The organism is uncultured Roseobacter sp., assembly GCF_947495025.1.
GTDB lineage: Bacteria > Pseudomonadota > Alphaproteobacteria > Rhodobacterales > Rhodobacteraceae > Roseobacter.
This window is the reverse complement of record NZ_CANLXG010000001.1, coordinates 1,545,378-1,660,720: the sequence shown is the minus strand read 5'-3', so window position 1 is coordinate 1,660,720 and position 115,343 is coordinate 1,545,378. Positions and strand designations below refer to the sequence as shown.

At 58.2% G+C, this 115,343-nt stretch carries 108 protein-coding genes (2 of these 108 cut by a window edge); 52 read left to right on the top strand and 56 right to left on the bottom strand.

Going from position 1 to position 115,343, the window contains the following annotated elements:
• The 7 genes in view from Q0792_RS07830 to cysG are tightly spaced (at most 5 nt apart) and all read left to right on the top strand, a layout consistent with a single transcriptional unit that may run on beyond the window.
• Window positions 1-210: the 3' portion of an ABC transporter permease gene (locus Q0792_RS07830; protein WP_298838456.1), read on the top strand. The gene continues 864 nt to the left of window position 1, outside the view; 210 of the gene's 1,074 nt are visible here — the last part of the coding sequence; the start codon falls outside the window, past its left edge; its stop codon occupies window positions 208-210.
• A gap of 5 nt (window positions 211-215) precedes the next feature.
• Window positions 216-1,871 (top strand): ABC transporter ATP-binding protein, encoded by a 1,656-nt coding sequence (locus tag Q0792_RS07825; RefSeq protein ID WP_298838453.1) that lies wholly within the window; start codon window positions 216-218, stop codon window positions 1,869-1,871.
• A gap of 5 nt (window positions 1,872-1,876) precedes the next feature.
• A complete protein-coding gene (gene nirB, locus Q0792_RS07820; RefSeq protein ID WP_298838451.1) occupies window positions 1,877-4,312 on the top strand; it encodes a nitrite reductase large subunit NirB in 2,436 nt (811 codons plus the stop codon).
• Window positions 4,309-4,644: a nitrite reductase small subunit NirD gene (gene nirD, locus Q0792_RS07815; protein WP_298838447.1), complete on the top strand. Its 336-nt coding sequence runs from the start codon at window positions 4,309-4,311 to the stop codon at window positions 4,642-4,644. The genes nirB and nirD overlap by 4 nt, the downstream gene beginning before the upstream one ends.
• Window positions 4,641-7,217: a nitrate reductase gene (locus tag Q0792_RS07810; RefSeq protein WP_298838444.1), complete on the top strand. Its 2,577-nt coding sequence runs from the start codon at window positions 4,641-4,643 to the stop codon at window positions 7,215-7,217. The genes nirD and Q0792_RS07810 overlap by 4 nt, the downstream gene beginning before the upstream one ends.
• Window positions 7,214-8,149, top strand: coding sequence for a glycosyl transferase family protein (locus Q0792_RS07805; protein WP_298838441.1), 936 nt, complete (start codon window positions 7,214-7,216; stop codon window positions 8,147-8,149). Before Q0792_RS07810 ends, Q0792_RS07805 begins: the two co-directional genes overlap by 4 nt.
• Window positions 8,146-9,546, top strand: a complete 1,401-nt coding sequence (gene cysG, locus Q0792_RS07800; protein ID WP_298838438.1) for a siroheme synthase CysG — start codon at window positions 8,146-8,148, stop codon at window positions 9,544-9,546. The genes Q0792_RS07805 and cysG overlap by 4 nt, the downstream gene beginning before the upstream one ends.
• Before the next feature lie 356 nt (window positions 9,547-9,902).
• On the opposite strand, the gene Q0792_RS07795 is transcribed toward cysG, so the two are convergent.
• Window positions 9,903-10,439: a Crp/Fnr family transcriptional regulator gene (locus tag Q0792_RS07795; protein ID WP_298838436.1), complete on the bottom strand. Its 537-nt coding sequence runs from the start codon at window positions 10,437-10,439 to the stop codon at window positions 9,903-9,905.
• 78 nt (window positions 10,440-10,517) lie between these two features.
• Between Q0792_RS07795 and Q0792_RS07790 the strand changes: the two genes are divergently transcribed.
• Window positions 10,518-11,099: a hypothetical protein gene (locus Q0792_RS07790; RefSeq protein ID WP_298838433.1), complete on the top strand. Its 582-nt coding sequence runs from the start codon at window positions 10,518-10,520 to the stop codon at window positions 11,097-11,099.
• A gap of 413 nt (window positions 11,100-11,512) precedes the next feature.
• On the opposite strand, the gene Q0792_RS07785 is transcribed toward Q0792_RS07790, so the two are convergent.
• The 3 genes from Q0792_RS07785 to Q0792_RS07775 all read right to left on the bottom strand — a co-directional run bounded on the left by Q0792_RS07785 (window position 11,513) and on the right by Q0792_RS07775 (window position 13,269).
• On the bottom strand, window positions 11,513-11,866 hold the full coding sequence (locus Q0792_RS07785) for a hypothetical protein (protein ID WP_298838430.1): 354 nt from the start codon (window positions 11,864-11,866) through the stop codon (window positions 11,513-11,515).
• A gap of 207 nt (window positions 11,867-12,073) precedes the next feature.
• Window positions 12,074-12,724 (bottom strand): NAD(P)H-dependent oxidoreductase, encoded by a 651-nt coding sequence (locus tag Q0792_RS07780; protein WP_298838427.1) that lies wholly within the window; start codon window positions 12,722-12,724, stop codon window positions 12,074-12,076.
• A gap of 14 nt (window positions 12,725-12,738) precedes the next feature.
• Window positions 12,739-13,269: an Rrf2 family transcriptional regulator gene (locus Q0792_RS07775; RefSeq protein ID WP_298838424.1), complete on the bottom strand. Its 531-nt coding sequence runs from the start codon at window positions 13,267-13,269 to the stop codon at window positions 12,739-12,741.
• Window positions 13,270-13,733: 464 nt separating this feature from the next.
• Here Q0792_RS07775 and Q0792_RS07770 point away from each other — a divergent pair, with 464 nt between their 5' ends.
• Window positions 13,734-14,516: a LysE family translocator gene (locus Q0792_RS07770; protein WP_298838422.1), complete on the top strand. Its 783-nt coding sequence runs from the start codon at window positions 13,734-13,736 to the stop codon at window positions 14,514-14,516.
• Between the two features lie 213 nt (window positions 14,517-14,729).
• Here Q0792_RS07770 and Q0792_RS07765 read toward each other — a convergent pair whose 3' ends face one another.
• Window positions 14,730-15,278, bottom strand: a complete 549-nt coding sequence (locus tag Q0792_RS07765; RefSeq protein WP_298838419.1) for a phosphoribosyl-AMP cyclohydrolase — start codon at window positions 15,276-15,278, stop codon at window positions 14,730-14,732.
• Window positions 15,279-15,405: 127 nt separating this feature from the next.
• Here Q0792_RS07765 and Q0792_RS07760 point away from each other — a divergent pair, with 127 nt between their 5' ends.
• A complete protein-coding gene (locus tag Q0792_RS07760) occupies window positions 15,406-16,335 on the top strand; it encodes a LysR substrate-binding domain-containing protein (protein WP_298838416.1) in 930 nt (309 codons plus the stop codon).
• 634 nt (window positions 16,336-16,969) lie between these two features.
• Here the strand turns inward: Q0792_RS07760 and Q0792_RS07755 are convergent.
• The 4 genes from Q0792_RS07755 to Q0792_RS07740 form a co-directional block, all read right to left on the bottom strand.
• Entirely contained in the window at window positions 16,970-18,211 is a 1,242-nt protein-coding gene (locus Q0792_RS07755; protein ID WP_298838413.1) for an NADH:flavin oxidoreductase/NADH oxidase family protein, read from the bottom strand.
• A gap of 1 nt (window position 18,212) precedes the next feature.
• On the bottom strand, window positions 18,213-18,374 hold the full coding sequence (locus Q0792_RS07750) for a hypothetical protein (RefSeq protein ID WP_298838410.1): 162 nt from the start codon (window positions 18,372-18,374) through the stop codon (window positions 18,213-18,215).
• A gap of 223 nt (window positions 18,375-18,597) precedes the next feature.
• Window positions 18,598-19,260 carry a cysteine hydrolase family protein gene (locus Q0792_RS07745; protein ID WP_298838407.1) on the bottom strand — a complete coding sequence of 221 codons (663 nt, stop codon included), beginning with the start codon at window positions 19,258-19,260 and terminating at the stop codon, window positions 18,598-18,600.
• The gene (locus tag Q0792_RS07740; RefSeq protein ID WP_298838404.1) at window positions 19,253-19,885 is read right to left on the bottom strand and encodes a cysteine hydrolase family protein; all 633 of its coding nucleotides are present in this window, start codon (window positions 19,883-19,885) and stop codon (window positions 19,253-19,255) included. Before Q0792_RS07740 ends, Q0792_RS07745 begins: the two co-directional genes overlap by 8 nt.
• Window positions 19,886-20,024: 139 nt before the next feature.
• Here Q0792_RS07740 and Q0792_RS07735 point away from each other — a divergent pair, with 139 nt between their 5' ends.
• Entirely contained in the window at window positions 20,025-20,531 is a 507-nt protein-coding gene (locus tag Q0792_RS07735; protein ID WP_298838401.1) for a helix-turn-helix domain-containing protein, read from the top strand.
• A 28-nt stretch (window positions 20,532-20,559) separates the two neighbouring features.
• Here the strand turns inward: Q0792_RS07735 and Q0792_RS07730 are convergent, their stop codons facing one another.
• Complete coding sequence (locus Q0792_RS07730; protein ID WP_298838398.1) at window positions 20,560-21,444, bottom strand: LysR family transcriptional regulator; 885 nt, start codon at window positions 21,442-21,444, stop codon at window positions 20,560-20,562.
• A gap of 99 nt (window positions 21,445-21,543) precedes the next feature.
• Between Q0792_RS07730 and Q0792_RS07725 the strand changes: the two genes are divergently transcribed.
• Together Q0792_RS07725 and Q0792_RS07720 are read left to right on the top strand one after the other, a co-directional pair.
• Complete coding sequence (locus Q0792_RS07725; RefSeq protein WP_298838394.1) at window positions 21,544-22,248, top strand: type 1 glutamine amidotransferase domain-containing protein; 705 nt, start codon at window positions 21,544-21,546, stop codon at window positions 22,246-22,248.
• A gap of 22 nt (window positions 22,249-22,270) precedes the next feature.
• Window positions 22,271-22,972 carry an SDR family oxidoreductase gene (locus Q0792_RS07720; RefSeq protein WP_298838391.1) on the top strand — a complete coding sequence of 234 codons (702 nt, stop codon included), beginning with the start codon at window positions 22,271-22,273 and terminating at the stop codon, window positions 22,970-22,972.
• A 456-nt stretch (window positions 22,973-23,428) separates the two neighbouring features.
• Here the strand turns inward: Q0792_RS07720 and Q0792_RS07715 are convergent, their stop codons facing one another.
• On the bottom strand, window positions 23,429-23,878 hold the full coding sequence (locus Q0792_RS07715; RefSeq protein ID WP_298838388.1) for a MarR family transcriptional regulator: 450 nt from the start codon (window positions 23,876-23,878) through the stop codon (window positions 23,429-23,431).
• 77 nt (window positions 23,879-23,955) lie between these two features.
• Here Q0792_RS07715 and Q0792_RS07710 point away from each other — a divergent pair, with 77 nt between their 5' ends.
• Both Q0792_RS07710 and Q0792_RS07705 read left to right on the top strand, forming a co-directional pair.
• The gene (locus Q0792_RS07710; RefSeq protein WP_298838385.1) at window positions 23,956-24,546 is read left to right on the top strand and encodes an SRPBCC family protein; all 591 of its coding nucleotides are present in this window, start codon (window positions 23,956-23,958) and stop codon (window positions 24,544-24,546) included.
• Between the two features lie 18 nt (window positions 24,547-24,564).
• Window positions 24,565-24,996 carry a DoxX family protein gene (locus Q0792_RS07705; RefSeq protein WP_298838382.1) on the top strand — a complete coding sequence of 144 codons (432 nt, stop codon included), beginning with the start codon at window positions 24,565-24,567 and terminating at the stop codon, window positions 24,994-24,996.
• Window positions 24,997-25,234: 238 nt separating this feature from the next.
• Here Q0792_RS07705 and Q0792_RS07700 read toward each other — a convergent pair whose 3' ends face one another.
• The 4 genes from Q0792_RS07700 to Q0792_RS07685 all read right to left on the bottom strand — a co-directional run bounded on the left by Q0792_RS07700 (window position 25,235) and on the right by Q0792_RS07685 (window position 27,199).
• Window positions 25,235-25,711 (bottom strand): GNAT family N-acetyltransferase, encoded by a 477-nt coding sequence (locus Q0792_RS07700; protein ID WP_367276763.1) that lies wholly within the window; start codon window positions 25,709-25,711, stop codon window positions 25,235-25,237.
• Window positions 25,708-26,334: an NAD(P)-dependent oxidoreductase gene (locus tag Q0792_RS07695; protein WP_298838380.1), complete on the bottom strand. Its 627-nt coding sequence runs from the start codon at window positions 26,332-26,334 to the stop codon at window positions 25,708-25,710. Before Q0792_RS07695 ends, Q0792_RS07700 begins: the two co-directional genes overlap by 4 nt.
• Before the next feature lie 51 nt (window positions 26,335-26,385).
• Complete coding sequence (locus Q0792_RS07690) at window positions 26,386-26,655, bottom strand: hypothetical protein (protein ID WP_298838377.1); 270 nt, start codon at window positions 26,653-26,655, stop codon at window positions 26,386-26,388.
• Window positions 26,656-26,761: 106 nt separating this feature from the next.
• A complete protein-coding gene (locus Q0792_RS07685; RefSeq protein WP_298838374.1) occupies window positions 26,762-27,199 on the bottom strand; it encodes a VOC family protein in 438 nt (145 codons plus the stop codon).
• 106 nt (window positions 27,200-27,305) lie between these two features.
• On the opposite strand from Q0792_RS07685, the gene Q0792_RS07680 reads away from it, so the two are divergent.
• The 8 genes from Q0792_RS07680 to Q0792_RS07645 all read left to right on the top strand — a co-directional run bounded on the left by Q0792_RS07680 (window position 27,306) and on the right by Q0792_RS07645 (window position 34,425).
• Complete coding sequence (locus Q0792_RS07680) at window positions 27,306-28,010, top strand: YafY family protein (protein WP_298838368.1); 705 nt, start codon at window positions 27,306-27,308, stop codon at window positions 28,008-28,010.
• A gap of 329 nt (window positions 28,011-28,339) precedes the next feature.
• Entirely contained in the window at window positions 28,340-28,918 is a 579-nt protein-coding gene (locus Q0792_RS07675) for a hypothetical protein (RefSeq protein ID WP_298838365.1), read from the top strand.
• Window positions 28,918-29,586 (top strand): ABC transporter ATP-binding protein, encoded by a 669-nt coding sequence (locus Q0792_RS07670; protein ID WP_298838363.1) that lies wholly within the window; start codon window positions 28,918-28,920, stop codon window positions 29,584-29,586. The genes Q0792_RS07675 and Q0792_RS07670 overlap by 1 nt, the downstream gene beginning before the upstream one ends.
• Window positions 29,583-30,752 carry an ABC transporter permease gene (locus tag Q0792_RS07665; RefSeq protein WP_298838360.1) on the top strand — a complete coding sequence of 390 codons (1,170 nt, stop codon included), beginning with the start codon at window positions 29,583-29,585 and terminating at the stop codon, window positions 30,750-30,752. Before Q0792_RS07670 ends, Q0792_RS07665 begins: the two co-directional genes overlap by 4 nt.
• 15 nt (window positions 30,753-30,767) lie before the next feature.
• Window positions 30,768-31,544 (top strand): DUF4198 domain-containing protein, encoded by a 777-nt coding sequence (locus Q0792_RS07660; protein ID WP_298838357.1) that lies wholly within the window; start codon window positions 30,768-30,770, stop codon window positions 31,542-31,544.
• Window positions 31,541-31,876 carry a hypothetical protein gene (locus Q0792_RS07655; RefSeq protein WP_298838354.1) on the top strand — a complete coding sequence of 112 codons (336 nt, stop codon included), beginning with the start codon at window positions 31,541-31,543 and terminating at the stop codon, window positions 31,874-31,876. The genes Q0792_RS07660 and Q0792_RS07655 overlap by 4 nt, the downstream gene beginning before the upstream one ends.
• A 5-nt stretch (window positions 31,877-31,881) precedes the next feature.
• A complete protein-coding gene (locus Q0792_RS07650; protein WP_298838351.1) occupies window positions 31,882-32,781 on the top strand; it encodes a metal ABC transporter substrate-binding protein in 900 nt (299 codons plus the stop codon).
• 441 nt (window positions 32,782-33,222) lie between these two features.
• Entirely contained in the window at window positions 33,223-34,425 is a 1,203-nt protein-coding gene (locus tag Q0792_RS07645; RefSeq protein WP_298838348.1) for an aminopeptidase P family protein, read from the top strand.
• 41 nt (window positions 34,426-34,466) lie between these two features.
• On the opposite strand, the gene Q0792_RS07640 is transcribed toward Q0792_RS07645, so the two are convergent.
• The 12 genes from Q0792_RS07640 to Q0792_RS07585 form a co-directional block, all read right to left on the bottom strand.
• Window positions 34,467-35,543 (bottom strand): GlxA family transcriptional regulator, encoded by a 1,077-nt coding sequence (locus tag Q0792_RS07640; RefSeq protein ID WP_298838345.1) that lies wholly within the window; start codon window positions 35,541-35,543, stop codon window positions 34,467-34,469.
• 602 nt (window positions 35,544-36,145) lie between these two features.
• Entirely contained in the window at window positions 36,146-36,589 is a 444-nt protein-coding gene (locus Q0792_RS07635) for a nucleoside deaminase (RefSeq protein WP_298838342.1), read from the bottom strand.
• Window positions 36,586-37,482 (bottom strand): polysaccharide deacetylase, encoded by an 897-nt coding sequence (locus Q0792_RS07630; RefSeq protein WP_298838339.1) that lies wholly within the window; start codon window positions 37,480-37,482, stop codon window positions 36,586-36,588. Before Q0792_RS07630 ends, Q0792_RS07635 begins: the two co-directional genes overlap by 4 nt.
• Window positions 37,479-38,564, bottom strand: a complete 1,086-nt coding sequence (locus Q0792_RS07625; protein WP_298838336.1) for an ABC transporter ATP-binding protein — start codon at window positions 38,562-38,564, stop codon at window positions 37,479-37,481. Before Q0792_RS07625 ends, Q0792_RS07630 begins: the two co-directional genes overlap by 4 nt.
• Entirely contained in the window at window positions 38,561-39,361 is an 801-nt protein-coding gene (locus Q0792_RS07620) for an ABC transporter permease (RefSeq protein WP_298838333.1), read from the bottom strand. The genes Q0792_RS07625 and Q0792_RS07620 overlap by 4 nt, the downstream gene beginning before the upstream one ends.
• Window positions 39,358-40,221 (bottom strand): ABC transporter permease, encoded by an 864-nt coding sequence (locus tag Q0792_RS07615; RefSeq protein WP_298838331.1) that lies wholly within the window; start codon window positions 40,219-40,221, stop codon window positions 39,358-39,360. Before Q0792_RS07615 ends, Q0792_RS07620 begins: the two co-directional genes overlap by 4 nt.
• A gap of 72 nt (window positions 40,222-40,293) precedes the next feature.
• Window positions 40,294-41,433 carry a spermidine/putrescine ABC transporter substrate-binding protein gene (locus Q0792_RS07610; RefSeq protein ID WP_298838329.1) on the bottom strand — a complete coding sequence of 380 codons (1,140 nt, stop codon included), beginning with the start codon at window positions 41,431-41,433 and terminating at the stop codon, window positions 40,294-40,296.
• Between the two features lie 166 nt (window positions 41,434-41,599).
• Complete coding sequence (locus Q0792_RS07605) at window positions 41,600-42,466, bottom strand: LysR family transcriptional regulator (RefSeq protein WP_298838327.1); 867 nt, start codon at window positions 42,464-42,466, stop codon at window positions 41,600-41,602.
• A 73-nt stretch (window positions 42,467-42,539) separates the two neighbouring features.
• On the bottom strand, window positions 42,540-43,472 hold the full coding sequence (locus Q0792_RS07600; protein ID WP_298838325.1) for a ribose-phosphate pyrophosphokinase: 933 nt from the start codon (window positions 43,470-43,472) through the stop codon (window positions 42,540-42,542).
• A gap of 53 nt (window positions 43,473-43,525) precedes the next feature.
• Window positions 43,526-44,146, bottom strand: a complete 621-nt coding sequence (locus Q0792_RS07595; protein WP_298838324.1) for a phosphoribosyltransferase family protein — start codon at window positions 44,144-44,146, stop codon at window positions 43,526-43,528.
• A gap of 13 nt (window positions 44,147-44,159) precedes the next feature.
• Window positions 44,160-44,897, bottom strand: coding sequence for a BtpA/SgcQ family protein (locus Q0792_RS07590; RefSeq protein ID WP_298838321.1), 738 nt, complete (start codon window positions 44,895-44,897; stop codon window positions 44,160-44,162).
• A gap of 474 nt (window positions 44,898-45,371) precedes the next feature.
• Window positions 45,372-46,598 (bottom strand): urate hydroxylase PuuD, encoded by a 1,227-nt coding sequence (locus Q0792_RS07585; protein WP_298838319.1) that lies wholly within the window; start codon window positions 46,596-46,598, stop codon window positions 45,372-45,374.
• A gap of 99 nt (window positions 46,599-46,697) precedes the next feature.
• Between Q0792_RS07585 and Q0792_RS07580 the strand changes: the two genes are divergently transcribed.
• Window positions 46,698-47,615 (top strand): LysR family transcriptional regulator, encoded by a 918-nt coding sequence (locus Q0792_RS07580; RefSeq protein ID WP_298838316.1) that lies wholly within the window; start codon window positions 46,698-46,700, stop codon window positions 47,613-47,615.
• Here the strand turns inward: Q0792_RS07580 and uraH are convergent.
• Window positions 47,612-47,965 (bottom strand): hydroxyisourate hydrolase, encoded by a 354-nt coding sequence (gene uraH / locus Q0792_RS07575; protein ID WP_298838314.1) that lies wholly within the window; start codon window positions 47,963-47,965, stop codon window positions 47,612-47,614. The two genes, Q0792_RS07580 and uraH, sit on opposite strands and share 4 nt — an antisense overlap.
• 146 nt (window positions 47,966-48,111) lie before the next feature.
• Between uraH and puuE the strand changes: the two genes are divergently transcribed.
• Genes puuE through Q0792_RS07560 form a run of 3 tightly spaced genes read left to right on the top strand, consistent with a single transcriptional unit; the run spans window position 48,112 to window position 51,488 of the window.
• A complete protein-coding gene (puuE, locus tag Q0792_RS07570) occupies window positions 48,112-49,524 on the top strand; it encodes an allantoinase PuuE (protein WP_298838312.1) in 1,413 nt (470 codons plus the stop codon).
• Complete coding sequence (locus Q0792_RS07565) at window positions 49,521-50,015, top strand: ureidoglycolate lyase (RefSeq protein ID WP_298838310.1); 495 nt, start codon at window positions 49,521-49,523, stop codon at window positions 50,013-50,015. Before puuE ends, Q0792_RS07565 begins: the two co-directional genes overlap by 4 nt.
• A 48-nt stretch (window positions 50,016-50,063) precedes the next feature.
• On the top strand, window positions 50,064-51,488 hold the full coding sequence (locus Q0792_RS07560; RefSeq protein ID WP_298838307.1) for a nucleobase:cation symporter-2 family protein: 1,425 nt from the start codon (window positions 50,064-50,066) through the stop codon (window positions 51,486-51,488).
• A gap of 950 nt (window positions 51,489-52,438) precedes the next feature.
• Here Q0792_RS07560 and Q0792_RS07555 read toward each other — a convergent pair.
• The 5 genes from Q0792_RS07555 to Q0792_RS07535 all read right to left on the bottom strand — a co-directional run bounded on the left by Q0792_RS07555 (window position 52,439) and on the right by Q0792_RS07535 (window position 59,103).
• Window positions 52,439-53,308 carry a bifunctional allantoicase/(S)-ureidoglycine aminohydrolase gene (locus tag Q0792_RS07555; RefSeq protein WP_298838305.1) on the bottom strand — a complete coding sequence of 290 codons (870 nt, stop codon included), beginning with the start codon at window positions 53,306-53,308 and terminating at the stop codon, window positions 52,439-52,441.
• Window positions 53,309-53,488: 180 nt separating this feature from the next.
• Window positions 53,489-54,154: an ankyrin repeat domain-containing protein gene (locus Q0792_RS07550; RefSeq protein WP_298838303.1), complete on the bottom strand. Its 666-nt coding sequence runs from the start codon at window positions 54,152-54,154 to the stop codon at window positions 53,489-53,491.
• Window positions 54,155-54,582: 428 nt separating this feature from the next.
• Entirely contained in the window at window positions 54,583-55,539 is a 957-nt protein-coding gene (locus Q0792_RS07545; RefSeq protein ID WP_298838301.1) for a DMT family transporter, read from the bottom strand.
• Window positions 55,540-55,752: 213 nt separating this feature from the next.
• On the bottom strand, window positions 55,753-56,991 hold the full coding sequence (locus Q0792_RS07540; protein ID WP_298838297.1) for an L-rhamnose isomerase: 1,239 nt from the start codon (window positions 56,989-56,991) through the stop codon (window positions 55,753-55,755).
• A gap of 9 nt (window positions 56,992-57,000) precedes the next feature.
• The gene (locus Q0792_RS07535; RefSeq protein ID WP_298838294.1) at window positions 57,001-59,103 is read right to left on the bottom strand and encodes a bifunctional rhamnulose-1-phosphate aldolase/short-chain dehydrogenase; all 2,103 of its coding nucleotides are present in this window, start codon (window positions 59,101-59,103) and stop codon (window positions 57,001-57,003) included.
• 187 nt (window positions 59,104-59,290) lie between these two features.
• On the opposite strand from Q0792_RS07535, the gene Q0792_RS07530 reads away from it, so the two are divergent.
• From Q0792_RS07530 to Q0792_RS07485, 10 genes are all read left to right on the top strand, one after another.
• Complete coding sequence (locus tag Q0792_RS07530) at window positions 59,291-60,091, top strand: DeoR/GlpR family DNA-binding transcription regulator (protein WP_298838291.1); 801 nt, start codon at window positions 59,291-59,293, stop codon at window positions 60,089-60,091.
• Window positions 60,092-60,129: 38 nt separating this feature from the next.
• Window positions 60,130-61,131: a rhamnose ABC transporter substrate-binding protein gene (gene rhaS, locus Q0792_RS07525; protein ID WP_298838288.1), complete on the top strand. Its 1,002-nt coding sequence runs from the start codon at window positions 60,130-60,132 to the stop codon at window positions 61,129-61,131.
• Between the two features lie 75 nt (window positions 61,132-61,206).
• Window positions 61,207-62,739 (top strand): sugar ABC transporter ATP-binding protein, encoded by a 1,533-nt coding sequence (locus tag Q0792_RS07520; protein ID WP_298838285.1) that lies wholly within the window; start codon window positions 61,207-61,209, stop codon window positions 62,737-62,739.
• Between the two features lie 11 nt (window positions 62,740-62,750).
• Window positions 62,751-63,734 carry an ABC transporter permease gene (locus Q0792_RS07515; RefSeq protein WP_298838282.1) on the top strand — a complete coding sequence of 328 codons (984 nt, stop codon included), beginning with the start codon at window positions 62,751-62,753 and terminating at the stop codon, window positions 63,732-63,734.
• Window positions 63,731-64,717 (top strand): ABC transporter permease, encoded by a 987-nt coding sequence (locus tag Q0792_RS07510; RefSeq protein ID WP_298838279.1) that lies wholly within the window; start codon window positions 63,731-63,733, stop codon window positions 64,715-64,717. Before Q0792_RS07515 ends, Q0792_RS07510 begins: the two co-directional genes overlap by 4 nt.
• On the top strand, window positions 64,717-65,031 hold the full coding sequence (gene rhaM / locus Q0792_RS07505; RefSeq protein WP_298838276.1) for an L-rhamnose mutarotase: 315 nt from the start codon (window positions 64,717-64,719) through the stop codon (window positions 65,029-65,031). Before Q0792_RS07510 ends, rhaM begins: the two co-directional genes overlap by 1 nt.
• Window positions 65,028-66,431 carry an FGGY-family carbohydrate kinase gene (locus tag Q0792_RS07500; protein WP_298838273.1) on the top strand — a complete coding sequence of 468 codons (1,404 nt, stop codon included), beginning with the start codon at window positions 65,028-65,030 and terminating at the stop codon, window positions 66,429-66,431. The genes rhaM and Q0792_RS07500 overlap by 4 nt, the downstream gene beginning before the upstream one ends.
• Window positions 66,432-66,770: 339 nt before the next feature.
• Entirely contained in the window at window positions 66,771-67,781 is a 1,011-nt protein-coding gene (locus Q0792_RS07495; protein ID WP_298838271.1) for a serine hydrolase, read from the top strand.
• Window positions 67,782-67,860: 79 nt separating this feature from the next.
• The gene (locus Q0792_RS07490; RefSeq protein ID WP_298838269.1) at window positions 67,861-69,078 is read left to right on the top strand and encodes an AraC family transcriptional regulator; all 1,218 of its coding nucleotides are present in this window, start codon (window positions 67,861-67,863) and stop codon (window positions 69,076-69,078) included.
• 158 nt (window positions 69,079-69,236) lie between these two features.
• Window positions 69,237-69,419, top strand: coding sequence for a hypothetical protein (locus tag Q0792_RS07485; RefSeq protein ID WP_298838266.1), 183 nt, complete (start codon window positions 69,237-69,239; stop codon window positions 69,417-69,419).
• 490 nt (window positions 69,420-69,909) lie between these two features.
• Here the strand turns inward: Q0792_RS07485 and Q0792_RS07480 are convergent, their stop codons facing one another.
• Entirely contained in the window at window positions 69,910-70,770 is an 861-nt protein-coding gene (locus tag Q0792_RS07480) for a LysR family transcriptional regulator (RefSeq protein WP_298838263.1), read from the bottom strand.
• Between the two features lie 102 nt (window positions 70,771-70,872).
• Between Q0792_RS07480 and Q0792_RS07475 the strand changes: the two genes are divergently transcribed.
• Together Q0792_RS07475 and Q0792_RS07470 are read left to right on the top strand one after the other, a co-directional pair.
• The gene (locus Q0792_RS07475; protein WP_298838261.1) at window positions 70,873-72,015 is read left to right on the top strand and encodes a TauD/TfdA family dioxygenase; all 1,143 of its coding nucleotides are present in this window, start codon (window positions 70,873-70,875) and stop codon (window positions 72,013-72,015) included.
• Window positions 72,012-72,605: an HD domain-containing protein gene (locus Q0792_RS07470; protein ID WP_298838258.1), complete on the top strand. Its 594-nt coding sequence runs from the start codon at window positions 72,012-72,014 to the stop codon at window positions 72,603-72,605. Before Q0792_RS07475 ends, Q0792_RS07470 begins: the two co-directional genes overlap by 4 nt.
• Window positions 72,606-72,761: 156 nt before the next feature.
• Here Q0792_RS07470 and Q0792_RS07465 read toward each other — a convergent pair whose 3' ends face one another.
• From Q0792_RS07465 to Q0792_RS07440, 6 genes are all read right to left on the bottom strand, one after another.
• Window positions 72,762-75,173, bottom strand: a complete 2,412-nt coding sequence (locus Q0792_RS07465) for a hypothetical protein (protein WP_298838255.1) — start codon at window positions 75,171-75,173, stop codon at window positions 72,762-72,764.
• 221 nt (window positions 75,174-75,394) lie between these two features.
• On the bottom strand, window positions 75,395-75,706 hold the full coding sequence (locus tag Q0792_RS07460; protein ID WP_298838253.1) for a cupin domain-containing protein: 312 nt from the start codon (window positions 75,704-75,706) through the stop codon (window positions 75,395-75,397).
• Between the two features lie 16 nt (window positions 75,707-75,722).
• Window positions 75,723-76,466: an SDR family NAD(P)-dependent oxidoreductase gene (locus tag Q0792_RS07455; RefSeq protein WP_298838251.1), complete on the bottom strand. Its 744-nt coding sequence runs from the start codon at window positions 76,464-76,466 to the stop codon at window positions 75,723-75,725.
• Window positions 76,467-76,563: 97 nt separating this feature from the next.
• Window positions 76,564-77,874, bottom strand: coding sequence for a TRAP transporter large permease (locus Q0792_RS07450; protein ID WP_298838248.1), 1,311 nt, complete (start codon window positions 77,872-77,874; stop codon window positions 76,564-76,566).
• Window positions 77,871-78,365: a TRAP transporter small permease gene (locus Q0792_RS07445; protein ID WP_298838245.1), complete on the bottom strand. Its 495-nt coding sequence runs from the start codon at window positions 78,363-78,365 to the stop codon at window positions 77,871-77,873. The genes Q0792_RS07450 and Q0792_RS07445 overlap by 4 nt, the downstream gene beginning before the upstream one ends.
• Before the next feature lie 91 nt (window positions 78,366-78,456).
• Window positions 78,457-79,440 carry a TRAP transporter substrate-binding protein gene (locus Q0792_RS07440; RefSeq protein ID WP_298838243.1) on the bottom strand — a complete coding sequence of 328 codons (984 nt, stop codon included), beginning with the start codon at window positions 79,438-79,440 and terminating at the stop codon, window positions 78,457-78,459.
• 121 nt (window positions 79,441-79,561) lie between these two features.
• Here Q0792_RS07440 and Q0792_RS07435 point away from each other — a divergent pair, with 121 nt between their 5' ends.
• Window positions 79,562-80,440 carry a GntR family transcriptional regulator gene (locus Q0792_RS07435; RefSeq protein WP_298838240.1) on the top strand — a complete coding sequence of 293 codons (879 nt, stop codon included), beginning with the start codon at window positions 79,562-79,564 and terminating at the stop codon, window positions 80,438-80,440.
• A 136-nt stretch (window positions 80,441-80,576) separates the two neighbouring features.
• Here the strand turns inward: Q0792_RS07435 and Q0792_RS07430 are convergent, their stop codons facing one another.
• From Q0792_RS07430 to Q0792_RS07420, 3 genes are all read right to left on the bottom strand, one after another.
• Window positions 80,577-81,056 (bottom strand): protein tyrosine phosphatase family protein, encoded by a 480-nt coding sequence (locus Q0792_RS07430; protein ID WP_298838237.1) that lies wholly within the window; start codon window positions 81,054-81,056, stop codon window positions 80,577-80,579.
• A gap of 494 nt (window positions 81,057-81,550) precedes the next feature.
• Window positions 81,551-82,474, bottom strand: coding sequence for an RNA polymerase sigma factor SigJ (gene sigJ, locus Q0792_RS07425; RefSeq protein ID WP_298838234.1), 924 nt, complete (start codon window positions 82,472-82,474; stop codon window positions 81,551-81,553).
• Between the two features lies 1 nt (window position 82,475).
• A complete protein-coding gene (locus Q0792_RS07420; RefSeq protein WP_298838231.1) occupies window positions 82,476-82,925 on the bottom strand; it encodes a carboxymuconolactone decarboxylase family protein in 450 nt (149 codons plus the stop codon).
• An 866-nt stretch (window positions 82,926-83,791) separates the two neighbouring features.
• On the opposite strand from Q0792_RS07420, the gene Q0792_RS07415 reads away from it, so the two are divergent.
• The 7 genes from Q0792_RS07415 to Q0792_RS07385 all read left to right on the top strand — a co-directional run bounded on the left by Q0792_RS07415 (window position 83,792) and on the right by Q0792_RS07385 (window position 89,524).
• Window positions 83,792-83,944, top strand: coding sequence for a hypothetical protein (locus tag Q0792_RS07415; protein ID WP_298838228.1), 153 nt, complete (start codon window positions 83,792-83,794; stop codon window positions 83,942-83,944).
• Window positions 83,935-84,102, top strand: coding sequence for a hemin uptake protein HemP (gene hemP / locus Q0792_RS07410; protein ID WP_298838225.1), 168 nt, complete (start codon window positions 83,935-83,937; stop codon window positions 84,100-84,102). Before Q0792_RS07415 ends, hemP begins: the two co-directional genes overlap by 10 nt.
• Window positions 84,099-84,566 (top strand): hypothetical protein, encoded by a 468-nt coding sequence (locus Q0792_RS07405; RefSeq protein WP_298838220.1) that lies wholly within the window; start codon window positions 84,099-84,101, stop codon window positions 84,564-84,566. Before hemP ends, Q0792_RS07405 begins: the two co-directional genes overlap by 4 nt.
• Before the next feature lie 15 nt (window positions 84,567-84,581).
• Window positions 84,582-85,850: an imelysin family protein gene (locus Q0792_RS07400; protein WP_298838217.1), complete on the top strand. Its 1,269-nt coding sequence runs from the start codon at window positions 84,582-84,584 to the stop codon at window positions 85,848-85,850.
• Between the two features lie 117 nt (window positions 85,851-85,967).
• Window positions 85,968-87,437, top strand: coding sequence for a di-heme oxidoredictase family protein (locus Q0792_RS07395; RefSeq protein WP_298838669.1), 1,470 nt, complete (start codon window positions 85,968-85,970; stop codon window positions 87,435-87,437).
• Window positions 87,438-88,430: an imelysin family protein gene (locus Q0792_RS07390; protein ID WP_298838214.1), complete on the top strand. Its 993-nt coding sequence runs from the start codon at window positions 87,438-87,440 to the stop codon at window positions 88,428-88,430.
• Complete coding sequence (locus tag Q0792_RS07385; RefSeq protein ID WP_298838211.1) at window positions 88,430-89,524, top strand: DUF1513 domain-containing protein; 1,095 nt, start codon at window positions 88,430-88,432, stop codon at window positions 89,522-89,524. Before Q0792_RS07390 ends, Q0792_RS07385 begins: the two co-directional genes overlap by 1 nt.
• Window positions 89,525-89,600: 76 nt before the next feature.
• Here Q0792_RS07385 and Q0792_RS07380 read toward each other — a convergent pair whose 3' ends face one another.
• Entirely contained in the window at window positions 89,601-89,930 is a 330-nt protein-coding gene (locus tag Q0792_RS07380) for a zf-HC2 domain-containing protein (RefSeq protein ID WP_298838208.1), read from the bottom strand.
• Complete coding sequence (locus Q0792_RS07375) at window positions 89,927-90,538, bottom strand: sigma-70 family RNA polymerase sigma factor (protein WP_298838205.1); 612 nt, start codon at window positions 90,536-90,538, stop codon at window positions 89,927-89,929. The genes Q0792_RS07380 and Q0792_RS07375 overlap by 4 nt, the downstream gene beginning before the upstream one ends.
• A gap of 112 nt (window positions 90,539-90,650) precedes the next feature.
• Between Q0792_RS07375 and Q0792_RS07370 the strand changes: the two genes are divergently transcribed.
• Window positions 90,651-91,925 carry a cation:proton antiporter gene (locus Q0792_RS07370; protein ID WP_298838202.1) on the top strand — a complete coding sequence of 425 codons (1,275 nt, stop codon included), beginning with the start codon at window positions 90,651-90,653 and terminating at the stop codon, window positions 91,923-91,925.
• A 212-nt stretch (window positions 91,926-92,137) separates the two neighbouring features.
• A complete protein-coding gene (locus Q0792_RS07365; protein ID WP_298838199.1) occupies window positions 92,138-92,464 on the top strand; it encodes a helix-turn-helix domain-containing protein in 327 nt (108 codons plus the stop codon).
• A gap of 227 nt (window positions 92,465-92,691) precedes the next feature.
• On the opposite strand, the gene Q0792_RS07360 is transcribed toward Q0792_RS07365, so the two are convergent.
• Window positions 92,692-93,258: a hypothetical protein gene (locus Q0792_RS07360; RefSeq protein ID WP_298838195.1), complete on the bottom strand. Its 567-nt coding sequence runs from the start codon at window positions 93,256-93,258 to the stop codon at window positions 92,692-92,694.
• Window positions 93,259-93,332: 74 nt separating this feature from the next.
• On the opposite strand from Q0792_RS07360, the gene Q0792_RS07355 reads away from it, so the two are divergent.
• Window positions 93,333-93,875: a hypothetical protein gene (locus Q0792_RS07355; protein WP_298838194.1), complete on the top strand. Its 543-nt coding sequence runs from the start codon at window positions 93,333-93,335 to the stop codon at window positions 93,873-93,875.
• Window position 93,876: 1 nt separating this feature from the next.
• Window positions 93,877-94,086, top strand: a complete 210-nt coding sequence (locus Q0792_RS07350) for a helix-turn-helix transcriptional regulator (protein ID WP_298838191.1) — start codon at window positions 93,877-93,879, stop codon at window positions 94,084-94,086.
• Window positions 94,087-94,140: 54 nt separating this feature from the next.
• Here Q0792_RS07350 and Q0792_RS07345 read toward each other — a convergent pair whose 3' ends face one another.
• From Q0792_RS07345 to Q0792_RS07335, 3 genes are all read right to left on the bottom strand, one after another.
• A complete protein-coding gene (locus Q0792_RS07345) occupies window positions 94,141-94,950 on the bottom strand; it encodes a hypothetical protein (protein ID WP_298838188.1) in 810 nt (269 codons plus the stop codon).
• Between the two features lie 101 nt (window positions 94,951-95,051).
• Window positions 95,052-95,387 carry a hypothetical protein gene (locus Q0792_RS07340; RefSeq protein ID WP_298838185.1) on the bottom strand — a complete coding sequence of 112 codons (336 nt, stop codon included), beginning with the start codon at window positions 95,385-95,387 and terminating at the stop codon, window positions 95,052-95,054.
• Window positions 95,384-95,821: a hypothetical protein gene (locus tag Q0792_RS07335; RefSeq protein WP_298838183.1), complete on the bottom strand. Its 438-nt coding sequence runs from the start codon at window positions 95,819-95,821 to the stop codon at window positions 95,384-95,386. The genes Q0792_RS07340 and Q0792_RS07335 overlap by 4 nt, the downstream gene beginning before the upstream one ends.
• A gap of 107 nt (window positions 95,822-95,928) precedes the next feature.
• Between Q0792_RS07335 and Q0792_RS07330 the strand changes: the two genes are divergently transcribed.
• Entirely contained in the window at window positions 95,929-96,681 is a 753-nt protein-coding gene (locus Q0792_RS07330) for a helix-turn-helix domain-containing protein (RefSeq protein ID WP_298838666.1), read from the top strand.
• A 17-nt stretch (window positions 96,682-96,698) separates the two neighbouring features.
• Here the strand turns inward: Q0792_RS07330 and Q0792_RS07325 are convergent, their stop codons facing one another.
• The 7 genes from Q0792_RS07325 to Q0792_RS07295 all read right to left on the bottom strand — a co-directional run.
• Window positions 96,699-98,747, bottom strand: a complete 2,049-nt coding sequence (locus Q0792_RS07325) for a pyridoxamine 5'-phosphate oxidase family protein (RefSeq protein ID WP_298838180.1) — start codon at window positions 98,745-98,747, stop codon at window positions 96,699-96,701.
• A gap of 59 nt (window positions 98,748-98,806) precedes the next feature.
• Window positions 98,807-99,439: a glutathione S-transferase family protein gene (locus Q0792_RS07320; RefSeq protein WP_298838176.1), complete on the bottom strand. Its 633-nt coding sequence runs from the start codon at window positions 99,437-99,439 to the stop codon at window positions 98,807-98,809.
• Between the two features lie 186 nt (window positions 99,440-99,625).
• Window positions 99,626-103,000: a hypothetical protein gene (locus Q0792_RS07315; protein WP_298838173.1), complete on the bottom strand. Its 3,375-nt coding sequence runs from the start codon at window positions 102,998-103,000 to the stop codon at window positions 99,626-99,628.
• Window positions 103,000-106,839 carry a hypothetical protein gene (locus Q0792_RS07310; RefSeq protein WP_298838171.1) on the bottom strand — a complete coding sequence of 1,280 codons (3,840 nt, stop codon included), beginning with the start codon at window positions 106,837-106,839 and terminating at the stop codon, window positions 103,000-103,002. The genes Q0792_RS07315 and Q0792_RS07310 overlap by 1 nt, the downstream gene beginning before the upstream one ends.
• A gap of 3 nt (window positions 106,840-106,842) precedes the next feature.
• Window positions 106,843-107,865 (bottom strand): hypothetical protein, encoded by a 1,023-nt coding sequence (locus tag Q0792_RS07305; RefSeq protein WP_298838168.1) that lies wholly within the window; start codon window positions 107,863-107,865, stop codon window positions 106,843-106,845.
• A gap of 912 nt (window positions 107,866-108,777) precedes the next feature.
• Window positions 108,778-108,861: a hypothetical protein gene (locus Q0792_RS20130; protein ID WP_367276768.1), complete on the bottom strand. Its 84-nt coding sequence runs from the start codon at window positions 108,859-108,861 to the stop codon at window positions 108,778-108,780.
• Between the two features lie 1,129 nt (window positions 108,862-109,990).
• Window positions 109,991-115,343 carry the 3' portion of a DUF6603 domain-containing protein gene (locus Q0792_RS07295; RefSeq protein ID WP_298838161.1) on the bottom strand. The gene runs 4,490 nt beyond the window's last position, so 5,353 of the gene's 9,843 nt are visible here — the last part of the coding sequence; its start codon lies beyond the right edge, outside the window — the gene reads right to left on this strand; it ends in the stop codon at window positions 109,991-109,993.

The window sequence follows — 115,343 nt, the reverse complement described above, 5'->3', positions numbered from 1 at the left end:
GGTGTGGGCTGGATGGTTCTGATCGCCGCTGAAATGCTGGCCCAGAACCCCGGTCTGGGTAAGTTCGTTTGGGATGAATTCCAAAACGGATCGTCTCAATCGCTGGCCCGTATTATGGTCGCGGTGTTCACTATCGGCATTATCGGGTTCCTGTTGGATCGGGTCATGTATGCCCTGCAATCCATGTTCACCTTCTCGAATAACAGGTGAGCAATATGAGTATCTCATTCAGGAACGTCTCGAAGAGTTATGGCGAGGCTGCCGTTCTGAAGGACATCAGCCTGGATGTCGCAGAGGGTGAGTTTGTCGTCATTCTGGGGTTCTCGGGCACCGGCAAAACGACCCTCATCAATCTGATGGCCGGGTTGGAAATGCCCACAATGGGCGAAGTGACCTACAAAGGCGTACCCATCAAGGAACCGGGACGCGAGCGGGGTGTGATCTTCCAGAGTTATTCATTGATGCCGTGGCTGACTGTGAACGGAAACGTGGCTTTGGCCGTTGATACAATGTTTCCCGAGCTGTCCAAAGCAGACCGCGCGGCAAAGGTTGATCACTACGTTGGCATGGTGGGCCTCAGCCATGCTGCTACGCGGCGGCCTGCCGAATTATCGGGCGGAATGCGCCAACGTGTGAACGTGGCCCGCGCATTGGCAATGGACCCAGAGATGTTGTTGCTGGACGAACCGTTGTCCGCACTTGATGCGTTAACCCGCGGAAATCTGGCCGATGAGATTGAAGCGATCTGGGACAACAACAAGAAGACTTGCGTGTTAATTACCAATGATGTGGACGAGGCCATAATTCTCGCCGACCGCATCATCGCATTAAATCCTGATGGCACTTTGGGCGATGAATTCAAGGTCAGCATTCCACGACCCCGTGACCGGGTCGCAATGAACAATGATCCGGTGTTCAAAGCGTTGCGTGCTCAGGTCACAAACTACCTGATGGATGTGGGCATTGCCGCAAAGGTGGGCGGCACGCGGATTTTGCCGGACGTGACACCTATTCACGGTGTGCCGGCCGCTGTCGCAAAAGCCCAGGAAAGTGGGATCGAGGAAAAATTCCTTAATTTCTCGCAGCTCGACAAGGTCTATCCGACGCCCAAAGGGCCTCTTACGGTGGTTGAGGATTTTGACCTCAAGATCAACAAGGGCGAGTTTATTTCGCTGATCGGACATTCGGGATGCGGTAAATCGACTGTCCTGACCATGGCCGCAGGGCTTAACCCGATCTCAAAAGGCGCGATCAAACTGGATGGTTGGAACGTAGAAGGTGCCGACCCGGAACGGGCCGTCGTCTTTCAATCGCCCAATCTGTTTCCCTGGCTGACAGCCAAAGAAAACGTCGCAATTGGCGTGGACAAGGTCTACCCGAGGGCGTCCCAGGCTGAACGGCAGGATGTCGTGGAATACTATCTTGAACGGGTCGGGCTGGCCGACAGCATGGACAAAGGTGCGGCAAGCCTGTCCAACGGGATGAAGCAACGCGTTGGTATCGCGCGCGCTTTTGCGCTCTCACCCAAACTGCTCTTGCTGGATGAGCCATTTGGCATGCTTGACAGTCTGACACGCTGGGAACTGCAAGAGGTCCTGATGGAGGTTTGGTCGCGCACCAAAGTCACCGCTATCTGCGTCACACATGATGTGGATGAGGCGATTTTGCTGGCGGACCGCGTTGTGATGATGACCAACGGTCCACAGGCGACAATTGGCAAGATCACCGATGTAAAGCTGCCACGTCCGCGCACCCGAAAGGCGCTTTTGGGGCATCCCGACTACTACGCCTATCGCCAGGAGGTCCTCGATTTTCTTGAGGAATATGAGCACGGCGCGAAACCCAAACCAAAAGCCATCGCAGCGGAATGAATGATATGACACAAAAACTGATTGTTGTCGGAGCGGGCATGGCAACAGGGCGGATGTTGGAGGCCCTGTTCGACGCCAGAGCCTGTTATAATGTGACCCTGTTCAACGCAGAGCCACGTGGAAACTATAACCGCATCATGTTGTCGCCGGTTCTGTCAGGCGAAAAGACCTATGATGAGATCGTCACGCATGACGCCGATTGGTATGACGCCAACGGGGTAACATGCCGCTTTGGCGAAAGCATTATATCGATTGACCGGGACGCCAAGACAGTGACAGCCGAAAACGGTGATGTCATCGCTTATGACAAACTGGTTTTCGGAACAGGCTCAAATCCGTTTATGATCCCCTTGCCCGGGCATGAGCTGGAAGGTGTCATTGCCTATCGGGATCTGGAAGACACCCAAAGGATGATGGATCTTGGGCCAGACAACAAATGCGTTGTGATTGGTGGCGGTCTTTTAGGTCTGGAGGCTGCCGCCGGTATGGCTGCGCGCGGCGTGGATGTCACGGTTGTACATATCATGGGCCATCTGATGGAACGGCAGTTGGATGAGGCTGCAGGTTACCTGTTGCGCAAAGCGCTGGTGGAAAAAGGGATCACTGTGAAGTGTTCCGCGAATTCAAAAGAAATACTGGGTGAAAACGGTCGTGTCAGGGCGCTGCTGCTGGTTGATGGCACCGAATTGGCCTGTGATCTGCTTGTCATGGCGGTGGGCATTCGGCCAAACGTGAAACTGGCGCAGGAGTGTGGTTTGGCCGTTGGCAAGGGTATTCATGTGGACGATCATATGCTCACGTCTGATGCCAGCGTGCTGGCCGTCGGTGAATGTGTTGAACATGACGGGGCGATTTTTGGCCTTGTCGCTCCGCTTTACGAGCAAGCGAAGGTGGCCGCGCAGACGCTTTTGGGCGCAGATGCCAGATTTGTGCAGAAAGAACTGTCCACGAAGCTGAAGGTAACCGGGTGTGATCTCTTCAGCGCCGGTGATTTTGCCGATGCGGAAGGTCGCGAGGATATCGTCTTCCGTGACCCGGCGCGCGGCGTCTACCGGCGGTTGGTGATCGAAGGCAATGTGATTAAAGGCGCAGTAATGTATGGCGATACTGCCGACAGCAACTGGTTCTTTGGTCTGATCCGCGACAAGACCGACATCAGCGACATGCGCGACACGCTGATCTTTGGACCCGCCTATCAAGGGGGGACCCCCCTGGACCCTTTAGCAGCTGTTGCAGCCTTACCGCGTGACGCGGAGATCTGCGGCTGCAACGGAATCTGCAAAGGGCAAATCGAAGACGCTATCGCAGCGGGTGCTACTGATCTGGGCGCCGTGCGGGCAACCACCAAAGCCTCTGGGTCCTGCGGCACGTGTACAGGATTGGTCGAACAGGTGCTGGCAATATCACTTGGCGATAAATTCGTCATGCCTGCCGCGCAATCGGTTTGCGGCTGTACCGATATGACGCATGAAGACGTCCGGCGCATTATCAAAGGTCAAAAACTGACGTCGATGCCTGCGGTCTGGCAGGAATGCGGTTGGAAAACGTCCTGCGGTTGCCATATCTGCCGTCCGGCGCTCAACTTCTATCTGCTTGCCGATTGGCCGATGGAATATCAGGACGACCCACAAAGCCGCTTCATCAACGAACGCAAGCATGCCAACATCCAGAAAGACGGTACATTTAGTGTCGTGCCGCGGATGTGGGGCGGCATCACCACACCGGATGAATTGCGCGCCATCGCGGATGCGGCTGACAGATACATGGTGCCCACTGTCAAGGTCACCGGCGGGCAACGGATCGACCTTCTCGGCGTTAAGAGTGAGGATCTGCCTGGCATCTGGGCCGATCTGAATGCCGCCGGTATGGTATCCGGTCACGCATATTCCAAAGGTTTGCGCACCGTTAAGACCTGCGTTGGTACAGATCATTGCCGCTTTGGCACGCAAGACAGTACCGGACTTGGTATCAAACTGGAAAAAGAGCTTTGGGGCTCATGGACGCCGCATAAACTAAAGCTCGCGGTCTCTGGTTGCCCGCGCAACTGTGCTGAGGCCACTTGCAAGGATATCGGTGTTGTCTGTGTCGACAGTGGCTATCAGGTCAGCATCGGTGGCGCGGCAGGCATGGACGTGAAAGAGACAGAATTACTCGTCCAGGTGCCTACCGAGGAAGATGCGATCGATGTCATCAAAGCAGTGACGCAATTGTACCGTGAAAACGCGAGGTATCTCGACCGCATCTATAAATGGATGGGTAAGGTCGGGCTTGATTGGATCAGGGAACGGATCGTTGACGATCTGCAATCGCGCACTGAACTCGTGGCACGTTTCGAGCTGAGCCAGACAATCTATCGCAAAGACCCATGGGCAGAACATGCCCGGACCAAAGCTGATCGTTACCAACCTTTGGCAAGTCTTTCATTGGAGGCGGCAGAATGACCGATTGGATTGATATCGCCCCGCTCGACGATGTGCCCAGACGCGGGGCACGGATGGTCAGAACCGCGCTGGGATGCGTGGCAGTCTTTCGCACGGCTGAGGATGAAGTCTTCGCGTTGGATAACGCATGCCCGCACAAAGCGGGGCCTCTGGCCGAAGGGATCGTCCACGGAAAATCTGTGACCTGCCCACTGCACAACTGGGTGATTTCGCTCGAAACCGGAAGGGCGCAAGGCGTTGATGAAGGCCAGGTGAACACCTATCCGGCGCGCATTGAAGGCGGGCGCATCCTACTGGACCGGACATTTCTGTATGCCCGAGCGGTCGCATGACCTTGACCCGCACCACTTGCCCCTACTGCGGGGTTGGCTGCGGTGTATTGGCCGGGGCGGACAAGACCATTAAGGGCGACCCTGAACATCCGGCGAACTTTGGGCGACTTTGCTCAAAAGGGGCAGCGCTCGGCGAAACTATCGATCTTGAGGGGCGTCTGTTGCGACCCAGGGTCATGGGCCAGAACGTGGATTGGGAAACCGCGCTTGATCTGGTTGCATCAGAGTTCAGCAAAGCAATTGCAAAACATGGCCCGGACAGCGTTGCCTTTTATGCATCCGGTCAGTTGCTCACCGAGGACTATTACGTCGCCAACAAGCTGATGAAAGGCTTCATCGGCGCAGCAAATATTGATACCAATTCACGGCTTTGCATGGCTTCGTCTGTTGCTGGCCACAAGCGCGCATTTGGCACAGACACAGTGCCCGGCACCTACGAAGACCTGGAAGAGGCGGATCTGATTGTCCTTGTCGGATCCAATCTTGCGTGGTGTCATCCGGTGCTTTTCCAAAGGATTGCTGCGGCGAAAGAGGCGCGGCCACACATGCGCATCGTCAATATCGACCCACGCCGCACAGCCACGACAGATCTGGCGGATACACATCTGCAAATTTCACCCGATGGTGATGTTGCACTTTTCAACGGATTGCTGGCGCATCTGGCAGATGCGCGTAAGCTGAATGCGTCGTATCTGGCAGACTATGTGAACGGCATGGATGCGGCGCTTGAGGTCGCGCGACAAACGAACAGCGCACTATGCGGTCTGTCACTAAAGGAACGCGCCGCATTCTTCGATCTCTGGGCCAACACCCAAAAAGTGGTGACCATTTATTCGCAGGGTGTAAACCAGTCGGCAGGCGGCACTGATAAGGTCAACGCAATTCTAAACTGCCATTTGGCGACAGGTCGGATCGGCAAGCCCGGAATGGGCCCATTTTCCGTGACGGGTCAACCAAATGCGATGGGCGGACGCGAGGTGGGCGGACTTGCCAATATGCTTGCCAACCATCTCGAACTTGAGAACGCCGATCACCGTCAAGCGGTACAAGATTTCTGGCGCAGCCCCACGATTTGTACTGCTGCAGGTCTTAAGGCAGTCGATCTGTTTGAGGCCTGCGCCGATGGCAAGATAAAGGCACTTTGGGTCATGTCGACCAACCCTGCTGTATCGCTGCCCGATGCAGATGGGGTTGCCGCTGCAATCGCCAACGTCCCTTTCGTCGTGACCTCGGACATAATGGAAAAGACAGACACAAATGATCTGGCGCATGTGCTTTTGCCCGCAACGGGTTGGGGCGAAAAGGATGGTACGGTGACCAATTCTGAACGCCGCATCTCGCGACAGAGGGCATTCTTGCCTGCCCCAGCGCAGGCGCGTCCTGACTGGCAGATCATCAGCGATGTGGCTGGGCGCATGGGCTTTGCAAATGCGTTCTCTTATCAAGCTCCAGCGGATATTTTCGCCGAATATATCGCGCTTGATGCTGCAATCTCGCATTTCCCACGCGATCTGGATCTGAGCATCTTTGCCGATGCCGACTACGCGGCACTCATCCCGACACAGTGGCCCCACAACGGACAGCGTTTCTTTGCAAACGGGCAATTCTATCATCCCGACGGGAAGGCCCGGATGATCCCGGTAGAAGCGCTGGCACCCGCAAAATCTCGCTTTGCTCTAAATACTGGCCGGAACCGTGACCAATGGCACACGATGACACGCACCGGTAAATCTCCACGCCTTGGGCCGCATCTTGCCGAGCCTTACGTCGAGGTAAATCCGGCCGATGCCGCAGCGATAGATGTATCTCAGGGTGCTTTGGTAAAGGTTGAAAGCATATATGGTCAAACGATCTTACGCGCTTTGATCACGCCGCGCATCGCCGAAGGACAGCTGTTCGCGCCAATGCATTGGACCCGGCAGCGCACCAGTCAAGGAACCATCAACAGCGTTGTCGCTCCCGCGACCGATCCTTTTTCCGGTCAACCCGCGCTTAAGTCGGGCAACGTCAGTGCTGCAGTCTACAGGCCTAAATGGTACGGATTTCTTGCAAGTCTTTCGCAGCCCACCCCGCAAACCCCCTATGCTGCAATCGCAAAGACGCAAAGCGGCTGGCAGGCAGAACTGGCAAGCCAAAAAATTCCAAACGACTGGGAAACGGAATTGCGCGCGCTGTCCGGCCTGGTAGATGGGGATGTCGCAATACAAGCCGACCCATCTGCCGGTACAGTCCGTATGGCCGTGTCACGTGCCGGGCTGATCATGGGGCTTTTCTTTGTCGCACCGACCCCTGTCATTCTGTCGCGCACAACCGTTGTCGGTCTGATCGGTACAAGCACACCGCCGCTGGTGGCCCTTGCCGGCCAGGGCGGTTCTGATCAACCGGATGCGGGTGCCACTGTCTGTGCGTGTTTCAACGTCGGGCGCAATACCTTACTGTCAGCAGCTGCGAACGGCGCACGGAGTGTGGTTGCATTAGGTGACGCAACATGCGCTGGCACGAATTGCGGGTCTTGCAAGCCCGAATTGAAGGCAATCTTAGCGGAAGCACTGCTTCCAATGGCCGCTGAATGAGCCTCGCGCCTTTTGTCCAAACTGTAGCCCGCGGCAAAGGGCGCGCACGGTCCATGACTATGGCAGAAGCGCATGATGCGATGGCGTTGATCCTCACTGGCGACGCTGCCCCAGAGGCTGTCGGCGCATTGCTGATGGTCATGCGTCTGCGCGGTGAAACGCCAGAGGAAATCGCGGGATTTACATCGGCTTTGCGCCACCATGTGCGCGGCCACCTTCCCAAAGCTGACCTTGACTGGCCGTCTTATGCAGCAGGGCGCACAAGGGGCGCGCCGCTGTTTTTACTTGCCGCAAGGTTGGTCGGGTTGGCGGGTTATCATGTGTCGATGCACGGATGGAACTCCCATCAAACGGCATCAGCATCCGTCCGCGAAGCGATTGATCTTGCGGGTCCGAAAGTCACTTATTCCGCCCTTGAAACACTCTGCCCTGCCGCATTCAGGCTGCTGGGTCTCAGGGATACCTTTGGTTTACGATCCTGTTTCAACACCGTGCTGCGCATGTGGAACCCGGCAAATGCCGCGGTGACTGTTCAAGGTGTATTTCATCCATCTTATCGCAGTTTGCAAGCGGAGGCCGCGGTGCTGCTCGGGCAACAAACCCTGAGCATCATCAAGGGCGGTGGCGGCGAATTTGAACGTCATCCGTCAAAGGAAACCATCGTGTTTGGCCTTCGTGGCGGTGCACATATTCAAAAATCGATCCCGCCTGTTTTTCAAGGTACCCGCCGTCTGCATAAGCCTGACACACAGGTTAACCTGCGCGGTCTTTGGCAAGGGCATGTGCAGGACGCATTCGCCACAGCGACTGTCACCGGAACGGCCGCGCTAGCGCTTTGGACGCTCAAAGCAGCGCCTACCCCTGAGGCCGCAGAAAACATGGCCCGCGTTTTGTGGGCCTCCCGTCACCAAACAGAAAGCCTTTCGGCATGAAAACTTTTCCAATGTTTCTTCAAATGGCGGGCCGCCGCGTGGTGATTGTTGGCGGCGGAGAGCAAGCCGCCCAAAAGGCACGGCTGATACTGAAGACCGAGGCAGAGGTTGACGTTTGGGCGCCAACACTTGACCCTGAGTTATCTGATCTGGTGAAAGCGGGCCGCATCACTCACCAAATCGCGCGCATTTCACCGGACAGTTTTTCAGATACAGCGCTGGTTTTTATTGCAACGGGATGCCCCGGCACTGACATGGCGCTGCACACGCTGGCCAAGGACGCTGCCGCGACGGTGAACGTGGTAGACCAGCCGGATCTATGCGACGCAATCACCCCATCTATCGTGGATCGCGACCCTGTCATTGTGGCGATCGGTACAGAAGGGACAGCGCCGGTTCTTGCGCGTCAGATCAAGACCAAACTGGAAGAAATTCTTGAACCGCGTTTGGGCGATCTTGCGGCCCTTGCCGGGCGGCTGCGCCAGGCAGCATCGGCGCGTTTGGCACCGCGTGCACGGCGTGATCTGTGGCGCTGGGTATTCAACGACAGCCCGCGCCAGTTATTCACCAGCGGCGCAGAGCGCGACGCTGCCAAAATGATCAAGACTGCAATTGAAACGGGTGATTTTGGCGCGACAAGGGGCGGCAGCGTGAGCCTTGTTGGCGCAGGGCCAGGGTCAAAGGACTTGATTACACTGCGCGGCGTTCAACGTCTGCAAGAGGCAGATGCAATCTATTATGATCGGCTGCTCGATCCTGAAATCCTTGAACTTGCACGCCGCGATGCAGAGCGCATTTATGTCGGTAAGGCACCAGGTTGTCATACCTGGCCACAAGAGAAGATTACGCAAACTCTGGTATCTGCGGCCAGGCGTGGGCAACGCGTGGTGCGCCTCAAATGCGGTGATCCCGGCGTATTTGGACGCAGTACCGAGGAAACGAGCGCGCTAAAGGCTGCCGGCATACCGTTTGAAATCGTGCCGGGTGTCACTGCGGCCTGCGCCGCAGCCGCCAGCCTCGGGGAAAGTCTGACCGATCGCGGCACCATTGACACCCTGGTCCTGACCACGGGCCACCGCGAGAACGGCTACCGCGTTCCCGATGCGATTACCGACCTGCGGCCGGGGACGTGCGTTGCGCTTTACATGGCCGTTGGCGCCGCGCCACAGATTAAGCGCCAGCTTACGAGGGATCACCCTGATACTGCCCTTGAAGTCCAGGTCGTGGCTAAGGCACAGCGCCAGGGGCAAATCACATTGACCTGCCCGATTTCAGAACTTGATGTGGCCTTGAAGGCAAATGGTATTACCGGGGAGGCAATGCTGATGGTGCGTCGGTCAAATGCCCACCGGCATGTAACTGCCGCTCCGGTGCCCCTGACAGCGATAGGGACCTAAATCAATCTGATGCTCATTCGCGAACTACAGGTCAGAATTCTCAGGCGATCCTGCATAAGAGGTTGTAAATTCTGCTTGCGACGCATGAACGATTTTTGAGAAGGCCGGGCAACCAATCGTTTGGGTGCCTCGACAGATCTCCAGGCGCCAAGATGCGAAAGATCAATTCGAAATCAGTTTTCAGAATTGACACCCTCGCAGGGCCGGCCCGGTGAATACGCCGCCCCTACACAAATGCGTTTTTTCCCGCGATTGGTATGTTCAACAGAGCCCGCGTGGCGCGCTTGCAGCGAATGACCGCACAGCGGGTTGCGACGACAGCATCTTGAAAATAAGGCTAAGGTCGGCGCTGGCAGTTAGTATGGTCCGGCGTTCGCCTTGTGTGAGCGACGTCGGGCAATCTCTCGATAGAAGGCCTCCGGCGAGACCGCCAATTCCTGTGCCACGGTCTGCCATTGCCCCCTGGTGGGTAGGGCTCCATTATGGTCCATCCAGGCGTCCAGGCGTTGCTCGACCGTCTTCATCCCTCTGATTTCTGCAAGAAGGCGCGTCTTCTGGACTGTCAGGGCCAATCGCGCTTGCCAAGCCCACGATAAACGGGGCTCAGCCTCCAATCGTTTGATCAATCGTTTGACTGACAGCCTCCGCACTCGCGCAGATTCTACAATCCTGGCATCGCAATGATAGGCCTCGGCATAGATCGAGGCCTCTGCGAGAACATCACCTGGACGCGCCCGTTGAAAACACATGGCCTGCCCATTGATTTGCAATCTCTCAAGATGAACGGCTCCGTCTTCAATGAGATGAACAAAGCGCACTGCGTCTCCCGAAAGGAACAGATACGTATTCGGATCCTTCTGTTGGACTTCTGCATCCCCGAAGAGTGTATCCAAAAAGCTTTCCACGACATGATATTTATCATGTCGGCTGCGCGCTGCCTATGCTGAACTCCCATAAGACAGGAGTAGATTATGCGCAGATACATCATCTTCGCTCTCGCCATGGGAGCGGTGAGCCATCAGGGTACCGCCGATGAGAGGCACATACCATATGCGGGCTTGGAAAATCGGGAGTTAGCAACGCTTTCGGAAAGTGACATCGCGGAGCTGGAAGCGGGCCGCGGTTGGGGTTTTGCCCTGGCGGCAGAGTTAAATGGACATCCTGGTCCAGCGCACGTTCTGGAACTCACGGAAGACCTGGATTTGTCTGCTAATCAGATCGCCCGCATGGAATTGATTTTCAAGGAGATGCAAGAAGAGGCCGTAGCCCGAGGCGCCGAATTCATCGCGTCAGAACGCGCGCTCAACGCCGCCTTCGTCTTGGGAGGGCTCAGCGCGCGCGAACTTGTGACTTTGGTGAACGCTGCTGGTAATGCCCGCGCTAACCTTCGCTTCGTCCATCTGTCCAGTCATCTACAGACGTTAGATGTTCTGACCATGGAGCAAATCGATCGATACAACTTCCTGCGCGGGTATTCCGATGATCCTTGCGTAAACGTTCCCGAGGGCCACGACGAGGCGATGTGGCGGCGGCACAATGGGTGCGATCACTGAAGCGCCCTAGAGCGGGGCGCGAATACCCTCCAAAACTGCTGGCTTTACGGTTGCGATATGGCGCTGTGGGGGCGCAATGCGAATGTCGGCTGAGCGGGCTGCGGCTCTGCGCCGTCCGCCTCGACAACACCACTGACGAACCCGCAGATTCTGCACTGCCTCGGAGGGCGGCTGTGAGCCCCCATCAGACCTTTTTTATGCTGCACGCGCGAACAAACCCGATTTTTCTGCACAACGCAGTTTCTCGTGTTGCAGCGCAGCGGCGATCCCGGCCATTCGCGCATCGCGCAGCATTTCGTGAAGTGGCAGTCTACTGGCCGCGAGACGGAGTAGGCAGTCCGGGTGCTCTGACGAGCTTCAGCATTAGCTGATAAGCTTCGGCAACCGTGCCAGTGTTTCACAGACGACCGTTTTCAGCGAGCACCGACTGGGTTGCGGTTTCCAAGCTGCCAATCTCGGTAGTCTCGAATATCCAGAACGAGAGAGACCGCAACCGTAGCCATCATCAACCATCCGAAAACCAGCACCTGCTGGTCGACGAGACTGTCATAGTGCCACCAGAATTTTGCAAACATTGGCGTCCAGAAAAGTATGTGTGACAGGCCCAGCAACCGCACCAATCCGCGGCGCAGCATCAGCCAGCTTCCGAACAAAAGGTTTGCTGCCTGACAGATCATTGCTGAAGCAAAGAATGCTGTGTCCAAGAGAAACAAGAGAACAAAGAGTGTCGTTACCAGAAGCCACGCCAGCCATAGCTTCAGCCGCATTGGTAGAGCCCTCATCTGGAGTAGTGCACGTCGGAGGGAATATTTTGGCAATGTGGCCTCCATCAAAACCAGATTTTTTTCATCAGCGTAGCAAGAAACATTTCAAGCCCAGAAGGACGGATATCCATTCGTATGACGATGGTATGCTCACCCCGCGTTGCAAATTTACGCATGCGTACTGTTCGGGTTTGCAAAGAGTAGGGAGGATCAGGGTAAAACGGCGACCTCGACAACCCTTGCCCATTCGCTGGCCTTCACGTCAATCTCAGCTTCCGCTCTGGCGATGGCGGCATCGCGCGCCTCGGACCCCGCAAACTGCATCGGTTGCGCGTCGACGAATTCAGGATCAGGAATACCAAGCAGGCCAAACGTTGTCTTGAGCGCTGGCGTCATCCAGTCAAGCCCATGCATATCTGCACCAGAGCCATAATCGTTGCCGCGGGAGGTAATGAACAAGAGCCGATTACCTGCAAGTTGTCCCTTATAAGTACCGCCATCCGGGACGAAGGTGACGCCGACCCTGACGATATTGTCGATATAAGCTTTGAGTACCGACGGGACGCTGAAATTGTACATCGGAGTGCCGATCACGACCGCATCCATCTTCAGCAGCATGGCGCACAGATTGTTGGATTCCCGGATGGCGTCCCACATCTCGGGCGATTTCTCCGCGTCAGGCGTATACATCGCCGCCGATTGGAGTTCGGAAACGTGGCGGGGAGTAGAAATCGCGAGGTCCAGCCGCTCGACCTGAAGACCGGGAATATCTTGCCGGAGCCGGTCTATGAAGCGCTTCGATAGTTGCCGGGACCGTGAGCCGGCAAAACGGGCGCTCGCGTCGATGTGGAGGAGTCTCATGGCAAAAGGTCCTTTCAGTCAGGCTTGGATTGCCTCGTCCGACGCGATGCAGCGGCATCGGCAAGCCAGGCATTTGTGGTACTCCCGAAGGTGTCAGGTGCTGATGACGCCACTTGGAAAGACAGATCGGAGATCGAAGTCTGGCGTAACTCGGAGCGCAGCTTCTTCTCCGCTTCGAGCATGACGCTATGGATGGCGCACACTCCGGACTTCGCCCAGTTCGGCGCATTGCCGTCAAATAGAACACAGTCCTTTCGGATATTTCGGCACGCGAAGAGCGCTTTTTGGCCCTCCACCGCATCTACCACATCGAGAACGCTTATGGTTTCCGCAGACTTTGCCAGAACGAAGCCTCCTCGCACCCCCTCGCTTGCGGCCACAAGCCCCGCCCTTTGGAGCTTGGTGAAAAGCTTGGCGACGAGTGCTGCCGGCAAACCCTGAAATTCGGCAATACTGCGTGTGCTGTGATGAGTGTCGTCATCCGCACCCGCCAGAAGGACTAACGAGTGCAAGGCGTATTCTGAGGATGCAGCATAAAGGGGCAAATTAACTCCGACTCACTTTGTCGGAGTTATACATTCACTCTCCTCTCCCTGCAAGCCACATTGAAAGAGAACGCACCAAGCGAAGGCTCTGTATCCCAGCTGCGGGAGGCTGAACTGACGTTTCATGGGTCAAACGGCGGCGAAGTCCTGCTCCTCAATGGTTGGTCTCGGCGGCGGCGAAAGGGAAATTTGAATTTCGCCCCTCAGATTGGTATTCAATTACCGCTCTGGCGACGTCGGCCGCAACCCGGCGACAAGCGTGCCTTTCTTGCGAGTAATCGCTGCGTCCGCAAACGACGAAAATCAAAAGTCGGCTTTGTCCTGCTGACCCGCCAATCGGGGTGAAAATCGAATGTCTCTTTTGGGCTGTGTTGCGGCCATCGGAACGCAAGCGGCGAATGGCAGCAAGGTGCCGCACAGCATACACAGCATACATTATCGACCGTACTAGATAGGAGCAGATGGTGGGGCATGGGGTCAACGTCCGCTTGGAGCCCTATTTTGACCGTAGCTGCGTCGTGCATAATGGCGGCTTTTTGAGGAATGACCTTGCCAAGAAAAAGGTGCTCAGCGACGATGCTAAAAGACAGAAAATGGGGGGGGCGGAAATGATATCAATTTATGCGCTTACCTGGCTTGGTGTCTTAGCAGCACAGATTTCGCCCGGGCCAAACCTTGCAGCAGTTGCATCGGTCGGAATGGCACAGGGACGGAAACCCGCGCTCTGTGTAGTGGCTGGAATTTCTTCGGGGATGCTGGTTTGGTCAGCAGCGACGGCTTTAGGACTGGGCACTTTGATAGAGGCGTTTCCGCTGTCACTTCTTTTCCTAAAGTTCTTGGGCGGTGGATACCTGCTATTTCTCGGAATCAAGGCAGCCTGCGCAACATTCAGGGGTGGTGGTAGCGCAAAATTTGCACCTGATACGCGCTCACTCACAAACGGACTCGCGTGGCGTCGAGGCGTTTTGGTTCTGCTCACCAATCCCAAGGCTGCTCTGATGTGGGCAGCGGTCGCGTCTTTCCTGTTTGGTCAAGGATTGAGCGCGTGGCATGTGCTTGCATTCGGACCAATGGGCGCATTGTCGGGCTTGGTCATCTACGGGACGTATGCATGGCTCTTTTCGACTGGTGTCGCCATGCGGGGTTACTCTCGTTTCTCAAGGTGGTTCGAGGGGGTCTTCGCCGCGGCCTTTGGAGCAATGGGAGCAAGCTTGATTTTGGCCGGAGCGCGAGAAGCCAAAAACTAAGCCGCCATTGGCACAGCCGCAGCGAATGCAACCCTTTCCCGCTTAGCTGACATACACGGCCGAAAATAGTAGGAGCGGTCAGTGTGGTCTGACGTCAATATCCGCTGGGGAGTCCACACTGATCGAACTGCTGCCTGGCCGCGTAGGACAGCAATGCCGTGCGAAAAGACCCCAGCAGATGCTGGAGCCTCTTTGGTGCAATGGCTTCGTGCACTAGCCTGCCGCGAACGGTATCGACGAGTGGTGCAGAACAAACTTGATCTCACCATCGTCGAGTTTTTCAATCCCGAAAGTGTACTCGACTTTCACCTCATTGCCGTCGGGCTGCATGAAGAAATAATTACCCATCGCCATTGCGGTGTCTCCGCTGATCACAGTGCCTTCGCTTTCCCACCGTACGTTGGTGTAAGGAGCGATTGCGAAACCGCCATCCTCGGCCAGATCGCCTCCAACGAAATAGGACAGCGCTTCGTCGAACGTACCGCGGAACTGGTCTTCACTGGCAAGTGTCGGTTTGAACAGCACGGGACGTTCGCCATAGGCATAGAACTCCAGAATGTGATCCGTGGCAGCTTGCCGGTAATCGCCGCCGTTTGTGTGGATTTCCCCGATATTGACGATACCCTCGCCCCAGGCACGCTTCACCTCGGTCACTTCAGCAAGCGTAAGGCCCTCGGACATGTCGGTTGTCCCAGCATGCGCGGCGGTCGTGGCACCGGCACATAAGAGAACGGCGGCGGCGATCGTGGATGTTTTTGTCATGAGTATCTCCTGAATGGTTGCTTCTGTTTTGTCCTGCAACTGGAGATGGTGACAGCGTATTCATAATGCCAATTGATAAAAGTATGAGGTTTGATAGCATGAAGGCATCAATCAACGAGGACGAACAATGCGCCCGACATTCCGGCAACTGCAATATTTTGTGGCAGTGGCAGACTACAACGCGTTCGGGACTGCAGCGCAAGCTCTGGCAGTGAGCCAACCCAGCCTGTCCAAGCAGCTTGCCGTTATGGAGAATGAGCTTGGCGCCCCCCTGTTTGAGCGCACTTCGCGCCGTGTGACCCTAACGCCCTTGGGTCGGCTCCTTTTGAACCGGGCGCGGATCATTCTGCAGGAGGTGCGCGAATTTCGGGCGGTCGCGCAGGGCTCTGTCGGATTGTTCGGAGACCGGCTGGCTATTGGGGTGTTGCCGTCCATCGGCGCCTATTTCATGCCGATCGCCAATCGCCGTCTGCATGAAATGTATCCGGACTTGCGTCTGGTTGTGCGAGAAGGCGCGACGGCGCAGTTGCTGGACCTTTTGCGCGCGGGAAAGGTGGATGCGGTGATCGGAACGCCGACCAATGCGCCTGAATTCAGTAGCATTCCCCTGTTTGCTGAGACTCTTTGGATTTGCGCTGCCAGCGATGACCCTTTGTCAAACAGCAAGTTACCGATATCACTGACGGATTTAAAGGGCCGTCCGTTACTGGCGCTTGGTCCCGAGTTCACGCTTGCCGATGTCGTGAAACGTCTCGCGGAAAAAGCCGATGCCTATGTCAGCGAGGATTATGAGGGCGGAAGTCTGGACGCTGTGCGACAGATGGCGGTGATGGGGGCCGGCATCGCCGTGCTGCCTTCTCTTTATGCGCTGGCTGAGGCCGTACGCGATCCGGAGTTTATCGTGCGGCGGATTGATCATCCCTTGGCTGTGCATGAGATCGCGCTGCATTGGCGCCGCGCATCACCTCTGAGAGCAGACTTTGAAAAGCTCGCGGCACGGTTGATAGAAGTAAAACAAGAGATCAGGCAGGCGCGCTCTGAGAAGTTTGAGCGCTAGGACTGCGCTGACAGGTTTGAAAAACTGGTAGTTGCGCTGTCAAGCGTTCCTTTCCAAATGGCGATCCGTGGGCATGACCCGTGTCAAAGCTGCGCGAAACCCGTCAATCGAGCCGGCAGAACCAAGGTCAGTTAAGTCCCCATTCTGGACTTTCGATACACGGACAACGCGCTTCGCACCACTGTGCGTTCCATGGATGACGCTTGCAATGCACCGATTGTTCGGCAAAGGCCACTTTCGCTACTTTATTGTAGGCATGGTCTGGGTCCCAGTCTTATCAGTAACCTACGATGTGCAGAATGCGCTGTCTTCGTTGATGTCCGAAACTATGGTAGGCTATCAGTAAATAGGCGCAATTCTTAGTTTTGCAATTATTGGCCCACATAACAGTAGCGCATACCCAAAGTGGTATGGAAAGTGGTATGAGTTGGCCGTCTCGTGTAAAAACTCGTTTTAAATCATTGGAATACGAAGTTTTAGATGCGGATCCTCGGTCCGCCACTGACTTACCTAACTGAATTCGTAGCTGGCTCTTCACTCGGAATAATCCGGCAGATTGACCATGGCTCCGGTAAAGACCCCTGGCGACGGGCGACACGGCGGCGGGAACTGGCTTTGTCTCGGTTCCCCTGGTTCAGACCCGTCTCTTCCTGAATGCAGCTTTGCCGAGCGCGAATGCGCTGTGCAACACCGTGCGCCATGCCGACATGTTCGGGTCAGGGTTCCGTCCATATCCCATCCTTCGGATCTGCATCTCATAGTATGAAATCGCGATCATGAACATTCTGTCCAGTGCTCGGATGCCGGTGCCTGGCCTGCCGACATCGCAGGAATAATCCGGATCGGTGGCAGCATGTCGCGGCAATTCAGGGTCCAGGGTCAGCGCGCGCGCAATGCCGACGAAATCAGTCGCCCCGGATGCAAGCGCGGCCTCCATACCGGAGACAGACCGAAACCCACCTGTGACCGTCAGGGCAACCGACGTGCGCTTCCGGGCACTGGCCGCGAAGTCGAGGAAGTAGGCCTCGCGCACAACAGACTGCCTGACCCCTGTCATGGCCGGGCTTTCGTAATTTCCACCGGATATTTCAATATGGTCGATGCCCTCGTCAGAAAGCGCCGCAATCAGGTCAGAGGCTTCTTCTCCTTCAAAACCACCTTTCTGGAAATCGGCGCTGTTCATTTTAATGCTGACAGCAAAATCAGTGCCGACCCTTTGGCGGATTGCCCGAAAGACCTCGATCGCGAAGCGACGACGGTTTGCGGTGCTGCCGCCCCATTGATCATCGCGCCGGTTGTGATGTGGAGACAGGAACTGGCTTACCAGGTATCCATGGGCGCCGTGTATCTGCACCCCGTCAAAACCAGCGCTCTGTGCGAGGGCAGCACTTGTGGCAAAGCGCTGGATGATCGCATTGATCCGAGCCTCGTCCAACGCCCTCGGGGGCGCAAAGGTGGTCTCAAACCCGGCTCCCAGCGGTATGGCGCTTGGCGCAACGGGTTCTGAGGTCAGGAATTTCGGGCTTTGTTTTCCCGGGTGATTGAGCTGCATCCAGAACCGGGTTTCCGGATTGGCCGCGTGAACGGCGCGGGTCCATTCGACAAAGCGATCCAGCGGCGTGCCATTTTCAAGCACGACATTGCCGGGCTCTCCCAAAGCCCGGCGGTCAATCATGACATTCCCGGTGACCAGAATGCCCGTACCGCCCGCTGCCCAGCGTTCATAGACACGGGTGTGTGCGGCGGTCGGCAGAAACTCTCCGTGCACCGCAAGGACCTCGCTCATTGCAGATTTGAAAAACCGGTTGGGTGCGTTGATCCCGCCACCTGCATCAAAGGGGCTGAACAGGATCGGCGCGTGTGCATTGCCGGACATCTTACTCTCCCAGGCCATTCACGAAGCCGGGGATGGCATCGTTCATCTGCGTCAGTTCCGGCTCTTCAATCAGGTAGTGACCCGCTTTGTCCAGCATGACCATGCGTGTCAGAGCCACATTGGCTTTCGCAACACGCTCCCGTTTCACGAAAACGGGGGCCATGGGTCTTATGCCGGACGGTTCAGCAAAAAATCAGACGTCGGAGTCTACCGGTCTGATCTCTGCCTGTGCCTTTGCGCGGGCCCCGGAGGCTGAAAGGCTGCCGTTCGCGCAACAGGACCCTTGTTCAGAAGGCACCCACTGGTGCCAGCCTGTCCGCGCAGACCATCCCGGCGCAGGGCTGCATACGGGTCCCGCCTGAATGGCCTGCCAGTCTGCATTGTTTTCACAATTGAGTTTCAGGGCGGTGTTCCGCTGGCCCCGGGTGAGCGGGTTTTCCACCCACCTCGCTGATCCAGTCGGCGAGTGTCGTGACGTGCTGTACCATTCTGGGGATCGTGACGGAGAGTGCTGCATCTCGCCCGGCTTCGGTCTGTGCCCCGCAGCAATCGGAAATGACCGTTGTGTAAAAATCCCGTTCTGTCGCATCGCGCGCGGTGGAATCCACACCGATATCCGCAAAGGTGCCGGCAACAACCAACCGTTCGATACCCGCAGAGGCGAGCATCTCTGCTAGTCCGGTTTCATGAAAGGCGCTCAGATTTGTTGTTGCGGGCAGGTGAATGTCAGCCGCCGTCGGATATAACCCCGCCGGCAATTCCGCCGCGCCTGACACTCCGACCCTGGAGCGCATCATCCTGAGCGCTGGCGACAGATACTGGACGGGAGCAGAAGCATCAAAGACCGACCGAAAAACGGGCATACCGTTGTCGCGGGCGACGGTCACCAGCTGGCCAAGCCGGCTGGTCAGATCTCCGTGCCCTATCAGAAAGGGCGGCTGAACATGAACAAGGATCAGCGCCGTGTGCGCCGCGGAGTGCGGCCGATACCGCCGCAGGCCAGCGTGCAGGATCGCGCGCATTGTCCTGTTCACCACCACATTAATCATGAGTGCTCTTCCCGGCTTCGAGTTCTGCGCGCAGCGCATCGAGGGTGAGCATCGCATGACCAATGAGCGGATAGGTCTGTTCCACGGCTGCCGCGTGATCTGCGGGCGACCAGGCGGCAACGCAATCGGGGACCAGTGTGACATGATACCCAAGGTCAATCGCACTGCGCGCGGTGGACTCTACGCATGTATTCGACAGCAGCCCCATCAGGATCAGATGCGTTGCGCCTTTTTCCTGAAGACGGGCATGCAGGTCGGTGCCGGAAAAACCGCTTGAACAGGCATGTTCGCTGGCCACGATGTCGCCCTCTGCAGGTCGCAGATCCCTGTAAAAGGTTCCGCCAAAGGAGCCCTGGGCAAAGCTGCGAAAGGTCTTCTGCAAAATCTGAGAGGGATGTGGAAAACGCCGGTCCGAAAAACTGCCGCGACGGTAGCGATGATGCGGGGCATAGGCCACCGTCAGCCCGTGGCTGCGTGCCAGAGCCAGACCGCGCCTGAGATTGGAGACCAGTCCTGTGCGCCGTGCGACGGCCCGCACTGCTGGCCATGCCTTGCCAAAGCGCGACACAAAGTCGTTGTAGGGGTCGATCATCAGCAAAACTGTTCGGGCTCTGGGATAGGTCATCCTGCGTCTCGCCTGGAGGTATCAGGTGTGTCGAATATCAAACTTTAATTTATAAAGCCAGATAGATGAGGTAAAAGAGATGTCAGAGTATCGGGACCACCGGACATTTTGCAGCACGCACCATTCAGAAGGGATCAGAATGAACTGGAAAGACGTTGACACTACTAATTGCGGTATCGCGGCCTGTGCCGATCTCTTTGGTGACCGGTGGGCGCTTCTTATTCTGCGCGATGTCTTTGCGGGTGTTACAAGATTTGGCGATCTGCAGCGTCACACCGGGGCATCGACCGCCGTGCTTGCTGACCGGCTGCGCCGCCTGGTTGGCGCAGGCATTCTGCGCGAAACGGCCTATCGCGAAGGGCGCGCGCGGTCCCGCAGTGCGTATCAGCCTACCGAAAAGGGGCTGGGTCTCGTTCCCGTTATCGTCGCACTTGCCGAATATGGTTATGCGTTCCTGATGTCTCCGGAGCAGCGTATTGTCAGCTATCTGGACGCGCGGACCGGAGAGCGGGTCCGCACCGCCCTGGTCCGCGGGGACGGAACCGAAGTAGCGCCCGGCGATCTTGCGTTCGACGTCTCACCCGGCGCGCTTGCACCGGGATATACCGCTCCGACCAGTCGCGGGGCCGGGCGGACAAGAGACTGAACCGCTGTCGCCCGGCGTGAGAGTTGCTTTACCCGCCGAGCGCTTGCAACAGGAGCAGACGCGCATGCGCCACCCGGGGATGGCGCAGGGCGCTCTTGACCCAGACCAGGTAAAACGTGTTTTCCGGCACGCCGACGGGGGCGGGGATTTCGACCAGTTTTTTGCTGTCCAGCGCTGCCTGACACAGATAATCGGGTACCACTGACCATCCCGCGCCTGCGATGATCAGCGAACAGAGCATACGGAGATCGGGTGCCGTTATCTCCGGCAGAATCTGTCCGGCATCGATACGGTTAAGCGCACACCAGTCCCGCAGCAGGGGCATATCAGTGTCATAGGCGGCCGCAGAAGCGCGTTGCAACCCTTCGGCCAGCGAGGCGCCCTGGGCGATTCTGGCTGCAACCTGTGGGCTGGCGACTGCAATCAGCTGTTCTTTGCCGACCTTCTGGCAATCCAGCCGCGGGTCGTCAATGGATGACGCCGTGAAGGCGAGATCGACATTCGAGTCAAAGAGGCTCTGGTAGATCGCGGATTTACCGCCGGGACGCAGATGGATCTGTAATCCTGCGGTCTGCAGCTCGGCGAGATGCGGCGCGATCCGTGCGGCCATCAATTCGGACGGTCCGGCGATATGCACTGCCCCGGACAACTGGCCCGACCGTGCCTTTGCCGCGGCAAGGGCGGCTTCGGCCTTATCCAGCCCGTCGCCTATCTGCGCCGCAAAGGTATGGGCAAAGGCGGTTGGTGTGACGCCGCGCGGTTTGCGGTCGAACAGCGGGCGGCCCAGCTGTGCCTCCAGTGAAGCGATATGCTGTGACACCGCCGGTTGGGTCAGCCCGAGATTGCGTGCAGCATCGCTGAGCGAGCCGCAGCGACAGGCCTCGATAAAGGAGCGGAGCGCGGGAAGTGACATGTCTGATACATAAAAATATTTATGCCAGAGCGCAATTTCTCTTTGATGTGCTGATCGCGGCCATACCCTATTGAACGGCGGAGAAAGAGGAGAACAACCATGCAAAATGCAAAAATTCTGATGATTTCAACCTCCGCCGCCACGATGGACAATGGTGAGCCCACCGGTGTCTGGCTGGAAGAACTGACCACGCCCTATTATGCCTTCTGCGACGCGGGCGCCGAAGTCACACTTGCCTCAATTTTTGGAGGCGCCATTCCTGTAGACCAGCGCAGTGTTGCGCCCGAGGGCGAGAATGACGCTTCGGTGGAGCGCAGCCTGAAAGACGAAGCCCTTCAGGCGCAGATGGCCTCAAGCCCGCGCTTTGACAGCTTTGATGCGGCTGACTTTGACGCAGTCTTTCTGCCCGGCGGCCATGGCACAATGTTCGACTATCCGGAAAGCGCCGCACTGGCCGCACTGATCGAAACGTTCGACCGTGCAGGCAAGGTTGTTGCCGCTGTCTGTCATGGCCCGGCGGGCCTTGTGCGCGCGCGTAAACCCGATGGCACGGCCTTTGTTGGGGGACGCCGCATCGCAGCCTTCACAGACAGTGAGGAATACGCCGTCGGATTGCAGGACGCCGTGCCGTTTCTACTGGAAACGCGCCTCAAAGAGCTGGGTGCAAACCATGAGGCGGCACCCGATTTCGAGCCTTTCGCGCTGCGTGACGGCACGCTGGTAACAGGCCAGAACCCGGCTTCTGCCAGAGCCACAGCAACACTGGTCATGGAAGCCCTTGCCGAGGCGCGACAGACGGCCTGAACTTTCGGAAAGGAAAGCGACAATGTCGAAAATCATCCTGATCACGGGGGCCTCTTCCGGCATCGGTGAAATTTGTGCACGTTATGCGGTGAAGGCAGGCCACAGGGTTGCCCTCGCCGCGCGACGGATCGACAGCCTGTCAAGGCTGGTTGATGAATTCGGATCCGACAATGCTCTGGCCATTGCTTGCGACGTAACTGATGCCGGGCAGGTCGAACAGGCCGTCACGCAAACGGTGGAGCGGTTCGGGCGCATCGACGTGGTCTTTGCCAACGCCGGTCTTGGTGCCTCCGCCCGCGGGACCGAACAGGGCGATCCCGGAAGTTTCCGTCAGATGATCGAGGTGAACTGCCTCGGCGTGACCTACACAGCTAAATACAGCCTGCCGCACCTGAAGGCTTCGCAGGGCCATTTTATCATGGTCGGATCCCTGGCGGCACAGGGCACAGTCTGGGGCTCGGTCTATTCAGCAACCAAATGGTTCATCCGGGGCTATGCTGACAATCTTGGCGCAGAACTGGGCGACGCAGGTGGCCGCGTTACCTGCCTGCATCCCGGTATGACCGATACGCCATTCTTTGACAGCCCCAAACCAGACGCACTGCGGCCCGATGATATCGCCAAAGCATTCATGTATGTCGTGGAGCAACCGGACTACGTGTTGATCCCACATCTGCCGATCTACCCGCGCCCGAAAAAACCGTTCTCGGACCAACATCATTAGGGACGCCCGAAAAGACGATGAAGCGGCGCAACAGTCTGCAGGGTTTCACGGGTGCATAAAGTTCGCCAAACCATTCTGTTTCATAAGACCGGCTGCAAATATCCTGAGGAGATAATCCGGGTGTCCGGTGTCTTCTCAGGGCTTTTGTCATGAAATTCGGGCAGCGAAGATCAGCGGCCCAATCTCTGATGCTGTGCGACGCTGCGGAAATGCGGGCAGAGGGTCCTTTCGGTTCGGCCTTCGGATGGTGGTCTTGTCCTGCCGACAGGACACCGGCAGGTGCCAGTGCCTGTCATTTGCAGGGCACGCACGGAGATCGCGACCGCAGGGCTTCAAGTTCTGAAAAGCCGTCTGCTGAGGGCAACAGAGGACAGTGTCGATGCTTCGCTCCGGCATATGTTGCTCCGCACCTGCGGTCCCCGCGGAACTGGCGGCAATGTGAGGGCGCGGCCCGTTTCAGCTTTCGGGACTTTCGGAGACCGTCGCTGCGATCTTCTTCATGGCCTTCACGAAGCCGGGTCTTTCCTGCTTTGACAGCGCATTCAACATCGCCTTTGCATTCCTGTTGTCCTGCCGCGTGATCGCCGCGAGGACCTCCTCTCCTTGCCGGGTCAGGGACACAACGACCGCGCGCCCGTCGGTCTGGTCCGGAGTTGTGGTAACGAGGCCCTTGCCCTGAAGCGCCTTGACCGCTGCAGATATCGTTGTCCGGGGAACTGCCAGATCCGAGGCCATCACTGACGGCCGCGTTCCTTCACTGCCTCCGACCATACGAAGTATCTGAAAATACAACGGGTTAAACGCCAGCAACCCCTCGGCAGGCGCACCCTGTCTGCCGGTGACCAGCAGATTTTTTATTATTGTGCTGATGTGTCTGGCGAGTTCCTCGCTTGACCGGTCAGTCATTTTGCGGGTCGTACTTGATTGATGCGAAGCTCGCACTAACTAGTGCGATATATGCACTATTTGACCGGATACAGATCATGCGACTTCCCTCATTCCTTCTTGGCCTTGCGATCATTCTAACAGGTTGCGGCAAACCCTCAATTCCCACTGAACCTCCTGCGCTGACGCCGCCTCCGGACGTTGCCACCTCGGGTTTCCTGACAGCTTATACCGAGCAAACGATTGCACTGCCTGTCAGTGCGCTGCGGGCTTTCATGGAAGAGGAGCCGCTGACCAGTTTTCTGGAGCCGACCGAAAACATCGCAAATCCAGTCGCAAGCGAGGTTATCCGCGGGGACTGGCCCGAACCGGGGGCATATCGCTGGCTCAGGCTTGCGGACGGACACTATGTTGTCGAACGCATCCTGCAGAACGAAGAGGACTTCTTCCGGTACCAGGTCTTTATCTTCACCAATGCCACCGGTCGGGGCGTTGAACAGATAGTGGGTGAGCAGAGATTTGTGCCGGTGGCCGGTGGCACCCGCGTCGAATGGACATATAACGTTGTGCCCACAAACTTTGTCACACGGCAATTCGTCCGGCGCAGCATGGATGAAATCGAGACCTACATCTCGGGGGGATTGCGTGGATTTGCCGCTGCAGCGAACAAAGCTGCCGCCGGCAATTAGACTTTGGCTTTCGCCGTGATGCGCCTTCAATACGCCGGGTTGCACATTGGTCGCGTCCTGCTGGCCTCTCTGTTCATTCTGGGCGGTATCAACAAGATGCTGAATTTCGAAACAACCGCCGCAACCATGACCGGGATGGGCTTTCCGCTTGTTCCGTTTATCCTGCCGGCCACCATCGCACTGGAGTTCGGAGGCGGTATGGCAGTTGCCGTCGGTCGGGCAGGTGCGGCAGTCAGCGCGCTGCTCCTGTTTGTCTACACCATCGTTGTAAATTCACTGTTCCACAGGTTCTGGGAGGTGGGCGGTGACGCGGGACAGGCCGAGCTGTCATTGTTTTTCAAGAACATATCTGTTGCAGGGGGTATGTTATATCTGGCGGCTTCGCTTCCGGACCTGAACAGGCGTGGTCAGGGTCTGATGTCGCGAAAAGTCCGGGACCGGAAGTTCTGAGAGACAGTTTCATCCCGTGCGCGGTAAACCTGTCCGTCAACAGAAATTCTTCTGGTGGCAGATGTCACGGCCACCGTAACACCCGGGCCCTGCGATCAGGCCTGGCCATGGAAGCACAGACGCTGGTTCGATCTAAATTCTTTGCGGGAACCAGGGTGTCTTTGAGACAGATGCCGGGCCAGGAGTTACTTTGGTTGGGCTGATCGCGCCTTTGCATCATGTCCCCGGAGGATGTTTCTCAGGGCGCTGTGGTTGCAAGGCGGAACTTCCGGAACATCGCACCGTCGAGGGTCACATCACCCTCGAACCGCGCGCCCATGCGCGTCAGTGCAGCCAGTTTTGTGCGGGTTGGGGGAAGCAGGAACGTCACGGACGGTATGCGGACATCACGACGCGCGAACTCCAGCGCCCGGGCTGTGATCCTCATGCCGAGGCCGAAGGCCGAAGGTTTCAGAACGAGACCAAAGTCCCAGTCAGGGCCTTCAAGCTGGAAACCGCCCCAGCCCACATAAGCGCCGTCCGCGAGGATTGCCCAGTGGCCGAGGCCGTCCTCAGCCCACCTGGCTTCCTTCATCGCAACAAAATCAGCTGTACGCTTCCTGTCCCAGGAGCCTTTCAGCAGAGGCATATGGGCCGCCAGTGCCGGGTCGGACATATGGGCCGCAATTTCTTCAGCCGGAACTGCGGACAGGCGAATAAAGGAGATTTTTGTCACAGGCTTGCCTGCGACACGCCGTATGCCGCTCCTTTGGTCCGGGCGTCATCGACTGCATCGATCAGGAAATGGGCCAGGGCCAGCCTCGAAACCGCTGTGCCTTTCTCCGGAAGGCTACCTCTCTCGGCGCGATAGGTTGCCACATGAGTGTCATTGAGAAAGCCCGGACGGGCCGAAGTCCAGTCGAGGCCAGAGGTTTTCAGGATATCCTCCATGCGCCCGGCGCTGCGGACGACATTCGGAACAATGGCGCGAAGGATTTTCCCGGGCAGCGTCTGGTCCGGAAAAAGCAACGCCGTCGAGGTCACCAGTATCCGCCTGAGGCCGGTTGCAGACGCGGCTTCGGTGATCGAGGCGGCAGACCGGAAATAAACCGACGTGGCCGCTTTTGTCGGGAGCCGGCCGCCCAAAGCTGAAATAACCGCGTCTTTGTCGTGAAGCACCGATGCAAGGAACACGGGATCACAGGGATCACCGACTTTAACCTGCAGGTTCTCATTCTGGAGGTCGGGTGCTTTGTCGGCTGAACGCACCACGGCTGTGACGTCCATGTTCTTTGCAAGCGCATGCCCAAGGACGAATTTTCCGGTCCGGCCATTTGCGCCCAACACAACAAGTCTCACGTAATATTCCTTTCAATCGGGATGTGCGCACGACATCCTCAATGCCCCGCCTCAGTCAAAGACGCGAATCCTGTTCATGCCCGGATCGCAGACACAGCCCGGGAAGCCCGACCTGGCTTGCTTCGGTTCACCTTCACCTGTCTGCCGGGGATGGTGCTTTCGGATTTCTTGTCTGTCGCGACGCAAAAGCCTGCCATGTTCCGGTGTCGTCGCCAGTGGGCTTTTCGCCAAACGGAACAGCAGCAGCAAGAGCAAAATCGGGATCAGGCCGGAAAATCGTTCTGTCAGAAAGCGAAACGCGTTCAGCGCCGGGTTTTCCAAAGATCAGGTTGCAGACACGGGCGCGCGGCCCTGTTTCGTGTCGGTGACACACCGGATCACATTTCTCGATCGCATTCCCTTATGAGTGCGGCTGTCATCATGACCGTCACTCGCCGGTCAGTCTGAAAAACTCAATCAGCTGACCATTGGGGTCCGTGATCCTGAGCAGGTGGATGCCCGGTTCTTCGATGATCTCCGGTGCTGTCACGCCTGCGGTCGTGACACGGGCTTGTAAGGCTGCCAGATCAGCGGATTGCAGGTAAGGGACCGCGCCGGATCCTGGCCTGGAGTTGGGTGCATATCTGTCCCGCGAAACGATTGCAAACCAGCCACCGGCCACGTTGAAGGCCACGAAATCCGGCAACCCGATTGCCGGATCACTGTCAAAGAGAGCCCGGTAGAATGCCTCTGATGCTGCCATGTCGTCGGTCGGCACATAAGCGCCCATCGCCATGATCGGCACAGTATTTTCAGGCTTCACCGCCTCGGCGACGAGCGTCGTGGGGAGGAGTGCGGCGAAGGTCAGCGTGATGATGCGTTTCATTTTTTATCCCGTTCTCTGATTGCATTCCATGCGTTTATCGCACCCCTGCTGACAGCGTGTTGTCAGCATGCTGTCAGTATGATCTTTTCCAGTGAAGGGAGATAAAATGCGGCGCGCGGACAGGCTTTTTGAAATCATCGAGATTATGCGGCGGGCAAAAGGGCCGGTTTCTGCCCAGACTATTGGCGAAGAACTGGGTGTGACCAGGCGCACGGTGTATCGCGATGTTGCAGCCCTGATGGGTCAGGGTGTGCCGGTGAACGGCGAGGCCGGGGTCGGCTATGTGTTGGAGCCCGGTTTTCACATGCCGCCGCTGATGCTGACCCCGGACGAGATCGAAGCCGTAACACTGGGCGTTTTATGGGTGCAGACACGTGGTGAGCCAGAGCTGGCACGTGCCGCCGGGAAGCTGATCACAAAACTGGAAACCGTGGCCCCGGAAAGGTACCGGACGTCCTTTGTTGACCCGGCTGTCGGCGTCGCCCCGGTCTCTCAGCCAGATGAGGCTCTTGGCGCTGCCGCCATTCGCCTCGCAATCCGAAACCGCAGGAAGATCGTTCTGAAATACTCGGATAACTCAGGCGTGCTGACCCGTCGGGTGATCTGGCCCATACTTCTGGGGTATCGGGACGCCGGCCGCATCATTGCTGCCTGGTGTGAATTACGTGCCGGGTTTCGGTACTTCCGGACAGAGCGGATCATTGAGGCGGATGTGCTGGAGGAGAAAATTCCACGTCGGATGGACCTCCTGCGCGCAGAGTGGCGCTCTGCGACTGATGCGGAACGCAGGCGCTATGAAGAGGGGGCATAAGACTGACATTGCCCGTGATCCTTTTCGGGACTCTGCATCGCAGCTGTGCATCGCTGAACCAATAGCAGCGTCAGGCCACCGGCTGACAATACAGGATTGCCCGCCCCCGGCCTTTTGATCGGCTGTTCCCGACCACCCCGCTTTTCGATGTTGACCGCTCAGCGTTTGATCAGATGCATCTAATCTTTCCGGTCCTGATACGATTTTTCGGTTACGCTTTTTCCCCGGCGCTTCCGGCAGGGCCCACACCCGCGGACTGCTTGCACTTCCGCCACATCTCGAACAGGTTAATCTTTGATGGATCAGTGTGATTTCCGGGGTCTGGAGCAGTGAAAACCACGTACACAATTGCAGCATTTGTTCTGGCAGCCGTCGTCGCGGCAGTCGCGGCTGTTTTCTGGCCTGAAGGTGCGCAGTTTTCTGAAACAGATGCCTTTTCGGCCCCTGATCTTGAGCCGATGACGTTTTCCCGGGCTCAGGAAGAATTCTGGCGGCTGACACCAGCGCTTCTGCTTGTGGTTTACGAAGCCTTCGGGGAAACGGAAGAAGATGCAATTTACGATACGCTTGCCAGCGTGACCCATGGTGAAGCTCTGGAATATCTCTACCTTGAGCGTGTCGGCGCTATGAAGGGAGGTGGCCTCGACGAAACCGATCAGACAATTCACGAGATCAGACTTCTGAATACGCAGGTTGCGCGTGAAAACAGCGCGCTGTCTGTCGGCGCTTCCTGGCAGGTTATCGGCACTGTGGGGCATTCCGAACACCTGCATGTCCGCGGCAACACCTATAGCGCAGACCTGATTGTCGCACCGGTGGCGGGGGCCTGGCGGATCACCGGTTTTGAATTGCTCGACGTCAACCGGGATACGGCGGGTGAGACATTCCCGGCGCCTCAGACGAACTGATGGTTCATATTGAAAACCTTACTTTCGGCTACGGCGCCGGCGGGTTCCGGTTGCGGGTTCCGGAATTTACCCTCGCCGAGGGAGAGCGGGTCGCCGTGGTCGGACCAAGCGGAAGCGGGAAGACGACGCTGCTCAACCTGATCGCGGGTATCCTGACTCCGGAGGCTGGTCGTATCGACGTTGCAGGCACGGAAGTATCCGGGCTGTCTGATGCCCGGCGTCGCCGCTTTCGCGCGAGCCGGATCGGCTTTGTTTTTCAGGACTTCGCCTTGCTCGATTATCTCTCGGCGCGGCAGAACATCTGTTACCCCTATCGGATCACACCCGCACTGACGCTGGATAAAGAGGCGCGGGAGCGCGCCGAAAGCCTCGCGGCGGCTTGCGGGATCGGCGATAAACTTGACCGGCATCCTTCGGAACTGAGCCAGGGCGAACAACAGCGTGTCGCGATCTGCCGGGCGCTGGTGACCCAGCCCGGGCTGATCCTGTCAGATGAGGCCACAGGCAACCTCGACCCGGACAGCAAGGCACGAATTCTTGATCTTCTTTTCGAGCAGGCGGCACTGGCAGGCGCTGCGGTACTCGCCGTGACCCATGATCACGAACTGCTGCCGCGCTTTGAGCGCGTGCTGGACTTTGCGCAATTTCGAGCGGCACCGGAGACATGAACGCGCTCTACCTTGCTTTTTCCTACCTTCGCTATCACTGGGGGCGCAGCCTGGTGCTGGTGCTGGTGGCGGCACTGATAATGTTTGTCCCCGTGGCGACGCAAACTCTGTTGTCCACCAGCGAGCGCGCACTGGTCGCAAGAGGGGAGGCAACACCTCTGTTGCTGGGCAGCCGTGGATCGCAGCTCGACCTGACGATGGCCGCGCTCTATTTCTCCGAGGAACGCCCCGATCCGGTGGCGATGCGCCAAGTTGAAACGGTCTGGGACAGTGGCCTTGGGGTTCCGATCCCGCTGCATACGGCGTTTTCTTCCAGCGGTTTCCGGATTGTGGGAACCACGCTGGATTATTTCGATTTCCGTGACCTTTCCCTCGAAAGTGGTCGCGGGCTTTCGTTGCTGGGCGATGCTGTGATCGGGGCGCAGGTTGCGGAAAAGCTCGGAAAAGGCGTTGGTGACACGCTCGTGTCCGCCCCCGAAAACCTGTTCGATCTCGACGGTGTCTACCCTCTGGAAATGCCGGTCGTCGGCGTTCTTGCACCAACGAATACTCCTGACGATCAGGCGATTTTTGTGGACATCAAGACGGCCTGGGTCATTCAGGGGATTGGTCACGGACACGAAAACGTAGTCACTGCGGCCGACGTTGCGGCTGGTACCGCAGCACTTGCGGAAGCGGCAGTTGTGCAATACCAGCGGATCACGGAAGACAACATCGAGAGCTTTCATTTCCACGGCAGCCAGGACGATTTCCCGGCCTCTGCTGTAATCATTGTGCCGGGCGACATACGGTCAGGCACCATCCTCAAAGGCCGGTATCTTGATAGCGAAAGCCCGACGCAGCTGGTCGAGCCGGCAGGCGTAATCCAGGGGCTGGTCGATCGCATTTTCCGCATCAAATCGCTGCTGGATGTCGTCACGGCCATCATTGCGGTCGCGGCCGTCGCTGCCGTTGGCCTTGCGGTTTTTCTGAGCTACCGCCTTCGTGCCCGTGAAATTACGACGGCTGTGAAACTGGGGGCACAAAAGGGCATGGTCCTGCGCCTCTTGGCAGCTGAAACCGTGACGCTATTGTGTATCGCAGGAAGTATTGCAGCAACCGGAGCGGCCGTTGTGTCACGGAACGCTGAAGCCTGGGTGGGCTGGCTGCTCGCCCTTGGCGCATAATCAACAGGAGGTTACATGAAACGACTTTTTCTCACCGCATCCCTTGCAACCCTGATGGCCGCTGCGCCCGCAATTGCCCACTACGGCATGATCATTCCCAATGACCCGATGATTGCCCAGGAAGACGGACGCAGTGTGGCGCTGACCATGTCGTTTTCACATCCGTTCGAAATGGACGGGATGATGCTCGATACGCCGGTTTCCTTCTCGGTGACCCATGAGGGCACGACGACAGATCTCCTCGGCAGCTTACGGGATGCGACAGTGATGGACGAACAGGGCTATACGCTTGACTATCCGCTGGAACGGCCCGGGACCTACATTTTTGCGATGGAGCCGCAGCCCTACTGGGAGCCAGCCGAAGACGCCTTCATCATTCATTACACCAAGACCTATGTGACGGCCTATGGCGATGACGAAGGCTGGGACACGGAACTGGGTCTGAAAACCGAGATCGTCCCCCTGTCGAAACCCTTCGGGCTCTGGGAGCACAACGTGTTTCAGGGCATCGTGAAAATGGACGGTGAACCTGTGCCCTACGCCGAGGTCGAGGTCGAGTTCTTCAACGATGGTGCCGGTGCGACGGCACCGGACGAGCTGATGATCACCCAGACTGTCAAAGCCGACGCCGGTGGCGTTTTTACATACGCGGCGCCCTCTGACGGCTGGTGGGGCTTTGCGGCCCTCAACACCGCTGACTACACCCTCACCGAGGCCGCTTCCGGTCAGGAAAAAGCTGTCGAACTCGGCGCTGTGATCTGGGTTCATTTTGAAGAGTGGCCGGGTCAGTGATCCGGGCGCTCGTCCTTTCAGGCCTTGCTGTCGTCGCCCCGCTTGGGGCGGCGGCGCATCAGCTTGTGGTCTTTGCCTCTGTCGATTGCGTGGCCGTTTCGGTCGAGGCGAAATTTTCCAACGGGAAAGTCACCCAACAGGGCGATGTCCGGATTCTTGACGGTGAGAACAACCTGCTTACAACGCTCCAGCTTCAGAGTGACGGCACCGCACAGGTGCCGCTCGACAGCGTGGATCACTCAGGTGGACTGCTGATAGAGGTGGATACCGGCAGCCACGACAACTACTGGATCGTGACACCCGAGGATATCGCTCGGAAATGTGGGAGCTGAATGTGATGCGGTTTTTGAGGGTTGTCTTTGTTTTCGCTGCGGTCGCGCTTTCGGTCAGCGCGGCGCTGGCACAGGACCGGCCGCGTGTTGTCGCTGTCAATCAGGCGCTTCACTATTTTGCCGCGCGCCTTTTTGACGGAGAGGCGGAGGTCCTTTTTCTGGTACCTGACGGCGTTGATCCCTCATTCTGGCGCCCCTCTATTGCTGATATCACTATTGTACAATCGGCCGATCTGGTTCTTCTGAACGGCGCCGGCTTTGCTGCCTGGGTCGACCGGGTGTCGCTTTCTCGGTCGCGTGTTGTGAACACCTCTGCCGCGGTCGAAGAACAGTTCATCGTCACCAGGAGCATCACCCACAGTCATGGAGATGGGGGCGAACACTCGCACGAAGGGCTGGCCTCTTACGTCTGGCTCGATCCCACGCTCGCAGTGGCTCAGGCGGAAGCCATCGCGTCAGCAATTATTTCACGCAACCTCGCCGCCTCAACGGATGTAGAGGCGAGACTGGCCGCCCTGACTTCGGCACTCATGGAAGTCGATACCAGGGCACGCGGTTCACTGATGGGACTGCAGGGCGTCGCAATGATCGCAACGCACCCGCGATACCAATATTTTGCAAGACGGTATGGGCTGTCGGTTTCCTCGCTCGAATGGGAGGCGGGTGCATCACCAACAGAAGATCAGCTCGCAGAACTGGAGCAGCTCACAGGTGAACTGGGTGCGCGGATCCTGATCTGGGAAGCACAGCCTCCTGGCAAAGCCATCGAGGCAGCAGAAGCACTTGGACTGCAAAGTGTTATTTTTGAACCCTGGGCCAGCGAGGGGGCACACGGCACTTTTCTGCAGTCCTTTGAAAGTGCAGTTTCGGATCTCTCCGAGGCGGCGGCCCTGAGCTCCAACTGAAAGTTTCCGGCCATCATATGATTGCCTGCATCTCCGGGCGCTGCGACCTCGCAGTAACGGCGTGTCAGCTGGCCGGTTTTGGTGGGGACACAGAATAAGAAATGCCCCGGGAGCGCGCGTATTCGCGTTCCGCCCTGCCCAACGCACTGACGTTTGTGATAATCGGGGTCCGGCCACAGTCAGTTCCGGATGCTGTGCCCTGAAAATCAACGATCCTGCCGCCCGTGTACTGAAAACGACACATGTGGCGCTGAGGTGATATTGAATTACCTGAACTGGTGTACTACTGGCAGCGAGGGCCGGCGATGGCGTCGCCAGCACATAGTGCATGCCCTGTATCACCATCCTGAACGCCGGGATCTTGCTTTGTCGTGTGAGCGATGAGGGGGGATTTCTGCTCCCGTCATTTCTGTGCTCATGCCGTTGATAGGAGTTGGTTTGATGGAACGCCCACAACATTACCGCTTTCACCAGGGTCAGAAGACCCTTCCGTTTTCCGATGCAGAGTATGAGGCGCGTCTGGCCAAACTGCGCGCGCAGATGGCCGAAATGGGCGTCGACGCCTGTGTGCTGACCTCGATGCACAATGTGGCCTACTATTCCGGGTTTTTGTATTGCTCATTCGGCCGCCCCTATGCGCAGGTCGTGACGCCCACTGAAACCGTCACCTTCAGCGCTGGTATCGACGCGGCCCAGCCGTGGCGGCGCGGCTATGGCGATAACATCACCTATACTGACTGGCAGCGGAACAACTACTGGCGCGCAATCCAGTCCGTCACAGGATCAGGCAAAGTCATCGGCTTTGAAGGCGATCACATCTCATATACGCAACTGGCGTTGCTGGATGAATTCCTTGCACCATCCGACAGGAAAGACATCGCACCCACAACCATGCGTCTGCGCATGCACAAATCCGCGGCCGAGATCGAACTGATCCGCGCAGGGGCGGCCACGGCCGATGTCGGCGGATATGCCATCAGGGACGCCATCAAAGCAGGTGCGCGCGAAATAGATGTGGCAATGGCGGGCAGAAATGCAATGGAGCTGGAAATTGCCCGGCGCTTTCCTGATTCAGAAATCCGTGACACCTGGGTCTGGTTCCAGTCCGGCATCAATACGGATGGTGCTCACAACCCGGTCACCTGCCGCCAGCTGGAACGGGGCAATATCCTGAGCCTGAACACCTTTCCCATGATTTCCGGTTATTATACTGCGCTTGAGCGGACGCTGTTTGTCGAGGAGGTTGACGCAGCCAGTCTGAAAATCTGGGAAGCCAATGTGGCTGCACATGAACTGGGAATCAGCCTGCTGAAACCGGGTGCCACCTGTGCCGAGATCACCCATCAGATCAACGAATTCTTCGCAGAGCGTGATCTGCTGCAATACCGGACATTCGGGTATGGCCACTCCTTTGGGGTGCTGTCTCATTATTATGGCCGTGAGGCGGGCCTCGAGCTTCGTGAGGATATCGACACGGTACTGGAACCGGGCATGGTTATCTCGATGGAGCCGATGCTGACGATCCCCGAGGGCCAGCCCGGTGCCGGTGGTTACCGCGAGCATGACATTCTGATCATCAGCGAGGAGGGCAACGAGAACATCACGGGCTATCCATACGGTCCGGACTTCAACGTCGTCGGCTGATTTTTTACAATACCCGAAGTGAGCAGGAGCAACTGCTCACTTCATTCGGTTTTTTGCCTGTTGTTCTGGTGCACAGACGGAGCACTGCCAAACCGGTCTCTGTAATGGCGTGAGAATACACCAGTGGAATTGAAGCCGCAGGCCGCGCTTATTTCTGCGATTGTCATATCTGTTTCGATAACGAGAGCCCGCGCACGGTCCAGCCGGATATTGCGGTAAACCGTCATTGGGGTTCCGCCCAGATATTGTCTGAACTGACGCTCAATCTGGCGCCGTGACAGGCCGGTCATTTCGCTGAGGTCGTCAAAGGTCACAGGGTCTTCGATGTTGTGGTACATCGCCTGAACAACCTGTACCAGCCTCGCGTTCCGGGTGCTGAGTGCGCGGGCGAGCGAAGAGCGCTGCGCTGTGCGTGGTTCCAGATCACCGCCATTCAGGCACATATCAGAAACAACAACAGCAAAGTCGCGGCCAAAGTCCCGCTGGATGACGGAGAGCATCATCTCGGTTGCTGCGGCACCGCCCCCACAGGTCCACAGATCGCCATCAATTTCAAAACGCCGAGCGGACGGGAGCAGGTCGGGAAAGCTCTCCACAAACCCGGGCTGGTTTTCCCAGTGCAACGTGAAGGTACGATCCTGCAGCAGCCCGGCGCGCGCAAGAGTGGCGGCGCCCGTGCAGATACCACCGGTTTTCCCGCCGAACCGGACATGTTTCCGGATATGCGCGACGGTGGTTTCGTTTGCGGCCTCCAGTCCCTGATTTCCTGAACAGACGATCAGACGAAGATCTTTCGGAAGCGTATCCAGGCTGCCGTGGACGCTGACGTCCATTCCGGAGGATGAGCTGACTGCCTCTCCGTTTTCGGAAAAAACGGTCCAGCGGTACAGGGGTTTCTGGGCCAGCTGGTTTGCAATCCGCAGCGGATCAAGGGCTGCACTGAAGGCCAGCAAAGTAAAGCGTGGCAGTAACAGAAACCCCAGATCCATCGGAGCTCTGAAGCTTTCGACCGGGAAGAAAAATGCGCCTTCCGGGACCACTTCGGGTCCGAGCCTGGTATCCGGTTGATTGGTTTTCATGGCAGTAGCGAGGATAGTGACCTGAGCGGCGACGTCCACGTTAACTTTCAGGGCTTTGGTCGCCCGGAGTAAATATTTCCGCTATTTGAAACGTCATTCATCCGTTTTCTGCCAATGCTCTGGTTCTGCCCTCCTGCAGGACAGAGAGCGGCGATTGTCCTGTCATCGCGCAGGCCGGTATAAGGCAGATGATTTCTGCCCGCACCCTTCGCAGGCTCGTCCTGGCCGTGCCTGTCTTCTGAAAAAGCGTGTTCGTCACAAGCCGGCAATGTCTTTGACATCCTCGCATCAACAGAGCGGATGCAGCGCAACGTTATCCCGGAAACAGCGCCCGTGACTGTGTCGGTCCCGCTGCACCGGACGGGCTGTCTGATGCGGTTGTGCGGGTTGCCCGACCTGTATTCAGGGCGGCCTGGACGTCGCAATCGCCACTCTGGTGTTGCGAAAGGAAGTGTCACTTTGCACCGATGTCGATGCCACTGTTAACGCGTGCTTCTATGACACCGGTTTTTTATGGTGTCGCGCGGTGTCTGTATTGCCCTGAAGACATCAGGGATAAACGCATATTCCGCAGACGGACCAGAGGTGCTTCTGAAACCGACCCGGGCCGGTTTCCGGACAAACGCGGTCGGCTCGGAAAACTATTCAGCGATGTCCTCAGCCCATAAAGTCGGTTTCTCTGTGATAAATCGTTTCATCAGCGCGATGCAGTCGGGGTCATTTGCAACGATCACCTCCACACCCTTTGATCGCAGGAAGTCTTCGTTTCCGCCAAAGTTCTGGTTCTCGCCGATGACAACTCTCGGGATGCCGAATTGAATGATGGTGCCGGCACACATCATGCAGGGGCTCAGTGACGTGTACAGCGTTGTATCCCGATAGGTCTTCTGCCGCCCCGCCTTTCGCAGTGCGTCCATCTCACCATGGGCGATCGGGTCTCCCTGCTGTACCCTCTGGTTGCGCCCCTGTGCGACAACAGCGCCCCCCCGGGCAAGCACTGATCCGATCGGACAGCCACCTTCATCAAAACCGGCACTGGCTTCCTCGTAAGCTATCCGCAAAAGGCGTGTGTCATCAGCATTCATGGGGATCGTTCCTTCAAAACAGGGCCGCTGTAGTATGGCAGTTTGTCCACACTGGGTGACCAGGTGCCCGCTTCCTGCAGCAAATCCATATGATCCGCGATCTGCTCGAGGGTTGCAAACCAGACGTCTTTCGTCTCACGGGTCCGGGTAATCCATGCTTCCACCTGTTTCCAGCGCGCGAGGCGCCCAGTCAGAAACGGGTGGATGATCAGCATAAAAAAGCCGCCCGCTTCATATTGTGCCTCAAATTCTTCCCAGAATCCGCTCAGGCCATGAGAGGGACCGGCAACCGGCATCATATAGCCGATTTCGTCATAGTGGGCGAAGGGGGGCCAGTCGTCCGTGCCCCAGTGCACCGGCATCTCGTAAAGCGATCCCGAGGTGGTCTGCAGCTGATAAGGGATGTCATCACCCATCATGGAGCTGTCATAGCGCATGCCATGCTCGATCATCAGATCGATGACCTCCTGCGTGATATTATAGACAGGTGCGCGGTACCCGCGGGGTTTTTGACCGCAGATGCGGCTGTGTGCATCCAGTGTGCGTTCAAACCATTCACGCTGCTGACCGCGGGTCCGGATCGGGTCCTCGTGCAGATAGCCGTGATGGCCGATCTCGTGGCCGTCCTGCAGGATTGCTGCGGCGATATCAGGATAGGTTTCAAGGCACCAGCCGGGGATAAAAAAGGACTGTTTCAGCTCCATCCGCCGGTAGGTGTCGAGGATACGGGGCAGCGCGACCAACGGGCCGTACCGCCCCATCGATATCGGGTAGAGCCGGTCGTGGCTGTCCTCGGGCCTTGCGATATGGATCAGGCTGTCTGCATCCATATCAAAGGTGATCGCCACCGCGCATCTGGCCCCATTGGGCCACGGAATAGGGTTGCGGATCATGTTTCGTTCAGGACGTGTGCGCTTGCAGTGTCCCATGACAGCCAGATCTCATCTCCGCTGTGCAGATCGAACCTGGACAGCTCGCGCTCCTGCATCTGGACCTTGAATTCCTGGCCATGCCTGTCCTCAAGGAACAGTGTGACCATAGAGCCTACAAACTCTTCCGAGATCAGCCTGCAGAATGCCCGGTTGCCACTCTCAGGTTCGGCCAGCGAGATGTGTACCAGATCGGCGGAGATGACAAAGCTCGCATTGTGACCTTCGGTCAGGGAAACGTCATTGGTAGGCACAGTGAAATCGCCCGAAGGTGTGGTGATGCGTGCGCTGTCGGCGGACAGTGCTGCGACCCTGCCCGACAGGATGTTGTTGCGGCCGACAAACTCGGCGACGAACTGGTTGGCGGGCGCGCGGTAGATGTCCTTGGGCGTCCCGATCTGAGCAATCTCGCCTTTGCCCATGATGATAACGCGGTCAGCCATTGCAAAGGCCTCGGACTGCGAATGGGTTACATAGACGAAAGTAATGCCAAGTTCGCGCTGCAGGTCGGTGAGCACCGCCTGCATGCGTATTACCAGGTGGGCATCAAGGGCGGAGAGCGGTTCATCCAGCAGCAGGATCTGCGGTTCCATCACCAGCGAACGGGCAAGGGCAACACGCTGCTTCTGTCCGCCGGACAGGGTCGAAATATTGCGGTCGGCAAATTCCAGTATACCCATCTTGTCGAGCCATCTGAGCGCACGCTCCTTACGCTCTGCCGCATCAACACCACGCATCTTGAGGCCGAACTCGACATTTTGCCGGGCGGTCAGGAAGGGAAACAGAGCCAGTGACTGCCACACCAGAGGTGTGTCGCGCTGATGCGGCGCAACGTTGTTCATAACCTGACCCTGCAGACGGATTTCACCGACGCTGGGAGCTTCAAGCCCTGCCAGCATGCGCAATGTAGTCGTCTTGCCACAGCCCGAAGGACCCATAATCGCCAGGAATTCTCCCTCGCGTATTTCGAAATCCAGCTGTTTGACGGCCACAAAAGACCCGAATTTTTTTTCTACCTTGTCAAAGACAACGAGGGGTTCGCTCATGTTCTGATGCTCTTCAGTTGGCGGCTGGCAAAGAAGATCTGAGCCAGTACGACGAGGGTCATGGAGATGAGGAAGACAAATGTGCCGATGGCATTGACCTGGGGATCAATGTTGCCCTGCACGATTTCCAGGATGATCACCGGCAGGGTCTTGTTCAGGCCCGAGACAAACCACGACACCGCGAATTCATCGAAGGACACGGCAGCCGTCAGGAACAGCGCGGAGGCGATAGCTGGTTTACAGAAAGGGATGATCACATGGCGCATGGTCTGCCATTCCGAGCCGCCGAGGTTCCATGCCGCGGATTCCAGATCAGGGTCCATCTGGTTCAGGCGCAGGCGGATCACGGCCATGGCGAAGGGCGCGGTCAGCACCGAATGAGCAATGATCACGGAATACAACTGCCCCGACATGCCAATCCGCGAGAACCAGGCCAGCATTGCAAGCGCCATGATAATCAGCGGAATTGTCGGCGGCAGCAGGATGAGCGCCAGATAGGGACCTTTGAGGCGAAAGTTATAGCGAAAGTCCGAGTAGGCCGTGCAAAAGCCCAGAAAGGTAGCAATCAGTGCTGTGCAGGTCGAAACGATCAGGCTGTTGAGCGCGGCTTCCCAGACATCCGGGTCAGCGAGAATTTTCGCGTACCACTCGGTGGTGAAACTGCCCAGCGGTATCGTGGGAAAGCGCTGGGAATTGAATGAAAAGATCATGCTGAAAATGATCGGCGCAAAAACAAAGGCAAAGATCAGGGCTACATAAATCCCCAGGATCACATTCAGGGCGCGGTTGGTGTTCATTTCGCACCTTTGGGTTTGCGGTAAGCAAGGGCGATGCCGATGAAAGCGATGGCAAAGAGTGTCAGCATCATCATGATCGCAACAACCGCCGCACGGGGCCATTGCTGACCGGATTTGGTGGTATCGAGGATCAGGATGGGCAGTGTCGGTTCCTGAGAGCCACCGAGATAGAAGGGGGCCACAAAGTCACCAAAAGAAAGAATAAAGCAGAAAATGGCGGCGATGATCAGACCTGTCTTGGACAATGGAATGATCACCTGCCAGATGGTGCGAAAGGCTGAGCAGCCAAGATTGCGCGCGGCCTCAACCAGTGTTTTGTCGATGTTCGCCATCGTCACAGTCTGCAGGATCACCACCAGCGGCAGAGTGAGGGTCATGTAGCCGACAAGTGTGCCAAAGTTGGTGTTGAGCATGGTGTAGGGACCAAGACCAATGGTTGCCAGCATGGCATTGACGACCCCGCTCTCGGACAGGATCACAAACCACGAGAAGGTGCGCACCAGATAAGAGGTAAAGAACGGGATGATCAGCAGGAAAATTGCCCAGCGACGGGTGCTCTCAGAGGCACGGAAAGCCAGTGCGAAAGCTGCCGGAAAGGCAATGCACATGGCACAGACAGTCGAAACGGATGCGATAATTACTGTGTACCAGTAACTGTCCCAGAAATAGCCACGGCTCAGCATCCGGGACCAGTTCACGAACTCGAATGCCTCGGTCATCCGGTAGTTCTTCACAAGGAAAAACGACATCGCGACCATGAACAGAACCGGGCCGACAAAGAAAACGAACTGCCAGAAGATGATCGGCAGACGCCATGTCAGCGCATAGAGGTTCACATTTCGACCGGGTTTGAAAGGCATGTCAGGCAGGCGTCCTTTGATAAAGGGGGGCGACCAGCAGGCCGCCCACCCCGATCAGGTCAGATGGCCGGTTCAGGCGTTCTTGTACTCGGACCAGAAATCGTTCCAGTCTTCCAGCGACTGCTGCTGGGGGATATCGCGGTAGTGGATACGCCCCTCATTGATCAGCGTGATCGGATCCTGCGGATCGCCTGCCACCTGATGCGAACGCTGCGCCTCGGCCGGATCGACCTCATTCAGCAGCGCCCGGCCGGCCTTTGTGACGCAGAAGCCCGGATAGGCTGCCATCTGCGCGGATTTCACCTGGCCTTCGGGTGACATCATGTACTGGATAAATCTGGTGACCTCAGCGGCTTTTTCGCTGCCTTTGCCGATGGAGTAGCTTTCAGTGAACTGAATGCCGCCTTCTTTCGGAATGACTGAGGCCACGGGTGCGCCATCCTTTTCCAGGACACCTGTGATCCAGTCGCCGATGCCACACATCGCCTGCATCTCGCCGTTCTTCAGGCCATTGAATGTGCCGCCATAGTCGAAAAAGCCACCAACCTGCTTGCGCAGACTCATGGTGGTTTCCTGCACAGCGTCCCACGCGGCGTCATCGACATCCCAAAGACCCGCACCATTGCCATTGTAGAGGCTCATCATGCCCAGATTTGGCAGGTGCCAGTCAAAGTGGCCGACTTTGCCCTCAAGCTCCGGCTTCCAGAAGCAGGAATAGCTTTGTGCCTCTTCCTCGGACACAGACGTCGTATTGTAGGAGACACCCAGGTGTCCGCCACGCAACATCATCGAATAAAGCTTGCCGTCCGACCAGTGGCCGGGGAACTGTTTGAAGTCCTCGTGCAGCATGTCGTCCAGCGGATAGTCGCCAGCCTCAAGCGGGTCGATATAGCCGGCGGCGTTGAGCTGTTGCACAAATTCGGCATCCGACAGGATCAGATCGTACGTGCCGGGAGGCGACTGTGCGATCAGCGCCAGCATGTTGTCGCCGCCCGCATAATACTTGGGCACGAACCTGACACTGTTGGCAGCTTCATATTCGGCGACCACGTCAGGTTCACCATGGCCATACCAGGCCAGCATGTTGATTTCGGTCGTGGTGGCCCACGCGCGGCTGACGAAAGGCGTTGTCAGAACCGCAGCGCCGGTCGCTTTCAGCAGTTGGCGGCGGCTCGGTGCGCCCATAGCTGATCTTGGTGTTGATTTCGTCATCTTGGTCTCCCAGTTGATCGCCCTTCAGCATAAAAAAGAGCTGTTCGTTATTATCTCAAACCGACATTTTCGTGCGGAATTTGCGTGATGCTAGTACAGGAAGGGCTTTTTTGGAAATTTATCGTTCATATGAGCGCATAATGAACGTTTATTGAGCGTTTCCCGTTCAGGACCGGGCTTCGAGCGCCTGCACCATGGAATCAATTGCCGCATATCCACCCGTACCCAGCTGGGTCTGGCGGGCAAACATTCCGATATGCAGAGGGGGCAGGGCAGGCAGCCCGTCTTTTTCGGTAAACCGGCGCATACCGTCCAGCACGGTCGGCGCTGTCAGGCATGACAGCCCCAGACCGTCGAGGACGGCCCGCTGAACGCCACCGATGCCAGGGCTGGAGTAGGCAATGCGCCAGTTCTGTCCCGCCAGTTTCAGAGCCGTGGTCATACGATCCCTGTACACACATCCGTACGGATGCACGACAAGCGGAATTTCTGACTGCGATGTAATGTTGAAGTCTGCAGCGCCTACCCAGGTTGGCTGTTCTTTCCAGTTGCGGAACAGGAATTGCTGGTCGTCGCCGTCAAACAGAGCAACTGCGATGTCAATCTCACCGCCGCGCAGGGCTGCGAGGAGATGTTTTGACAGGTCGCAGCGAATTTCAATCTGAGTTTCGGAAAACTGACGGACCACGTCTGTGAGGCAGGCCTGCAGCGTATTGACTGCATAATCGACCGGCAGGCCTACACGCAGTTTTGCTGATCTCTCCTGCTTTTCAAACTGCGCCACGGCAATGTCATTCAGGCGCAGGATCTGTCGGGCATGGATTGCAAGTTCCTCACCGCGTTCGGTAAGTGAAATAACCTTGCCCTGGCGTTCGATCAGCGGGTAGCCAACGGTTTCCTCGAGCCGTTTCACCTGCAGGCTGATCGCCGGTTGCGTGCGTCTGAGAATTTCAGCCGCGCGCGTGAAGCTCGCCTCTTCGATGACGGTGACGAAGGTGCGCATCAGTTCCGTGGACAGGTTGGTGATGGCCATGCACAAACATTAGCAACGCGAATGCGCAGCAATCAACCATAAAGGATGCCAATGCGCCCGACATCTCCGGGTCCTACTCGAACAGGACGCTGACGGATTCACCGTTGGCAATGCGTGTAATGGCCTTGGCAAACATCGGGGCGACGGAAATCGTGCGGATCCGCGGAGACGCCAGAACCGCCTCTGTTTCACAGATCGTGTCTGTTATCACCAGCGATGACAGGTCCGAGGCGTTGATCCTGTCGACTGCCTTGCCCGACAGAACACCGTGAGTGATGTATGCGGAAACCTCTGCTGCACCGTTTTCCAGCAGCGCAGTTGCGGCATTGCACAATGTGCCACCTGAATCGATGATGTCATCCACGAGCAGACAGGACTTTCCAGTCACTTCGCGGATGATGTTCATCACCTCAGAAGAGCCGGGCTTATCACGCCTTTTGTCGACGATGGCCAGCTGACTGGACAGGCGCTTTGCCAGAGCCCGTGCGCGAACCACGCCACCGATGTCAGGAGACACAACCATGATGTTGTCGCGGCTGCTTTGCTTTTCGATATCCCGGACAACTTCCGGGACTGCATAAAGGTTGTCAGTGGGGATATCAAAGAACCCCTGGATCTGGCCGGCGTGCAGATCCATTGTCAGCACACGGTCTGCGCCGGCGTGCGTGATGATGTTAGATACCAGCTTGGCCGAAATCGGCGTGCGCGGTGCCGATTTGCGATCCTGCCGCGCGTAGCCGAAATAGGGGATCACAGCGGTGATACGCCCCGCTGATGCGCGGCGCAGAGCATCAATCAGCACCAGCAGTTCCATCAGATTGTCATTCGCCGGATACGACGTCGACTGGATGACATAAACATCATCACCGCGCACGTTTTCATGTATCTGAACAAAGACCTCTTCGTCCGCAAACCGACGCACTTTGCATTCCGCAAGAGGCACTTTCATGTGTGCGGCAAGCGCTTCTGCAAGCGGACGATTACTGTTTCCACAGACAAGTTTCATCTGTCGAACTCCTCTCTCACGAGTGGTCTGAAGTGTGTGCGCGGGCAGAGGTCCTAGACGGGGAAAGCCATCTCGGGTCTGTAGGTGCTGAAGCTTTCCAGATACTGAGCGTTGGCCTGACGCTGCCATTCGGTGCCCGGCTGAATGGCTGTCACACATTTGTATTTCCTGCGGTATTCAGCAGTGTTTTCGTTGTCTTCCATGACAATCGCGACCATGCCCGCAACCTTACCCTGCTGCTGTTCAACCAGCTGTACGGCCCCGTGCATGGTGCCGCCGGTCTCAACCCACTGGTCGACCAGCAGGACCCGCGTCCCCGGCGCGAAAGCAGGCAGGCGCATTTCCATGGCCTGTGTCTGACCGGAGTAATTGGTCATCGACGCCTTATCGGTATCCACGCAGAGTTTACCGGCTTTGCGGATTGGCAGAAAGCCGCGCCCGATCCGGGCGGCGATGCCTGCTGCAAGGACAAAGCCCATTGCATCGAGGCCTGCCACCACATCAATCTGGTCCTCATCAAGATCAGCACACAGATCATCCAGCAGGTCATGATAAGCCTTGCCGTTGATGTAGATGGATGTCGGATCGAGCCATGCGAACTTGTCGCCCTTGGTGTTCGGCGCCATGAGTGAGAAGTACCAACGGTCGTCTCTGGGTCCCTTGTCGTGTGCCATCTGTTTGTCTCCCTTATTTCTGTGTCGCTTGCATGAGCTGTTGCAGGCGGTCCGGATCTATATTGTAAAAATCGCCTTTAAAATTGATGCCTGTCGCCACCATGAACAGATCGACCGCATCGGCGTACTGAGCGGCGTTCTCCGGCGTTATTCCGGACGCGAGGCCGAGCGCAGTATCTCCGCAGTGCTCTCTGAAAGTGTCGATTTTGCCCACATCGGCTGCGTGACCTGTGGCTACGCCGGAAGTCACCACGACATCCATGAACCGTGTAGCGAGGCGCGCGCTCCTGCCATAGTCAGCGGGGTCAACTTCACGCTGTTTCTTGAAAGCCGTGCCACCAATGTACAGACCATCCCAGCCGCTTTCGCGGCGCACCCGGGCGATCTCTTCTGCCTCGAACTGATCGTCGTCGGCCCGGCGCTCGTCTATACGGGCGTCATCAGCCCAGTACCCGTCAACGCGGGTGCCTTTGGCCTGAAGATCGCCAAGGACCGGAAAGGCGAATTTGCCGGTAATGGCCAGAAAGTTCACGCCTATCCAGTAGTCTGGAAAGGCCTCGCGCATTTCCTTGATGATCGGGACCAGTCTTTCTTTCTCAAAGTCGTGGTTGATCAGAAAAACGCCCGGACATCCTCCGTCAATTGCAGTCTGAATGTTTCTCCGGGCCTGTTCGGCGTCCAGAACATGAATGACCGGAAGTACGACAGGCCCGGTCGCGCGGAAGTTTCGCTGGAAGTCGTATCGGTTCATTTTCGCCTCTGAAGCCCAGGGTTTCAGGCAAGCTAGCACCGAATTTACGATTTAAAAAATTGATAGTATTTATTATCGCATAAAGAAATAGAATGGTTGCGCAGGGTGTCTGCATAAGGGGCCGGTGTCCGCGCGGCCCTGTCCGGCAGGGTATTCCCTGAGCAGCCTTTGGGAAAAATACGTCCTTCACCGTGATATCAGCCCCATTGTTTCTGACCGGACACGGCGACAGGAAAATCAGGGTGAGTGCCGGTGAACCCGGATACCTTTATACACTGACACAAACCGTTCTCAGATCTGCTGGTTTTGCAAAAACCCGGCACCGCAGTGAATGTGTAGCGGCCGGCAAAGGCGATCGTCCGATTGGTCTGGTGTTGTGATCAGGAAAACCGCGGCCCTAATTCAGACGTGCAGAACACCTCTCATCCGATACTGCCGGACCCGGTCCGGCCGGTGTGCATGAACCGGACCTTATTACCGGACCGCGCGGACCCAGGCGACGATGGCCCTGCGGGCGTCTTCGTCCATCTGAACTGCATTTGGGGGCGGCATTGCGTGGCTCACCCCGGCCTGCAGATAGATGGCCCGGGCATTACGGGCGACATCGCCGGGTGTTTCCAGGTGCACGCCTTTGGGTGCCCACTGCATGTTGCCCCAGACCGGTTCGCGTGCATGGCACATTGAGCAGTTACCAAGAACAGCATCATATGCCGCCTCGAACCCTTCGGCGGACACGAAGCGCTCTTCATAGGGCGTGAGCTCGCGGGCTTCGGCATCTTCCCACGTTTCACTGGGTTTTACACTTGAAAGCCACGCGATGAGGATCATCAGCAGAACTGTCACGGCCCAGGTCCAGTGCGGCCCCGTGCCGGTCCTGTGCATGGTGTTGAAGTAGTGACGGATCGTGACGCCGGTCAGAAAGATCAGGCTGGCGATGATCCAGGCATACTCTGTCCCGAAGGACAGCGGATAATGGTTGGACAGCATCAGGAACACGACAGGCAACGTCAGGTAGTTGTTGTGGGTCGAGCGCACCTTGGCGATCTTGCCGTATTTCGCATCAGGTACGCGGCCTGCCTTGAGGTCTTCAACGACGATACGCTGGTTAGGCATGATCTGAAAGAATACATTTGCCGTCATGATGGTGGCTGTGAACGCACCGAGGTGCAGAAGTGCGGCGCGACCTGTGAAGACCTGGTTGTATCCCCAGGACATGATCACAAGCATTACGAAAAGCAGAAGCATCAGCACAGTCGGGGTGTCGGCCAGCTTTGATTTGCACATCGCATCATACAGCAACCAGCCAATTGCCAGAGAACCTGCGGAGATCAGGATACCCTGCCAAAGCGCCAGATCAGCCTTGGTGGGATCGAGCAGGTAAAGCTCGCCCCCGGCCCAGTAAATGATCATCAGGAGTGCGGCTCCTGAAAGCCAGGTCGAATAGCTCTGCCATTTATGCCAGGTCAGATGCTCTGGCATGCGCGCCGGCGCGACAAGATATTTGACCGTGTGATAGAACCCGCCTCCGTGCACTTCCCATTCTTCGCCATAGGCACCTTCGGGCAGCGCATCGTTGGGTTTCAGCATCAGATCGAGCGCAATGAAGTAAAAACTGGCACCGATCCAGGCCATGGCGGTGATCACATGCAGCCAGCGCACAGAAAATGCTATCCAATCCCAGAAGACGGCAAGATCATACATGTGGGTCTCTCCTAGCCTGTGTTTCCGGGCACTCTATGCGGGTCAGCATTATTCCGCTATATCTGTGCAACACGAGGCAGCATCAAAAAAAACCGAATAATGTCATATCTCGATAATATCCGTACGTTTGTCCGCGTCTATGAACTTGGCAGCATGTCAGCTGCCGGGCGCGATCTGCGGATTTCACCCGCTGTAACGTCATCGCGCATTTCACAGCTCGAAGAGCATCTGGGCGTCCGGTTGTTTCAGCGCACCACGCGCAGCCTTGCACCCACTGACCAGGGCAAAACCTTTTTCGGTGCAGCCTGTGAGGTGCTGGAAGCGGTTGAAAATGCCGAGGCACAGGTCATCAACATGACCGACAATCCAAAAGGATCTCTTTACGTGGCGGCGCCCCTCGGGGTCGGCAGAAGACTGATTGCACCGCAGGTGCCGGGGTTTCTGCAGCTTTATCCGGAGGTCAGGATGCGGCTCAGAATGACAGACCGGAAAGTGGATCTGACGACAGAGGGGCTCGACCTCGCTTTCTTTCTGGGCAATCCCGAAGACAGCAATCTGCGCATTCGGAAAATCGCGGATGTGCGCCGCGTACTCTGCGCCTCACCGGATTACATCAGAAAGCGGGGACATCCCACAAACGGCGACGTGCTGGTCTCTGATGCACACGAATGTCTCAACCTGCGTTTTCCGGGCGCGACAGAGTTTCGCTGGCGTCTGGTGACTGACACCGGGCCAAAAAGGTTCCGCGTCGCGGGCCGTTACGAATCCGATGATGGGGATGTGCTGACAGACTGGGCGCTGGCTGGCCACGGCATCGCGATGAAGCCCGTTTTTGAAGTGGCAGACCACCTGCGCCAAGGCCGTCTTGTCGCCGTGTGTGAAGAAACACCGCCGGAGCCGATCCAGATGGCGTGTCTGTTCACGCACAGAAAGAGGCAGGATCCCAAGACCCGCCTTTTCATGGAGTACATTATTGAAAAGATCGCTGACGTGGTCAGTGCTGACGACCCGGACTAGCTGCCGCGATAGGTCGAATACCCGAAAGGCGAGAGCAGAAGCGGTACGTGATAATGAGACGCTTCGGACATCCCGAACCGCAGCGGCACTACATCCAGAAAGCGGGGATCTTCTGATGGTGCGCCGGTCGCATCCAGATAATCACCGGCGTGGAAAACCAGCTCGTAGACACCCGTCTCAAACGCATCCGCGGGCAGAATCTGCTCGTCGGTCCGACCGTCGTCATTGGTCACAAGCGTTTTCAGATGCGTCCTGCTCTCACCTTGGATGCGGAAGAGATCAATTCTGAGGCCTTTCGCAGGACATCCGCGTGCTGTGTCCAGGACATGTGTTGTCAGATATCCGCTCATAAAATCCTCCGGTTTGCGCCTGCCCTGTGTGGCAGACATGCCATTTCGCATCAAATCCCTTACACAATAGGCTCTTTCAAAAATTTCTTGAAAAACAGCTGTATTGTTTTGCTCTATAGATCACCCACGCAGATTGAGGAATGTCTATGCATCGCTATCCCCGTGATATGACAGGCTATGGTGCCAGCCCGCCCGCGGTGAACTGGCCCGGTGGCGCAAAGATCGCTGTCCAGATCGTTCTGAACTACGAAGAAGGCGGCGAAAACAATGTCTTGCATGGCGATGCGGCATCAGAGGCGTTTCTGTCTGAAATTACAGGCGCGGCTCCCTGGCCTGGGCAGCGTCACTGGAACATGGAATCGATCTACGAATATGGTGCACGCGCGGGCTTCTGGCGCGTTCACCGGTTGCTCGGCGATCTGCCGGTCACCGTCTACGGAGTGGCTACAGCCCTGGCGCGTGCGCCGGAACAGGTCGCGGCCATGCGCGCCAGTGGATGGGAGATTGCCTCCCACGGTCTGAAGTGGGTTGAACACAAGGATATGCCTGCCGACGAAGAGCGCGCACATATCCGCGAGGCGATCCGCCTGCACACAGAGGTCACGGGTGCTGCGCCACGCGGCTGGTACACCGGACGCTGTTCCATGAACACCGTGGATCTGGTGGCAGAAGAGGGCGACTTTGCCTACATCGCCGACAGCTACGCCGATGATCTGCCCTACTGGACCCGCGCCGGCGGCAAAGACCAGCTGATTGTGCCCTACACGATGGACTGCAACGACATGCGGTTTGCCATTCAGGCGGGCTATACCAATGGCGACCAGTTTGAGAGCTATCTCAGGGACAGCTTTGACATGCTCTATGCGGAAGGAGAGGCGGGTTACCCGTCAATCCTGTCAATCGGGCTGCACTGTCGGCTGATCGGGCGGCCCGGGCGTGCCATGGCACTGAAACGGGCACTGGAGCACTTCCGGCAACACGACGGTGTCTGGTTCGCCACCCGCGAACAGATTGCTGATCACTGGGCAGAGGTACATCCGCCGGTGACCCGGCCACGGCCTTCCGAAATGGAACCTGAGGCCTTTGTCGCGGAATTTGGTGGAATTTTTGAGCACAGTCCCTGGATCGCCGAAGGCGCACATGGTCTGGAGCTGGGTCCGACCCATGACACGGCCGCGGGTGTGCACAATGCACTTTGCCGTATCTTTCGCAGCGCGCCTGATGAAAAGCGCCTGGGCGTACTTACCGCGCACCCTGATCTGGCGGGCAAGCTGGCCGCCGCCGGCAGACTGACGGCTGAAAGTACCGCGGAACAGGCAGGCGCGGGTCTTGACCTGCTCACCGACGAAGAACGCGCGATGTTCGGCGCTCTCAATGCACAATACGTGGAACGCCACGGGTTCCCTTTCATCATTGCAGTGAAAGACAACACCAAAGCCACGATCCTTGACGCGTTCCGACGCCGTATCGGCAATGATCGTGAAACTGAATTTGCAGAGGCCTGCCGTCAGGTGGAACGGATTGCCGAACTGCGTCTGATCGAGAAGCTGGGCTTATGACAGAAACGCTGCGCGCAACACAGATCTCGCAGGAGGCTGTCGCCGGGCTGGCCGAGTTGATTGAGGCATCAGGCGAGGCGGACAAGCTCATCAACCAGGGTTTCTGCGCACGTTTCCATGACCTGGCACGCCCCGATGTCAAAGGGGAGACAGGCATCAGCATCTTCCGGTCGGCAACGTTCACCACGCCGTACAGGATGGAGATGATGGAGCGCCATCCGCATGGGAGCCAGGCTTTTCTGCCAATGCAGCCAGGCGAGTACCTCGTGGTCCTGGCCGACGATCAGAACGGCGTCCCACACAATCCGCGTGCCTTTATCGCAGGCCCCGGCCAGGGCGTGAACATCGGCCGTAACGTCTGGCACGGGGTTTTGTGCCCGCTCGCCGGTACGTCAACAGAAACGGCGTTGTTCATGGTCGTGGACAGAGTGACCGACGGGCCAAATCTCGAAGAACACTGGTTCGACGAACCAATCACCATCGAACGATAAAGCGCGTGGCCCGGGAAGGCGACGCGGAAAAACAGGGAGGGACAACTCATGTCAGATTCAACCATCGGAACGCCGGAACAACTCCGCGATCCAAACTACACGCCGCCGCTTCACAAGGCCGTGCCGCTGGGTATCCAGCACGTTCTTGCGATGTTCGTGTCCAACGTCACCCCTGCGATCATCGTATGTGGCGCTGCGGGTTTCGGTTTTGGCTCCAACAGCCCCGATTTCCCGCAGATGATCTACATGATCCAGATGTCGATGTTTTTTGCGGGCGTTGCGACGCTGCTCCAGTCAATCACTCTCGGGCCCATCGGTGCGGGTCTGCCGATTGTTCAGGGCACGTCCTTTGCCTTCATTCCGATCATGATCCCACTGGTTGTGGGCAAGGGCGTTGATGCCATTGCTGTCGTCATGGGAGGTGTGATTGTGGGCGGTCTTTTCCATGCAGTCCTGGGACTTTTCATCGGCAGAATACGCTTTGCCCTTCCGCCGCTTGTCACAGGTCTCGTTGTGACAATGATTGGTCTCGCCCTTGTAAAGGTTGGCATCCAGTATGCCGCCGGTGGCGTGCCGGCTATCGGAACGGAGCAGTACGGCTCGCTTCTGAACTGGTCTATGGCACTGATCGTTATCTTTGTGACACTGGGGCTGAAGTTCTTTGCACGCGGTATGCTGTCGGTCTCCGCTGTTCTGATCGGCCTGCTGGCAGGGTATGCGTATGCCTTTATGCTGGGTGAGGTCAGCCTGGCCAATGTGGGTCGTGCCGCACCATTTGCGTTGCCGAACCCGTTCCACTTCGGGGTTGAATTCACGGCCGCTGCCATCATTGGCTTTTGCCTGATGGCCTTTGTGTCTGCCGTTGAAACGGTCGGGGATGTCTCGGGCATTACCAAAGGGGGTGCGGGCCGCGAAGCAACAGACCGGGAAATCCGGGGCGCGACCTATGCCGACGGCGTTGGCACGGCGATTTCGGGTTTCTTTGGCGCATTGCCCAACACGTCGTTCTCACAGAACGTTGGTCTGATCGCCATGACGGGTGTCATGAGCCGTCATGTTGTTACCATCGGCGCACTCTTCCTGATTGCCGCCGGTCTGGTACCCAAGGTGGGTGCGGTGGTCTCTTCCATTCCGATCGAAGTTCTGGGCGGCGGTGTGATTGTGATGTTCGGTATGGTTGTGGCTGCCGGTATCTCAATGCTGTCGGATGTGCGCTGGAACCGCCGCAATATGGTGATCTTTGCGATTTCCCTGTCCGTGGGTCTGGGCCTGCAACAGGAACCCGGCGCTCTTCAGCATCTTGAGGGCACCATCAAAATCCTGCTGACATCGGGTCTGCTTCCTGCGGCGCTGATCGCCATCGTGCTGAACCTCATCCTGCCCGAAGAACTCAGCGGTGAAGCCACCGAAGAGGTCTCCGGCGGTCTGGCGGGTCATGGTCACGGCGAGCTTGTGAGAGACGATCACGTCTGATCGCTGCCAAAGAAGTTCCGAAAACGCAAAAGGCCCGGTCAGATCGACCGGGCCTTTCTGTTGCGCCTTTTGTGCTGTCTGGTGCGGGCGGCGCTGATGACAGACCCGACCCTGAGCCTGCAGGATCAGGCTTTCTCCGACCTTGCCACAGTCACGACAGGGCGCAGGCCCTGCCAGGACCCGGGCAGGGTGTTTCATACGGTTTGTTCGTGCGCGATCCTACGGACTGTTCAGGCGGCGTGTCTGTCTTTTCAGGGCAGGTGTGGACCAGTGCCTGGACAGCCTGACCTTATGTGATCTGCGTGGTCAGACCGGCCACACCCGGGCAGTTGACGAATGTTGCAGTCCGCTCAGCAAATCCGACGCGCAGGAGATGTCGTTTTCGTCTTTCCTTTTGCCCTGTGGGTCAGTCGCAGCCTGCAAAAAAAAGACGTCAGTCTGAAAATCATATACGGGGATTGCATATCTGCGCGCAGGATCTGGCAGTCCGGGGGCAATCCTTTGGGCTCTGACAGACACCAGCGGCTGTAAAAGACGTGCCTCAGTCGTCTGGTCCGCTCAGGGGCGCAGTCAATCGGCATGCGATTTCACGTGTACAGGTGCGGCATGACAGGACAGGGCGGTTTCACGCCCGGCTGCCGCGCTGATGAACAGATGGACGGCAGTGCCGGGCGCGTCGGCAGCGGCACGGATCCATGCGTCCGCTCTGCGCATTGGCCGCGGTGTTTGGATCGGGTGGTGTCGGAGGGGAGGCGTCCCGAAAGAGAAGCGGAACGCATCGGTGTTCGGGATGTCAGCTGCGCCCGATCGCCTTCATGGGAGGGACACGCTGTCACCGTATTGCGCCGGCTTACGGGGTCGCCTGCGGGTCTGTCCTGAAACGGCGCGTATATCGGGCCCGGACAAAGACCGTACCCGCGAGATGCAGGTACTTTCAGCGTCGGGAAAAACTACTTTACCGTAGGGCTGAGAGGCCTGTTAACGAGAGTGCTGCCAGACAGCGCAGACACGTTCATGTGGCGGTTTACATCCTTGTAGAGCAGATACCGGAAGCGCCCCGGACCGCCCGCATAGCAGGCCTGTGGGCAGAAAGCGCGCAACCACATGTAATCGCCAGCCTCAACCTCGACCCAGTCGTTGTTGAGGTTATAGACGGCCTTGCCCTCCAGAACATAAAGCCCGTGTTCCATCACGTGGGTTTCCAGAAAGGGAATGACGCCCCCCGGCTCGAAGGTCACGATGGTCACGTGCATATCGTGGCGCAGATCTTCCGGATCCACGAACCGCGTCGTGGCCCATTTGCCATCCGTCCCCGGCATCTCGGTCGGGGTGATATCCTGTTCATTGGTCACGACCGGATCAGGCAGAGGTAATCCCGGGACGGCCTCATAGGCTTTGCGCACCCAGTGAAACCGCAGCATCTTCGCGCTTTTGTTGAACAGTGACCAGTCGGCGCCGGGTGGGATGTAGGCGTATCCGCCTTCGGTCATCTGGTGCTCCGAACCCTCGATAGTTAGTACCGCGGTGCCTTCTGCGATGAACAGAACGCCTTGTGCACCGGGGTCAAGCTCGGGATCGGCAGAGCCGCCACCAGGCGAGACTTCCATGATGTATTGCGAAAACGTCTCCGCGAAACCGGACATGGGGCGGGCTATCACCCAAAGGCGTGTCTTCTCCCAGAAAGGCAGAAAACTCGTCACGATATCGCGCATCGTCCCTCTGGGAATGACTGCATAGGCTTCGGTGAAAATGGCACGATCCGTGAGCAGCTGCTCCTGTCCGGGGTGACCGCCGCGAGGGGCGAAATACTTTGGTGCCATGTGCGCTCCGCATCTTGAGGTTCTGCGCCAGTATGGCGGTCTCCCCGGTTGCCATACACCCGTGAAAGCAAGACAACTCCTTTCGGAAGTTTTTGATAATCCGGAAAATTATCTCACAAATTCGCAGTGCTCATGACCCAGCCGTACCAGCGCGGCCTCTGCCTCGCGCGGCAGTGAAATCTATTCAAGCAATGCTGCGATCCCGGCATAGCCACGCGCTCTGGCGTGCTGAAGTGGCGTCACACCAGCCCTGTCGGCAATCGCCCGGTCAGCCCCGGCATCTGCGAGTATCTGCACGGTTCTGATGTGGTCGGCACCCCCGTCGCCCAGAACAACGGCTTCCATCAAAGCTGTCCAGCCGAGGTTGTTGACATGATCAAGCGGTGCGCCGCCATCCACAAGGCGCCTGACGACGTCGTAGTGGCCAAGATGGGCAGCAGCGATCAACGCCGTACCGTCATATACGCTGGTGACAAGGGTTGGACTGTTGCCCAGCCTGATTGCCAGAGAGACCAGTTCAGGATCGTTCGCCACAGCAGCAATCGTCACCACGTCATAGAGGCGGTTGTCCAGAGCATTCATGTCGGCGCCCCTTTCCGCGAGGGCAGTAATCACATCATCATGTGAGGCAAAAGCCGCGACATGTGCAGGCGTGCGGCTTGCCCGATCCCGTATGTCCGGATCAGCGCCTGCCTCCAGAAGGCTCACGACCTGCGCGACGTCGCCGTGATGAGCCGCCAGATGCAGTCCGTCATAAGACGCGATGTCGGCAGCAGAAGGAGCCGTTTGCGCAGTCGCAACTCCACCGGAAAGAAAGGTGACCATCAATAATGCAAACCGAAACATATCACGTCTCCCTTGAAAGAGGGCCGCCCGGGCCAGGACACCCCGCCTGCACCAATGCCGCCTCCGTGGATACCACAGATCCGTATCGACAGACCATCAGCCGGGGCGTCAGCGGGGCGGTAGCAAGAGTGGGTCATATCAGAACTCCGTACCGGCTGTGGTGATGTCCATATCTTCGAGGTACCCGACGCTCCTCGTTCTTTGGCCCGACGTGTGACCTGCAGCAGAGAAGATACCAGTGAGGGGGAGCGGATAATTTTACGAAGACCAAGTCTCTGAACGTGGACCGCGGGACTTCGGGGGCCCATGGCGACAAAGGACAATCCGGCAAAACGGAACATCCGCAGCGGCCCATATAGCGTGGATTATGTCGCAAATGCCCCGACAGTCGCAGCGATTGCCTCACGACAAATGACTTCAGGTCCGCATCAGTCCCGGTCGCGGGACAGTGTTCCGACATCTGGGATGAGCTGTCTGGACGCAATTCTTTCCCGGTGGATCATGTAGAGACCGGCGGCAATAATAATGGCAATACCGAGTAAACTCAGTGCATTCGGGAAATCATTGAAAACAAGGTATCCGAAGACCGTGGCCACCGGCAGCTCGAAATACTGCAACGGGGCTATTGTGGCGGATGGAGCAAATGAGAGGGCGTAAGTCATCATCATGTGGCTGACGGTCGCAAAGAATCCGGCGCCCAGCAGCCACAGCCAGGCGAGACCGTCTGGCCAGACGGGGTCAAACAGTGTGGACCCGGATCCTTCGGCCACCAGCAGGACCGGAATGCAGAACAGACTGGCGATCAGGCCTGTGTGGAACTGCAGTGCAACGGGATGCATCCGCCGCGACAGGCCACGCGTCAGAAGGATGTAGAAAGCAAAGGCCACTGCCGTACCAAGTGGAAAGAGTGCGACCATACCAAAGGCTGCAAAACTGGGTTGGATCACGAACAGAACGCCCAGAAACCCAACAAGTGCAGCGCCAACACGACGAGGCCCGACATCTTCATTAAGCAAGAACTTCCCCGCCAGAAGAACAATGAACGGGGCAACAAACACGATGGCCAGCGCATCGGCAAGCGGCATCACGCGGATTGCGGCAACGAAGCAGAACGTAGCGAGCAGTAACAGAATTGCCCGGGCGATGAGGGGTTTCAGTTGCCCTTTCGGCACGCGCAGCGACAACCCCATTGCCCGGATAAAAGGCGCCATCAGCGCGCATTGCACGATAAAGCGCGCCGCTGTGATCTGCCCCGTCGGTACGCTGGCCGATGCAAGTTTTGCGGCCACATCCAGCAGAGGCGCGGTCAGACAGAACCCGAGCATAAGTGCGATGCCGGTAAGGACGCGGTCCGTGGGTTGAGGAGTAGCAAGCGCTGGTGTCATCGCCCTTTCTGGGGGTACCGCCCGGCGTGCGTCTGTTCTTAAAACGACGCCGGAGCGAAACTCTGCATTGCGGTCTGCGGTTTCAGCAATGCGACGGTGTGATCAGACGCCGCAACGGACCGCACATCAACCTGATCATCACGTTGCGACCTGCAGGTTTGCGGGCGGGGCGGGTACTGCACAGGTATGCGGACCTGCCGTGGGTACTTCTGTCTAACCCCGGCCTGAAACCTTCGTCTGATAACGATCGAGCTCTCTGATCAACCCCTGACCGTTTGGAACCTCCTGCCGCGCCGCGAACTCGTTCCAGACAGTGCCGAAGGGCATGTCTTTGAACTCTTCCGTCACGACGAGCCGGGTCGTGAAATCAAGGTTCTCTTCGGCTGCCTTCAACCGCTCCAGAGGCAGCAGCAGGGCGCGCAGCAATGCCTTTTGCATATTGCGGGTGCCGATAACCCAGGCGGCCGTGCGGCTAATTGTGGCGTCAAAAAAATCCAGCCCGATATGCGTCCGCCCCAGAAGGTCTGCGCTGACAAGTTCCTGCGCCATCTGCAGAATGTCATCGCTGAGAAGGATTACGTGGTCGCTGTCCCACCGCATCGGCCGGGAGACATGCAACAGAATTTCATCCAGCGACAACGCGACGGCGCTGAGCTTGTCCGCGATATTCTCGGTCGGATGAAAATGGCCCATATCGAGGCACAGCAAAATGCCCTTGCGGATTGCATACCCCATGTAGAATTCATGACTGCCGACTGTACAGGCTTCGACGCCAATGCCGAAGAGCTTGCTTTCCACAGCATCAAGCATCTGCTTTTTGTCCTGTGGCGGGGCGAGCATCGCATCGAGCGAGGCTTCGAGCCGCTTGCGCGCAGACATCCGGTCAACCGGTGTATCCTTGTAGCCGTCTGGCACCCAGATATTGTTCACACATGGTGAACCGAGTACCGCGCCGATCTGTGCTGCAATATCGCGGGACCGCCGGCCGTGTTCGATCCAGAAGTCACGGATACCAGGGTCAGGATGGCTGAGCGTAAGGTTATCGTCCGCCCTGGCATGGGCAAAGAAGGTGGGATTGAAGTCGAGGCCAATACCCTGGGCCTTCGCCCAGTCGACCCATGGTGCAAAATGCGCGAACTCAATCTCGTCCCTGTCCGGGCTTGCCCCGGTGTCGGGATACATCGCATGCAGGTTCAGCCGGTGCCTGCCCGGGATCATGGAATAGGCAAACTCCAGATCCGCGCGCAGCTCGTCGGGCGTACGGGCCCGCCCCGGGTGGTTACCTGTCGCCTGGATGCCGCCACCCGACGCGCCCGACTTTGGCTCGAAGCCGACGACATCATCACCCTGCCAGCAATGCATGGATACCGGGATGGTCTTCAGACGCTCCAGTGCGGCTTCGGTATCTACACCCCATTCAGCAAAGGCGTCTTTTGCGCTCTCATAGCTCATGCGTATCCCCTACCGTGTGAACGCTTGCACATTGCCCGCGTCCACATTGATGATGTTGCCCGTAGACTTGGAGGAAGTGTCGGCGGCGAAGAAATAGCAGGCCTCTGCAATATCTTCCGGCAGAACCGAACGTTTGAGCATTGAGCGCTGGCGGTACATTTCCTCAAGTCCGTCCTTGTCTGTGCCATAGGTGCCCGCGCGCTGTTCCAGCCAGTCGCCCTCCCAGATTTTCGATCCACGCAGGACAGCGTCCGGGTTGACCACATTGACGCGGATACCGGCTTCTGCCCCTTCAAGCGCAAGACAGCGCGCCAGATGAATTTCCGAGGCTTTTGCCGTGCAGTAGGCTGCGGCATTGGGTGAAGCGGCCAGTCCGTTTTTGGAGGCCACGAAAACGACAGCACCGCCCATGCCCTGTACCCGCATCAGCCGGAACGCTTCGCGACTGACCAGGAAATAACCGGTCGACAGAATATCCATGTTCCGGTTCCACAGGGCCAGTGATGTCTCCTCGACCGGTGCCGATGAAGCAATGCCGGCGTTGGACACCAGAATGTCCACCCCGCCAAATTCAACGCAGGCATCCGCAAAAGCCGCAGCAACGGCTTCTTCGCTTGTTACATTCATTACCACGCTGCGGACGACATCCGCACTGTACCGGTCCGATAAACTGCTCTGCACCGAGGCAAGGGCGTCCTCATTGATATCGGCCAGGATCACGCAGGCACCTTCTGAAAGGTAGCGCTCTGCTGTTGCCGCTCCGATGCCTCCGGCGCCCCCGGTGACAAGGGCCACGCGACCGGCAAGCGATTTCGGTTTCGGCATGCGCTGCAGCTTGGCCTCTTCCAGCAGCCAGTATTCGATATCAAAGGCTTCCTGTTCGGGCAGGCCCTGATATTCGCTGACCGCCGACGCGCCGCGCATCACGTTGATGGCGTTGACGTAGAATTCGCCGGAAATCCTTGCCGTCGCCTTGTCCTTGGCGAAGGTGATCATGCCGACACCGGGGATCAGGTAGACAACCGCGTTCGGGTCGCGCAGCGCCGGGCTGTCGTCGTGCCGGCAGCGATCATAATAGGCCTCATAATCCTGACGGTAGGCATCAACCTGATCGGGCAGGGCGGCCAGTACCGCTTCAGTGTTGTTCCCGGCCGGATCGAAAGGCACCACCAGTGGCCGGATTTTTGTGCGCAGGAAGTGGTCAGGACAGGACGTCCCCAAAGCCGCAAGCGCCTCCATGTCCCTCGCGTTTACGAATTCAAGCACTGTGTCACTGTCGTTAAAATGGCCGACCATATGCTGATTTCCGGACACAAAGCCACGGATTGCAGGCATCAGGCGCGCCGCAACCTTGCGACGTGTGTCGGCTGAGAGGCTTTGGTGAACCGCGCCACCGAAGGCCGGGATACCGTCGCTGCGTTCGGCGAGCCATCTGGTGGCAACGTTGATGACATCAATCGTCTGGTCGTAACATTCCTTCGCGGTGTCGGCCCAGGTAAAGAGGCCGTGGCTTGCCAGAACAACACCGTCCGCCTCCGGGTTTTCCAGACAGAAGTTCTCCAGCCACAGACCCAGTTCGTAACCGGGTTTCTTCCACGGCAGCCAGCCAATCCGGCTTCCGAAAATTTCCTGTGTCAGTTCTTTGGAGTTCTTTGAAGCGGCAATCGCAATAATCGCATCGGCATGAACGTGATCCACATGCCGTCGCGGTACATAGGCATGCAGGGGGGTGTCGATGGATGCCGCCCGCGGGTTCAGCTGAAAGGTGCAGTGCGGCAGGTAGCCGACCATCTCATCTTCATGTTCCACCCCGCGATACAGCGACTTCAGAGCCTGGAGCTTGTCCATATAAAGCGTTGCAAAGCCATCCATCCTGATCGAGCCGATATCGCCCCCGGACCCTTTGACCCAGAGCACCTCGACCTTTTCGCCTGTCAGGGGATCGGTCTCCATCACTTTGGCAGAGGTGTTGCCGCCGCCGTAATTGGTCACCCGTTTATCAGCCCCGAGGATGTTGGAGCGATACAGCAGAAGTTCTGATTCGCTCATTCCCCGAGCGACCTTGTCATCCCAGCGGCTTTCAAGAAGCTGAGTTTCCAGTGTTTTCAACATGTTTCCTCCCGGCTGGCGCGGTACGCCGATCAATCTCTTCGGGTTTCAGGCTGAGCGGAGTGCGGCGGTTTGTCAATCAATATCAGTCATAAACAATCATGCTGCGATGCAGAATGAGCGAATATGATTGTTTTTGATTGACAGATGCGCCGAATCTGGACAGCCTGTGGTGAAAGGGAGGCCGGAATTGCACGAGAAAGAACGTCATACGATCATTCTGTCCGCGGTGGAGGAGCGCCCCGTGGTCACTGTGGTGGATCTGTGCAATCTGACCGGCGCGTCAGAGGCGACAATCCGCCGTGACATTGCCACGCTCGATCAGGACAGGCAGCTGCGCCGCGTGCGTGGTGGTGCCGAAGCGCTTAATCCACCGCAGTTTGTAGGTCTTGCCGGCAGGCCCTTCTCCGTCAATGAGACCATGCGGATCGAGGAGAAGCAGGCGATTGCCGCAGCCGCCGTCGATCTGTGCGACGATGGCGATGCGATCATCATCAACGGCGGCACCACGACGTTCCAGATGGTGCACCCGCTGGCCGGGCGGCGCATGCAGGTCTTTACAAATTCTTTTCCGATTGCAGAACACCTTCTCAAGCATTCCAGAAATACAGTCATGCTCTCGGGTGGCACGATCTACCGCGAGCAGAACATCATCCTGTCGCCTTTTGACAATGACGTGACCCGAAATTTCTGTGCCCGGCGTATGTTCATGGGCGCGCAGGGTCTTGGGCCCCTGGGGCTGATGGAGGCAGACCCGCTTCTGATCCAGGCCGAACAAAAACTCATCGGCCAGGCCGACGAGCTGGTTGTTCTTGCCGACAGCAGCAAGTTTGAGCAGCGTTCCAGCCTGGTGCTGTGCCCGCTCAGCCGTATCACCACCGTCATCACCGATGACCGGATTTCGGACAAGGCTGCCGCCATGCTTGAGGCCGCAGAAGTGAAACTGATCGTCACCCAGACAGGGGGTGCTCAGAAGAACGTGGCCTCCTGAGAGGTCACATCAGCGAACGTACTTTAGGGAGGAAACCAATGAAACGTCGCACATTTACGAAACTCACCACGGGCCTGACAGTTGCAGCAAGCCTGTTTGGCACGACCGCAATGGCCCAGGACGACATGCGTATCGCGCTGGTTGTAAAGGCTCTGGGCATCGGTTTCTTTGAAGCCGCAGCACAGGGTGCAGAAGAAGCGGCAAAGGAAATCGGTGGTGTTGAGATCATCTATACCGGCCCCACTGATACCACCGCTGAAGGTCAGATCGAGGTCATCAACTCGCTGATCGCGCAGGGCGTGGATGCGATTGCCGTTTCGGCCAATGATACCGACGCGCTGGTGCCTACGCTCAAAAAAGCGATGCAGCGTGGCATCACGGTCATCTCATGGGATTCCGGCGTGGCGCAGGAGGGCCGGCAGATGCACCTCAATCCGTCATCAAATGCGCTGATCGGAAACATGATCATCAAGCTGGCCGCCGACCACCTGCCTGATGGAGGAGATGTCGCGGTGCTGTCCGCGACCACGACGTCGACGAACCAGAACATCTGGATCGAAGAGATGACCAAAGTGATGGGCAACTATCCGGGCATCAATGTTGTTTCGACGGTCTACGGCGATGACCTCGCTGATAAATCATACCGTGAGGCCACCGGTCTGATGCAGTCCTATCCGGATCTGGATGCCATCATCGCGCCAACATCCGTAGGGATCGTGGCTGCAGCGCAAGCCGTTGCAGACGCGGGCAAGATCGGTGAGGTCAATGTCACCGGGCTGGGTCTGCCGTCTGAGATGGCCGGCGCCATCGAAAGCGGTGCCTCTCAGTCCTTTGCGATCTGGAACCCGATCGATCTGGGATATTCGGCAGCCTATATCGCGCATGCACTGGCGTCGGAGGCCGCCAAAGCAGAGCCGGGCGCAGAGATCTCTATCGGGCGTGTGGGCTCAATCACTCTGGACGACAGTAACGAGGCCGCAATGGCGGACCCGTTCATATACGACGCTTCCAATATTGATCAGTTCAAGTCGATTTTCTGAGATCATGAACTGACCTGTGGCGCGGGCTTTACAGGTCCGCGTCACCCTTCTTCCCGGATCAGATCGAGACACTGGATGTTGCAGCAAACGCAAAAGTCATTGCCCCGGGGCGACCGGTCTGACCCGCAGGCCATTCTGGCCCTGGCGGACATCAGCAAAACCTTTCCCGGGGTGAAGGCGCTGTCCGGCGTATCGCTCAGCCTTTATCCGGGGAAAGTGACCGCTCTTGTTGGCGAAAATGGCGCCGGCAAGTCAACGGTTGTCAAGATCCTGACAGGGATCTATCAGCCCGACGGCGGGAGCATTCTCGTTGATGGTGTGCCAGCGCCCTTTCCGACCCCGCAGGCTGCCGCCGATCAGGGTGTCACGGCCATTCATCAGGAAACGGTGCTGTTTGACGAGCTGTCTGTTGCTGAAAACATCTTTCTGGGTCACGCACCGCGCAATTCGTGGGGCCTGATCGACCGCAAAAAGACAACCGAGAAAGCCCGCGCGCTTCTCAGCAGCATCGGTGCCGCTCTTGACCCTGAGCTCAGGCTGAAAGACCTCGGCATCGCCAACAAACACCTCGTGGCAATTGCGCGTGCACTGTCGATTGAGGCGCGCGTAGTGATTATGGATGAGCCAACAGCCGCGCTCTCCCAGAAAGAAATCGAAGAGCTTTATGAACTGGTTGAAAGTCTGAAGGCGCAGGGCAGGGCGATCCTTTTCATCAGCCACAAGTTCGATGAGATTTTCCGCATCGCTGACAATTATACTGTCTTCCGTGATGGCCAGCTGATCGGCGACGGTGCGATCGCCGATGTCAGTGAGGCCGAACTTGTAAAAATGATGGTCGGGCGGGACGTCAGCCAGATTTTCCCCGAACGGGAGCCAAGCGCCGGTGACCCGGTTCTGACCGTCGAGGGCTATGCGCACCCCACTGAATTCGATGATATCAGCTTTACCCTGCGCAAGGGTGAAATCCTTGGCTTCTACGGGCTGGTTGGTGCCGGGCGTTCTGAATTCATGCAGTCCCTCTTCGGGATCACGCGGCCGTCTGCAGGCTCTGTCGAAGTCGGAGGCAGGAAGGTCAGCATCAGATCACCGGCCGACGCCGTGGACAATGGTATTGTCTATGTGCCTGAAGACCGGGGCAAACAGGGGGCTGTTCTTGATCTGCCGATCTTTCAGAATATTACGCTGCCCTCACTCGGGCGGATATCGCGCGGGGGCTTTCTGCGTCTGGCTGAGGAGTTCAGGCTGGCCCGCGAGTACACCGAACGGCTTGATCTGCGCGCGGCTTCTCTGGACACCCACGTGGGCAATCTGTCGGGCGGCAATCAGCAGAAAGTTGTGATCGCCAAATGGCTGGCGACACAGCCCCGGGTGATCATCCTCGACGAGCCCACCAAAGGTGTTGATATCGGCTCGAAGGCGGCTGTGCATGAATTCATGGCGGAACTGGCCGCGCAGGGTCTCGCCGTGATTATGGTCAGTTCTGAAATCCCGGAAGTGCTGGGCATGTCTGACCGCGTGATCGTCATGCGCGAGGGGCGTATTGTTGCAGAGTTGACTGATACGGAACTGCAACCTGAAACACTTGTGCGCCACGCTGCCGGGATCTGAGGATACGTGTCATGCTGAAACGACTGATAGCCTCGCGGGAAACGTTGCTGATTGTGGCAATTCTGCTGCTGCTGATACTGATCTCTTCCCGGTTTCCGGGGTTCATCGCGCCATCGAACCTTGCCAATGTGTTCAATGACACCTCACCGCTGATCCTGCTGGCGATCGGTCAGATGATTGTGATCCTGACCCGGTGCATTGACCTGAGCGTTGCCGCAAATCTCGCTCTGACTGGTATGGTGGTGTCCATGGTGAATGTCGCCCTGCCAGGTCTGCCGATTGCTGTGATCCTTGGCATCGCCATTGGCCTCGGCACGATACTGGGCATGATCAACGGCCTTCTCGTCTGGAAACTGCAGATCCCGTCTATCGTGGTAACGCTGGGCACAATGACCATATTCCGTGGTGTCATTTTTCTGATCTCTGACGGAAAATGGGTCAACAGCCATGAGATGAGCCCGGCTTTCAAGGCTTTCCCGCGGGCCGAACTGCTGGGTCTTCCCGTGCTCAGCTGGATTGCGATCTTCGCCGTGATTGTTTTTACGGTTGTTATGACACGCACAACGCTGGGGCGTGCCTTTTATGCAGCAGGCGGCAATCCCCACGCTGCGACCTATGCAGGAATCTCTGTGGGCAGGTCCCAGTTCTGGGCGTTCACGATCTCGGGTGCGCTGGCGGGTCTGACCGGCTACCTCTGGGTATCTCGTTTTGCCGTATCCTACGTGGATATCGCCGGCGGGTTCGAACTGGACGTGGTTGCGGCCTGTGTGATCGGCGGCGTGTCGATTATGGGCGGCATCGGCACTGTCGCTGGCGCGCTGCTGGGCGCGTTGTTTCTTGGCATCATCAAGAACGCCCTGCCGGTCGTTGATATATCCCCCTTCTGGCAACTGGCCATTTCGGGCGGCGCCATCATCATCGCGGTGGCTCTGAACGCCCAGGCCAACCGCAAAAAGGGCCGCATTATCCTCAAACGCGCGGAGCAGATACGATGAGCACGACAGAACGCATTATCCCCGACCGCCTGCGCTCTCCGATGGAGCAGCGGCTGAAGAGCTGGGAGACGCTCCTGCTGCTTGTTGCGGTTGGCATTTTTGTCGCCAACAGCTTTGCCTCACCCTATTTTCTGAACGCCTGGAATCTGAGCGACGCGACTTTCAATTTCACCGAAAAGGCGATGATTGCCTTCGCAATGGCGCTCCTGATCATCTCGGGTGAAATTGACCTTTCGGTCGCCTCCATTATTGCCCTGGCGTCGACCGCAATGGGGGCGGCAGTGCAGATGGGCGTGGGCACGCCGGGTCTGGTGCTGATCGGCCTTGGGGTCGGCCTGCTCTGCGGCGCGTTCAATGGCGTGCTGGTCACCCGGATGGGGCTGCCCTCTATCGTTGTGACGATCGGCACGATGAGCCTGTTCCGCGGCATCAGCTACATCGTACTGGGCGATCAGGCGTTCCGGGGTTATCCCGAGAGCTTTTCGTGGTTTGGTCAGGGGTATGTCTGGTGGGTGATATCATTTGAATTCGTGCTGTTTGCCCTCATCGCCGTCATCTATGCTGTACTTCTTCACAAGACCAATTTCGGACGCACGGTCTATGCCATCGGCAACAATGCCACCGGTGCGATGTTCTCGGGCATCCGTGTAAACCGCGTAAAATTCATCCTGTTTCTCCTTACGGGTCTTATGTCCGGTGTTGCTGCGATCTGCCTGACCGCGCGGCTCGGTTCCACGCGGCCCTCCATCGCCACGGGTTGGGAGCTTGAGGTGGTCACGATGGTTGTCCTAGGAGGTGTCAGTATACTCGGCGGATCAGGCACCATCGCAGGTGTTGTCATCGCAGCTTTCGTGATGGGGCTTGTGACTTTCGGACTGGGTCTGCTGAACGTACCTGGCATCGTGATGTCCATCGTCATCGGGGCATTGCTGATCGGCGTCATCGCCCTGCCGCGCCTGTGGTCCATGTGGCGGCTGCGCTGATGGAAAAATTTGCCTTTAAAATGCAGCTGAACCCCGGTTGCCGGGATGAGTACATCAAACGCCACGACGAGATATGGCCCGAGCTGGTGGGTCTTCTGAAAGAGGCCGGCGTTTCGGACTATTCGATCCATCTGGACACCGGAACTGATACGCTCTTTGCCGTGCTCTGGCGCAAAGAGGAGCACGGGATGGATGAGCTGCCGGACCATCCCGTCATGCAGAAATGGTGGGCGCATATGGCAGACATCATGCAAACTCATCCCAGCAATGAACCTGTGGCCACGCCGCTCGATACTGTGTTCCACATGCCATGACGCGTCACGTCGCCGTCATCGATATTGGTAAAACCAACGCGAAACTGGCCCTGGTTGACCGGCAGACTCTGACCGAAATCTCCGTAATCACACGTCCCAACGCTGTTCTGCCGGGTCCGCCCTGGCCACATTTTGATGTTGGGGGCCACTGGGATTTTCTGCTGGAGGGGTTGCGTGATTTCAATGAGCGCCATGGCATTGATGCGATTTCCATCACCACGCATGGTGCATGTGCAGCGCTTCTGGACAGCGAAGGCGCGCTTGCCGCACCCATCCTGGATTATGAACACACTGGCCCGGACGAGACCGCACAGGCCTATGACGCGATCCGCCCGCCTTTTGAAGAGACCGGCTCGCCGCGTCTGGCGGGCGGTCTGAACATCGGCGCACAACTTTTCTGGCAGTTCCAGACCGACCCCGGCCTGAAAGACCGCACCCATTGCATTGTCACATACCCGCAGTACTGGGGTGCAAAGCTGACCGGCGTGGCGGCAACGGATGTCACCTCACTGGGATGTCATACGGACCTCTGGAACCCGCATACCTCCCAATTCTCCTCCCTGGCCGGGACACTGGGTATCAGGGATAAACTTGCACCGGTTCGCAGACCTCAGGACAAACTTGGTCCGGTCCTGCCATCAGTTGCCAGGTTTACGGGGCTCGATCCGACGACGCCCGTCTGCTGTGGGATCCACGACTCCAATGCCTCCCTTCTGCCCTATGTTCTGGCAGAAACGTCCCCGTTCAGCGTCATTTCCACCGGAACCTGGGTCATCGCGATGTCTGTTGGCGGCCGGTCTGTCCCGCTCGATCCGGGCCGGGACACCCTGATCAATGTCACGGCCCTTGGCCACCCGGCCCCCTCAGCGCGCTTTATGGGCGGGCGCGAACACGATATTGCGACGGGGGGCACCGGACCAGAGCCGACGGCGGAGGACCTTTACGGTATCCTGTCACAGCGGGTTATGCTTCTGCCGGCAATGGTGCCTGACAGTGGTCCGTTTAAGGGGGAGGTCCCGGATTGGATCGGGGGCGAGCCACAGGCTGGCACAGGCCGTCGCCGTGCCGCCGTGGCTCTCTACCTTGCGCTGGTCACCTGCGAATGTCTTGCCAGTATCGGGCATGAGGGGCACATCATTGTTGAGGGCCCGTTTGCAGGCAATAACCTCTACCTGGAAATGCTCAGTGCCGCGACAGGGGCAGTGGTGTTCCGGTCGACAGGAACGACCGGGACCAGTGCAGGTGCGGCCATGCTGGTCAGCGACAAAACAGATGCACCACCGAGGGGCCAAAACCTGGTTCCGGTTGCAGCAGAACACTCAGTTCTGCTGCGGGAGTATGCAACACTATGGCGGCAGAGGGTGCAGCGCCGGATGCAAAAGGCGCCCTGCCGGCCGTGAATTTTCAGTCAGGGACTGAACGGATAACGCGCGTCTGCTCGTCCTGACACGTGGCGGCGGCGCCCGTCGATGACCTGTGCTGTCTGATCAAAACGGGCCATTTTGCAGACCGCGGAAAGTGGCATCATCCCCGCACGTGAACGCGCGCAGCCTGCGCGGAACAAGCTTACGGGCAGTCTGGTGGAATGCGCATACTGCCACTGCCCGTGAAAGACAGCGTTCAGAGCAGTATTTCTGTCCAACCCTGCAGGTCAGGGCGATTTTTTCATGGGATAAAGTCACCTTCAGGTGATCCGCCAGAGCGACTGGTGCCTGTTTTATTTCAGAAAGATCCACCCGATGAACCGACGTACTTTTAACGCAACCGGCCTCGCGGCCGTCCTGACCCCTCCACCGCGACCGGCATCAGCGGATGAGGTCGTACCGGAGTTACCCGGCTATCAGGTCGCTGCGATAAACGGCGGTTTGCTGACGGCCCGGCACAGTGGCATGGCCCGTGCTCAGAGCCCGGTTGATGATGAAACGTTGTTTCAGGTGGCGTCATGTTCGAAAACCGTTACGGCTCTTGCGGTTCTGACACTGGTGCGCGACGCGCGCGTTGACCTTTATGCGCCGGTCAACCGGTACCTGCGCAACTGGCAACTGCCAGGTCCAAGAGGCGGAACAGCTACAATTGCCGAACTCATGTCTCACACGGCAGGAACCACAGTCAGCGGGTTCGTGGGTTATGGCGCCGGGGAAAAGCTGCCTGACCTGTCCGACATCCTCGCGGGCCACCCGCCAGCCAACTCGGGCGCGATCCGGGCGCGACGCAGGCTGTTCGGCCCGTTCCGGTACAGTGGTGGCGGCACCATGGTTTTACAGGCCCTGATCGAAGACGTAAGCGGCAAGGCCTTCGGGGCATACACCGCAGAAGAAGTTCTGAAACCGGTTGGCGCATCAGCGGCCACCTTTGCGATCACGCCACCGGATCATTTCGCGCACGGTTCCTTCGGGAATGGCCGGCCGCTTCCGGAAGGTTTCAGGAGGCATCCTGAAAGTGCTGCGGCAGGCCTCTGGGCGACTGCATCGGACCTGGCCAGAGTTTTTCAGGCGGTGCTGCATGCGCTCGGCGGCGCCCGCCACGCGATCATTCCCGTTGTACTGGCTGAACGCATGGTCACGCCGGTAAGCGAGGGATCGGGTCTGGGAGTTTTTATTTCGCGGGGCACCACGATCTGGCATCAGGGGCGGAATCTCGGTTTTGACTCGGTTGTTGCGGCTGAGCTCGGTACGGGGCGGGTCCGCGCCGCCGTTACCAACCGGAACGGGGCCCTGGACACATATTCCCGTCAGCTCGTGGAGGGCTGACGAGGCCTGGCTGGCAGGCTTTCGGACGTCACCATGCCTGTGGGCTGGCTTCCGGGGGCAGATTGGGAGAGTTTACGGCATGGATGACATCATCATTGAACTGACCAGTACCGGCACCTTCGCCATCGCAGTTTTTGGTGCCGTATTTTGTCTGATGCAGACAAAACGCTCCCCCGTGGCCAGCAACTTCTCAGCATTTCTCGCAGCCGTGGCGGTGAATAATGGTCCGGATGCATTCAGACGCCTCACAGAGGCAATGCCGGCCGCTTACGGACCGGCGATCGACGTTGCTGTCTGGCCAAGTTCCTTTTTGCTCGCGCCTCTCTTCTGGATGTACGTCTTCACTCTGACGTCTTCGGCACAACGACGTCCGGCGCGTCTTGCGCGGCACTTTGTATTACCCGGTCTTGCAATCTGCGTCGCACTGCTCGTGCTGGTGTCGCCACCCCACGTCAGTGAGGCTCTGACGTCAGATAATGTGGATCTGGACGCTGCCTGGACCATAGCCCTTGCAGTCTGCATGGGGCTTCTTCAACTCGCCGTTTATCCTCAGATCGCCGTATATCTTTTCCTGACTGTGCGTCGCCTTGTACGTTTCCGGCTGAAACTGCGTGATGTCTATGCCAGCACTGAACAGCACGAACTGCGTTGGATTTATGTGATCGGCGGGCTTGGCGGGTTGTTCTGGTTGTCTCAGACGGCTCTCCTTTTCTTTGCTCTGGACGCCGGGCAAACCGGGATACCGCCATCATACAATGTCACCGCCAGCATGGCCGGAACCGCTCTGGTTGCGGCAGCGGTTCTCTGGGGTCTGCGGCAACGCCCGCCACTTGTACCCGACCCCGCAGATCCGGAACCGATCAGTCCCACTGTCCCTCCGACCGGGGCACGATACGAAAAATCGTCGCTGAGCGCGGAGGCTTCTGAACGCATTGCCCGCAAGCTGCGTGCAGCAATGGAGGCCGACCATCTGTATCGTAACCCGGATCTTTCGCTCTGGGCGCTTGCACGTCACACCGGGGCGTCACCAAATTACATTTCACAAACGCTGAACGAAAAGATCGGGCTCAGCTTTTTTGACTTCGTGAATGGCTATAGGGTCGCTGAGGCGCAGAACCTTCTCACGATGACCGACAGATCTGTGCTGACGATCACCTATGATGTGGGCTTTAACGCGCGTTCGTCATTCTACAGCGCGTTCAAACGCTTAACCGGTCAGACGCCGTCCGCTTACCGAAAAAAAATGTCTCAACGGGACGGGCTGGACGACAGCGCGCCGTGGTTGAGAGACACCTGACCTGTTGCGACTGATCAGGACAACCAGACAACTCCACCGGTCAGGAACACCAACCGAAACGAAAGGGCATGCGCCGGACTGCCGGCGCCATGCACCTCAATACATGTGCGCCTGTTCTGTGACGGGCGTGAAACATCATAACCGAGAAAAGAATGACCATGAAAAGATACCTTTTACTTGCAGTACTTGGGCTCAGCGCCTGCGACACGCCTGCTGAAATCAGCGCCGGCAAGAAACTGGATGCAGCATGCATGGAAGGCGATATTCAGGCCTGTGCCGCAGTACAGCAAAGGGTCGATGCGCGAAATCAGGCCCTGGCAACCACTGCGGCCGGTTTCTGAGTTCTTCAGCCAGGGTGGCTTTTGCAGGCGCCGTGTACGAGAGCACGTCTCTGTTTGCGGCCGGTACCGGCCGGATGCCCTGTGCTGAGCGAAAGACTGCTCAATGCGGTAGCAGTATTTCCGGCCCCGGTTCCACCGGGGTCGGAGTTTGCGACCGCGCCGGTGCTGACAAACGTTCCAGCCACCGCATGGCCGGGTCACAACAGAGCCTGCTGGTTTTTGTGTACGGAGGACTCATGGTTCTGCACAGACCGGCTTTTCCAGTACCGGTACACCGACCCGGGACATTTACCGGCTGAGAACAAAGCCACTTCCGGCATCCATATGATGCATTCGGATTTCGACGGCATGGTTTTGTTCAGAAGCGACCGGCGGACGGCCTGATGCGCGCGGACGCATTCCGGAGAACCGTTTTTGACGCTGACCGAACAGGGACGGAGCCGCAGCACAGCCTGTCAAAGGCGGGGTAGCGGGTTGCCACGCGACAGTGTCAGGTCAGGGCAAAAACCTTTGCCACTTTGTGCCACTGAGACCTGGTCAATCTGTCTTTCCTGGCCATCATCCAGTAGGTCTCCGGCGGCTCCAGAACATGGTCGGAGAGGCGTACCAGTGTGCCCCGTTCCAGCAGATCCGCGCACAGCGGGAGCGAGGCAAGCAGGACCCCGGCACCTGAAAGAGCCGCAGAAAGAGCAGCCGAAAAACTGTCAAACCGGATCTTCGGAACGGGGGTAAGCGGGTCGCCTGTGTGCCGGGACCACGCCTGCCAGCCAGGCCGGGGGCCGGAAACACCAAGGCGGTCGAGATCTGTCCACGAGGTCCGGCCAGCCATCAGTGCCGGAGTGGCGACCGGGCTGAGTTGCTCTGCAAACAGCGGCGCCCTGTGGTACTCTTCGCCCGCGCCGAGCCCATACTGAACACGTATTGTTGCGTCCAGCAGGCCTGTGTCGGCCTGAAGCACTATCGTCGAAAGCACGATCTGCGACCTTGTTTCGCTTTGCCATCTGCACAGCCGTGGTGACATCCACAGTTCGTTTACCGAGGCGCTGGCGGAAATCGTAATTTTGTCCTGCAGGATGCCGAAAAGCTCTTCGCAGCTTTCGTCAAGACTGCGAAGCGCGCCCGAGACATAGGGCAACCAGGCTTCCCCCTGTACGCTCAGCGTGACACCACGCGCGTTCCGCACAAACAACTGCGCACCGATGCGCTTTTCTAGGTTCGATATGCGCTGACTGATGGACGCCTGTGTAACGTTGCTTTCCCTGGCGGCCGCCGTGAAACTTCCGGTTCTCCCGGCGATCTCAAAGGCGCGGACCCAGTCCAGCGGAACGTTGCGCAGTGAATGATCAGCCATAAGGAAATCCACATCTCAGATGAAACTCTTGTTGGTTTTCATCATCCCGGATCCGTGGAACTTTGCAACTGAACGAGCATCAAAGAATCCGGGGTCACGAAAATGATGGACTGCACCGTAAGCGAGAATGGCGAATACCTGACGCTTGACGATGGCAGCACACAGACGCGGTTTCACGCAGTCTGGTTACGTGACAACGCCTGGGATGCTGATACGCGTTCTGCGCAGAACGGCCAGCGTCTGATCGCATTGCGGGACATTCCACAGGGTACGCTGATCCGTTCGGCCACACTCACAGCTTCGCGCCTTTCAGTAACCTTCGGCCCCGAAGAAAAGACAGTCGGCTATGATGTGAACTGGCTGCTGCAAAATGCCTACGACCGCCAGGCAAGGGCCCGTGCGGGCTGGACCGGACCCGGCATTGAAACCTGGGACGGGAAACTGGCAGAGCGTATTCCGGCGGCCGGTTTCGCCGACGTTCAGTCTGATCCGGTGGCACTGAAGGACTGGCTGGGTCAGATCGCGCGCTTCGGCTTTGCGACACTGACAAACGGCCCGGCAGAAGAACTTGCGCTGATGCGTATCGTTGATCTGTTCGGTTATGTCCGTGAAACAAACTACGGCCGTCACTTTGAGGTACGCACCGAAGTTAACCCGACAAACCTTGCCTACACGGGACTGGGTTTGCAGGCCCACACAGACAATCCCTACCGCGACCCGGTCCCCACCATACAGGTGCTTTACTGTCTCGAAAGTTCCGCAGCCGGCGGGGAGAATATGGTGGTGGACGGTTTTCGGGTCGCGGAAAAGCTGCGGGCAGAAAACGAAACATGGTTCGACGTTCTTTCCCGCTATTGTGCGCGTTTCGAATACTCCGGCGCGGATGGTGTCAAACTGCAGTCGCGACGCCCCATGATCGAGCTTGCGCCGGACGGAGAGCTGACGGGGGTCCGGTTCAATAACCGTTCAGCGGCTGCAATTTCAGATGTACCTTTCGATGACATGGAAACGTATTATGCTGCATACCGGCGGATGGGAGAGATCATCGATGATCCTTCAATGGAAGTGACATTCCGTCTTGAACCCGGTGACAGTTTTCTGGTGGACAACCGGCGCGTTCTGCACGCCCGCAAGGGGTATTCAGGGGTTGGCAAACGCTGGCTGCAGGGGTGTTATGCCGATATGGACTCACTGTACTCAAAACTGGCCGCACTGGAAGCAGCAGTCCCGGAGGCAAGCCGGTGAGCGAGCCCGGTTTCTCCCGTCTGAACCGGACCAACATCGTTGCATTTCTTGAAGATATCTTCGAGCGGCGGGGCGATGAGGAGTACCTTGGCGAACCGGTAACCATGGCTGAACATATGCTGCAGGGGGCGACAATTGCAGAGCGGAATGGTCAGCCGGAAATCATCATCGTATCTGCACTGCTGCACGACGTGGGACATTTCACCAGCGAGTTCGGCATGTTCAGCATGGATGATACCGAAGACCGGTTTCATGAAGACGCGGGGGCCGACATCCTGCAGAATTTCTTTCCGACCCTCGTTACGGACTGTGTCCGCTATCACGTCGCAGCAAAACGATACCTTTGCGCGACCCGGCCTTCGTACTACGACAGACTTTCCGAGGCGTCCGTGCACTCTCTGAAGCTTCAGGGCGGACCAATGGATGCCGCCGAAATTGAGGAATTCGAGAAGAATCCAAATCTTGAGGAAATTATCGCCGTCCGGTTTCTCGACGAAGCGGGAAAACACCCGGATATGGAAACGCCGGCCTTTTCCCATTTCGCGCCGATGGTCCAGCGCATTGTCGATAAGCACTGCGGGGCGTGCTGAAAGCTGAAAAACTGCTGTGCCTGCTGCACTGCCCGGGCCAGGTTTTTCGGACAGAAAAGAAGCGCTCCTGATATCAGCAGTGTTCAGCGCGGTCGAGGCGCGCTGTATCTGATCTCGGGCGCAGGGTGCGCCCCGAATGTTTCTCCTCTGAAAATGTCACTGCCTGCGAGACCGCCGGCGCCGCGCGGACCGGCGTTTGCGGGCGATGACGTTTCGCTGTCTGGCCGGCCTCTTTGACCGTTCTGATCCGGGGCGGGACCGCTCGGCCCTGTCGGCGACACCGGGAAACAGCCTGAAACCAACGAATTTTCGATCCCAGATATGGTTCCAGACCTGGAAATCCGTGAAGTAACCGGAGTGTCCGCCCGGATCGACGGATGCATTTCGTGCCAGTCCCGCATCGTCGGTGGTCAGGTTTTCGCCGATCCTCGTGCCCACAAAGTCGTCCTCACGGTGAATGTTGAACCATTGGGTTCCGGGAGGCATCCGGGTCCTGTCTACCTGAAAGAACTCCTTGAAATAGCGGCGATAGATGTGCGTTACCGGTGATCCCATGGTGATCAGTTTGATCGGCGGATTGCCCTGTTTCCTGAAATAACGATGGATGTCCGGGTCCTGGAGCATCTGTGTCGCCAGAACAGTCCCCTGCGAGTGAGAAATAATCGTTACCCGGACCGGATCAAAAGTCTCCAGACCATACTGGATAACGCGCTTGAACCGGTTGTTGATATCGTTGCGCGTCGCAAAATTGCGTTCGCGCGAACGCATAGTCGACAGCCATCTGCATCTGGATTGTGTGGCATAGGTAACGATGTCGCGCACAATACCAAGCCCGCCTGCCACTACATGATTGAAGTTGTAAATCGCCAGCCCGATCAGAAGCAGAACCGCATTGGCAGGTGCCGACAGATCCTGCAGAAGCTGCGACAATGTCTGAAGATAGGCAGGCGGCGTACCCTGAAAGATGAGCCATTGAGGCAAGAAGCTGGAAAACAGATGCCCCGGATCCTCCCACAGGAGGTAGATCAGTGTCGCAAAAATCGCCAGCGCAATGATCATCAGCAGCACCTGAAGAACTGGATTGAGGATCACCCGGCTCAGACGTTCGGGTCTGAGATACAGTTTTTCTGCAAGCGATTTGCGACGCCAGATCAGTCCACCGGCAGCGACAAGCAGCACCATGAATAACAGCGTGGTGATGGACATAGTGCCAAGGGCATCTTTCAGGTTACCCTCGAAGATATCGCGCAGAAAGAAGTCAGGTACGTGCGGGCTGGTATGGGGGCCAGCGTGGGTGGAGGATGTGGAAAGCCTGTTCAAAACGCTTACGAAAGTCAGCCAGAATGCCGAGCTGAAAACCATCCAGAAGATTACCATTGCCGCACAGATCGGGGCGAAAATCGCGCGTTGCCCCTGCACGTGATCCTCAATGCGCAGGAATTCTTTTTTGCCTGCGTCATTTGGCGTGCGCCAGGGCAGAAACGATCTGATAACGATGCCTGTGGTCAGAAGCCACAACAGGAAGCTCCCGGTCTTGTGGCCCCGTACAGGACGCTTCAGACGCGAGGGCCTGCGCGCGTCAGATCCTTTTCGTGCCACACGTATCATTTTTTGCCGGGCCAGAGCGCGTCTCAGACGGGAGGGGCCATATCTGTATGCCAGAAACTGTGTTTTCTGTTTGGCAATCAACGCCGGTATGAAAGTCAGAAGCGCCAGAAACACCGTTATAAACCAGACGATACCCAGCAGGTCGATGCTCAGCCGGACAAAGCATTCCAGGCGTTCTTTTGGCGTGGGCTCCTCTGCCGCGGGAAAACGACAGAAACCCTGGTCAAAATCAACTCCGATCCATCGGGTGGTTGCGATCACCAGAATGAATGCACCCAGTGCGGTAAGGCCAATGGCGAATATCCTGACAAGGTACGTCTTTGCAACGGTCCTGAGGATCAGCCAGCCAAGCCCGAAAGTCACACTGCCGTGAAAGAACAGGACCATCAGGACAGGCAGCGGATCATCGATTTTGAAGGGAGAAAGGTCGACCAGCATTATGATCGCGCCTGTCAGAAGCATGGCATTCAGCGGTGCGACAAGGCCGTAGAAAAACCACGTAAACAGATGAACCAGCCCTACAGTGAATGCACCCCGGTTGCTTTCCGCGTTTTCCATCGCCAGATAGCCGAGGCCCAGAACAACGCGCAGCAGGTCAAACATGGTCCAGAACGCGCCTTGTGGGGCAGGGGATTTATCTGCCCAGTAGACTTCGGCAAAAATTGCCTGCTCATGCCGTGATGCCCTGAGCGCGCGTCGTACCCGACGCAGGTGCACCGGATAGAGTTTCGCCTGACGTTCCTGTGCGCCGAACCGCGTTTCGGACAGTTTGATGACGTCTTTTTCCACTAGTACCGAATCCGCGCCATCCGTACGGTCGTAAAAGGTGGCTGTCGCAGCACCAACGACAGAATCGACGGTTTCCCCCGCTTCCTGTTCGCCAATGCCATGCACCGTTACGATCAGGTGCGTGTCCATGTCCGGATCAGAATTTTTTTCGGGCTTTGATGAACTGGTCATAAAATTTTGCCTGAAACAGCGGATGCCGGCAGGCTAGCACGGACGCGGAAAATTCTCCAGGAGCCATGAAATACGGAGCCTGATGGGGCCCCGGGGGCCATAAATTCTGCGCCTGCGCAATGGGTCTGAAAGGCACGGTCAGACCGCTCAAACCGATCTTCCGGGTAATCCGTCGGCGCCGGTCCTGCAATGCCGTCTCCGGGTGCCGGTGCGCATGCCGCCTACAGAAAGTCGTCGCGACGTGGCGTGAAACAATCAACCAGTGTGCCGGGTTCCAGGCATATGCAGCCGTGGGTCTGATCTGACGGCACAACGAAGCTGTCGCCGGGGCCGAAATCGCGCTCCTCCTCTCCAAGGACAAACCTGAACCTGCCGCTTTCAACATAAGTCGACTGTACATGAGGGTGGCTGTGCAACGCGCCTGTGGCGCCTGCGGCCTGAAACCGGAAAGCTACGACCATCAGATCGGGATGGTCAGACAGAACCTGACGTGTGACATCCTCGCCTGTGGAAACAATTGGGAACGGGGACAAAATTCGGTCCTTTCGTTTAAGAGAACAACATGCCGCCGTTCAGGTCGATGTTGGCACCCGTCATAAAGGCGCTGTCATCGCTTGCCAGAAACAGAACAAGGTTCGCAGCATCGTCCACGTGGCCCTGGCGCCTGAGCGGGGCGTTTGCCTCAAAACCGCGACGCCCGGCATCTGGCGTGTGAATGTTGTGGAAATCTGTATCGATCATTCCCGGACACAACGCGTTCACGCGAATCTCTGGCCCCAGTTCTTTGGCCAGACCACGCGTCATTGTCATGACCGCTCCTTTTGCCGTTGCATATGCAACCGCGCCCGGGCCTCCGCCGTCACGTCCTGCCTGACTGGCGAGATTGATAATGGCTCCGGATGTCATGCGGGACAGACAGGCCTTTGTCATCATGAACGTACTGGTCACATTCAGGCTCATCACCGCGTCCCAGTGTTCCAGTGGCATTTCAGCGATCGTTTTTCGGGCGATCAGGCCACCGGCGTTGTTGACCAGAATGTCGATGCCGCCAAAGTTTTCGACAGCGGCTGCAACCAGCGCGTCGACATCTGCCTGTGCATTGAGATCGCCCTGCACGGCAATGGCCCTGCCGCCCGCTTTTTCAATTTCAGCAACGGTTTCGTCGGCGCCTTTTGAGCTCGAAAAACAGCTGATTGCAACGCTGGCGCCCTCAGAGGCAAGTTTCACGGCAACGGCCCGGCCGATATCACGACCTCCGCCAGTGACGATGGCGGTTTTACCTGCAAGTTTCATGTCAGTCCTTTCTTTCTCAGCGAGCATGTCTCGCTGTGTTTTTTGGGGTGTGGTGCGCTGCCGGATCCGTGTTCCGGGCATTTGTGGCATGATGCGCTCACCGGAAGGCACCGGGCATCACTGTCCTGGGGAGCCACAGAATGATTTCCGGAAAGGCTGCCAGCAGAATGAGTATGATCAGCATCGGTGCCAGTATGAACACGACCTCGCGCAGGACCTGCACAACATTCAGCCCGCCGATGGCTGCAGAGATCAGCAGGCACAATCCGTAAGGTGGTGTCACCAGCCCGAAAGCCAGCGAGACAATGCCGATGATTGCGAAAGCAATCGGGTCAACGCCGCCTGCCTGAGCGACGGGCATCAGGACCGTTCCGAGGATGATGATTGTCGGAATCGCATCGATAAACAGGCCGAATATCAGAAACAGTGCTGCGATCAGCATTGCCGTACCGAACGGGCCGAACTCCCATGCAGTCAGAATGCCAACGATCAGGCGGGGCGCATTATAAAAGGACAGTAACCAGCCAAAGGCAGACGCCGTTCCGATTGCAAACAGCGAAATGGCTGCAAACCTGGCCGTGTCATAAAGAATAAAGCCGAGGTCTGCGGGCGTGACAGTGCGATAGACGAACATCCCAAGGATCAGCGCGTAGCCCGCCGCGATGATCGCACTCTCGGTGGGCGTGACGATGCCACCCACAATGCCACCGATGACAAAGACGGGCGTCAGAAGAGCAAGCGCAGCGCCTTTCCATGCGGCGCAGAATTCACCCCAGTCGGGTGAAGCCGTGACCGGGTAGTTGCGCGCCTTTGCAAAGGCGTAGACGGTCGCCATCAGCGCAAGGCCGATCATCAGTCCCGGGATTGCTCCCCCCAGAAACAGGGCGCCGACCGATACCTGCATGACGCCGCCCCAGACGATCATCAGGATTGATGGTGGAATGATCACACCCATCACCGATGAACAGGCCGTGATGGCGACAGCAAAGCGGGTGTCGTAGCCCTCTCTTTGCATAGCAGGGATCAGGATTTTGCCGATACCGGCCGCATCCGCGGTCGATGAGCCGGAGATGCCTGCAAAAAGCATCGAAACGGCGACATTCACATGCCCCAGCCCTCCGGGCATCCACCCGGTCATAACGCGGGCCAGTTCAATAAGCCGGTCGGTGACTTTGCCGGAATTCATCAGGTTGGCGGCCAGCAGAAAGAAAGGCACTGCAAGAAGAATAAAGGAATTGTAGGACTGAAACATCCGGTCGAGCACGATAAAGGGTGTCAGCCGCAACTCGAGCAGCACAACAGGGATTGTCGCCAGCCCGAGGGCGAAAGCGACCGGGATGCGCACAAGGATCAGAACCAGAAACCCTGCAATCAGCATCGTGGCGGCAGTGGCGGTATCAAGGATCATGAGAGGGTGTTCTTCCGGTTCAGGAATTCAGCAATATCTTCGGAGAGCCGGTACCCGGCGAGCACAAGCCAGAACCCGCCTGCAACCGGCACAGAAACGTGTGTTATGGCGAGGTTGGCCCGCATCATCACGGACCGCTGATTGCTGCCGAACGCGGTATATTCGAACCCGTAGAGCAGGAACAAAGCCCCGAACAGCATGATCGCGAGATGTACAATTCCGTTTTGAACCAATCGCATCAGCGGGCCCGTCGCGTCCCGGGTGATCCGGACGTCAAAGTGTGTGCCATCCCAGACGGCAACAATTGATCCGATCATGACGATCCAGACAAACAGGAATGTCGCCAGTTCTTCGGTCCACAGGTACGTCGGGATGAGGCCGGTGTAGCGCGAGATCACCTGCATCGCGACAGGTATTGCCAGAGCTCCCATCATCACGCCCAGCAGAATGCGAAGACCAGAACAGAACCGGTCAAGAAAATGTCCAAACATGCTGTGCACTCTGTTGAAGTTCAGGAAAATGCAGGATCGCGCGGGTTACCAGCGGGCAGGTCGGAAACTACGCCGCCCGCTGGTACGCAGATTACATTCCGCGGATGTTTTCGAGAAGCTCTGTCGCGCCCAGTTCTGCCGCATAGGCATCCTGTACCGGCTGAACCAGCTCCAGCATCTTTTCACGACCCTCGAATTCATGAACTTCGATCTGTCCGGCGTCGAGCATTGCCTGAAGTTTTTCACCGTCCTGGCCACTTTCGAGCGCGCGCCCGAATGCGCCGGCTTCAGCGCCTGCAGTCATGATCGCAGCCTGCAGGTCTGCGGGCAGCCCGTCAAAGATCTTTGCGGACATTACAATCGGACGCACCGTGATTGTGTGCTGCGTGAGCGAGATATGGGGCGCGACCTCGTAAAACTTCAGGTTCTGAATTGAGGCAGCCTCGTTTTCAAAGCCGGCAATGACGCCCGTCTGGATTGCGTTATAAACCTCGTTGTAGGCAATCGCAGAAGGTGCCGCTCCAACGGCCGAAAATGTCTGTGCCTGAATAGGGGCGCCCATTACCCGCATACGGTGTCCCGCAAGCTCTTTCATGTTCGAGATCGGCTCGGCGGAAGCCAGATTCCGCACGCCGCCGCCATGATACCCAACGATAACGATGCCCGCTGCTTCCCGGAGATCTTCTTCGAGCGGCTTGAGGGCGTCGGAGGACAGAACCGCATTCCAGTGTTCCAGATCGCGGAACAGGAAAGGCATATCCATCAGTGGGATGGATTCAGAAAAGACCGCCATGTTGGATGGCGCGAGGATGGTATAATCTACTGCGACACCCTGGTTGAGATATGTAACATAGTCAGACTCGACGCCAAGTTCACCATTCAGACGCAGATCAAAGCTGACATCGCCATCATAATTCTCAGCGACAAGCCGTTCGAATTCGCGCAGCGTTTTTGTAAACGCATGCTCTTCATCAAACATGCTCGCCCCGCGCAGTGTAACATCGGCATGTGCGGTCGTCATGCCCGTCAGCAGAACTGCTGTGGCGGCCATCGCCTTAAGTGAAAAACTGAACATTATATCCTCCCAGATCAGGTTTATGGTTCGTTTCGGTCCGGCGTTTTCAGGGCGGGCAACGTGCCCGACGCGTCTTGTCCCGTTCTGCCGGTCGTGCTGATTTTCTCCCCGGCGCGCAGAAGTGCGCCGCGTTCTTCATGCCGTCAGCCAACACGAAAACTTGGATACTAGTCAACATAATTTTGGACGTTTTTTGCGGAGGCGTTCGAAATACCGTTTTAAATCAACAGTTGAACCTGATCTGGTATCCAAATTTTTGCTGTTTTTTGTCGTTGAATTCTGTCAGACTGTCCGGAAATCTGATTTGGAAGCAGAAAATATGGCAGTACAGGGCACACTGGAACGCACGACAAGCAGTGATGTTGTCTTTGATGAATTGTTCGGTCGTATCACCAGGCTGGAGTTACTTCCCGGCACGAAGATATCCGAGACAGACGTGGCAAAATCCTTTGGATATTCCCGGCAGCCGGTCCGGGAGGCGTTTACCCGGCTGGCGAACCTGAATCTGCTTCTTGTACGCCCGCAGCGTGCCACCGTTGTCCGGCCGTTTTCGCGGCGGCTGATCGCAAATGCTCGCTTTGTAAGAGCTGCAATTGAACTGGAAGTCGTCCGTCTTGCTGCGTCCGATCGCGACAGATCTGTTGATGCGGCACTGAAATCAAACCTGCGGGAACAGGGCGGCGCTGTCGCCGACGGGGACGTGAGCCGGTTTCATGATCTGGACTATCAGTTCCACAGGCTGCTTTGCGCTTCGGCACGGCAAGCCTTTGCATTTGATATCATTGCTGAAAACAAAGCCCAGGTTGATCGGCTGTGCATGCTCGCTCTCACGAGCAAGGAAGCAATGGACGTTTTGTACGAGGATCACACAAAACTTCTGAAGGCGCTGTTCGGCGGCGACGCGCAGGCAGCAGACGACGTTCTTCGGGTACATCTCGACCGCCTGACGCCCACAATTGATGCCATTTACACGACGCATAACGCCTACTTTGACGAATAGGGCGGGCGGATAAGCATTCAGTCTCCGGCGTTCCCTGCCCGGAAAACAGGGATCAGATCACCAGCAACACTGGATTGTCTGATCTGCCCCGTCAGCCGGGGTCATTGAAGCGGTGGGAAAGTAAAACGCAAAGCGCTCAGTATTCGTATCCTGCATAGCGGTTTGGTTCACCGCGGGCGTCGGGCTGGCGGATCAGTGATGCCCAGTCATCGCCCGGGCGCCAGATGGTTTCCCTATTGGCAAAAGCCTCTGCCGTGGTGAGGACCATACCTTCGAGGGCGCAACGAAAGAAAAACGCGCTGACCCGTGCATTGTAGATGCAGTGGACATGGATAGTCGTGTCCGCCAGTTTTTCGACGGCGCGCCGGAAGTCAGCAAAGTTTTCTTCGGTCGGGTCATCAAATTCGACGGGGATGTAGATGTATGTCATCCCGAGCGCCGCGACCGTCCCGGCCTCATCCGCCAGCGCACCTTTGTTATGGTGCGGCCCGAGATTGATGATGTGACTGACGCCGAGCCTGCGGATGCTGGCCAGTTGCTCTTCTGTCGGCTGGCCCGACGTTGTGATCCGGTCGGTGATGCGCCGCCAGTTCAGTATCCCGGGCAGGTCTGTCATGGTTCGAGAGCAGCAGCGGTTGACGGCTCTGCGCAGCCGGGATGACCGCCAAAGGTCCGCAGGTCTGCGACCGGATGACTGACAGGGTTCGCTGTTGGCCGGACCGGTTCCAGAGCAAAGCCGCCGCCGCGGTTCGTGCGGGCGCTGCGCGGCCGCTCCCGCGGGACGACTGTGCAGTCCGGTGATCTGACATGCACATTCGTTTTCAGGGGCAGCAGAGCCTTGTCGCCGCATTCACAGTCTGGTCTCGGTCTGAGCATCAGCAAACGGCCTCCCTGTTCGGTTTCTGGAAATTCTGATCGTCCGTACGTCGATACAGGCAACTATGGCCCGCAAAACCGTTGAGGCAAAGAGATTATGGCATAGGCGGGTCCTGGTCATCTGACAGCGGCAACCACCCCGACGGAAACAGGTCAGCTGCGGCGGCCTGGACGGACCGGCGGAAAATGTCAGCAGAAGGCAGGCATGGCTTTCCTGTCTTCCGCTGATTGTGTTCAGTCCCTGCTGATAACAAGCCCGCCGGCGGCAGACGTACTTGCGCGATACTGTGTGTAAGTACGCAGCTTATCGGGGTTACGGTGGATGAATACGCTTGTAATGTTACCGTCTGATCCATAGCCGAAAGCCACCAGAGCAACCAGATCGGTGCCTTTCCGGACAGTCAGAACCTGCTGGCCGTTCGCGCTGCTGCTGCCGATCTGTTTACCGGACCAGGCCTTGCCCAGCGTGTTGGCAATGAACTCTGTAACAGCATCAGATCCTTCGAGCACATGCCGGATTGCCGTCGCTTTGCCACCACTGTCCGCCCGAAGGTCAACATCCTCGCTCAGCATGCCCGCAAGCTGGTCAACGGAGCCCGTTTTTAAAGCATCTGTAAAGCTGTCCAGCAGTTCGCGCTGCCGCTCCGGGGCGGGCACAAACCGCGCATTCTCCTGTGTCACCATCCTGCGCGCCCTGGCTGCCAGCTGGCGGCAGTTTGCGGGACTGAGATGCAGGCTTTCTGAAACCAGCCCAAAATCCATGCCGAAAATGTCATGCAGTAAATAGGCTGCTCTTTCGCGGGGTGTCAGACGTTCCAGCAATAACAGAAAAGCGGTTGACAGACTGGATGCCATCTCAATGTTCCGGGCCGCATCCTCGACGCTCTCGGTAACGACGCTTTCCGGCAGCCACGGACCGACGTAGGTCATCCGTTTCCGATGTGAGGATCTGAGAATGTCGAGACAACGGTTGGTGCAGACGGTGGTCATCCAGGCAACCGGCCGGTCGGGAAAGGGAGGTCTGAGCGCCAGCCACTTCAGCGCGGTGTCCTGAACGACATCTTCAGCTTCGCTGACCGACCCCAGCAGACGATAGGCCACGCCCACTAACTGTGGGCGGGCCCGTTCAAACTCATGTGCCTGTCTGCCTGGCGTCATTTCAGTGCTTCGATATCTGGATTCTGTTCCAAAGATTTATCATGCCGACGCAGACTGTAATCAGCGAGATCTGCTGATCGGTGAAATGCGCCCGAAGGTCTGCGCGCAGTGCTTCAAAGTTGGTGCCACGGATCATGTATGTCAGTGCTTCTGCCCAGGCGAGAGCTGCTTTTTCCGCGGCGCTGAAGTCGTCGGTGGACTCCCATGTTGCGAGATGATCAAGCCGGTTGTCTGTCTCGCCGTCTTTGCGGGCTTCACGGGCATGCATCTGTACACAGAAACCACAACGATTTATCTGAGAAACACGCAACTCAATGAGATGTGACAGTTTCCGGGAAAGGCCTGCGTCTTCTGTCATCTGGTTGACCTGGCCAAGGTGTCCCAGAAGTGGCCCGGCATATTTTTCGTACTGAATTGGTGATCCGGCTGCTGATTGCTCTGAGGTATTCATTCGGTTCTCCTTTGGTGTCCAATACCTCTTTGACGTCCGGCGCGACGCATTTGTGACATGCGGGGTCATTTTTCCTGTTGTGGTGCGTATTGCGCCATACGCGTGGTCAGGCGCAGCGGTCACGAAAATCTGTGGTTGCCGCCTGTGACAGTCACGCACCAAAGCACTGGGAACGGCTGTGTTTCGTATCTGACTATTGAAACAGATATGTCGTTATTCGGTGATGCGTCTGTAGCCGTTTATTTTTCAGAACGGCAGGCGTCCGGGGGCGGCTGATGAGGCCCGCATGTTTTTTTGAACTGATCCGAAGCGGGCAAACCTGAGGAACGAAATCTGCATCAGTCTTTAGGTCTGCATGCCTTCACTTGCGTGGGCAGCGACCGATCGTTTTCAGAGTGTTGGCGCACAACGCGGGGAGGATGCGAGGCGGAGAAAAAAGCAGTGCCTTGAGTGTCCCGACGGACACCGGCAACCCGGTTCCCGGGAAACCGTCGGGGAATGTGGTCGTCTGAACCCGGTGCCGGTTCGTCTGGTTCCGAGCTTTCCGGCTAAAGCACGTTGCCTGAGAAACAAGGCGACGGCACAGGGATTTTTACGCTTGTGATACCCTTTGCCTCCGGGATCGGGGTTCTTACCGGGAAGCCACCATAGTCTGTCATTGCCGACAAGGGGTGCTGCACCGGATTGCCGGCGGTGACGCGGATCGTGTGGCGCAGAAGAGTTCCACGGCAGATTTGCGCGTAAATAAATCCGACTAAAATTGTCAGGTTGACATATCTGAGTGATTCACTCAGGTTAAGACCAGACAGCCAGCCACCGAATCCGCGGCAAGCCGACAACCCGGAACCCCCGAAGGGATTGGGCCAGTGAAACACGCCTGCTTACAAGCTGAAACGGCCGGTTCGGAATGGCGCGAGGCTCTTTTCGTCGCTTTCGACCTCAGTCTCCCCGGCTTTTTCAATATCGAATGGCTGATCGAAGAAGCCGAACACGGCGAATGGAGGGGGCTATGGTGGTGAACGTTGCGCGCGAAACGCTGTGGCGCCCCGAAGACAAGCTGCCGATTTATGAGGCAACGGACCTGACGCAGGGTGGCGGGCTGGCCCGGATCAGGCTTGAGGATCAGCTCTACACGCTTCGCATCACCCGTGCCGGCAAGCTGATACTGACGAAATGAACGCGATGACCCCACATCGCGGCGGCGCACCGGTAGGCTTTGTAACAGAACTCGGCCCCGTCGAGGCGGGTGCCGTTTTGTATCTGCGTCTGTGGAGTGAGGGCCCGGTCTCCCGGAAACAGGTCCGGAACGACTTTGCAACAGCGCTGGGCGCTGACAATGGTCGGAAAGCTCTCAGGTCATTCGAAACACTCTGCGACCTGTGCGCGCGACACGGACGTCGTCCCCTGATGCGGCACCATGTGACGTGCAGATGTCTGGGCGCAGATGAATCCTGTTTTGCCAATTTCATCGGCTATGCCAGCGAAGGAGAGAGAGAGGATGCTCTGCTCATCGCGACGACAATTGTGCGACCGGACATGGCGCCATCGCTCGTCGGCCTCGCTCAGGAATTCGGATTTGCCCTGCGACGCATGGCCCTCAGGGCAGGTCAGCCGGTTAATCCAAACACCACGCTACACTGAAAAGGACAGCACTTCATGAAGACCCTGAACCTTACTGCGAGCGCCCTCGCGCTCTGCCTGTGCACGGCGGCTGCCGCCGACGAACACAAAGGCAAACTGGCCGTTCTGGATACCTATGCGGATATCGCTGAGGCGGCTTATTCAGACAGTCTGATCTCCGCGCAGCGCCTGCAGATGTCCGTGAACACACTGCTTGATCAGCCCTCGGCCGAAACCCTTGAGGCTGCAAAATCAGCCTGGCTGGCCGCACGCGTTCCCTACCAGCAAACCGAAGTTTTCCGGTTCGGGAACGCCATTGTGGACGACTGGGAGGGCAGGGTGAACGCCTGGCCACTGGACGAGGGTCTGATCGACTACGTAGACGCCTCTTATGGCGGTGCCGGGGATGAAAATGCGGCGGCGCTTCTGAATGTTATCGCCAACCCGAGCTTTACGCTTTCCGGAGAATTGGTTGACGCCTCGGCCATAACACCCGCGCTGCTGGAAGACACGCTGCAGGAGGCGGACGGGATCGAAGCCAATGTCGCAACGGGATATCATGCGATCGAATTTCTGCTCTGGGGTCAGGATCTGAACGGTCATGGCGCGGGTGCCGGAAACCGCCCATGGACAGATTACGCCGCAGGTGAGACCTGTACCGGCGGCCACTGTGACCGGCGTGGCGAATACCTCAGAGCCGCGACAGATCTGCTGGTATCTGATCTTGAATGGATTGTTGCACAGTGGACAGACAGCGGCAACGCGCGCGCATCTGTGATGGCAGACGAAGACGCGGGTATCGCCTCTGTCCTGACCGGAATGGGCTCTTTATCCTACGGCGAAACGGCAGGCGAGCGCATGCGTCTTGGCGTTATGCTGAATGACCCGGAGGAAGAGCATTCGTGTTTTGCCGACAACACCCACAATGATCACTACTACAATGGCATCGGGATCAGGTCAGTCTATCTTGGGGACTACACCAGGATAGACGGCAGTGTCATTTCGGGGCCATCCCTGTCGGATCTGGTAGCAGCAACGGATCCCGGTCTCGACGCTGAAATGCGGTCGAAACTCTCTGACGCCGTGCTAGCGCTTGGCCGGATCAAGACCGCAGCAGAGGCTGGTTTCAGCTATGACATGATGCTGGAACGCGGAAACGAGGCTGGTGAAGCGCTCATCATGGGCGGTGTGAACGGGCTGATAGACCAGACCCGCAGTATCGAGCGTGTGGTCGCGGCACTGGGTGTTTCCGTTGAGGTTGAGGGCTCTGACAGCCTCGACAGTCCGGATGCCGTTTTCCAGTAAAAACTGACATCTGAGGGCGCAGCAGTGAGATGTCGCGCCCTCACACACATGGTAGCAGCTACGACAATGATCCAGCCAGACCCGCGTTTTATCCTGCCGGCGCTGCTCTTTCCCGCAATGGTCTTTGCCGGAGCGCTGGACGAGCCGCATCTGAATATTCTGCCCCGGACGCAGCACGAGGCGGCACGGATCCCGGCAGTTACGAAGCTGGCGGACAACTTTGACCAGGCACAGCCCTTCGAGGCAATGTCCGCCGGTGCTGCAACCGTTCGGAGTGTTTCGGATGCCAATGCGTTCAGTCAGCCGTCGGGCAACATATCCTTTGAAAACGAGCTGAACTTCAAAGTCGGCAACGGACTGTTCCGAAAACTCTGGGTTTCGTCGCCGTCGTCCACTCTGGCGTCAGACGGTCTGGGCCCGCTTTACAACGCCCGTTCGTGCCAGCGTTGTCATATCAAGGACGGTCGGGGTCATCCTCCGGAAGGACCCGGTGACAATGCAATCTCGATGTTTCTCAGAGTGTCGGTCCCGGGCGAGGAAACCTTCCTGTCGCAGCAGATCGAAGGTTATCTCGAAACGGTGCCTGATCCGGTATACGGCACCCAGATGCAGGATTTCAGCCTCGCCGGACACCCTGCAGAATACAGGCTGGGTATTGACTATAAAGAGATCTCAGTGCGCCTGTCGGGTGGCGAGACTGTGGACCTGAGGAAGCCGTCCTATTCGGTCACCGACCTCGGCTATGGTCCGCTGCATCCGGACGCGATGCTCAGTCCGCGGGTGGCACCTCAGATGATCGGGCTGGGGCTTCTCGAAGCTGTTCCCGCGGCCGATATACTGGCACTGGCTGATCCCGACGATGCCAATGGCGATGGAATATCCGGTCGCCCCAATATCGTCTGGTCCGTCGAATTCGGTCTGCCGATGCTCGGCCGTTTTGGCCTCAAAGCCGGCGCGCCAACGGTACGGCACCAGTCGGCAGGCGCGTTTTCCGGCGACCTCGGGATATCCAGCCCGCTGTTTCCGGCAGCCTGGGGAGAGTGCACAGCAGCACAATCTGAATGCCGTGCCGCGCCGCATGGGGACAAGGACGAACGCGGTTTTGAGATCGACGAAGAGGGCCTTGGTCTTGTGACCTTCTACAGCCGAAATCTCGGTGTTCCGGAACGGCGCGATGTGGATGACAGGCAGGTGCTGCGCGGCAAGGAAGTTTTCTACACAACGGGGTGCGCTTCCTGTCATCGGCCGTCCTTTGTTACCCATCGGCTTGAAGACCAGCCTGAACAGAGTTTTCAGCTTATCTGGCCCTATACCGATATGCTCCTGCACGACATGGGCCCAGGTCTCGCAGATAACCGGCCCGAGGCGCGGGCGACGGGGTCGGAATGGCGTACACCGCCGCTCTGGGGTATCGGACTGACCCGGCAGGTCTCGGGCCATACCTATTTTCTTCACGACGGACGCGCCCGGTCACTGCTCGAAGCGATCCTCTGGCACGGTGGTGAAGCACAGGCACAAAAAGAGACTGTGGTGGATATGGACCCCTACGACCGCCGGGCACTGATCAGATTTCTGGAGAGTCTCTGAATGCGCAACTTTCTGCGACTGGTGATATGTTTTGCCGCAATGCAGGTCCATGCGGGGGAACCTGACACAGGTGCCATCGTGCGCGGGCACATCATGCCGGGGTATCAGGCGCTGGCAGAAGAGACAGGCGCGCTGGCAAAAACAGCTCTTGCGCATTGTGGGGCGCACCATCCGGAACTGATTGCAGCTTTCCACGATGCTTTCGATGCCTGGGTCAGGGTCAGTCACCTGCGGTTCGGACCCTCTGAACAGAAGGATCGCGCTTTTGCGCTGGCTTTCTGGCCGGACCCCAGAGGCTCAGGGCCAAAAGCGATTGCAGACCTGATCGCGACGCGCGATCGGGTTGTCGACGATGCAGGATCGTTTGCGACGGTATCCATCGCCGCCAGAGGGTTTTACGCGCTCGAACACCTTCTGTTTGATCCGCAGGTCCTGGCCGGCGGCGCAGCCGGTTACCGCTGCGCGCTTGTGAAATCGGTCACGACAGATATTTCTCGGAATGCGGCGGCCATTCTGAAAGACTGGCAGTCCGGTTATGGCTATCTGATGTCTGCACCAGGAAACGACACCTACCGGACCAGTGCAGAAGCCACCCGCCAACTGTTCACAGCGCTTACCACCGGTCTGGAGTTCACATCTCAGACACGTCTCGGGCGGCCAATGGGGAGCTTTGACCGACCGCGGCCAGGTCGTGCCGAAGCCCGCAGGTCCGCACGATCGCTGCGTCATGTGATCCTGTCGCTGAATGCCACGAAAGAGCTTGCCCTTCTGATGGCTGAGGACGAGGGCGAAATGACCCGCGCATTTGACGCCGCGATCCTGCGGGCAGAGACCCTGAAGGACCCTGTTCTTGCAGGAGTAGCAGATCCTCAGGCAAGGCTCCGCATCGAAGTGCTGCAGCAGAGCATTGATGACATACGTCAGCTTCTCGCCTTGCAGGTCGGGCCGGCACTCGGCATTTCTCCGGGCTTCAACGCGCTGGACGGGGACTGATGGCCAGCCGCAGATCATTCCTTGCGGGCATGCTCGCTGCGGGGCTGATGCCCCGGCCGACCTGGGCGGAAGCAGGCGGTCCTGTGTGCCTGTCGGCGGGTATGAAACGTGGTGGCGGTTTTGTCCTGTGTGGACTGGATGCAAGCGGGCAGATAACCTTTGAAGTACCGCTACCGGCGCGGGGGCATGCTGCAGCGGCCCATCCGACTGCTGCAGAGGCTGTGGCTTTCGCGCGGCGACCAGGGACTTTTGCGACTGTTCTCGACTGTATTTCAGGCCGGGAAACCGCGCGGCTTCAGGCGCCACCGGGCCGGCATTTTTATGGCCATGGCACGTTTTCGGCTGACGGCGAACTTCTGTTCACGACCGAAAACGATTTTGAGGCCGCACGTGGTGTTGTCGGCGTCTGGCATGCGCGGAAGGGGTATGCCCGTATCGGAGAGTATGGATCTGGCGGTACAGGCCCGCATGATATCAGGCTCATGCCCGACGGACAGTCTCTGGTAGTGGCCAACGGAGGCATTGAAACACACCCGGACACCGGTCGGACCAGGCTGAACATTCCGACCATGCGCCCGAACCTCACCTATCTGCATCCGGACGGAAAAATCCTGGATCGCGTTGAACCGGGCGGTGAATTGTCGAAAAACTCTGTGCGGCATCTGGCTGTTTCAGGGACAGGCACGGTGGCATTCGCAATGCAGTGGCAGGGAGATCTGACAGCCGACCGGCCGCTTCTGGGGATACACGACCGCACCACAGGCATCACCGGATTTCTGCCCGGCGCATCAGTCCGGCGCATGCATGGATACCTGGGCAGTGTGGCCATAACCGCCGACGGAGGATCAGTTACAGTGACATCCCCCCGTGCTGGTCTGGTGCAGAACTTCCGGGACGGTAACCTCGTTTCCGAGGTCGCGCTGCAGGACGTCTGTGGTGTTGCGGTGTCGGATGCCGGCTTCATGCTCACCTGCGGCACGGGCCTCGCAAAACCCGCGTCCGGGGTCGGACTGGTTCATCCTATCGCATGGGACAACCACCTTGTACCTGTTCCCGCAGTTGGGGCGCCAATACCATATGTTTCAAAGACCTGACAGCAGCCATTCCGGCGATGTGTGCCGGTTTCGGGCACCGAAGCGCCGAACGTTTCTGTTTGCAGCTGACCGGTTCTCAGCGACCTGCGGTGTCTTTGCCGAGGTGCCGCGCTACAACTTCGGCAACCAGCGTCTCAGACATTTCGCCCATCCCGAGCTGCTCATACGGAACATCGAAAAGACTGGCTGTCACCGACACGGTGCGCTTATACGCCTTTATATATGATCGGCAGTCACGGCATACCTTCAGGTGCATCTCAAACATCCACCTTTCACGACGCGACAGATCCGCGTCCAGATACTCGTCCACCTTCAGCTCCAGCTCGCTGCAGGTGATCATGAACGGCATTCTGAACATCACGGCTCTTACCCTGTGGCCCAGCTTGCTGTGCGTTTGATCCGTCATAGCTGACCTTCCTGTCTCATGCGCTGCAACAGCGTCTTCAGCGCGGCCCGGGCGCGGTGCAGGCGTACTTTTACATTGGCCTCACTGATGCCAAGCTGTGTGCTGACCTCGCGCGTGTTCAGGCCCTCGATATCGCGCAGACACACAACAATGCGATAGTCCTCCGGCAGTGACCGGATGGCCATCGTAACGGCGCGGACAGTCTGCGCATCTCCGAGCAGTTGTTCGGGTGTGACGATTTCTGTGAGTTCGGGCTCAAGCCGGCAACCGCCACTGTCAAACCGTGGTTGCAGTGTTTCGATATCAAATTCTCTGCGGCTTCTGATCCTGCGCCGCAGCATCAGGGCTTCGTTGATTGTAATGCGGTGCATCCAGCCACGAAAACTGCCACGGCCTTCAAACGACTCTGCCTTTTCCAGTATTCGCGAGAAGGCGGATTGCACGGCGTCTTCTGCATGACCGCGGTCAAGCAGTATGCGCAAGGCGACACCCATCATCCATCCGGAGTTCTCCTGGACAAAGGCAGCGAGACCATCCGGTGTCAGACTGTTTTCCGCAAGCGGGGAGGTGTCCCCGCTCTGCCGTTCCGTGGTGTTGGGCGCACCCATTGTGTCTGTTCCATTCCGGGCAGTCAGTTTTTCTGTAACGTCGGCCCTGATGAAAGCATCCTGTATGATGAACACCATTGCAAGATGGCCATACGCGGACAAGGAGAACGCAGTGCTTGGATTTTTTATCGTTTGTATCCTGTCTGCGGCATTCACAATGGTGGCCCACCGGATGGCCTCTACGATCGTGACGCCGCCGATGGTTTTTCTGCTGATTGGCGCGCTTCTGGCTGCAGGGGGGCTGACAGACCCTCACCTTGCCGAGAGTTTGCTGCATCCGGTCGCGGAAATCACACTTGTTGTCCTTCTGTTTCTGGACGCTTCCCAGATTGATCTGCGCGCCTTCAGACACCAGCATATCTGGCCGACCCGGATGCTGCTGATCGGGCTGCCTATGGCTGTGGCTCTTGGCACGCTGGCCGGGATGCTGCTTATGCCGGCCTGGCCGTTCTTTGCTGCGGCGCTTGCGGCGGCAATTCTGGCGCCTACGGATGCTGCTCTTGGCCAGGCTGTTGTGTCGAACCCAGACGTGCCGGATCGTGCACGCCGGGCACTGACCGTGGAAAGCGGGTTGAATGACGGGCTGGCACTGCCGGCGGTATTGTTTTTTGCCAGTATGCTGGCGGCGTCGGAATCCGCAGACGCGACAAACTGGCTGGCTTTCGGGGCGGGTCAGATTCTTCTGGGGCCTCTGGCCGGCGCGGCTATTGGTGCGGCGGGAGGCTCAGTGCTGCTGCTTGCGAAAAAATATAAAACGACATCCGAGCTTTATGAAGGGGTCGGCGCTCTGGCCCTGGCAGGCGCCGCCTATCTTGGCGCTTCGCTAATTGGCGGGAACGGTTTTATCTCTGCATTTGCCGCGGGTCTGGCTTTTGGCGCAATTGTCAGAGGTGCCTGTGCATTCGTCTACGAATTTACCGAAAGCGAAGGGCAGTTGCTGGCCTGGTCGGCTTTTCTGTTACTCGGGGCGGCGGTTGTGCCCGAGGCTGTTGCCCACCTTACCCTGCCGATGTTTGCATTGATCATGGTAAGCCTTTTTGTTGTCCGGCCACTCGCAATATGGGTCTCTCTGTTGGGAACAGACGCGACCGCGACGACGCGTATCTTTTTCGGCTGGTTTGGCCCCAGAGGACTGGCAACCGCGCTTTTTGCGCTGCTGGTCGTAGACCAGATTGCCCATGACTTTGCCGAACCGATTCTGCATCTTGCTGTAAATGCTGTCTGGATCAGTGCGCTTCTGCATGGTGTGACCGCAGCCCCCGCTGCGCGCTGGTATGGCGCGAAAGAGGCGGGAATGGCACCAATCGGTTGCTCTGCAAAACCTCTGGTCACAAGAATGGACACGGCGCGACCGGCGGAGCCGTCGCCTGACGGCCAAGGGGAGTAACGCAGGTCTCCACCGGGCGTGCAAAGACTGGCACTGACCGACGAAGGGCCGGTCTGTGTAACCTTCTGGCCACCATATGCATCCTTATCTGCAGACCGTGCCGCAGTGCACGTGGAAAGAGCAGGAAGATATGTCGAAGCCTCAGAGAAAACACATAAGCGCAGGGTTGCCGCTGTGCGATCACATCATCGTCGGAAAGAGGAGGGTTCAGCATGCTGTCAAAGACTGAAGCAGACTTGCTGAAATGCATGCTCACGCACCGCGGCGGGTGCGACCGCGCGACGCTTTTGCAGGACGTACTGGGTTATCACCCGGAGGCGGTAACGAACACGCTTGAAACGCATATCTGGCGGATCAGACGAAAAATCGAAGCCTCGCCCGGAGAGCCCCGCATTCTGAAAACCACAGGAACCGGATATCAGCTGGTTGTCGATCAGTACGCGACCGGTTCAGATGAATGGCTCGCCTATCTCAGGCACATATCGGACACCTGTCCGAGTGTTCGTGATATCGTCGCGTCGGACAAGCCGGGTCGCTGACAACTGTGCCCTTGGGCCAGAAGCCATCCCGGTGTCTGATCGGAGACGGCTGTGTCTCCAAGCTGTTTGCCCGGTCGTCCGACTGCGTTTTGCGGCCGCCGGTTTTCGGCATCAGAATGCTTCGCTCCCGGAGCTGCAGCGAGGTCTGCTTTTCTCCTGCCGGCCACAGGCTGGCCGGCACCGGCAGGTGTACCGATGCCGGCCGAAGCACGCCGGACCTGCCGCCTTCAGCACCTTGGAAAGGCATCTGTCAGGCTTTGATCGCTTTGGTCGGAAAGGTCCGTCTTTCTGGTCAGTTGTACAAAGTCACCGGTGGGATCTGTGCGCAGCCAGGTCGATACAATGAGCGCGCCCTCGAGATCCCGCGTCAGGCAACCGGAATTCACAGCAATGCTGAGCGTGCCCAGCCCTTCCACGCCTGCCGCTTTCGCCTCTCTGATTTTTTTTTGGACTGCAGACAACTGTGCAGCGGCATCGGGCCCTATGCTGAGCACGTAAAACTGCTCTCCCCTCTCGGGCGCACGCGGGAGCTGTCCATGATCGCGTACAGACAGCGCGACGGTTGTTTCGATAGGTGCAATGTCGGGGTTTTCCGGACGGTATCCCAGATAAAGGGTGGCGTCCCCGTCGCGCAGGCGGACTGCATCAGGCGCGCTGACTGCGACAGACACATCACCGGGATTCGTTTCCAGAGGGTTCAGTTGCGCCGCCTCAAAAAGTCCACCGGGTGTTATTGCGGAACATCCCGCCAGTGCCAGAGCGGTAAACATTATCAGCGCGCTTGATTTCAGCATTGTCGAATCCAATCATTGACTACGGTTTAAAAGGTAAGATATTAATGTTTTAATTTAAATAATGGAGTCAATACATGAAAAATGTGGCGCCGGAAAAACTGTTGGGAAAAGTGCGCGTCCTCAGGCTCAGCCTGACGGCTGTTCTGTTACTGATTGCCGGCGGAGCCGTCGCGCAAATCGGATATCTGATTGCGGATACACAAGGGTACGGAAGGTTCCTCGGCAATGCGACAGGTTATCCGGACCAGGAGCTCAGGACGTGGCAGATCATTGCGCTGGCGCTCACAGCCCTTGGCCAGACCGCGCTCTGGGCCGGTATCGCGTGGCAGAGCCGGGCGGTGTTCGGGGCTCTGGAACAGGGCGCGGTTGAACGCGCTGCGCAATCGGCATCCGGCGTTTCAAAAACGCTGTGGGCAACACTGGTTTACAGTCTGATCGCCAGTACCCTCGCCGTACTGATAGTGACATGGCATTTCCCGGAAGGGCAGCGCGCATTTGCGGTGTCGCTCGGCTCGGCGCATGTCACAACAATCCTTGCAGCACTGATCGCCAGTTTTTTGTCTCAGGCGCTTGTACTGGGTGCGGCCCTCTGGCGCGACCACCAGGAGGTGATCTGAGATGGCCATTATCGTCCGGCTGGATGTCGTTCTGGCGCAGCGCAAGATGACATCCAGAGACCTGGCGGCACAGATCGGTATCTCGGAACAGAACCTGTCCGTTCTGCGGGCCGGTCGTGCACGTGGTGTTCGTTTCAATACGCTTGAAGCGATATGTGGTGCTCTGGGTTGTCAGCCGGGTGACATACTTGAGTATGTCGAAGATCCCTAGACCTCGTGGTTATCTGGCGCTCACTGGCGCCGGCGTCCGGTATGACCGGCGCTTTCAGAGGCTGCTTTTGATATGTTTCATGAAGGGTTTGATGAAGTCGCGGTCCCGCCAGTAGTTTTTATGGCTCAGTGGCGTTAAGCCGGTGACCAGACCTGCGTTCATTGAATGATCTCTGGTGACCCGTTCGGCATAACCGTCACTCAGATCCTTCAGGGGCCAGCCGAGTACGTCATCCTTGTCGTAATAATTGTGCCATTCGAAAGCATCATTCAGCCGCGGGATCGGCTCAATACGGTCACGGCTGATTCCGGCGACAAAAATCGGTATGTTGCAACCCGTTGTCAGCAGCCGCACCGCAGTCCTGCCGCGGCAGAACGCCTCCTCTTCGGGGCTGTCAAAACTCTGGTCAACCGACCAGACCCCGTTGGGTGTCAGGTGGTCGCGTGTCGAATCCCACAGATAGTTCGAAATCACCTGACCTCCCAGTGAATGAGCAAGAATGATCAGTCTGCGGTCATTCCCTTCCAGTCTCGCGTACAGAGTTCTGAGAGCCGCCAGGATATTTGTCTGAGCGAGGAAGTAAGGGCTCGTCGGTCCCTCTTTGCGGGCTTCAAGGCTGGCGGCATCCGAGAATCCATAGAGCATGAATTCGCGCAGATCGTCCCACCGGAGCCGCCGTTTCACGGTCTTGAAATACCTGCTCTGGTTCTGCTGAAGGATGTCCTGGTAATAAACCGCCTGTGAGGCGACAGAGTTCTGCAGGTCCGGGCCCAGTTCGGTGCGCACACGTTCGAACAGTTCGTCCGCATAGTCCGGTTCAGTATTTCCCATTCCATGCAGCGTCAGAATGCCAAGCCGCGCCATGTTGCTACCCCCCGAAGATCCGTTTTTGCCATTGTCAGGGTTCTGGGAATAACCTGCGCAGTCAAGCGTTTCGACACCCGAGCGTGCGATTTGCTTTCAATTCATGCGTGTACGCCCAGCAGAATCCGCCGCGGGTCGCCATGTGATGTCACGGTCAGCCAGAGGAGAAAAGGCGCGAGGAAGGCTATTCCGAGCGGCGGAGCAAGAACACCGAGAGCGATGCTTCGGCCGGAGAACCCGCTCCGCCAGGCCATCCAGATGCCTGAGAGCACCAGATAACAGGCGAAATCGATATTGAACTGTCCCTGCCAGGTGAGATCTGCAACGGGGCGCAGGAATGGCGAAATCAGATTTATGCCGTCATGCGCCAACGCCCCCATAGTCATCGCAGCAATCAGCGCGGTCATTGCGATGAGCGTGATGCGAAACCATGTCATTGTGCGTCTCCCGTGCTGAGCGCCGGGCGCCACATCGGGCCCACCACAATCATCAGTACCAGAATGTTCCAAAGCGCATTCGGCCATTGTCCTGATGTGACCGACCCGAGGCTGTCCACTGCAAACCACGCGAGCGCACCGGTCACGACGGATTTTCTGGTACCTTCGGGTGCAGCGTCAAAAACGAGATCTCCGAGACGCCAGACAGTGACCGCCCATCCCACGAGGAACCCTCCGGTCAGAGCGGACAGGAAACGCATTTCAGCAGATGCATAGGACGGGAACCCGTCGACGGGCCACGCCAGGATATCGAGGCCAAGGCGCGCTGGTTCGGTTGTCACGGGCACTGTAGCGAGAGTGAGAACGGGCCCGAAAAATCCGATCGTAAGGGCCGAAACACGCAGCCATCTTTTCTGTGCTTTCAGTGTTGCCATAACGGTTTCTCCTCGTGCTGTCGGACCACAGCTAGCGAAGGTCCCGGCGGCTGCGCAATTACCCCGAAGGTAAGTGTCTGGTGGCGAAAAGGATGTTATCTTTGGGTATGACCGAATTTTCATCAGCGCTGAAAACATGGCGCATGGTCCGGCGCTACAGCCAGCTTGACCTGGCACTGGAGGCGGAAATTTCCGCGCGGCACCTCTCTTTTCTGGAAACGGGCCGGGCACGCCCCAGCCGCGAGATGGTGGCGCGCCTTGGCGAAGCACTGCAACTGCCGCTGGATGCCCGCAATCAGATGCTGACCCACGCGGGCTTTGCGGTACGCTACAAAAGCCGGGACTGGGATGAAGCCGAAATGGCCCCGATCCGGCTGGCTGTGTCACGACAGCTTGACGGGCAGATGCCGTGGCCTGGTCTGGCACTGGACCGGCTGTGGACCATCAGGCAGGCCAATCCGACCGCGCTGGCCCTGTTTGCGGCTTTCGGCGTTGGTATCGGTGACAGCCTGCTTGAGCTGATGGTTTCCGAGCGGTTGCCGCAGGTCGTTGAAAACTGGCCGGAGGTTGCCCATCACGCCGCAGTACGACTGAGAACCGAAAGCGCGGCCCAGGGCGGCGTTCCGGAATTTGATGAGGCGATCCGGCATCTAATGCGGGCCGCAGATGGATGTGGACCATCTGCAGGGCCGGTGGTGCCGACCGTGCTCCGCCTCGGGGATCAGCAGTTGTCTATGTTCTCTACGATATCGCAGTTCGGCACACCTGAGGACCTGACGCTCGATGATCTCAAAATCGAGCTGTACTTTCCCATGGACGACGTGACCGAAACGGTTTTTGAAGCACTTGCCCGGGGCTGAGATGTCCCTCCTGCAGTTTACAGATCAAGGACGATCTCCTCTGTTCCCTCGGCAGGCACGGCACAGCAGATCAGCACCGCGTCGTCGTCATGCGCGGCTGTCGGTCGGGTGCGGTAGGACACACTGCCTGCCAGCTTCTTCGTGAGACAACTGCCACAGGATCCGCTGCGGCAGGAAAAATCAGGCGATAACCCATGCGCTTCGGCTGTTTCCAGCAGGGTGCCACCGCCGCTTTTCCAGGGATGCTCAGATCCTGATTTCTGAAACCGCACCATTGCGAGCTCTGCTTCCGGTCCTGGGGATGCAGCGGTCTGTGTCCCGCGCCGCGTCAGTGCAGACGGCCCGAAACTTTCCGCGAATATACGTTCGTCGCGCGCACCGAGTTCCAGCAGAGCATCATAGGATGTCTGCATAAAGCCGGCTGGTCCGCAGATATAGTAGTCATAGTCATCAAGCGGCAGCGTTTTGCGCAGAAGATCAGGGGTAACCCGCCCGGACGCATCAAAATCCGCAGCCGCGGCAGCATCCGGACCCGGTTGGCTGATCAGGGAAAAATATCTGATCTTTCCGCCTGTTACGTGCACGGCGTCACGCAGTTCGTTTGCAAAGGCGCGTTCCGCGGGTGTTTTTGCGGCATGGATTACAGTCAGCGGACGGGTATGCCGCATACGAAGCGTTTCTTTCAGCACGTGGCCCACCATAGAGACCGCAGGCGTAATGCCCACGCCGGCCACAATCAGCACCGCTGGCCTTTTCTCAAGCGGATCGAGCGCAAAGCCCCCCTTTGGCGCCTTTACCTCAAGTATTTCGCCGACCCGGACCTGATCATGCAGACAGACAGATGCACGTCCCCCGGGCTCGCGTTTCACGGAAATGCGATAGGCAGTGTCTCCCGGGGCCGAGGACACCGTATAGGTGCGTGTCAGGAGCCCGTCGTCTGCGGGTACCCGTAGTGTCAGGAACTGACCTGCCTCAAAGGACAGAAGCGGGAGTCCGTCCGTTGGTTCAAGCGTGAAAGACCGGATGGTCTCGCTCTCATCTCTGATCCCAGTGACGCGCAGTGGCCGCCATTCGGCGCGTCCTGCCTCTGCCGCTTTACGCGCGGCGGCGGTGTCCCAGGTATCCGTCAGCAGGTTGTTGGGCGACCATTCTTCAAGCCGGGCACGGAAAGGGAGCGCATCGGTCAGCCACAGACCATGGTCGAGAGTAAAGCGCCAGGCTCTTTCGGCGCCCTCAAAATGCGCGATCCCGGGATCCCCGTCCCAGATCACCTCCACCGTTCCTGTGAGCATCAGCAGGTTTCCGGTTTCGAAATCCGGAAACAGCAGTCCGGCGCGGGGAGTTTCGAGAAAGTTCCCGATCGTATTGAAAGCATTGTTCCCTGCGAAGTCAGGGACTGTGATGGTATCACCGTCGACTTTCACAAAGCCCTGTCTGCCGCCGCGGTGCGAAACATCTGCACCGGACGCAAAATCATTGCCCGGGTCCGCAGCGTAGCTGGCCACAAAGAACGTATCGGCCTGTTCTATCAGTGCGCGGGCACTGTCATCCAGAGTGGCGAATACGCGTCTGCTGCCCACGGCAGAAGGCGTGCCCGCGGGGCGCACATAATGCAGACTGCGCGTCTGAATATACTGGGGGCAGTTGCCCATAGACTGGCGTACATCCAGCGTGAAGCCATTTTCTGTAACCGCACCGACAGCCGTATTGAGGCGGTTGCGTCGCCGTGTTTCCAGCTCGATGCCCAGAACGCCGACCGGCGCGCCGGCTGCCAGCGCGTCATGCAGAGGGTCACCGGGAGCGGGTTTTGCAGCAATCTTCAGGCTGCGATCATCCGGCGAGGTGATGAAGCCGTCGCTGCCGCAGACAATAGACGCCCAGGGCCAGCCTTCGGCATCGACACTGCCCAGCAGAATAAACGGTAGCATGCCGAAAAAGTCCCTGTGCTGATCTGGCATGAACGGGCGGATCACGCGCTGGCCAATCGCCTCCATCGCCTCGCGCTTGCCGACGCGTTCCTGTGCTGCGCGTTCACCGCGATGAAAGGGAGAATTGGAAGAAGGCATATTGGCCTCGCATGCTGAATAGGGAAGGCCCGGCACTGAGGCGCGCCGGGCAGGGACGCTTATGCAGCCGAGCCGGCGCGCAGTCCGACCGGCGTTGTGGGCATGGCGACGAAACCATCAAGGGCTTCAACAGATGCAAGCAGACGCTTCACGTTGCGGTAAGGCTCGAGCGATATGTCGCCCTCGGGCGCATGTGCTGTGTAGCTGTAGATTGCGACATCCGCGATTGTGGGCGAGGAGCCGACAAGCCATTCGCGTCCTTCAAGATGTGCTTCCAGCTTGCCGAGCATCCTTTCTGCAACCGAATGGGCCACGTTGATATCCACAGGAGCATTGAAAACGTTGACCAGGCGGGCAGCCGCAGGGCCAAAAGCAAGCTCGCCCGCAGCAAGGGTCAGAAACTTCTGCACCTGCGCTTCGCCAACCGCGTCTGTGGGCATCCACGCAGGCGCATATCTGCGCGCGAGATAGACCAGAATTGCGTTGCTGTCGCTGATGATGGTGTCGCCATCTTCGAGTACCGGAACCTGGCCGGCGGGATTCTTGGCAAGGAACCCGGCGGATTTCTGAGCCCCGGCGGCAAGATCTACATCAACCACCCGGTGGCTGATCCCCGCAAGGCTGGCAAAGAGGACGACGCGGTGCGCATGACCGGAAAGCGGAAAGCTGTGGATGAGTACTGAATTCGACATATCGGTTTATCCTTTGGCTGGCCGGCCCCTGCGCCGGCAAACCACGGATTAACTCATCTTCCGAATGACTATAATTACCAAAAATATGGAATTTAATTGAACGGATTGTTCATAATTATCCGGTGACAGCCGGTTTGCCTGCTGAAGAAGGGCGGGACACATCCGCGGTCGGTTGCCCTGTTCACATCAGCGCATGCGGAATTTTCGTACGGCCACACGGGCTGATCGGCGCACGACATCCCGGAGGTTTGCCGGGGCGAGATCATCCGCTGTCAGTGCGTTATCCGGCGAGGTCACGACCGCAATCAGCATCGCATGTTCGCGGCGGGGAACGACATTCAGATTGAATTCGACTCTCGCCGTGCGGGGCGTCCGGGCATCCACCGGCCCATCGGGTCGGAACCGTCCGATATGTGTGAGGCCAGCGCTCATTGCCGGACTGTTTCCGGCGACGGTTTCGCGGATTGCCGTGCGCACCGCACCGGTCATGGAAAATCCGTCAATACCCCCCGAAGGCGCATTGCGCTGCAGAAAGAGATCGATGTTCACATCGTCAGCGGCCACAGGCGTAGTATCCCTGTGGTGGACCATAACGAAAATGCTGTGCATGCGTCTGCGTGGCCGCCGTACACTCTGCGCAGCCATCAGGTCTGCTTCGTGCGGCGGATCGGGATCCCAGACCTGTGCACCGCTGTTCTGTATGATGATGTCGGGGCTCTCGTGGAATGTCAGAGCGCTGGTGGGCAGCGCCGGATCAGTGAGAGGGTTTGTCACCGGATCAGGCAGTTCGCTGCGACCGGTATCAAACGGGACAGTGCGGATAAAGGTGCGCCCGACCGAGGTAGGGGACGCGGACAGATCGCGCTCCCAGATTCCGCGTGAAACAAGAGCGGCCCTCAGAAACGTACTGCTGCCTGCACTGGCGATGTCCAGGTCCTCGACAATCGTGTGTGGCAGACCGTCCATGACCGGTTTCCACGTCCAGGAAGGATGCGTGCCGCTCCTGTTGATCTGCCCCTCGAACACACCGATCCGGTTTCCGACATAGACCAGGTCGCGGGTGCCGTCTCTGAGGACGGTCACAGAATAGGCGGAAGAGGGGCTGCCTCCGGTGCCGGCCGCCGGGTCCAGTGGTGCGTTGCGCAACCCGGTGGGGTACCACCGCCCCTGTCCATCAAACCACCACAGTGTGTCGAATGTAGGATCACCGACCAGATCGCCGGTTCCGGGGTCAGACGTGACGTGCCCTGTTGTGGTCAGATACAGAGTTTCCTGTCCCGGCGTTGATGCATCATGCACCGCGACATCGGTCCAGACACTGCCGTTCTTTTTTGGCATGAACGGAAGAAAAGGGTCCGGATCGTCATCCGGCACTTTTTTCTCCTTGGGTCGCTCCTGCCCGGAATCGTTGCTGATCACAGAGGTGTTGGCAGAGCTCCAGACCGGTGCGGCGGCAGTGCCGCCAAGGCGGAAAATGCGAACGCTCAGGGTGCAGAGCAGAAGGATAGCGGTACCCAGATAGTTCTGTGCAGGATCGCCCTGCTGCAGAATTTCGACAGACAGGACCTGATCCACATCCGACCCGATGGAAAGCTGGTCCTGCCCTTCGTTATTGCCGGGGTTGGTGCCGGTCGGCACGGTTACCCAGTTGAGCTGAGTAGTGGGCGTGTTCCAGTTGTCACAATACCAAAGACGGTCTGTACCGATAAAGAGGCGGGCGTCATTGGGGGCTGTTGCCGGCGCCACGGCGGGTTTTGAATAAAAGAAGGCATTGTTGCGTTCGTTCCCGCCCGCAACCGTGGGCGGACTGCGGCCGGACACAGCGCTGTTTGAAACAAAGTTGTCCGGTTCAAAATTCCAGCTCGAACTGATGTACTGCATGATCCGCTGAAAAGGTCTGGTCGGGTGAAACGCCACGCCGCCACCGTCCCCTTTCCGCTGCAGGCTCCAGACCGTGTCTCCGATCCGCTGTATCACGCCATTGTCCTGCGTGCCCGCCAGAACCGGCCCGTCGAGCACAGGATGCGAGGCAATATATCCTGGCTCGGCAACCGCGAGGCCCGCATTTCTGGAACGCGCCGGTGAACCGGTGGGTTTCAGAAAAACGCCGCCATCGCACCCAACCCAGATGTCATTGCCGACGATGGTTGTTTTGTGCACATCGGCATGAATGCCGGCGCCTGTGAAAGTGCCGGACTGCTCTGCGTTTGTTTGTCTGGCGGGTTCGAAATTCGTGATAAGGTTGCCGCCCTGCCGCCGGACCACCAGGTCAAAAAGTGTTGCGTTGAAGTTGTTTGGATTTGGCTCTCCCGGTACCGGGTTTTCATAAGAACCCCCGACGGTCACAATATCGCGCGTATTGGCCGCGTTACGACGGACTGCGATCGCCTGATCATAGTCGCCCTGGTCCGAACCGGAAACCACCAGGTTGGCAGCAGGCTTGGTCACATTTCCGGAAAACAGACCGACCGGTACATCTGCGATGTCCTCGGCGACCACGGGTGTGCGGGTCAGATCGATCTGCCAGAGGTGTGAATGCGCGTTGCCTGCGCCTGGCGGATTGATGCGTCCCAGCACGTACATCCGGTTTGTATCTGTTGCCTCGCCGAGAGAAACCCGGCTGCCGTCCAGGTGGTTCGGCAAGGGAAAATGCCGGAACGTTCCGGCCGGGAAAGCCGGCGAATGATAGACACCATCCAGCGGGTTGCCGCTGTGGCTTCCTGCGCCCACCAGTGTCAGCCAAAGCCCTTTGTCGTTCCACACGACATCCGGGCAATATGCACCGTTCTCCAGCCGGTTTGTGTAGGTGTCGACAGGCAGATCAATAAGGTCCCAGTCTGCATTGTCGCTGAATGCACCGGTGCGGATATACGGACCTTTGGTCGTCGCTGCGACCAGGGTGGCCGTGCCATCTGCAAGCGGGGCTTCGTCATGCTTGCGGGCGAGCCGGAAAATCCCGGTCCGCGCCAGATTGCGCGCTTCCCGCTGCCATGGGTTCCCGCGCGGGTCGGCGAGGGCGGCATCCACCGTGCCGTTCAGGCGCAGAATGCCGACGCCGCCGTGTTTTGCGCCCGGCACCGCAAAAACCCAGGGAGAGGGCTCGCCGGTGCCGACATAGACTACGTCGTCTGCCGCCGCCGCGCCGAATTCAACGAGCAGCGCCCCGATGGTCAGTGACAGATTTGACCGTTCTGTGGTTGCGTCAAGAGCGGCCGCGCCCAGCGGTTCCCATCTGACGCCTTTGTTGGGAGAGTACCATACGCCACCGTTTGCTGTGGCAACGTAAACACGGTTGCCATCCGGGCTGACACGGATGTCGCGCACCCGGCCAGCAACAACAGGATCACGTGCGGCCTGGCCGTTTGTCATGATAGAGGGACCAAGGGGCATCCATTTCCGTTCTGCCTCGAAATTCGCCTCGATCACATCATCAAGCAGATCCAGATCGCCCAGCATTCCGGGAGGAATGGCCGTCGGCGTCGTGCGCAGAGCGCGTTCCGCGCGCTGTGCCAGCCGGTCAGGTGGCTTGTTGAATTCCGGGGGCCATTCGTAACGGGCCATCAGCTATCCTCCTCCTGGTGGGATGGGTTCGGATTGATGCGGATGTAGCCTTCCTCGACTGTCACCCGCCCTGTGGGCAGAACCGCCGCCTGTGTGGCGGACAGGATCGGGTCTTCACGCCAGGTGATAGCCGAATTACGGCGCACCCATGTCTGGTCAGACCCAAAGGCTGCAATCTTTGGCAGCCGCACCTTGTCGGGATCAATCAGAACCGGGCCGATGCGCGCGGATGGTGCGATGCGCGACAGCCCCGGATCGACCCAGTCGCGCAACAGTTCCAGAGACTTACGGGGCAGAAAGCCCGTGGTTGCGTGAACCCGGGCGGTCGGATGCATCAGCAGCGTGATCTTCAGCTTCTGGCCGACGTGTACCGCCAGCGGCTCGCCGGCGCTGATATACGGCGCATTGAGCGGGCTGGGAGAGGGCAGCGAATTACCGTCGGTCTGTCCTGTGATCTGTCCGAGCAGGGCTCTGAACCCAAAACCGGCCTGTGACAGCCTTGCCTGGCTGCTCACTTCCTTTTCGATCAGGTGGAACAGGCTGTAGTCATCTCCGATGAAAAATCCATACAGTCCGTCATGTCCTTTTGCCAGTTCGCCGAGGCGTACCCGGAACTCAGCTGATTTCACAGCGTCGTAGACCGCCTCGCGCATCAGCAGGTCGCGGATATCATCTGCTTCTTCGCCATAGGCGCCGGTTGCTGCCAGATCGTCCGGAATATCGATCCAGAGCTGCGTCCGGACAACGGCGATAGGCCGGCCGACCAGTCCGGCAATTGACGCGCCCGAGGAGGTCAGCCCGCTGTCGACACTCCACATGGTCGTGTCCACCGCGCGCAGAAACGCGCTGAGCGGGCTTTCGGCACCAGCTGTGTCGGGATCATTGCGCTGGGCGATATCAGCATCGATCATGCCCTGAGCAATGTGCGCGCTGAGCCCGGCGCTGGCGACGGCGCTTTCATGCGGTGTGGCTGACGCGGGTCCGGCAGCCCCCACAGCACCCTCCCAGATCAGACCACCGGTCACCGGATCATGCAGAACTTCACCCATCGGTGCGCCGGTCTGATCAAAGAATTCGATGGCCTCGTCCATAAAGTCCGGCAGGACGTAACCGGATATCGGGTTGACCATGCGGTCTGCGCGGCTCTGGTCGAGCTGAGCTTCGCGTGGGGCATCAGATGAATCAGCCGGATCGGTAAACCGCCACATCAGCCGTGACGGCAATGTCAGCCGTGGTGGCAGCGCAAGCGCGCGGGCACCGTCTGTTGTTTTGCTCTCCAGTGCGGCAGGCAGGGTCACCCTGGAGGGGTTCACATCGCGGAAGCGGCCAAACGTGTCGACGATACGCGCGCGGGTCAGTTCGAGGGTCCCGTCCGCGATCAGCCTCGGCAGCCCGGCTTCACGCAACGCATTCGCCGCCGCTTCAGGCACGGGCTCAACCTGGCCGTCCGGCCCGTTTTCAAGCGCCAGCCAGACATCTGAAATCTGATCGAGCGTCACCGACCCCAGGTCGGTCGACTGCAGGAACGCCGCGAGGTCTGCCAGAGCAGTCTCGTGGCCTTCGCCGATTTCACCGTCGCCTGCTTCGTCACGCTGGTTCTCAGCTATCAGAAAAGTGTCGATGGCCGCCTGGTATGTGCGCGAAAGACCCGATGTGATGGGCGACCTTCCCCTCAGTGTAAGGCTCTTACCCTGCGGCTGCGGTGCTCCCGCGAAATCCATACGACCCAGGGTCCACCCGGCAAATCCGCTGCCTGGTTCCAGAACGACTTCCCATTCCAGCCAAACCGGACACCAGGGCTGGGACCAGCTGGTAATGGCGACCGGACTGGGGTCGCGACCGTCTGCCAGCGAAAACCTGCGGATCTCATCACTGATCGTCGCGCGCGTACCTGCGGACAGGGTTTTCGCATCAGCATGAAAGTTGTCAGTGCCCGCCGCCCGGGCAATTGGTGTCACGCCGTCGTAAACACCATCGGGCGAAAACCGCAGTGCCATTTCGCCGCTCAGACGGTTGCGGGCAGGTTCCAGCAGTTCCGGCTCGATGTTGGCCTGCATGGCCGATGACGTCCAGTTCCACAGGTAGATGTCGTGCAGAAAGCTGTTGAGCAGAACGCGGTTGGTGACGTCGGGCAGTGCATCGTGTGACAGCGCCGGTACATAATCGCTTGCCTGGATGATATCCTCGAAACCGGTTGCAAGTTCTTCGGTCCAGCGGCACACCAGTGTGCCGTCTTCCTCGAACCGACCATCGCCAAGAAACCGCTGAGACCGCCCGTAGTTGCGCAGACCGACGACGGGTGCCGTCGCCCGGTGGTACCGCGGTCCGGGCCGGCGGATTGTCTTGGTTGCAGGCCGGTCGTCAAACCGTTCTGCTTTACTCTTTCTGAGGATCTGATCCTCGGCTGTGCGGCGCATCTGGTCGCGTGAATTCTTTGTGCCGCCGCGCCCGCGACCGGACCAGATCATCTCGGCGCTGGCCGGCGGGCGCGATGTTTTGCGTGCCGCCTTGTTGCGCTGCGGTCGCCCCGCGCGCAAGGCCGACTGGTGTCGTTCAACGATGACGTCCAGATAGGTTTCCGGGCCCTGAAAGGCCTCAAACCCATCTGCGTGTTCTGCCTCGTCAAGCTGGACAATGCCGTCGCGTTCATCGACCCGCATCAATGCGCCGTTGGAGACGGCGGTCAGCAGGCTTTCGACATACTCCTTACGCTGGCGCGAGGTGACACCCATGCCGCGTGCCGCCTGCGCGGCCATCAGACGCTCCAGTGTAGGGGCCATGGAAAGCGCGATTTTTGACGCGGCGGGGGCTGTATCGCTTCTGACCGCTCCGGCAACCGGCACACCGTAGACAACCCCGTGCATCACCGTTTCATAAGAGGCCCTGAATGCAGGTACGGTCACCTTATCAAATCTGTATTCACTGAAGCCATTCTGCAGGCTTGCCTGCGAGGTAGTCAGTCTGAGCTGACTTTCGAGGTTGATCGAGAAGACCCCGTCGCCCGTGTCGTCCCGGGGCTGTGCGTACCGCAGAACAGGCGACACCCACTTCGAGGGAACCGGCGCCGATGATGCGGTCCAGCCAAGTTCTGAAATTTCGCGCTTGACGGAATAGGGTGAAAAGACCGCAGACAGGGGATCGTGGCTGCGCTCAGACCACCAGCCGGTAATTACGTAGGTCGCGGTGCGCGTGAAGATCTGTTGCGGGTTCAGGTCTTCGAGCGGATCGTGGAACGCAAACCGGTTAAGCGTCGCGTCATAAGAGGCCGTCCAGTTGGGCGAGCCGCCCACCACACCTGTCAGATCATCAGATGCCACGCTTTTGTCCTGTTTGAGCACAGGATCGCCGGGGTAATTTTCCAGATCAAAGACATGACCGCTTTCGGCCTCGATCACCCAGCTGCGCAGATCAAGCTTTGGTTGACCCGTCCGGCCTGTCATGCGCGTCACCAGCCATCTGTCCGGCAGCGGGGGCATTTCAATCGGCGCGTCATCATCCTCGACCATCGCACCACGCAGCAACCCGTCCGGCATGGCCCAGTGCAGATGCACGCCGCGCTTTCTGGCCCTTGGCGTCGAAAACGGAACAACAGTGTCGCCACCCGCGCTGTCTTCGGCGCCGAGCACCATCGGAAGACGCACGTAACGCTCGGAATGAGACACCGGAACATAAAGACCCTGTACATCCACCGGGACAACGAGCGCCGGACGTGGCTGCGGTTTGGGGGCAGGAAACAGAATTCCCGGTGCCAGAACGCGATCCTGCAGGGCGGTTGCCATCTCCCAGTTACGGGTCTGCAGGATGGCCTCCATGATCTCGGGCTTGATTTCAAAAACCATGTTTCAGAGCTCCCCGATCCGTGTTTTCAGCAACGCGGTATTGCGCTCAACGACGCTGGCAACTGTCGGTCTGAACGCATCGTTCAGAACCGCACTGGTAGCGGTGTCCTGTGCAAAGACCTGCCGGTACGGGAAACGGAGCATCTGCATGGCGAACTCAGCGCCATCTATCGGATCTCCGGCGCCTGCGCTCATGTTGGTGCCCGTTGCCGCAGCAAAACTCCGGGCGGTGTTGGTCAGGTCCAGGACACCTGCCGCACCGGGCCGGAAACTGACCGGTATCTGACGCGCGTCCGGCGGTTCCGTGACGGCTCCACCATTTCTGTCCACGTATTCTGCCGTGCGCACATCACGTGCGGGTACACTCGCGCGGACCCGCCTCGTGCCGCTGTCCATGTTGACGCCGAACTGCACGCCCTGCCGTGGTTCCTCGATGTGAAGCACCCGGGGGATGCCGTCAAAAAGTGCCAGCAGAACTGCAGGTGACAGTCGTTCGAGCCGCAGCAGCTTGATCCGGCTGGCATGCGACTCCGGCAGTATTTCAACGTCACTGTCCGCAGGTTCATCCCGGTACGCACGCACATGCATACCCGGCCAGCCCGCGACCGCGGCTGAACGCATCAGGAACCCAGTGACGACACCTGCGGTCCCCCTGAGCCTCGGCTCGCTGCCCGGCGCGCGGTTACGTCGTTCGGCGTCATCAACTTCTTTCTCGATCTGTGGATACAGCGCCTCGAGTTGTGCGCGTTCGATCGTGTTGGCCGTGGCCACGCTGAGCGCTCCCTGTACCAGAGCATCGGTCCAGGCGCGGTCAAGATAAAAGAACCGGATGGATTCGTGGGGGAGCAGTTCTGTATCCGGCACGATCGTGTTGAACGGTACGCCTTCCAGCATGCGAAGACGCGCAAGAAATCTCAGGATTTCGGGGGGAGCAATTGTTGGTTCAACCGTAGTAGTCCCTGCGTTGCGCACATCGCCAACGGCCTGGGCGAGGATGGACAGCGTTATCTGGTGCGAAATTGCCATATTTATCTCCTCTGGAACCGGTCTTTGACGAAGCTTTCGAGATTTTCGAATTCGCGAAGCCCGGTAACGGCGTCCAGCGTAAATTCTTTGTTTCCGACGGCGATCTCGGCGAAATCACGCAGACCCGTCTCAAGGGTGACGTCGATGGTGTCCTGGATCTGGTTGGTGAGATCGATCTCAGCTCTGTCAACGGTCTGAGGCCGGGTCCGCTGAAGCTGGTTGCGCAGATCAAGATTGACCGGGTCTTCGGCAATGCGTTCGGTAAGGCCGCGATCAAGACCCAGACCGTTCGCGAGGATGCCATTGAAATCCCGCTGCAGCGCATCGATCCGTGTTCCGGGGTTCACAAGGGGAGCAAGATTTGCAATGGCGGCTTCCTTGCGGGTGCCGAGCACCGAGACCAGTTCGCTTTCCAGAAACCGTGATACCTCGCCCAGCTGAATTGCATCCTTTATCCGACCAAGGCGACTGTCACTGACCAACCCATCAAGCAGTGACAGCCGGGCATCAAACACAGCGGTCTGATTGGCCCGCGCACGGGCCTGGCCGAACTGTTCGGCGCGCCAGCGCTGCAGAGCCGCAATAAAGGAAGGTTGTGACAGGGCCAGCAGACGCCCTGTCTCAAATGCAACGGCAAGAGATACGTCCTCGCGCCCGTCTGGTGTCATCATCCGCAGATGATCTGACACATGGGCCAGCACCGGAAACTGTGCCTCATCTGCCAGCGGGTTACGCAGCAGCTGGTGGGGCGAAAACGGCCCGCGGTACCAGGCACTGGTGTCCTCGCCCGTGCGTGTCAGATAAGGAAGGCCGATATGCCCCGTCTCTGCGATTTCGAGCGGGAGCTGCGTAACAGGCGATGCGCCAGGATCGTCGCCCGTGACAGGAACCGTGCATTTCGGCAGCTGTCTTTCAAAGCCGCCGTCTGTTTTCGTGCCAAGCATTCCGACATCGAGGCCGCTCAGCAGCTGCTGAAAGCTGCCGGCACCGGAACATGTGAACCGCCAGGAAGTAAGCAGCGGAAAGCGGTAGAACTTTTCTTCAACAAAGAAATCGAGCGGAAAACGGAAGCTGGTAAAAGCACCCTCCACAACGAAAACATCATCTTCGCCCGAAGCCGTACCGGCAAGAGACGAAAAATCGCTTTCGAGCAGGTCGGTGGGGTCGATATTGCCGACAACACTGATCCCGTCACGCGTCGCGCCTGCGCGGTCCACCAGATTGCCATCGTGAAATATAACCTCGCCACGGCGGATCGCTTCGTTCATGGCGTCGCTGTCGGCCGGATTCAGGCCGCGCCGTTCCGGCCGTAGTTTGAGCGGAATTGCGGTGCCGGATTTCACTGAACTGGCAAATGTCGCAACCGTCTCGGTAATAAAGAGATCAGAAATCTCAAAGAACGGGCGCGGCGGGGCAGGAGGCGGCAGCACATCGAGCTGCTCCTCAAGGTTGATAAGACATGCCGTATAGGCTTTGGGCAGGCACTCCTCGGTATCGAACTGCGGCATACGGTTGCAGATCACAACGGCCAGGAATCCGTCATCATCGCCCATGGCTGCTTCGGTATCGTCCAGATTGACTTCGCGGACATGCGTCAGGAGCGTCAGATCCTCGACTGTCGGAAAAACTGCTGTAACAGTGGATTGTGGTACAGAAAGATAGCTCGCCTTTGGCACATCCATGGAACCGGCGAGAGTTTTGCCAGGCGTAATGCAGTCTGCCGGATCAGCATCGTGCACAATCTGGCCCTCGCCCTCGGCAATCAGAACCAGCGCAAGCCATGGCGTATTGTCCTGCACTTTCTGTCCGTTGAAAACCGAATTGACCGGTGCTGCCCGGCGGTCCCACGGAAGCGTCCGTTTTTTCAGAACGATCTGAGGCAGGCGGGCCTCGTAGGCGCCCTCGGAGTTTGCAGGCGGGAACGTCATAAGCGCCTGATCCGGCGGCAGTTTGAGCCTTGGAGCGGTTACATTGAAATGCGTGTCCAGCGGATCCACCGGCATGTCTGTGCCATCCGAGGCCGCCAGTTCCACACGGGACGTCAGCGTGTAGCTGCCGGCCTCCAGTGCAGGGACGATACTGTCGTATAAAAAGAATTTTCCGCGTGCGACCATGTTGTTTCCCTTTATGCCTCCACGTCGTCCGGTGGAGTCCAGGTGGCGGTGACCGGGCTGGCTTTCTCATCAGAGATCGCCTCCAGATCAAGCTGCACCGCAGTGTTGAGCAACCGGGAGACCAGTGTATCTTCCGGCAGCCGCGCAGCGAGGGTGCCGTCGATCCTGTCACCGACCAGACCGGCAACGGATACCGAAAACGGCTTTCGTCTCTCATCCGTTCTGATGCGCTGAACGAGCAGGGTTTTGCCGTCAAAGGGCACCAGACGGGGCTTGTCATCAGCGGCTTCGGCGTTGTCGTAGCTGATTGCCAGTGTTTCGAGGTCCTCGTCGCGCACAGTGCCGTTCAGGATCAGCGCGACAGTATCGGCGCCGGTATCAAACTGGGTTTCAATAAGTCCGCTGTGCGCCACCATATCGCGGGCTTCGAGCCATCCGCATCCGGCGCGGCGACCGCCCCGTGTCCGGCTCGCGCCCTCTGCACGCAGAAAACCACCCCGGCAGCGTGCCATCGACTGTCCGAGATAGGCCAGTTGTGTTGTGTCCAGCCAGCCGGCGATTTCGGGCGCAGCTGTTTCGGCCTCGCCTGCCAGCAGCACAAAGGCCCGCGTTGCTGCCGGGAGAGTCAGTCGGCTGGCACCGGTGCGGTTTGTCGTGATGCGTCCGTCTAGGCCGATTGTCGCAACGCGGGCGGGGCCGGAAAGCGCCACGTCGCCTGCAGTTTTGAACAGTGCCGCGTTGACAGCGCCCGGCAGATCAAAAACCGCGATCTGGCCGGTTGTGAGCGCGGCGGGTGCATCAGCTGTGCGCGCGGTGGAACGGCGCCGTGCGCTGCCCCTGGCCGGGCCGCTGATCATCGCCTCAACAGCTGCTATACCTGCAAGATCTGCGGCGGTGCCGCGTCCCCTTACCATCGCAACCGGACCGTGAGCCGGCAACGTTTCGGGGGCGACCTGACGCGCGGCTATCGTTTGCCTGATTACCGGTGTTTCGACGCGTGTTCTCAGCAGAACGGCACGATCGGGAATGTTGGCCGCGATTCCGGGAGGGGCCATCCGCCTCAGGTCTCCCAGCTCTTTAGTCACCCGGGTGCCTTCTGCCGCAAAATCCCGCGGCATCACCCTCAGCGGCTGGTGCAGGAGGCCACGCAAACGCGCTTTGCCAAACGAGAAGCGTTTTGAGGGACGCGGTCCCAGCTCGCGGAAAAGATCTTTGCGCCCGGTACGGGAACTGCCGACGATGCGTTCGGACAACAGCCCGATGCGCATTGGCACAGGGCGCTCGCGGTGCCAGGCGCGGCGCGCAGTTGCACTGCGGCCGCCCTGATGCCAGTCCGATGCAACCTCCGGAAGGACTTCGGGATCAAGGCTGCTGAGCAGTTCGCGCTGTTCTTTTGCTTCCCTGACCATACGGCTGCGAATTGTCCCGCCAGCGCGAAGGGGCAGAGGTTTCCGGACACCGGATTCAACCTGGTTGAACGCGACGCCGCCGGTCGAAGCGAGCGGGATACGTCCGATCAGTTCAGGCTGGAATTTCAGATCAACACCTTCCGTGGCCGGGATGACATCGCCTTTGGGCATCTTGCGATCATCCGGCAGCTGTGGCGGACCCCAGACGCCAAGCGGGAAGTTCCCGGTCTCACGCGGTGTGACCTTGATCTTGACGGTATCGCCCAGCCGCGGGGTGCCGCTGCCATCGCGCCGCAGCTCCAGACGAAGAGTTGTGCCATTCAGCATCTTGCCGGCAGGGCAGACACCGAGCGTTGGCGTTGGCAGGGATATGGACACACTGGCATTTTCGCGCCGTATTGCCGTCAGAGGAACTGTCGAGGTAAAGGACAGCTCGAATTCGCTCATCACATCATAGGGATGCCCGGATGTGCCGTCCGCGGTTCCTTTTTCTGCCCCTGACGCGTCACCGGCGGGCGGCAGTGACCCTTTGCCGGCAATGCCACTGAGCGCGCGCGCGCGGGTCTGGCTGTTTTCGGCAAGCTCCAGGTATTTTGCGGCGAACTGTGCCCATGACACATGCACGGTAGAGGCATCATTGCTGTTGCCAAAACGTACCCGGATGTCGATGGGTCCGACTTCGATGCGTGCGTTGCCGTGGAACTCCGGCCCGAAGACTTCGATGTAGGCGCCGAGGCTGAACGACAGTTTGATGGTGCCGAATATCGTCTTGATCCGTATACCTGCCGAGACCCGGGCGTGCGCATCCGCCATGTAGGAAAACGGATCAAAGTAGACGATGGCATTGCCGCCAAAACTCAGGTGCGCAAAGGCCGGCCCGAATTTCGCAGACGCCTCAAAGAGACCGCCAGCCATGATTGCCTCTGAGGTGAGTGCAAAGTAGCTCTCTGACTTGACCACGATGTTGTTGGAAACGCTCCAGTTGAAACCGAGGCGTGGCACAACCGGATAACCATCGCGGTGGAAATTCGGATGATACCCGCCAAGTGTCAGGACAAACTGGCCAGCCTTGTCGCCCTTGAACCAGCTGACGTAGGCAAAGCCACCGGTCAGGCGGGCAGAGGGGTGCAGCAGCCAGGAATTATCCGTCAGCTGCGCCTGTATCCAGATCACGCCTTCCTCGGTCGAGAAACGGGCAATCAGCCCCAGTTCAATCGAGACAAGCGCCACCTGCGGGCGCGGCAGCGCCATCCGCGCCAGGCCAAATATCGAGAGTTCAAATCCCTGCCCGAACTCCACGGCGACGACCGCAATCCCATCGACCAGGGCAAAGGAGGTAAAGCTGATCCCGGCTGCAAACCAGAACTTACCTTTCGCAGGTGGGAAGGTATCCCGGATCTCCTGCATATAGTCCATCAGGTCGTCCGGCAGTGTGGCCGCCGGATCAAGTGCCTGGATCATGACGAATTCGTCAAACTGCCCCAGATCGGCGGGCGGCACGATGTCCCGGTTAATGCCAAACCCGCCGCCGATACCTGTCAGGAAGAACGCGGGCGGTCCGCCAAACGGTCCGAGTACCGCGCCATAAGCGAAGAATGCGGAAAATTTCTCGGGGGTCTCGATGGATGCGTAACCACCATAGATCGACAGACCGTACGTGGCAAAACGTGCGGTCAGCATGCCGACGTATTCCAGATTTGGCGGGGTCCCGAATTTGCGCAGACCACCGGCCAGCGTCACGCTGGAAATATCGGCCGAGACAGCAAGACCTGCCAGATCAACCGCCCAGGAAGAGGCATCAAAGATCCCGCCCTGATCAAGGCGGTATCTCAGCTCCAGATCATCCACGGCGGCTGTCAGCCCAGCGATGGAAACGTTGCCGTCAAACAGCAGCGAGATCGACTGCAGCTCGTCATTGGCCACCTGCGTGCCCATACCGATCTGATCTACGTAGATTGGTCCGAACTGACTGCGGATCGGCAGCCACCATGGCCCGTCACCATCGCCCGCGACAAAGCCGAAAGCGATACCGCCCCCATCGGCAGCGGGTCGTGTCTGGACTGAAATGGCCGGACTGAAGGAAGGTGCAAGCGTTGCGTCGCCTTCGTTGGTTTCCGACAGCATCCCTTCGGCCACCGGGTTGCTTTCACTGCCGCCGCCCGCGCCACCCACTGCAACAGCGATTTCTGACAGCTGCAGCTGCGCACCGCCCAGTTTTTCTGATTGTGACAGCCTGGCAAAGATGTGCAGCGCGATGGACCCCAGCGCAATCGGGCTGTCGAGCAGAGGCGCGTTGCTGCGTCCGATGCGCAGACCGACCCCGTCGACCGACAGCGTGGGCGTGAATGACACGGTGCCCGGCCCAATGCTCAGAAGACCGATCTTCAGACCGGCGCTGGGACCGCCGATGATCCAGCGGCTGTCGTTTTCGATCCAGATCGCGATGTCGCCCTCAACAACCGGCAACCGCCCGGCCAGCCCGAGGCTGAAACCAAGCGCACCGCCGGACCGCGCCAGCCCGATATCAAGAACGCCACCAACCCGCAGGGTCGGGTTGGCATCTGCAATGTTGTTGAGCAGCCGGATGACCCGGTCAAATTTTGTCTGCAGAAAATCGTCATCGCTTTCGCCTGAGCGTTTGACGACGCGAAACAGCTCGGTATTCAGCCCGGTTCCTGCATCATTCAGGGCAACACCGCGCATCAGCGTCCGGATTGTCGTGCCCGCGAGGGGTTCGTCGAGGACATCGTTGATCTCTGACAGTTCCATCAGGAACGCGCCCAGCATATCGACAGCGAAGGTAACGATGCCCTGCGCTATTTCTGCATCGCTGCCACCGCCAAAATCGGGCGCCAGCCGTTGCGCATTGAAATCATACTGCAGTGCCAGCGCCTGGCTGTTCGTGCCGTCGACCGCCAGGCCGATCGAAACAAACGGCGTTGCAACGGCCTGGCCCACGTCAATCTCGAAGACCGGGCGCAGAACCACGCCCTCGCTCAGCGGGATTTGAGCGGGACCAACCGTTGCATTGAGCCGCGCCAGCCCGTTCTCGATGGTGGCGGTGTCAAACTGTATTGTGGCAGCAATGGTATTCGCGAAAGGTATATCGACAAGCAGTGCAGATAGTTCGACCGAAAGCGGGCTGTGTGTGAGCTGTACCGCAAAGACCGAGCCCGGAGTACCCGCATCGGAAATCTCCAGCCGGACGGCATTCGCAGGCCTTGTGATCCCCAGCGCCGGTGGCAGGACATCGCCCAGCCGGGACAGGCCGCTCACCAGAAGCGGTTGCCACTGGGTTTCGAGGCTGCCGGCGGGATCGGTTGCCCAGGCAACAAGTCTTGGTCCGTCAAAACTGCCGCCCTGACGCAGAAGGAGCGTGTCACCGACATCTGCAAGCAACAGCCCGATGTCGGACCCGGTATCGACAATGGCGTCCAGCGCCAGAGGGAGTGCCGCCGAGACACCGGCTGTGGCCAGCTGGGCAAGACTGCCGGGATTGGGGAAGATTTCGAGATCGGATGCGGCACCCGTACGCAGAAACAGGACCACATCCGGTCCGTTGACCGTCAGGTGGATCGCCCGCGTTCCGGGTGTGCCACCGGTGAGACCGGCAAACACGGCCAGCGCAGGCAGAACGCGTCCGTCCGGCGTAAAGGTCAGACCAACCGAACCGCCAAAATCCACATCGGCTGATGGCATGAAAAGAGCCGGATCCAGTGAAAGATCAAGCAAAAGCCCGCCGGCATCGCGCGCGCGCAGCGAAAGTCCCGGTGTGATGTCCCATACGCCCGGCCCGCCGGTAAGGCCGACAAGGGGTTTGAGCGCATCCAGCAGGGCAACCACCCTGTCCGGCCGAAACGCACTGCCATCACTCAGCGCCAGATTGGAATGACTGAGGAACCAGCTGCCCGGGCGGATGAAAAGCTGTGGCGGAAGGCGTACGGCATCGCCGTCC

Coding starts and splice junctions, on each gene's coding strand:
- Q0792_RS07740 (WP_298838404.1), bottom strand. CDS start 19,885: ATGACCTATCCCAGAGCCCGAACAGTTTTGCTGATGATCGACCCCTAC.
- Q0792_RS07630 (WP_298838339.1), bottom strand. CDS start 37,482: ATGATCCGCAACCCTATTCCGTGGCCCAATGGGGCCAGATGCGCGGTG.
- Q0792_RS07465 (WP_298838255.1), bottom strand. CDS start 75,173: ATGACCAGTTCATCAAAGCCCGAAAAAAATTCTGATCCGGACATGGAC.
- hemP (WP_298838225.1), top strand. CDS start 83,935: ATGGTGGTGAACGTTGCGCGCGAAACGCTGTGGCGCCCCGAAGACAAG.
- puuE (WP_298838312.1), top strand. CDS start 48,112: ATGCATCGCTATCCCCGTGATATGACAGGCTATGGTGCCAGCCCGCCC.
- Q0792_RS07685 (WP_298838374.1), bottom strand. CDS start 27,199: ATGAAACGCATCATCACGCTGACCTTCGCCGCACTCCTCCCCACGACG.
- Q0792_RS07350 (WP_298838191.1), top strand. CDS start 93,877: ATGGCCATTATCGTCCGGCTGGATGTCGTTCTGGCGCAGCGCAAGATG.
- Q0792_RS07355 (WP_298838194.1), top strand. CDS start 93,333: ATGAAAAATGTGGCGCCGGAAAAACTGTTGGGAAAAGTGCGCGTCCTC.
- Q0792_RS07580 (WP_298838316.1), top strand. CDS start 46,698: ATGTCATATCTCGATAATATCCGTACGTTTGTCCGCGTCTATGAACTT.
- Q0792_RS07605 (WP_298838327.1), bottom strand. CDS start 42,466: ATGGCCATCACCAACCTGTCCACGGAACTGATGCGCACCTTCGTCACC.
- Q0792_RS07310 (WP_298838171.1), bottom strand. CDS start 106,839: ATGGTTTTTGAAATCAAGCCCGAGATCATGGAGGCCATCCTGCAGACC.
- Q0792_RS07610 (WP_298838329.1), bottom strand. CDS start 41,433: ATGACGAAATCAACACCAAGATCAGCTATGGGCGCACCGAGCCGCCGC.
- Q0792_RS07785 (WP_298838430.1), bottom strand. CDS start 11,866: ATGCGGCTGAAGCTATGGCTGGCGTGGCTTCTGGTAACGACACTCTTT.
- Q0792_RS07485 (WP_298838266.1), top strand. CDS start 69,237: ATGAAAAGATACCTTTTACTTGCAGTACTTGGGCTCAGCGCCTGCGAC.
- Q0792_RS07455 (WP_298838251.1), bottom strand. CDS start 76,466: ATGAAACTTGCAGGTAAAACCGCCATCGTCACTGGCGGAGGTCGTGAT.
- Q0792_RS07730 (WP_298838398.1), bottom strand. CDS start 21,444: ATGTCACTTCCCGCGCTCCGCTCCTTTATCGAGGCCTGTCGCTGCGGC.
- Q0792_RS07315 (WP_298838173.1), bottom strand. CDS start 103,000: ATGGCCCGTTACGAATGGCCCCCGGAATTCAACAAGCCACCTGACCGG.
- Q0792_RS07720 (WP_298838391.1), top strand. CDS start 22,271: ATGTCGAAAATCATCCTGATCACGGGGGCCTCTTCCGGCATCGGTGAA.
- Q0792_RS07490 (WP_298838269.1), top strand. CDS start 67,861: ATGGATGACATCATCATTGAACTGACCAGTACCGGCACCTTCGCCATC.
- Q0792_RS07405 (WP_298838220.1), top strand. CDS start 84,099: ATGAACGCGATGACCCCACATCGCGGCGGCGCACCGGTAGGCTTTGTA.
- Q0792_RS07340 (WP_298838185.1), bottom strand. CDS start 95,387: ATGACATGGTTTCGCATCACGCTCATCGCAATGACCGCGCTGATTGCT.
- Q0792_RS07600 (WP_298838325.1), bottom strand. CDS start 43,472: ATGAAACTTGTCTGTGGAAACAGTAATCGTCCGCTTGCAGAAGCGCTT.
- Q0792_RS07360 (WP_298838195.1), bottom strand. CDS start 93,258: ATGCTGAAATCAAGCGCGCTGATAATGTTTACCGCTCTGGCACTGGCG.
- Q0792_RS07715 (WP_298838388.1), bottom strand. CDS start 23,878: ATGACTGACCGGTCAAGCGAGGAACTCGCCAGACACATCAGCACAATA.
- Q0792_RS07475 (WP_298838261.1), top strand. CDS start 70,873: ATGATGGACTGCACCGTAAGCGAGAATGGCGAATACCTGACGCTTGAC.
- Q0792_RS07535 (WP_298838294.1), bottom strand. CDS start 59,103: ATGTTGAAAACACTGGAAACTCAGCTTCTTGAAAGCCGCTGGGATGAC.
- Q0792_RS07325 (WP_298838180.1), bottom strand. CDS start 98,747: ATGCCTTCTTCCAATTCTCCCTTTCATCGCGGTGAACGCGCAGCACAG.
- Q0792_RS07705 (WP_298838382.1), top strand. CDS start 24,565: ATGCGCCTTCAATACGCCGGGTTGCACATTGGTCGCGTCCTGCTGGCC.
- Q0792_RS07595 (WP_298838324.1), bottom strand. CDS start 44,146: ATGGCACACGACAAGGGACCCAGAGACGACCGTTGGTACTTCTCACTC.
- Q0792_RS07825 (WP_298838453.1), top strand. CDS start 216: ATGAGTATCTCATTCAGGAACGTCTCGAAGAGTTATGGCGAGGCTGCC.
- Q0792_RS07495 (WP_298838271.1), top strand. CDS start 66,771: ATGAACCGACGTACTTTTAACGCAACCGGCCTCGCGGCCGTCCTGACC.
- Q0792_RS07585 (WP_298838319.1), bottom strand. CDS start 46,598: ATGTATGATCTTGCCGTCTTCTGGGATTGGATAGCATTTTCTGTGCGC.
- Q0792_RS07790 (WP_298838433.1), top strand. CDS start 10,518: ATGCGCAGATACATCATCTTCGCTCTCGCCATGGGAGCGGTGAGCCAT.
- Q0792_RS07545 (WP_298838301.1), bottom strand. CDS start 55,539: ATGACACCAGCGCTTGCTACTCCTCAACCCACGGACCGCGTCCTTACC.
- Q0792_RS07755 (WP_298838413.1), bottom strand. CDS start 18,211: ATGTCCGGCAATGCACACGCGCCGATCCTGTTCAGCCCCTTTGATGCA.
- Q0792_RS07385 (WP_298838211.1), top strand. CDS start 88,430: ATGGCCAGCCGCAGATCATTCCTTGCGGGCATGCTCGCTGCGGGGCTG.
- Q0792_RS07395 (WP_298838669.1), top strand. CDS start 85,968: ATGGTCTTTGCCGGAGCGCTGGACGAGCCGCATCTGAATATTCTGCCC.
- Q0792_RS07620 (WP_298838333.1), bottom strand. CDS start 39,361: ATGAACACCAACCGCGCCCTGAATGTGATCCTGGGGATTTATGTAGCC.
- Q0792_RS07780 (WP_298838427.1), bottom strand. CDS start 12,724: ATGAGACTCCTCCACATCGACGCGAGCGCCCGTTTTGCCGGCTCACGG.
- Q0792_RS07665 (WP_298838360.1), top strand. CDS start 29,583: ATGAACGCGCTCTACCTTGCTTTTTCCTACCTTCGCTATCACTGGGGG.
- Q0792_RS07375 (WP_298838205.1), bottom strand. CDS start 90,538: ATGGGTGCGCCCAACACCACGGAACGGCAGAGCGGGGACACCTCCCCG.
- nirD (WP_298838447.1), top strand. CDS start 4,309: ATGACCGATTGGATTGATATCGCCCCGCTCGACGATGTGCCCAGACGC.
- Q0792_RS07480 (WP_298838263.1), bottom strand. CDS start 70,770: ATGGCTGATCATTCACTGCGCAACGTTCCGCTGGACTGGGTCCGCGCC.
- Q0792_RS07520 (WP_298838285.1), top strand. CDS start 61,207: ATGTTGCAGCAAACGCAAAAGTCATTGCCCCGGGGCGACCGGTCTGAC.
- Q0792_RS07750 (WP_298838410.1), bottom strand. CDS start 18,374: ATGGCCCCCGTTTTCGTGAAACGGGAGCGTGTTGCGAAAGCCAATGTG.
- Q0792_RS07615 (WP_298838331.1), bottom strand. CDS start 40,221: ATGCCTTTCAAACCCGGTCGAAATGTGAACCTCTATGCGCTGACATGG.
- Q0792_RS07550 (WP_298838303.1), bottom strand. CDS start 54,154: ATGTTTCGGTTTGCATTATTGATGGTCACCTTTCTTTCCGGTGGAGTT.
- Q0792_RS07565 (WP_298838310.1), top strand. CDS start 49,521: ATGACAGAAACGCTGCGCGCAACACAGATCTCGCAGGAGGCTGTCGCC.
- Q0792_RS07560 (WP_298838307.1), top strand. CDS start 50,064: ATGTCAGATTCAACCATCGGAACGCCGGAACAACTCCGCGATCCAAAC.
- Q0792_RS07635 (WP_298838342.1), bottom strand. CDS start 36,589: ATGAATGCTGATGACACACGCCTTTTGCGGATAGCTTACGAGGAAGCC.
- Q0792_RS07745 (WP_298838407.1), bottom strand. CDS start 19,260: ATGATTAATGTGGTGGTGAACAGGACAATGCGCGCGATCCTGCACGCT.
- Q0792_RS07680 (WP_298838368.1), top strand. CDS start 27,306: ATGCGGCGCGCGGACAGGCTTTTTGAAATCATCGAGATTATGCGGCGG.
- Q0792_RS07305 (WP_298838168.1), bottom strand. CDS start 107,865: ATGGCAATTTCGCACCAGATAACGCTGTCCATCCTCGCCCAGGCCGTT.
- rhaS (WP_298838288.1), top strand. CDS start 60,130: ATGAAACGTCGCACATTTACGAAACTCACCACGGGCCTGACAGTTGCA.
- Q0792_RS07450 (WP_298838248.1), bottom strand. CDS start 77,874: ATGATCCTTGATACCGCCACTGCCGCCACGATGCTGATTGCAGGGTTT.
- Q0792_RS07430 (WP_298838237.1), bottom strand. CDS start 81,056: ATGACAGACCTGCCCGGGATACTGAACTGGCGGCGCATCACCGACCGG.
- Q0792_RS07335 (WP_298838183.1), bottom strand. CDS start 95,821: ATGGCAACACTGAAAGCACAGAAAAGATGGCTGCGTGTTTCGGCCCTT.
- Q0792_RS07765 (WP_298838419.1), bottom strand. CDS start 15,278: ATGACAAAAACATCCACGATCGCCGCCGCCGTTCTCTTATGTGCCGGT.
- Q0792_RS07440 (WP_298838243.1), bottom strand. CDS start 79,440: ATGTTCAGTTTTTCACTTAAGGCGATGGCCGCCACAGCAGTTCTGCTG.
- Q0792_RS07320 (WP_298838176.1), bottom strand. CDS start 99,439: ATGTCGAATTCAGTACTCATCCACAGCTTTCCGCTTTCCGGTCATGCG.
- Q0792_RS07625 (WP_298838336.1), bottom strand. CDS start 38,564: ATGAGCGAACCCCTCGTTGTCTTTGACAAGGTAGAAAAAAAATTCGGG.
- Q0792_RS07590 (WP_298838321.1), bottom strand. CDS start 44,897: ATGAACCGATACGACTTCCAGCGAAACTTCCGCGCGACCGGGCCTGTC.
- Q0792_RS07805 (WP_298838441.1), top strand. CDS start 7,214: ATGAGCCTCGCGCCTTTTGTCCAAACTGTAGCCCGCGGCAAAGGGCGC.
- Q0792_RS07380 (WP_298838208.1), bottom strand. CDS start 89,930: ATGACGGATCAAACGCACAGCAAGCTGGGCCACAGGGTAAGAGCCGTG.
- Q0792_RS07810 (WP_298838444.1), top strand. CDS start 4,641: ATGACCTTGACCCGCACCACTTGCCCCTACTGCGGGGTTGGCTGCGGT.
- rhaM (WP_298838276.1), top strand. CDS start 64,717: ATGGAAAAATTTGCCTTTAAAATGCAGCTGAACCCCGGTTGCCGGGAT.
- Q0792_RS07445 (WP_298838245.1), bottom strand. CDS start 78,365: ATGTTTGGACATTTTCTTGACCGGTTCTGTTCTGGTCTTCGCATTCTG.
- Q0792_RS07510 (WP_298838279.1), top strand. CDS start 63,731: ATGAGCACGACAGAACGCATTATCCCCGACCGCCTGCGCTCTCCGATG.
- Q0792_RS20130 (WP_367276768.1), bottom strand. CDS start 108,861: ATGTTCCGGTGCCGGCAGCTTTCAGCAGCTGCTGAGCGGCCTCGATGT.
- Q0792_RS07420 (WP_298838231.1), bottom strand. CDS start 82,925: ATGAATACCTCAGAGCAATCAGCAGCCGGATCACCAATTCAGTACGAA.
- Q0792_RS07365 (WP_298838199.1), top strand. CDS start 92,138: ATGCTGTCAAAGACTGAAGCAGACTTGCTGAAATGCATGCTCACGCAC.
- Q0792_RS07760 (WP_298838416.1), top strand. CDS start 15,406: ATGCGCCCGACATTCCGGCAACTGCAATATTTTGTGGCAGTGGCAGAC.
- Q0792_RS07555 (WP_298838305.1), bottom strand. CDS start 53,308: ATGGCACCAAAGTATTTCGCCCCTCGCGGCGGTCACCCCGGACAGGAG.
- nirB (WP_298838451.1), top strand. CDS start 1,877: ATGACACAAAAACTGATTGTTGTCGGAGCGGGCATGGCAACAGGGCGG.
- Q0792_RS07540 (WP_298838297.1), bottom strand. CDS start 56,991: ATGAGCTATGAGAGCGCAAAAGACGCCTTTGCTGAATGGGGTGTAGAT.
- cysG (WP_298838438.1), top strand. CDS start 8,146: ATGAAAACTTTTCCAATGTTTCTTCAAATGGCGGGCCGCCGCGTGGTG.
- Q0792_RS07400 (WP_298838217.1), top strand. CDS start 84,582: ATGAAGACCCTGAACCTTACTGCGAGCGCCCTCGCGCTCTGCCTGTGC.
- Q0792_RS07515 (WP_298838282.1), top strand. CDS start 62,751: ATGCTGAAACGACTGATAGCCTCGCGGGAAACGTTGCTGATTGTGGCA.
- Q0792_RS07660 (WP_298838357.1), top strand. CDS start 30,768: ATGAAACGACTTTTTCTCACCGCATCCCTTGCAACCCTGATGGCCGCT.
- Q0792_RS07390 (WP_298838214.1), top strand. CDS start 87,438: ATGCGCAACTTTCTGCGACTGGTGATATGTTTTGCCGCAATGCAGGTC.
- Q0792_RS07650 (WP_298838351.1), top strand. CDS start 31,882: ATGCGGTTTTTGAGGGTTGTCTTTGTTTTCGCTGCGGTCGCGCTTTCG.
- Q0792_RS07345 (WP_298838188.1), bottom strand. CDS start 94,950: ATGGCGCGGCTTGGCATTCTGACGCTGCATGGAATGGGAAATACTGAA.
- Q0792_RS07330 (WP_298838666.1), top strand. CDS start 95,929: ATGACCGAATTTTCATCAGCGCTGAAAACATGGCGCATGGTCCGGCGC.
- Q0792_RS07645 (WP_298838348.1), top strand. CDS start 33,223: ATGGAACGCCCACAACATTACCGCTTTCACCAGGGTCAGAAGACCCTT.
- uraH (WP_298838314.1), bottom strand. CDS start 47,965: ATGAGCGGATATCTGACAACACATGTCCTGGACACAGCACGCGGATGT.
- Q0792_RS07670 (WP_298838363.1), top strand. CDS start 28,918: ATGGTTCATATTGAAAACCTTACTTTCGGCTACGGCGCCGGCGGGTTC.
- Q0792_RS07735 (WP_298838401.1), top strand. CDS start 20,025: ATGAACTGGAAAGACGTTGACACTACTAATTGCGGTATCGCGGCCTGT.
- Q0792_RS07725 (WP_298838394.1), top strand. CDS start 21,544: ATGCAAAATGCAAAAATTCTGATGATTTCAACCTCCGCCGCCACGATG.
- Q0792_RS07710 (WP_298838385.1), top strand. CDS start 23,956: ATGCGACTTCCCTCATTCCTTCTTGGCCTTGCGATCATTCTAACAGGT.
- Q0792_RS07500 (WP_298838273.1), top strand. CDS start 65,028: ATGACGCGTCACGTCGCCGTCATCGATATTGGTAAAACCAACGCGAAA.
- sigJ (WP_298838234.1), bottom strand. CDS start 82,474: ATGACGCCAGGCAGACAGGCACATGAGTTTGAACGGGCCCGCCCACAG.